The 92,748-nt window shown below is 63.9% G+C and carries 90 protein-coding genes and 1 pseudogene (1 of these 91 running past the window's edge); 44 read left to right on the top strand and 47 right to left on the bottom strand.

Annotated features, from left to right (window positions below; genetic code table 11):
* Positions 1-249 precede the first annotated feature (249 nt).
* A complete protein-coding gene (gene otsB, locus CSQ99_RS12435; RefSeq protein ID WP_099039340.1) occupies positions 250-3,927 on the bottom strand; it encodes a trehalose-phosphatase in 3,678 nt (1,225 codons plus the stop codon).
* A complete protein-coding gene (gene ppsA, locus CSQ99_RS12430) occupies positions 3,924-6,320 on the bottom strand; it encodes a phosphoenolpyruvate synthase (RefSeq protein WP_099039339.1) in 2,397 nt (798 codons plus the stop codon). Before ppsA ends, otsB begins: the two co-directional genes overlap by 4 nt.
* A 139-nt stretch (positions 6,321-6,459) precedes the next feature.
* Between ppsA and CSQ99_RS12425 the strand changes: the two are divergent.
* From CSQ99_RS12425 to CSQ99_RS12375, 11 genes and pseudogenes are all read left to right on the top strand, one after another.
* Positions 6,460-6,633, top strand: a pseudogene (locus tag CSQ99_RS12425) (type I glyceraldehyde-3-phosphate dehydrogenase); the annotation flags it as partial.
* Positions 6,634-6,729: 96 nt separating this feature from the next.
* A complete protein-coding gene (locus CSQ99_RS12420) occupies positions 6,730-8,127 on the top strand; it encodes a WS/DGAT/MGAT family O-acyltransferase (protein WP_099039338.1) in 1,398 nt (465 codons plus the stop codon).
* Complete coding sequence (locus CSQ99_RS12415; RefSeq protein WP_099039337.1) at positions 8,124-9,497, top strand: wax ester/triacylglycerol synthase domain-containing protein; 1,374 nt, start codon at positions 8,124-8,126, stop codon at positions 9,495-9,497. Before CSQ99_RS12420 ends, CSQ99_RS12415 begins: the two co-directional genes overlap by 4 nt.
* On the top strand, positions 9,490-9,951 hold the full coding sequence (locus CSQ99_RS12410; protein WP_245908876.1) for a hypothetical protein: 462 nt from the start codon (positions 9,490-9,492) through the stop codon (positions 9,949-9,951). The genes CSQ99_RS12415 and CSQ99_RS12410 overlap by 8 nt, the downstream gene beginning before the upstream one ends.
* Positions 9,952-10,150: 199 nt before the next feature.
* The gene (locus CSQ99_RS12405) at positions 10,151-10,441 is read left to right on the top strand and encodes a hypothetical protein (protein WP_099039336.1); all 291 of its coding nucleotides are present in this window, start codon (positions 10,151-10,153) and stop codon (positions 10,439-10,441) included.
* A gap of 292 nt (positions 10,442-10,733) precedes the next feature.
* Positions 10,734-12,545, top strand: coding sequence for an NAD(P)H-dependent oxidoreductase subunit E (locus CSQ99_RS12400; RefSeq protein ID WP_099039335.1), 1,812 nt, complete (start codon positions 10,734-10,736; stop codon positions 12,543-12,545).
* Complete coding sequence (locus CSQ99_RS12395; RefSeq protein ID WP_099039334.1) at positions 12,542-13,258, top strand: 2Fe-2S iron-sulfur cluster-binding protein; 717 nt, start codon at positions 12,542-12,544, stop codon at positions 13,256-13,258. Before CSQ99_RS12400 ends, CSQ99_RS12395 begins: the two co-directional genes overlap by 4 nt.
* The gene (locus tag CSQ99_RS12390) at positions 13,255-13,872 is read left to right on the top strand and encodes an NADH-quinone oxidoreductase subunit B family protein (RefSeq protein WP_099039333.1); all 618 of its coding nucleotides are present in this window, start codon (positions 13,255-13,257) and stop codon (positions 13,870-13,872) included. The genes CSQ99_RS12395 and CSQ99_RS12390 overlap by 4 nt, the downstream gene beginning before the upstream one ends.
* 16 nt (positions 13,873-13,888) lie before the next feature.
* Positions 13,889-15,361: a Ni/Fe hydrogenase subunit alpha gene (locus CSQ99_RS12385; protein WP_099039332.1), complete on the top strand. Its 1,473-nt coding sequence runs from the start codon at positions 13,889-13,891 to the stop codon at positions 15,359-15,361.
* Entirely contained in the window at positions 15,358-15,825 is a 468-nt protein-coding gene (locus CSQ99_RS12380) for a hydrogenase maturation protease (protein WP_099039331.1), read from the top strand. The genes CSQ99_RS12385 and CSQ99_RS12380 overlap by 4 nt, the downstream gene beginning before the upstream one ends.
* A 99-nt stretch (positions 15,826-15,924) precedes the next feature.
* Positions 15,925-16,359, top strand: a complete 435-nt coding sequence (locus CSQ99_RS12375) for a pyridoxamine 5'-phosphate oxidase family protein (protein WP_099039330.1) — start codon at positions 15,925-15,927, stop codon at positions 16,357-16,359.
* Positions 16,360-16,377: 18 nt separating this feature from the next.
* Here the strand turns inward: CSQ99_RS12375 and CSQ99_RS12370 are convergent, their stop codons facing one another.
* The 4 genes from CSQ99_RS12370 to CSQ99_RS12355 form a co-directional block, all read right to left on the bottom strand.
* A complete protein-coding gene (locus tag CSQ99_RS12370; RefSeq protein WP_099039329.1) occupies positions 16,378-17,052 on the bottom strand; it encodes an SRPBCC family protein in 675 nt (224 codons plus the stop codon).
* Positions 17,053-17,213: 161 nt separating this feature from the next.
* The gene (locus CSQ99_RS12365; RefSeq protein ID WP_425437817.1) at positions 17,214-18,254 is read right to left on the bottom strand and encodes an Acg family FMN-binding oxidoreductase; all 1,041 of its coding nucleotides are present in this window, start codon (positions 18,252-18,254) and stop codon (positions 17,214-17,216) included.
* Between the two features lie 66 nt (positions 18,255-18,320).
* Positions 18,321-19,190 (bottom strand): 3-oxoacyl-[acyl-carrier-protein] synthase III C-terminal domain-containing protein, encoded by an 870-nt coding sequence (locus tag CSQ99_RS12360; protein ID WP_099039327.1) that lies wholly within the window; start codon positions 19,188-19,190, stop codon positions 18,321-18,323.
* Complete coding sequence (locus CSQ99_RS12355) at positions 19,174-20,280, bottom strand: 3-oxoacyl-ACP synthase III family protein (protein WP_099039326.1); 1,107 nt, start codon at positions 20,278-20,280, stop codon at positions 19,174-19,176. The genes CSQ99_RS12360 and CSQ99_RS12355 overlap by 17 nt, the downstream gene beginning before the upstream one ends.
* Positions 20,281-20,410: 130 nt before the next feature.
* Between CSQ99_RS12355 and CSQ99_RS12350 the strand changes: the two genes are divergently transcribed.
* The gene (locus tag CSQ99_RS12350) at positions 20,411-21,286 is read left to right on the top strand and encodes a potassium channel family protein (protein WP_245908875.1); all 876 of its coding nucleotides are present in this window, start codon (positions 20,411-20,413) and stop codon (positions 21,284-21,286) included.
* 85 nt (positions 21,287-21,371) lie between these two features.
* On the opposite strand, the gene CSQ99_RS12345 is transcribed toward CSQ99_RS12350, so the two are convergent.
* The 7 genes from CSQ99_RS12345 to CSQ99_RS12310 all read right to left on the bottom strand — a co-directional run bounded on the left by CSQ99_RS12345 (position 21,372) and on the right by CSQ99_RS12310 (position 27,979).
* Positions 21,372-22,718: an MBL fold metallo-hydrolase gene (locus tag CSQ99_RS12345; protein WP_099039324.1), complete on the bottom strand. Its 1,347-nt coding sequence runs from the start codon at positions 22,716-22,718 to the stop codon at positions 21,372-21,374.
* A gap of 20 nt (positions 22,719-22,738) precedes the next feature.
* Positions 22,739-23,512 (bottom strand): sulfite exporter TauE/SafE family protein, encoded by a 774-nt coding sequence (locus tag CSQ99_RS12340; RefSeq protein ID WP_099039323.1) that lies wholly within the window; start codon positions 23,510-23,512, stop codon positions 22,739-22,741.
* A 36-nt stretch (positions 23,513-23,548) separates the two neighbouring features.
* Positions 23,549-23,962, bottom strand: coding sequence for a DUF302 domain-containing protein (locus CSQ99_RS12335; RefSeq protein WP_099039322.1), 414 nt, complete (start codon positions 23,960-23,962; stop codon positions 23,549-23,551).
* Between the two features lie 63 nt (positions 23,963-24,025).
* Entirely contained in the window at positions 24,026-24,751 is a 726-nt protein-coding gene (locus tag CSQ99_RS12330) for a peroxiredoxin (RefSeq protein ID WP_176560989.1), read from the bottom strand.
* Between the two features lie 215 nt (positions 24,752-24,966).
* Entirely contained in the window at positions 24,967-25,329 is a 363-nt protein-coding gene (gene trxA, locus CSQ99_RS12320) for a thioredoxin (protein ID WP_099039320.1), read from the bottom strand.
* A gap of 46 nt (positions 25,330-25,375) precedes the next feature.
* The gene (locus tag CSQ99_RS12315; RefSeq protein WP_099039319.1) at positions 25,376-26,578 is read right to left on the bottom strand and encodes an NAD(P)/FAD-dependent oxidoreductase; all 1,203 of its coding nucleotides are present in this window, start codon (positions 26,576-26,578) and stop codon (positions 25,376-25,378) included.
* A gap of 21 nt (positions 26,579-26,599) precedes the next feature.
* Positions 26,600-27,979, bottom strand: coding sequence for an MBL fold metallo-hydrolase (locus CSQ99_RS12310; protein ID WP_099039318.1), 1,380 nt, complete (start codon positions 27,977-27,979; stop codon positions 26,600-26,602).
* A 204-nt stretch (positions 27,980-28,183) separates the two neighbouring features.
* Between CSQ99_RS12310 and CSQ99_RS12305 the strand changes: the two genes are divergently transcribed.
* From CSQ99_RS12305 to CSQ99_RS12285, 5 genes are all read left to right on the top strand, one after another.
* Positions 28,184-28,777 carry a rhodanese-like domain-containing protein gene (locus CSQ99_RS12305; protein ID WP_099039317.1) on the top strand — a complete coding sequence of 198 codons (594 nt, stop codon included), beginning with the start codon at positions 28,184-28,186 and terminating at the stop codon, positions 28,775-28,777.
* 6 nt (positions 28,778-28,783) lie between these two features.
* Positions 28,784-29,659, top strand: coding sequence for a sulfite exporter TauE/SafE family protein (locus CSQ99_RS12300; protein WP_099039316.1), 876 nt, complete (start codon positions 28,784-28,786; stop codon positions 29,657-29,659).
* A 54-nt stretch (positions 29,660-29,713) separates the two neighbouring features.
* Positions 29,714-29,983, top strand: a complete 270-nt coding sequence (locus CSQ99_RS12295) for a metal-sensitive transcriptional regulator (RefSeq protein WP_099039315.1) — start codon at positions 29,714-29,716, stop codon at positions 29,981-29,983.
* A gap of 136 nt (positions 29,984-30,119) precedes the next feature.
* Positions 30,120-30,857, top strand: coding sequence for a hypothetical protein (locus tag CSQ99_RS12290; protein WP_245908878.1), 738 nt, complete (start codon positions 30,120-30,122; stop codon positions 30,855-30,857).
* A gap of 134 nt (positions 30,858-30,991) precedes the next feature.
* Positions 30,992-32,614: a GAF domain-containing sensor histidine kinase gene (locus CSQ99_RS12285; RefSeq protein WP_099039356.1), complete on the top strand. Its 1,623-nt coding sequence runs from the start codon at positions 30,992-30,994 to the stop codon at positions 32,612-32,614.
* 32 nt (positions 32,615-32,646) lie between these two features.
* Here CSQ99_RS12285 and CSQ99_RS12280 read toward each other — a convergent pair whose 3' ends face one another.
* Positions 32,647-34,338 carry a SulP family inorganic anion transporter gene (locus tag CSQ99_RS12280; protein ID WP_099039314.1) on the bottom strand — a complete coding sequence of 564 codons (1,692 nt, stop codon included), beginning with the start codon at positions 34,336-34,338 and terminating at the stop codon, positions 32,647-32,649.
* A gap of 80 nt (positions 34,339-34,418) precedes the next feature.
* Here CSQ99_RS12280 and CSQ99_RS12275 point away from each other — a divergent pair, with 80 nt between their 5' ends.
* The 3 genes from CSQ99_RS12275 to CSQ99_RS12265 all read left to right on the top strand — a co-directional run bounded on the left by CSQ99_RS12275 (position 34,419) and on the right by CSQ99_RS12265 (position 38,505).
* Positions 34,419-35,015: a TetR/AcrR family transcriptional regulator gene (locus tag CSQ99_RS12275; protein WP_099039313.1), complete on the top strand. Its 597-nt coding sequence runs from the start codon at positions 34,419-34,421 to the stop codon at positions 35,013-35,015.
* A 185-nt stretch (positions 35,016-35,200) separates the two neighbouring features.
* Positions 35,201-35,599, top strand: coding sequence for an MmpS family transport accessory protein (locus CSQ99_RS12270; protein WP_425437816.1), 399 nt, complete (start codon positions 35,201-35,203; stop codon positions 35,597-35,599).
* Entirely contained in the window at positions 35,596-38,505 is a 2,910-nt protein-coding gene (locus CSQ99_RS12265) for an MMPL/RND family transporter (protein WP_099039311.1), read from the top strand. The genes CSQ99_RS12270 and CSQ99_RS12265 overlap by 4 nt, the downstream gene beginning before the upstream one ends.
* Before the next feature lie 11 nt (positions 38,506-38,516).
* Here the strand turns inward: CSQ99_RS12265 and CSQ99_RS12260 are convergent, their stop codons facing one another.
* From CSQ99_RS12260 to CSQ99_RS12235, 6 genes are all read right to left on the bottom strand, one after another.
* Positions 38,517-38,999, bottom strand: a complete 483-nt coding sequence (locus CSQ99_RS12260) for a nucleoside deaminase (protein ID WP_099039310.1) — start codon at positions 38,997-38,999, stop codon at positions 38,517-38,519.
* A gap of 11 nt (positions 39,000-39,010) precedes the next feature.
* On the bottom strand, positions 39,011-40,294 hold the full coding sequence (locus CSQ99_RS12255; protein ID WP_141562659.1) for an MFS transporter: 1,284 nt from the start codon (positions 40,292-40,294) through the stop codon (positions 39,011-39,013).
* A 124-nt stretch (positions 40,295-40,418) separates the two neighbouring features.
* Positions 40,419-40,955, bottom strand: coding sequence for a nuclear transport factor 2 family protein (locus tag CSQ99_RS12250; protein WP_099039355.1), 537 nt, complete (start codon positions 40,953-40,955; stop codon positions 40,419-40,421).
* Between the two features lie 5 nt (positions 40,956-40,960).
* Entirely contained in the window at positions 40,961-42,127 is a 1,167-nt protein-coding gene (locus CSQ99_RS12245; RefSeq protein WP_099039308.1) for a sulfotransferase family protein, read from the bottom strand.
* Positions 42,120-42,767: a TetR/AcrR family transcriptional regulator gene (locus CSQ99_RS12240; RefSeq protein WP_099039307.1), complete on the bottom strand. Its 648-nt coding sequence runs from the start codon at positions 42,765-42,767 to the stop codon at positions 42,120-42,122. The genes CSQ99_RS12245 and CSQ99_RS12240 overlap by 8 nt, the downstream gene beginning before the upstream one ends.
* The gene (locus CSQ99_RS12235) at positions 42,742-44,100 is read right to left on the bottom strand and encodes an aromatic ring-hydroxylating oxygenase subunit alpha (RefSeq protein WP_099039306.1); all 1,359 of its coding nucleotides are present in this window, start codon (positions 44,098-44,100) and stop codon (positions 42,742-42,744) included. The genes CSQ99_RS12240 and CSQ99_RS12235 overlap by 26 nt, the downstream gene beginning before the upstream one ends.
* 88 nt (positions 44,101-44,188) lie before the next feature.
* Here CSQ99_RS12235 and CSQ99_RS12230 point away from each other — a divergent pair, with 88 nt between their 5' ends.
* Complete coding sequence (locus CSQ99_RS12230; RefSeq protein ID WP_099039305.1) at positions 44,189-45,949, top strand: N-acyl-D-amino-acid deacylase family protein; 1,761 nt, start codon at positions 44,189-44,191, stop codon at positions 45,947-45,949.
* A 3-nt stretch (positions 45,950-45,952) separates the two neighbouring features.
* Here CSQ99_RS12230 and CSQ99_RS12225 read toward each other — a convergent pair whose 3' ends face one another.
* The 4 genes from CSQ99_RS12225 to CSQ99_RS12210 all read right to left on the bottom strand — a co-directional run bounded on the left by CSQ99_RS12225 (position 45,953) and on the right by CSQ99_RS12210 (position 49,340).
* Positions 45,953-46,798, bottom strand: a complete 846-nt coding sequence (locus tag CSQ99_RS12225; RefSeq protein WP_099039354.1) for a mycofactocin-coupled SDR family oxidoreductase — start codon at positions 46,796-46,798, stop codon at positions 45,953-45,955.
* Positions 46,799-46,863: 65 nt separating this feature from the next.
* On the bottom strand, positions 46,864-47,658 hold the full coding sequence (locus CSQ99_RS12220) for an SDR family NAD(P)-dependent oxidoreductase (RefSeq protein ID WP_218014587.1): 795 nt from the start codon (positions 47,656-47,658) through the stop codon (positions 46,864-46,866).
* A gap of 5 nt (positions 47,659-47,663) precedes the next feature.
* Entirely contained in the window at positions 47,664-48,611 is a 948-nt protein-coding gene (locus CSQ99_RS12215) for an acyl-CoA thioesterase (protein ID WP_245908874.1), read from the bottom strand.
* A 120-nt stretch (positions 48,612-48,731) separates the two neighbouring features.
* Positions 48,732-49,340, bottom strand: coding sequence for a VOC family protein (locus CSQ99_RS12210; protein WP_245908873.1), 609 nt, complete (start codon positions 49,338-49,340; stop codon positions 48,732-48,734).
* Between the two features lie 65 nt (positions 49,341-49,405).
* Here CSQ99_RS12210 and CSQ99_RS12205 point away from each other — a divergent pair, with 65 nt between their 5' ends.
* Genes CSQ99_RS12205 through CSQ99_RS12195 form a run of 3 tightly spaced genes read left to right on the top strand, consistent with a single transcriptional unit; the run spans position 49,406 to position 52,670 of the window.
* Complete coding sequence (locus CSQ99_RS12205; RefSeq protein WP_099039303.1) at positions 49,406-50,323, top strand: NAD-dependent epimerase/dehydratase family protein; 918 nt, start codon at positions 49,406-49,408, stop codon at positions 50,321-50,323.
* Entirely contained in the window at positions 50,320-51,468 is a 1,149-nt protein-coding gene (locus CSQ99_RS12200) for a sulfotransferase family protein (protein WP_099039302.1), read from the top strand. Before CSQ99_RS12205 ends, CSQ99_RS12200 begins: the two co-directional genes overlap by 4 nt.
* Positions 51,465-52,670, top strand: coding sequence for a DUF1214 domain-containing protein (locus CSQ99_RS12195; RefSeq protein ID WP_245908872.1), 1,206 nt, complete (start codon positions 51,465-51,467; stop codon positions 52,668-52,670). Before CSQ99_RS12200 ends, CSQ99_RS12195 begins: the two co-directional genes overlap by 4 nt.
* Before the next feature lie 4 nt (positions 52,671-52,674).
* Here CSQ99_RS12195 and CSQ99_RS12190 read toward each other — a convergent pair whose 3' ends face one another.
* The 3 genes from CSQ99_RS12190 to CSQ99_RS12180 form a co-directional block, all read right to left on the bottom strand.
* Positions 52,675-53,535: a mycofactocin-coupled SDR family oxidoreductase gene (locus CSQ99_RS12190; protein ID WP_099039301.1), complete on the bottom strand. Its 861-nt coding sequence runs from the start codon at positions 53,533-53,535 to the stop codon at positions 52,675-52,677.
* 83 nt (positions 53,536-53,618) lie between these two features.
* Entirely contained in the window at positions 53,619-54,269 is a 651-nt protein-coding gene (locus CSQ99_RS12185) for a TetR/AcrR family transcriptional regulator (protein WP_099039300.1), read from the bottom strand.
* Positions 54,270-54,313: 44 nt separating this feature from the next.
* Positions 54,314-54,709 carry a substrate-binding domain-containing protein gene (locus CSQ99_RS12180; RefSeq protein WP_342746693.1) on the bottom strand — a complete coding sequence of 132 codons (396 nt, stop codon included), beginning with the start codon at positions 54,707-54,709 and terminating at the stop codon, positions 54,314-54,316.
* A gap of 71 nt (positions 54,710-54,780) precedes the next feature.
* Between CSQ99_RS12180 and CSQ99_RS31770 the strand changes: the two genes are divergently transcribed.
* On the top strand, positions 54,781-54,939 hold the full coding sequence (locus CSQ99_RS31770) for a hypothetical protein (RefSeq protein WP_342746692.1): 159 nt from the start codon (positions 54,781-54,783) through the stop codon (positions 54,937-54,939).
* A 41-nt stretch (positions 54,940-54,980) separates the two neighbouring features.
* Here the strand turns inward: CSQ99_RS31770 and CSQ99_RS12175 are convergent, their stop codons facing one another.
* From CSQ99_RS12175 to CSQ99_RS12155, 5 genes are all read right to left on the bottom strand, one after another.
* A complete protein-coding gene (locus CSQ99_RS12175) occupies positions 54,981-57,257 on the bottom strand; it encodes an ATP-binding cassette domain-containing protein (protein WP_099039350.1) in 2,277 nt (758 codons plus the stop codon).
* 8 nt (positions 57,258-57,265) lie between these two features.
* Positions 57,266-58,186, bottom strand: a complete 921-nt coding sequence (locus tag CSQ99_RS12170; RefSeq protein ID WP_099039299.1) for a phosphatidate cytidylyltransferase — start codon at positions 58,184-58,186, stop codon at positions 57,266-57,268.
* Between the two features lies 1 nt (position 58,187).
* The gene (locus tag CSQ99_RS12165) at positions 58,188-58,919 is read right to left on the bottom strand and encodes a CDP-alcohol phosphatidyltransferase family protein (RefSeq protein ID WP_099039298.1); all 732 of its coding nucleotides are present in this window, start codon (positions 58,917-58,919) and stop codon (positions 58,188-58,190) included.
* Positions 58,920-59,282: 363 nt separating this feature from the next.
* Positions 59,283-60,758 (bottom strand): hypothetical protein, encoded by a 1,476-nt coding sequence (locus tag CSQ99_RS30965; protein ID WP_176560988.1) that lies wholly within the window; start codon positions 60,756-60,758, stop codon positions 59,283-59,285.
* A gap of 597 nt (positions 60,759-61,355) precedes the next feature.
* Complete coding sequence (locus tag CSQ99_RS12155) at positions 61,356-62,513, bottom strand: LLM class flavin-dependent oxidoreductase (protein WP_099039349.1); 1,158 nt, start codon at positions 62,511-62,513, stop codon at positions 61,356-61,358.
* Between the two features lie 97 nt (positions 62,514-62,610).
* On the opposite strand from CSQ99_RS12155, the gene CSQ99_RS12150 reads away from it, so the two are divergent.
* Positions 62,611-63,072, top strand: a complete 462-nt coding sequence (locus CSQ99_RS12150; protein ID WP_099039297.1) for an OsmC family protein — start codon at positions 62,611-62,613, stop codon at positions 63,070-63,072.
* A gap of 2 nt (positions 63,073-63,074) precedes the next feature.
* Here the strand turns inward: CSQ99_RS12150 and CSQ99_RS12145 are convergent, their stop codons facing one another.
* Positions 63,075-63,899: a hypothetical protein gene (locus tag CSQ99_RS12145; RefSeq protein ID WP_099039296.1), complete on the bottom strand. Its 825-nt coding sequence runs from the start codon at positions 63,897-63,899 to the stop codon at positions 63,075-63,077.
* Entirely contained in the window at positions 63,896-64,525 is a 630-nt protein-coding gene (locus tag CSQ99_RS12140) for a TetR/AcrR family transcriptional regulator (RefSeq protein WP_099039295.1), read from the bottom strand. Before CSQ99_RS12140 ends, CSQ99_RS12145 begins: the two co-directional genes overlap by 4 nt.
* 310 nt (positions 64,526-64,835) lie before the next feature.
* Here CSQ99_RS12140 and CSQ99_RS12135 point away from each other — a divergent pair, with 310 nt between their 5' ends.
* The 3 genes from CSQ99_RS12135 to CSQ99_RS12125 all read left to right on the top strand — a co-directional run bounded on the left by CSQ99_RS12135 (position 64,836) and on the right by CSQ99_RS12125 (position 67,397).
* Entirely contained in the window at positions 64,836-66,131 is a 1,296-nt protein-coding gene (locus tag CSQ99_RS12135; protein ID WP_099039294.1) for a fatty acid desaturase family protein, read from the top strand.
* Positions 66,132-66,327: 196 nt separating this feature from the next.
* Positions 66,328-66,909 (top strand): hypothetical protein, encoded by a 582-nt coding sequence (locus tag CSQ99_RS12130; RefSeq protein WP_099039293.1) that lies wholly within the window; start codon positions 66,328-66,330, stop codon positions 66,907-66,909.
* The gene (locus CSQ99_RS12125; RefSeq protein ID WP_099039292.1) at positions 66,906-67,397 is read left to right on the top strand and encodes a hypothetical protein; all 492 of its coding nucleotides are present in this window, start codon (positions 66,906-66,908) and stop codon (positions 67,395-67,397) included. The genes CSQ99_RS12130 and CSQ99_RS12125 overlap by 4 nt, the downstream gene beginning before the upstream one ends.
* A 65-nt stretch (positions 67,398-67,462) precedes the next feature.
* Here the strand turns inward: CSQ99_RS12125 and CSQ99_RS12120 are convergent, their stop codons facing one another.
* The 3 genes from CSQ99_RS12120 to CSQ99_RS12110 all read right to left on the bottom strand — a co-directional run bounded on the left by CSQ99_RS12120 (position 67,463) and on the right by CSQ99_RS12110 (position 69,986).
* Positions 67,463-67,636, bottom strand: coding sequence for a CsbD family protein (locus CSQ99_RS12120; RefSeq protein ID WP_099039291.1), 174 nt, complete (start codon positions 67,634-67,636; stop codon positions 67,463-67,465).
* A gap of 392 nt (positions 67,637-68,028) precedes the next feature.
* Entirely contained in the window at positions 68,029-69,189 is a 1,161-nt protein-coding gene (locus CSQ99_RS12115; RefSeq protein ID WP_099039290.1) for a PP2C family protein-serine/threonine phosphatase, read from the bottom strand.
* Positions 69,186-69,986 (bottom strand): alpha/beta fold hydrolase, encoded by an 801-nt coding sequence (locus CSQ99_RS12110; protein WP_099039289.1) that lies wholly within the window; start codon positions 69,984-69,986, stop codon positions 69,186-69,188. The genes CSQ99_RS12115 and CSQ99_RS12110 overlap by 4 nt, the downstream gene beginning before the upstream one ends.
* A gap of 85 nt (positions 69,987-70,071) precedes the next feature.
* Between CSQ99_RS12110 and CSQ99_RS12105 the strand changes: the two genes are divergently transcribed.
* A complete protein-coding gene (locus tag CSQ99_RS12105; RefSeq protein ID WP_099039348.1) occupies positions 70,072-71,037 on the top strand; it encodes an alpha/beta fold hydrolase in 966 nt (321 codons plus the stop codon).
* A 336-nt stretch (positions 71,038-71,373) separates the two neighbouring features.
* Here CSQ99_RS12105 and CSQ99_RS12100 read toward each other — a convergent pair whose 3' ends face one another.
* Positions 71,374-71,946 carry a TetR/AcrR family transcriptional regulator gene (locus tag CSQ99_RS12100; protein ID WP_099039288.1) on the bottom strand — a complete coding sequence of 191 codons (573 nt, stop codon included), beginning with the start codon at positions 71,944-71,946 and terminating at the stop codon, positions 71,374-71,376.
* Between the two features lie 95 nt (positions 71,947-72,041).
* On the opposite strand from CSQ99_RS12100, the gene CSQ99_RS12095 reads away from it, so the two are divergent.
* The 4 genes from CSQ99_RS12095 (at position 72,042) to CSQ99_RS12080 (ending at position 76,733) form a co-directional block, all read left to right on the top strand.
* A complete protein-coding gene (locus CSQ99_RS12095) occupies positions 72,042-74,264 on the top strand; it encodes an acyl-CoA dehydrogenase family protein (RefSeq protein WP_099039347.1) in 2,223 nt (740 codons plus the stop codon).
* 28 nt (positions 74,265-74,292) lie between these two features.
* Positions 74,293-75,501: a thiolase family protein gene (locus CSQ99_RS12090; RefSeq protein ID WP_099039287.1), complete on the top strand. Its 1,209-nt coding sequence runs from the start codon at positions 74,293-74,295 to the stop codon at positions 75,499-75,501.
* 4 nt (positions 75,502-75,505) lie between these two features.
* Positions 75,506-75,922, top strand: a complete 417-nt coding sequence (locus CSQ99_RS12085; RefSeq protein ID WP_099039286.1) for a Zn-ribbon domain-containing OB-fold protein — start codon at positions 75,506-75,508, stop codon at positions 75,920-75,922.
* Positions 75,923-75,992: 70 nt separating this feature from the next.
* The gene (locus CSQ99_RS12080) at positions 75,993-76,733 is read left to right on the top strand and encodes a YwaF family protein (protein WP_099039285.1); all 741 of its coding nucleotides are present in this window, start codon (positions 75,993-75,995) and stop codon (positions 76,731-76,733) included.
* 16 nt (positions 76,734-76,749) lie between these two features.
* Here CSQ99_RS12080 and phoU read toward each other — a convergent pair whose 3' ends face one another.
* Positions 76,750-77,391 carry a phosphate signaling complex protein PhoU gene (gene phoU, locus CSQ99_RS12075; RefSeq protein WP_099039284.1) on the bottom strand — a complete coding sequence of 214 codons (642 nt, stop codon included), beginning with the start codon at positions 77,389-77,391 and terminating at the stop codon, positions 76,750-76,752.
* 120 nt (positions 77,392-77,511) lie between these two features.
* Positions 77,512-77,775, bottom strand: coding sequence for a hypothetical protein (locus tag CSQ99_RS12070; RefSeq protein WP_099039283.1), 264 nt, complete (start codon positions 77,773-77,775; stop codon positions 77,512-77,514).
* A 265-nt stretch (positions 77,776-78,040) separates the two neighbouring features.
* On the opposite strand from CSQ99_RS12070, the gene CSQ99_RS12065 reads away from it, so the two are divergent.
* On the top strand, positions 78,041-80,896 hold the full coding sequence (locus tag CSQ99_RS12065; RefSeq protein ID WP_176560987.1) for an MMPL/RND family transporter: 2,856 nt from the start codon (positions 78,041-78,043) through the stop codon (positions 80,894-80,896).
* A 10-nt stretch (positions 80,897-80,906) separates the two neighbouring features.
* Here CSQ99_RS12065 and CSQ99_RS12060 read toward each other — a convergent pair whose 3' ends face one another.
* Together CSQ99_RS12060 and CSQ99_RS12055 are read right to left on the bottom strand one after the other, a co-directional pair.
* Entirely contained in the window at positions 80,907-81,779 is an 873-nt protein-coding gene (locus CSQ99_RS12060; RefSeq protein WP_099039281.1) for an alpha/beta fold hydrolase, read from the bottom strand.
* Positions 81,780-81,832: 53 nt separating this feature from the next.
* The gene (locus tag CSQ99_RS12055) at positions 81,833-82,795 is read right to left on the bottom strand and encodes a hypothetical protein (RefSeq protein WP_099039280.1); all 963 of its coding nucleotides are present in this window, start codon (positions 82,793-82,795) and stop codon (positions 81,833-81,835) included.
* A gap of 122 nt (positions 82,796-82,917) precedes the next feature.
* Between CSQ99_RS12055 and CSQ99_RS12050 the strand changes: the two genes are divergently transcribed.
* On the top strand, positions 82,918-83,922 hold the full coding sequence (locus CSQ99_RS12050; RefSeq protein ID WP_245908870.1) for an alpha/beta fold hydrolase: 1,005 nt from the start codon (positions 82,918-82,920) through the stop codon (positions 83,920-83,922).
* Here the strand turns inward: CSQ99_RS12050 and CSQ99_RS12045 are convergent.
* On the bottom strand, positions 83,860-84,624 hold the full coding sequence (locus CSQ99_RS12045; protein ID WP_245908877.1) for a SigB/SigF/SigG family RNA polymerase sigma factor: 765 nt from the start codon (positions 84,622-84,624) through the stop codon (positions 83,860-83,862). The genes CSQ99_RS12050 and CSQ99_RS12045 overlap by 63 nt on opposite strands.
* A 179-nt stretch (positions 84,625-84,803) precedes the next feature.
* Between CSQ99_RS12045 and CSQ99_RS12040 the strand changes: the two genes are divergently transcribed.
* Together CSQ99_RS12040 and CSQ99_RS12035 are read left to right on the top strand one after the other, a co-directional pair.
* Positions 84,804-85,235, top strand: a complete 432-nt coding sequence (locus tag CSQ99_RS12040) for a VOC family protein (RefSeq protein WP_099039278.1) — start codon at positions 84,804-84,806, stop codon at positions 85,233-85,235.
* A 77-nt stretch (positions 85,236-85,312) separates the two neighbouring features.
* Positions 85,313-86,188 (top strand): extracellular catalytic domain type 1 short-chain-length polyhydroxyalkanoate depolymerase, encoded by an 876-nt coding sequence (locus CSQ99_RS12035; RefSeq protein WP_099039346.1) that lies wholly within the window; start codon positions 85,313-85,315, stop codon positions 86,186-86,188.
* Between the two features lie 21 nt (positions 86,189-86,209).
* Here the strand turns inward: CSQ99_RS12035 and CSQ99_RS30960 are convergent, their stop codons facing one another.
* Both CSQ99_RS30960 and CSQ99_RS12030 read right to left on the bottom strand, forming a co-directional pair.
* Positions 86,210-86,362: a hypothetical protein gene (locus tag CSQ99_RS30960; protein WP_176560986.1), complete on the bottom strand. Its 153-nt coding sequence runs from the start codon at positions 86,360-86,362 to the stop codon at positions 86,210-86,212.
* Positions 86,363-86,460: 98 nt separating this feature from the next.
* The gene (locus CSQ99_RS12030) at positions 86,461-86,994 is read right to left on the bottom strand and encodes a nitroreductase/quinone reductase family protein (protein WP_099039345.1); all 534 of its coding nucleotides are present in this window, start codon (positions 86,992-86,994) and stop codon (positions 86,461-86,463) included.
* Between the two features lie 47 nt (positions 86,995-87,041).
* Between CSQ99_RS12030 and CSQ99_RS12025 the strand changes: the two genes are divergently transcribed.
* Entirely contained in the window at positions 87,042-87,548 is a 507-nt protein-coding gene (locus tag CSQ99_RS12025; protein ID WP_099039277.1) for a nitroreductase/quinone reductase family protein, read from the top strand.
* Positions 87,549-87,561: 13 nt separating this feature from the next.
* Here the strand turns inward: CSQ99_RS12025 and CSQ99_RS12020 are convergent, their stop codons facing one another.
* Complete coding sequence (locus CSQ99_RS12020) at positions 87,562-88,479, bottom strand: LysR family transcriptional regulator (protein ID WP_099039276.1); 918 nt, start codon at positions 88,477-88,479, stop codon at positions 87,562-87,564.
* Between the two features lie 92 nt (positions 88,480-88,571).
* Between CSQ99_RS12020 and CSQ99_RS12015 the strand changes: the two genes are divergently transcribed.
* Genes CSQ99_RS12015 through CSQ99_RS11995 form a run of 5 tightly spaced genes read left to right on the top strand, consistent with a single transcriptional unit; the run spans position 88,572 to position 92,441 of the window.
* A complete protein-coding gene (locus CSQ99_RS12015; protein WP_099039275.1) occupies positions 88,572-89,846 on the top strand; it encodes an aromatic ring-hydroxylating oxygenase subunit alpha in 1,275 nt (424 codons plus the stop codon).
* Positions 89,843-90,166 (top strand): hypothetical protein, encoded by a 324-nt coding sequence (locus CSQ99_RS12010; RefSeq protein WP_099039274.1) that lies wholly within the window; start codon positions 89,843-89,845, stop codon positions 90,164-90,166. The genes CSQ99_RS12015 and CSQ99_RS12010 overlap by 4 nt, the downstream gene beginning before the upstream one ends.
* A gap of 6 nt (positions 90,167-90,172) precedes the next feature.
* Entirely contained in the window at positions 90,173-91,003 is an 831-nt protein-coding gene (locus CSQ99_RS12005) for a TauD/TfdA dioxygenase family protein (RefSeq protein WP_099039273.1), read from the top strand.
* On the top strand, positions 91,000-91,866 hold the full coding sequence (locus tag CSQ99_RS12000) for a TIGR03619 family F420-dependent LLM class oxidoreductase (RefSeq protein WP_099039272.1): 867 nt from the start codon (positions 91,000-91,002) through the stop codon (positions 91,864-91,866). The genes CSQ99_RS12005 and CSQ99_RS12000 overlap by 4 nt, the downstream gene beginning before the upstream one ends.
* Positions 91,863-92,441, top strand: a complete 579-nt coding sequence (locus CSQ99_RS11995; protein WP_099039271.1) for a carboxymuconolactone decarboxylase family protein — start codon at positions 91,863-91,865, stop codon at positions 92,439-92,441. The genes CSQ99_RS12000 and CSQ99_RS11995 overlap by 4 nt, the downstream gene beginning before the upstream one ends.
* On the opposite strand, the gene CSQ99_RS11990 is transcribed toward CSQ99_RS11995, so the two are convergent.
* Positions 92,438-92,748: the 3' portion of a DUF302 domain-containing protein gene (locus CSQ99_RS11990; protein ID WP_099039270.1), read on the bottom strand. It continues 202 nt past the right edge of the window; only the last 311 of its 513 coding nucleotides appear in the window; the start codon falls outside the window, past its right edge; its stop codon occupies positions 92,438-92,440. The genes CSQ99_RS11995 and CSQ99_RS11990 overlap by 4 nt on opposite strands.

Genomic DNA, 92,748 nt, shown 5'->3' with positions numbered 1-92,748 from the left:
CCGAAAGCCCCCGAACGGAGCGCAGAGGAAAAGCTGGGCAAACCAGCAGCTACCTCATGCGCACAACCCGACGACCAACGACAGCCCGACCTCACAGCCACACACCAGGTCAGTCGGTGGATCGAGGTTTAGTCCCTGATCGTGGCGCGTAAGTCCTCTGAGCGCTCGCGACTACTGCCGAACTATTGGCGCGCCATCGCCAGATTGAACCGTTCCTCAGCAGTGACGTGATGTCTCTGGAATCAGCGATCAGCCGGGGAATCGAACCGTGGTTCCGGGCATCAGCTCGACGACCTCACCGTGACACTCCACTTCGATCGCGGCCGCGTCGCGCGGATCGACGCTGATGATCACGCCCTTCCCGCTGACCCGCAGATGCAGGTGCAGGCCGCGGTAGTGGATCGGTATTGCCAGCACGCCAAGGCTTTCCGGCCAATATGGCGAGAGGATGATGCGGTTGGACCGGGTCTCCAGCCCGGTGAAACACCGCTGCATGAGATCCACGGTGCCGGCCATGGCCGCCAGGTGGATGCCCTCCGACGTGGTGCCGCCCTGAATGTCGGACACGTCCGACTTCAGCGCCTGGGTGAAGAACTCCATGGCCCGGTCGCGGTTGGCCCTGGCCAGCACCCAGGTGTGCACGACGCCACTGAGCGTCGACCCGTGCGAGGTGCGGGCCAGGTAGTAGTCGACCATCTCCGGTACCTGCTCCGGTGTGAAGCGATAACCGAGCCGGGCGAGCAGCTCACGAAGCTCGTCCGCCGACAGCAGGTAGAGCAGCATCAGCGCATCGGCCTGTTTGGACGCCTTGTAGCGGTTCACATCGTCGTGCTCGGCCTCCAGGATGCGGTCGAGCCGTTGAATATTGCCGTACTGACTGCGCAGGCGGTCCCAATCCAGTTCCGCCAGTTCGCCGTAACCCTCGAACTGGCTGATCACCCCGTCGTGGAACGGGACGAACATCCGTCGGCTGACGTCATCCCAGTGGTCGAGCTCGGCACTGTGAAGGCCCAGCGTCTCCATCAGATCCAGTCGGTTCGGCAGCGGCAGCAGGTTCAGTGCGTCGATGGCGTGCGTGATGACCCAGACCGCCATGATGTTGGTGTACGCGTTGTCGTCGATGCCGTCGTACGGAGCTTCGGGATATCCGGAATGGAACTCGTCGGGGCCGATGACGCCCTTGATCCTGAAGCGTGCGCGCTCGTCGGCGTAGGTGGCCAAGCTGACGAAAAACCGTGCGATCTCGGCCAGCAGCTCGGCACCGTAGTCGATCAGGTAGGCGAGGTCGCCGGTGACCTGATAGAACTTCCATGCGTTGTAGGCGACCGCGATACCGATATGGTGCGCGCGGGCGCTGGCATCCGGGTTCCAGTGGCCGCTGCGTGGATTCAGGTGCAGCCGTTGGCTTTCCTCGCGACCGTCGCTGCCGGACTGCCAAGGAAACATCGCCCCCGCATGGCCTGCCGCGCGCGCAGCTTGTCTGGCCTCCGGCAACCGGCGGTAGCGGTAGCCGAGCAGCGACCGGGTCACCATCGGGAGCCGCAGGTTGAGCACCGGGAAGATGAACAACTCGTCCCAGAAGATGTGGCCGCGATACGCCTCGCCGTGCAGTCCGCGGGCGGGCACCCCGGCGTCGAGGTCGGCGGTGTTCGGTGACACCGTCTGCAGCAGGTGTAGCAGATGCAGTCGCAGGATCCGCACTTCATCGGTGAAGTCGTCGAATTCGACGGACAGCCGTTCCCACAGATGCGTCCATGCGGTCAGATGTCCATCGAGCAGTTCGGCGAACCCGCCGAGCCGGCCGACCCAACGCTGCGCGTCGACACCGGGTTCGGAGGTTGCCACGTCCCGGCCCGTGTAGACGGTCACGACCTTCTCGATCGTCACCGACTCTCCGGCCGATAGCTGTACCGCGATGTCGTGACCGATCTCGGCGTCGAGATTGAACAGCTGAAATGTCGCGGGGACGGTTTCACCGTCGCGCAGCACGGTGTTTCGCGCGGCCATGGCGACGGGAATCTGTGACTGGTTGGTTCGCACGGTCAGCAGGACCGAGTTGTTCGAGATTTCGCGGGTGACCGCCGACCCGAGATGCTCGCTGGCCAGGTCCCGATAACGCTCGACGAGCGAGTTCGTCACGTTGCCGTCCACTGTCGAGCGGAACTCGATCCTGCCCGACCAGTCTTCGGCGACGACCGTTGTCTCGAGAGCGCCGACGTGGGGCAGGTGCATCGCCACGAACCGTCGTTGCCTCAGTGAGCTGGACCGGCCCGCATCGTCGCGGAAGCGGACCTCCCGATGCAGCACCGCTCCGCGAAGATCGAGTCTCTGGGTGTAGGAGAGCAGGGTGACCTCGTCGAGGTCGAACCAGCTGCCGTCGTCGATACGGAAGGTCAACGCAAGCCAGTTGGGCAGATTGACCAGGCTCTCATTGTCGATCTCGGTTCCCGACACGTCGTCGACGAGCCGGTTGAACACGCCCGCGGCGTAAGTGCCCGGGTAATGCACCTGCCCGGCCTTCGACTCGGGCGCAGCGCCCCGGGTGGCGAAGTAGCCGTTTCCAACCGTGCACAACGCCTCACGGAGCTTCTCGTTTTGCGGATCGTATCCCTCGAATACGTAGTCCCACGCCTCACCGGACACCTGGTGCTTGTAGGCCAGCCACTGCGACCCGCGCTGCATGAACTCGCAGACCTGGTCCGGACACTGGAGGCTGAAGTGAGCAGCCGTCTTGCGGTCGCCGTCCTCGTCGTGTCCAACGACGATCCCGATGCCGTCGAACTTGACCGCATCGAAGGCGTCCTCGTCGGTGAGGTCATCGCCGATGTAGATCGGCAGCAGTGAGCCGGAGACGTCGATCCGGTCGCGGATCCAGGCCAGCGTGGTGCCCTTGTCCCAGTCGAGGTCGGGCCGCAGCTCCACGAGCATCCGCCCACCGGTCACGCGAAGGCCGGCCTGCGCGCCAACTTGGTGGGCGGCAGAGACGATCTCACCGACCCGGTCCGGTTCCACCTCGCGGTAGTGCACCGCGACGGCGAATCGCTTGTGCTCGACACGAACTCCCGGGATCGTGGTAAGGCTCGTGCTCAGTTCCGCCGCGGCCTGCTCGAGCACGGGCACGAACTCCGCAGCCGCCTCATTGCAGTGGTATGTGCCGTCGGGCGCCGTCAGCTCAAACCCGTGGCTGCCTGCGTACCAGACGCCGGGAATGCCCACCCGGTCGCGGACGTCCGCGAGATCGCGGCCGCTGAGGATGGCCACGGGACACACCTTGGCGACGAGCTCCAGCGCGTCGCTGGCGCCGTCGACGAGCCTGGCCGCAGCGGGATCGGAGACGATGGGGGACAGCGTGCCGTCGTAGTCCAGGAACAGCATCGACTCACGTGCGCTGGTGATGCCGATCAGTTGACCGTAGGACGCCAGCGCATTCGGCAGTTCGGAGATCCGCTTGTCACCCGTTCGCACGGCGATGTCGGACAGATCGGCGAGCACGACGTCGGCGCCGTGGTCGGCCAACCCGTCGGCATCTCCGGTTCCGTCGATGCCGATGACGAGCGCGAAGCCGCCATCGCGGCCCGCGGCCACGCCGGCGGCGGAGCTCTCGAGAACCACGCACCGTTGGGGCCGCACGCCGAGTCGGCGCGCGGAATCCAGAAGCACAGTGGGATCGGGGGTTTCGGTCGTTCCGCGTTCGCCTGCGACACCGTCGACGCAGACCTCGAACAGGTCGTCGATTCCGGCGGCCTTCAGGGCCTGTTGGCATTGCGGACTCGACGAATAGGCGGCCGCGGCCATCCCGATGCCCTGCAACTTGCGGGCCAGGTCCACCGTCGCCCCAAAGAGCGGCGCGTCACTGGTCAGCGCACCGTCGAGGTCGAAGAGCACCGCGTCGTGACGACGCGGGTCGATCGTGATCGGCAGCTTCATGGCGCGGGGACGAGCTGTCGTTCCAATTCCAGGACCTGACGGGTGGTCTTCACCACGGTGTCGGGATTCAGGCTCATTGATTCGATGCCGATCCGGACCAGGAACTCGGCCAGGTCCGGGTAGTCCGACGGGGCCTGCCCGCACAGTCCGGAGTGAATACCGTTGCGGCGACAGCCTTCGACGGCCAGCCGGATCATTTCCTTGACACCCTCGTCGCGTTCGTCGTAGTCGAAGGCGACGATCTCGCTGTCCCGGTCGACGCCGAGGGTCAGCTGGGTCAGATCGTTGGAGCCGATGGAGAAGCCGTCGAAACGCTTGGCGAACTCGTCGATAAGGATGACGTTGTTCGGAATCTCGCACATCGCGTACACCTTGAGCCCGTTCTCGCCCCGCTTCAGGCCGAGGTCGGCCATCGTCTGCAGGACGAGGTCAGCCTCCGCGACCCGACGCACGAACGGGAGCATGAGGATGACGTTTGTAAGGCCCATCTCGTCGCGAACCCGTTGCATTGCACGGCATTCCAAAGCGAACCCCTCGGCGTAGGCCGGATGCGCGTAACGCGAGGCGCCGCGGAAGCCGATCATCGGGTTGCTCTCGGTCGGTTCGAAGCCCGCTCCGCCGAGCAGGCTGGCGTACTCGTTGGACTTGAAGTCCGACATCCGGACGACCACTGGCTTGGGCCAGAATGCGGCGGCGATGGTGCCGATGCCCTCGGAGAGACGCTCGGTGAAGAAGGCGCTGCCGTCGGCGTAGCCCTGGGTGAGCCGAGTGATCGTGCGCCGCGCCACGGGGTCGTCGACCTGCTCGGGGTGAAGCAGGGCCAGCGGGTGCACCCGGATGTACTCGCTGATGATGAATTCCATCCGGGCCAGTCCCACGCCGTCATTCGGCAGGAACGACGTCTTGAACGCGAGGTCGGGATTGCCGAGGTTGAGCATGATCTGTGTCCGCGGCCGCGCCACGTCACCGACCTCGGTGCGATCCACGTGGAAACCTACCGCGCCGTTGTAGACACGGCCGGAATCCCCCTCGGCGCAGGACACGGTCACGACCTGGCCGTCGGGTACGCACATGGTCGCGTCGCCGGTGCCCACCACGGCGGGGATTCCGAGTTCACGGGCGATGATCGAGGCATGGCAGGTCCGGCCGCCGCGGTTGGTGACGATCGCCGCGGCGGTCTTCATGACCGGTTCCCAGTCCGGTGTGGTGGTGTCTGCGACCAGCACTTGACCGGGCTTGAATTGGTCCAGCTGCGTGAGGTTCTCGATGCGTTTCACCGCGCCCGAGGCGATCCGCTCGCCGACCGAGCGGCCCTCGGTGAGGATCTCGCCCTTCCCCTCGAGCACGTAGGTCTCCAGCGCCGTCACGCTGTGCTGGGACGCCACCGTCTCGGGGCGGGCCTGGACGATGTAGAGCTGACCGTCCAGCCCATCCTTGGCCCACTCCATGTCCATCGGTCTGCCGTAGTGCGCCTCGATCGCACAGGCGTAGCCGGCCAGTTCCAGAACGTCGTCGTCGGTGAGGCAGAAGCGGGCACGGTCGGCCTTCGGGGTGGGGATGTTTCGCGTCGTGTTCTTGGTCTCACCGTCGACGAGGATCATCTTCACGGCCTTGTCGCCGAGCAGGCGCCGCAGCACGGCGCGATGGCCGGCGAGATAGGTCGGCTTGTGGACGTAGTACTCGTCCGGGTCGACGGCACCCTGAACGATGTTTTCGCCGAGGCCGTATGCGCCTGTCACGAAGACCGCGTCGCGGAAGCCGGACTCGGTGTCCAGGGAGAACATCACACCGGAAGAGGAGATATCGGATCGCACCATCTTCATCACGCCGATCGACAGCGAAACCTTGAAGTGGTCGAAGCCCTGATCGATTCGGTAGTGGATCGCCCGATCGGTGAACAGGCTGGCGAAACAACGGCGGCAGGTGTCGAGCAGGCTCTCCTCGCCCTTGATGTTGAGATACGAGTCCTGCTGGCCGGCGAAGCTGGCCGTCGGGAGGTCCTCGGCGGTCGCCGAACTGCGAACCGCCAGGCTGACCTCCTCGCCGTATTCCCGCTGAAGTGCGCGATAACCCTCCAGGATCGCCGCGGCCAGGTCATCAGGGAGTCCGGCGCCGTAAACGATCTCCCTGGCGCGCTTGGCCTTCCGTGCCAGCGCTGCCACATCGGCGGGATCGAGGTCGTCGAGTTCGGCGTGCAGCCGCTCCCAGGCGCCGGCTTCATCCAACATGTAGCGATAGGCGGCGGCGGTGATGGCGAACCCGTGCGGGACGCGTACACCCTGCCCGGACAGCTTCTGGAACATCTCGCCCAGCGAGGCGTTCTTTCCGCCGACGAGCGGCACGTCCTCGATGCCCATGTCTTCGAAAAAGCGAACATATTCAGACGTACCCATGACGTTGCCTCCCGTGGCGCAGCACCAATTGCCGCGCCACGCCTCAACCTCCCACAGCGGTGGGTGGGATACAGGGGCCGAAGGTCACTCGAATAGGTGACGCTCCGACGTGACGCAACGCCGGAGGTCCGACCGCACCGATGATCCCATCGTCTCCTCCGACATCGTGACCGACCCGTCGTCGTGCATCTTCGACTCCGGGCTCACGAAGGTCAGCGGTGACCTGGTGAAGATCGTCGGCTGGTACGACAACGAGTGGGGCTACTCGAACCGCCTCGTCGATCTGACCGACCTGGTCGCGTCAACTCGCTGAGGATCGCTGAGGACCGCTGGTCGGAACGACGTTGTCCCTACGGCTTGGGGACTTGCGACCCTGCCGCCGCGACCTCGCGAAGCGCATCGTGATCACATGGAGCACCTGACCACGCTGGATGCGAGTTTTCTGCAGGCGGAGGATTCCGATTCCCACGTGAGCCTGGCGGTCGGCGGCGTGTCGATCGTGGAAGGACCGCCGCCCGATTACGGCGATCTGGTGTCGGCGTTCGCCGACCGGGCGCAGGCCATCCCGCGCTGTACCCAGGTGCTGCACACGCACGCGTTCGACCTCGGCGCACCGGAATGGGTGGACGACCCCAACTTCGATGTTGCGCACCACCTCCACCGCATCGCGTTGCCTCATCCGGGGGATGACTGCGCGCTGTTCGGGGTGATCGCCGGCATCATGGAACAACGGCTGGACCGCGATCGCCCGCTGTGGGAGTGCTGGATCATCGAGGGGCTCACCGACGATCGGTGGGCGCTGCTGATGAAGATCCACCACTGCATTGCCGATGGCATCGCCACCACGCAGATGTTGGCGAAGCTCAGCGACGGCGGCGCTCAGGAGACCTTCGCGACCAATATTCGCGCAGCGCGGGAGTCGGGCGGATCGATACTCGATCTGCTGCGGCCCAGGCTGAACCCGCTGAACTGGATGGGCGGCATTTGGCAGGCGACGCTCGCAGCGACCAGCGCGGCCGAACACGCCGTGGTCGGGGCGGCCGAACTGACAGCTCGTGTGCTCGCCACCGCGCAGGAGTCCTCACTGAACGGACCCATCACCAAGATGCGTCGCTACAGCGCCGCGCGCGTTGACCTGGCCGTGATGAAGCAGGTCTGCAGGGATTTCGACGTCACCCTCAACGACGTGGCGCTGGCGGCGATCACCAGCGGATACCGGACGATTTTGCTGGCCCGTGGTGAAACGCCGGGACCCCACGCACTGCGCACGCTGGTTCCGGTGTCGATGCGTTCGGTGGAGGATTTCGATGTGACCGACAACCGGGTGTCGGCGATGTTGCCGCTTTTGCCGGTCGATGAACCCGACCCCGTCAAACAGTTGGAGATCGTCCACCAGCGACTCATCGAGGCCAAGGAGAGCGGTCAACGGGAAGGCGGCAGTGCGGTTCTCGCGGCCGGCGGAAGTGTTCCTTATGTCCTCTCGGCGTGGGCGATTCGACTGCTGACCCGTCTGCCGCAGAAGTCGGTATCCGCGTTGGCGACGAATGTGCCGGGGCCCCGCACCCGGCAGCGGCTGATGGGGCGGGACGTATTGGAGATCTTGCCGGTGCCGCCGATCGCACTTCACCTGCGCACCGGTATCGCGATGCTCAGCTACGCCGACCGCTTCTTCTTCGGCATCACCGCAGATTTTGACAGCGCACCCGACGTCGACGCGCTCGCCCGAGGGATCGAGGACGGCGTACGACACCTGGCGACGCTCGGCGGCACGCGGGGACAGACACGAGCTGCCGGTGACCACAGATGACCGAATTCATGCGCAACAGCGACGCCTTCACCTGGGCCATGGAAAGCGATCCCCGGTTGCGTTCCACGGTGGTCACGGTGGTCATGCTCGACCGATCGCCGGACTGGGACGAGGTCCGCAATCGCTTCGACGTCGTCTCGCGTGCGGTCCCGATGCTGCGCCAGCGTGTCGTTCCGTCGCCGCCGCCGGCGCCGCCGAGGTGGGAAGACGCCCCGGACTTCGACCTGGGCTTCCACATGCGAAGGGTGACAGCGCCCGCGCCCGGCACCATCGACACGGTGCTGGAGATGGCGCGGGTCGCGGCCATGGAGGACTTCGACCGGGCCCGCCCGCTGTGGGAGGCCACGCTGATCGACGGACTCGAAAACGATGGTGCAGCAATGGTTCTCAAGTTCCACCATGCGCTGACCGACGGAGTCGGAGGCATCCAGATCGGGATGATCCTCTTCGATCTGTCCGAGGTTCCCGAGCGGCACGACGTTGCTCAGCCATGGCCTGAAGTTCCTCCGCCGCAGCGGCTGCGGGGCTACCGCGACACCGCGCGATACGGCGCCGGTTTGGTGGCGGACGCGCTGACGGGCACTCTGAAGACTGCTCCGAAGCTGATTGCCAACGGCGTTCTGCGCCCAGTGGACACCGTCTCGTCGGCCGCCGAGTTGGCCGCCTCGGTTTACCGCACCATGCGTCCTGTGAGCCGCAGGGGCTCATCGCTGATGAGCAACCGCAGCCTCATCCGAAAGCTGGGTGTGCTCGAGATCCCGTTCGCACAGCTGCGGGCGGCCGCCCATCGCGGCGGCGGTGCATTGAACGACGCGTTCGTGGCGGGCGTAGCCGGGGGGCTTCGCCTGTACCACGAAAAGCACGGCGTCACGGTCGGCGACCTTCACCTGACGATGCCCATGAGCCTGCGCGAAGAGGGCGACGAGATGGGCGGCAACCGCATCACCATCATGCGGTTCGACGTGCCGGTCGGCACCGCCGATCCCGAGGAGCGCATCCGCCAGATTCACGAAAGGACCGGCAAGGTGCGCCACGAGAAGTCGCTCCCGTACACGCAGTGGATCGCCGGAGCGCTGAACATGATGCCGCGCTGGTACATTGGCTCGATTCTGCGCAATGTCGACTTCCTGTGCAGCGACGTGCCCGGGATACCCGTGCCAGTGTTTCTCGGTGGCGCCAAGGTGTTGACGCAGTACGGATTCGGCCCGACGATCGGCTCGGCGGTCAACGTCACGCTGTTGACGTACGTGGATGTGTGCACGCTGGGCATCGACGTGGACACCGGCGCGATTCCCGACCACGACGTGTTCATGGACAGCCTCGTCGCAGGTTTCGACGAGGTGTTGGCCCTAGGCCTGGACCATGTCTAGGACGAATGGTCGAAGCCTCGCGGTCGCCGGCATCGTCGGCGCCGCCGTCCTCGCGACGCTCGTTCTCGTGCCCGGTTTGCGAGTCGGTGCGGACTCGCCGTGGTTGGGCGCACTGGTCATTCTCGCTCCCACGGCGACGCTGTTGGCGGCTACGGGATTCCGGCACTACGGCACCGGACGTGCGGTGGCCGTCGCCGCCGTGGTCGCGGTCGTTGCAGGCGGCGTCAGCTGGCTCGTCGCGGTATTCACCTTGGTGAGGGCGCTGAGCGGGGTGGGCGTCGGGCTCGCCTGGGCGATTCTGCTGTTCCTCACTCCTGCCGTGTCGGTGCTCGCACTCGGCGCGCTGGCGTTGCGCGTCGTCGCGCCGAGGTGCGCGCCCGGCGAGGCGTCGGACGCGGTGCCGGAATCAGCGCCATCGGCGCGCAGGAACCGACGTAGCGACGCACCGCGATGACAAAAGAAGCGTGCTTGGGGCTCGGTGCTACGGCGCCGGCTGATGGAGTGGGACGAATGGCCGACGAGACGCTTTCGTTGGTCGGGATTGCCAACGAAGGGACCATCGTCACCCGCGGGGGGACCTTCGTCGGTAGTGGCCGACCGCAGCGGTCAATAGCGTCGACAGCGACAGACAAACCACTATGTAAGGATCCGACATGGTCCAGGCTGTTGAATCGCAGCACGCGACTTCTCACGCGATCGACCTGCTCGACGACGTACGCCATGCGGCCAAAGCCGGTCAGCACGCTGCGGGCGAGGCTCTCCGGGCATTCCGCCGAACGGTCGACGAGACGGTACCGCAGGCAGTCCAGCCGCTCCGCACGAAGATCATTGACGCCGCGGTCGAGCTGGCCGACAAGCTAGCCTCTGCCCAGTTTCAGCTCAACAGGGACTTGATCGACAGCGTCGAACGCACCCTGACCAAGACCGACGGTGACCAGCAGTAAGAGTCTGACCACGCAGCCGAGGACGGTGGCATCGCTTCCGGGCCCGCCGCGCCGCACTGTGGCCCTTGTGGTGACTCGCGGGATACTCTTAACCGCGGAATCTGTTACGGGCAACGCTGTTTCCTTCGGCTCACGCAACCGCGTGCACGTGCAGCCCGACGTGTCCCGCAGGGCCATCGACCGAAGGTCGAGAGGGGTTACAGATGACTTTCGTGCCAACGGAATTACGTATTGGCGGCCGTTGTGCTGATCACGCTTTCTGCGCAGGATCCGCACCGGCGAACGTCGACAGATGAACGCAGACGTCGACGCCGTGCTCCGGCGCTACCGTTACGACGGAACGCGGCTGATCGACGTACTGTGGGACGTCCAGCATCTGTACGGCCATATTCCCGAAGACGTACTGGAACAGATCGCGGCCGGGTTGAATCGGGCTCCGCTGGACATTGTGGAGACGGCCTCTTTCTATCACTTCTTCCACAGCGCGCCATCCGGACGTCATCGGATTTACCTCAGCAACACAGTGATTGCGAAGATGAACGGGTATCAGGAGGTGTACGACGCGCTCGAGCGCGAGTCCGGGGTCCGATTCGGGGAAACCGATGAGTCGGGACTTTTCGGACTGTTCGAAACGCCGTGCATCGGTCTCAGTGATCAGGAACCCGCGATGATGATCGACAGCGTGGTGTTCACGCGACTGACGCCCGAATTCGTGGCAGACATCCTCGCGCAGTTGAGAACTGGGAGAGCGGCCGCCGATATCGCCAACCCGGCGGGGCTTCCCGACGATGACCTGGCCTACGTCGACGCGCTGGTCGAGTCCAACGTCCACACGCGGGGGCCGGTGTTCTTCCGCGGCGAGCCGGATTACAAATCGTTGCTCAAGAACTGCCTCGCCGGTACGCCCGAGCAGACGATCGGCACGATCATCGAATCCGGGCTGCGCGGGTACGGCGGTGCGGGGTTCCGAACCGGGCTGAAGTGGCAGCTGTGCCGGGTCGCGCCGGGCGACGAGAAGTACGTCATCTGCAACGCCGATGAGGGAGAACCGGGCACGTTCAAGGACCGAGCGCTGCTGACCCGATCGCCGAAAGACGTCTTCATGGGGATGGTCATTGCGGCCTATGCGGTCGGCAGTAGACACGGAATCCTTTATCTCCGTGCCGAATACGTCTACCTGAAGCGTTATCTGGAACGTCAACTTCAGGAATTGCGTGAGGACGGGCTACTCGGGCGCTGTGTCGGTGGGCAACCAGGATTCGACTTTGACATCCGCATCCAGATGGGCGCCGGTTCCTATGTCTGCGGTGAAGAGTCTGCGCTGATCGAGTCCTGCGAAGGCAAACGGGGCACGCCCCGGTTGAAACCGCCCTTCCCCGTCCAAGAGGGTTACCTCGGCAGGCCGACGTGCGTCAACAACGTCGAGACGTTCGCCGCTGCGACCCGCGTCGTGGAGGAAGGCGCGGATTGGTTCCGCGGCATGGGCACACCCGAATCGGCCGGGGCCCGTCTGCTTAGCGTCGCCGGGGATTGCGACCGCCCGGGTGTCTACGAGGTCGAGTGGGGCGTCACCCTCGATGAGGTGCTGATGATGGTCGGCGCGCACGATGCCCGCGCCGTCCAGATCAGTGGTCCATCGGGGGAGTGTCTGTCGGTCGCCGCGGACGGCCGACGCCGCATCGCCTACGAGGACATTCCGTGCAACGGAGCCGTCACGATCTTCAACTCACGCCGTGATCTGCTCGAATGCGTCAGGGATTACACGAAGTTCTTCGTCGACGAATCCTGCGGCATCTGTGTGCCCTGCCGGGCAGGCACCGTCAATCTGCACGACAAGGTCGAGCTCGTCCTCTCAGGCGCCGCGGTGCAGCGGGACCTCGACGAGGTGGTCCGGTGGGGCGCGCTGGTGCATTCGACCAGTCGGTGCGGTCTCGGGGCCACGGCGGCCAATCCCATCCTGAGCACGCTCGCGAAGTTCCCAGAGATCTATCGGCGGCGGTTGGTCGTCCAGGAGAACGCCCTGCTGTCCTCGTTCGATCTCGAAGCCGCCCTAGCTGGATACGGCAAGGCGCGCACCGAATTGGAGACAGGCGGGACGGCATGAGTATCCGAATCGAAATCGACGGAGTCCCGGTGTCGACCGAGGAGGACGAAACCCTGGTCGACGTCGCCGCGGATGCGGGTGTCTACATCCCGACGCTGTGTTACCTCAGGGGCAAGCCGTGCCTCGGAACATGCCGGGTGTGCTCGGTCAAGGTGAATGGTGTGGTTGCCGCGGCCTGCACGGTCCGCGTGTCGGACGGGATGACGGTCGAGGTCAACGAACCGGAAACCGCTGACCTACGGAAGGCATTGGTAGAGCTGCTGTTCACCGAGGGCAACCACAATTGCCCGAGCTGTGAGAAGAGCGGTCGTTGCACCCTGCAGGCCGTCGGCTACGAGGTGGACATGCTGGTGTCACGCTTCCCGTACCGTTTCCCGGTTCGACAGCGCGACCACGCCTCGGACCGGATATGGCTGGAGCGGGACCGCTGCATCTTCTGCCAGCGCTGCGTGGAATTCGTACGCGACGAAACCACGGGACAGAAGATCTTCAGCATCAGCCAGCGTGGCCCTGAGTCCCGTATCGAAGTGGACACCGACCGTGCCAATGCGATGCCGGATGAGCAGGTTCGCTATGCCGTCGAGATCTGCCCTGTCGGCGCCATCCTCGAGAAGGGCGTCGGCTACGACGTCCCGATCGGCCGACGCAGGTATGAAGTGAAATCCGTCCGCGACCGGGCTCTCCACCAGACAGACGAATCAGGTGCGCCGTGACCCAGGAGATCAGATCGGACGAACTGCCCACGACACCAACGGATCCGGCGCTCTCGACGGCTCGCGAGGACAAGATCAACGTGGCAATGATCGGTTTGTGTGGCTGCTGGGGATGCACGTTGTCGTTCCTCGACATGGACGAGCGGATCGTTTCGCTCTTGACGAAGGTCACCATCCACCGATCGTCGCTCACCGACATCAAGAGAATCACGCAACGTTGCGCGATCGGCTTCATCGAGGGGGGTGTGGCGAATGAGGAGAACATCGAAACGTTGCGGCATTTCCGGGAGAACTGCGACATCCTGATCTCCGTCGGAGCGTGCGCCGTGTGGGGTGGTGTCCCGGCGATGCGCAACGTCTTCGAGTTGAAGGACTGTCTCGACGAGGCGTACGTCAACTCGCCGACCGCGGTTCCCGGCGCCGCGGCCGTCATCCCCTGCCACCCCGACATCCCCCGAATCACCACCAAGGTCCACCCTTGCCACGAAGTGGTCCAGATGGACTACTTCATCCCCGGATGCCCACCGGACGCGGACGCGATCTTCGCGGTGCTCGACGATCTGATCCATGGCCGCCCGGTCGCGCTGCCCCGCTCGCTGAACCATTACGACTGATCCCGGAAGGCCTTGCGTGAGCAGAAAGATCGTCATCGACCCCGTCACCCGCATCGAGGGCCACGGCAAGGTGACCGTGAACCTCGACGACGACGGCAACATCGTCGACGCCAGGCTGCACGTCGTCGAGTTCCGCGGTTTCGAGAAGTTCGTGCAGGGCCACCCGTTCTGGGAGGCGCCGATGCTGATGCAGCGCATCTGCGGGATCTGTTTCGTCAGCCACCATCTGTGTGGGGCCAAGGTGCTCGACGACATGATCGGCGTCGGCGGGCAAGGCGGAACCGGAATCACGCAGACGGCAGAGAAGATCCGCCGTCTGGGCCATTACGCGCAGATGCTGCAGTCACACGCCACGGCATATTTCTACCTGGTGGTACCCGAGATGATGTTCGGGATGGACGCCGCGCCGGAGCAGCGCAACCTGCTCGGTCTGATCGAGGCGGATCCCGCCCTGATGCGGCGGGTCATCATGCTGCGCAAGTGGGGCCAGGAGGTCATCAAGACCGTTTTCGGCAGGAGGATGCATGGCATCAACTCGGTACCAGGAGGGGTCGATAAGAATCTGAGTCGCGCCGAATGTGACCGTCTGCTCAACGGCGAGGAGGGGCTTCCGTCGGTCGACGAGGTGATCGACTACGCACGGGACGGTCTTCGGCTGTTCCACGAATTCCACGAGAAGAATCGGAGCGAGGTCGACCGTTTCGCCGTCGTCCCCGCGCTCAACATGTCCTTGGTAGACGCCGGCGGAAACGTGGACTACTACCACGGTGTGCTGCGGATCGTCGACGAGAACAAGCGCGTCGTCCGTGAATTCGACTACCACGACTACCTTGACCATTTCTCTGAAGCCGTCGAGGAGTGGAGCTACATGAAGTTTCCCTTTCTCAAGGAGCTCGGCAGGGAGACGGGCTCGGTTCGGGTGGGCCCGTTGGCGCGGATGAACGTGACGAACTCGTTGTCGACTCCGCTCGCTCAGGAGGCGCTGGAGCGCTTCCACGCCTATACCAACGGCGCACCGAACAACATGACTTTGCATACCAATTGGGCGCGGACCATCGAAGTGCTCCACGCCGCCGAATTGATCGAGCAGTTGCTGCGCGACCCCGATCTACAGAAGGACGATCTGATCGTCGCAGGCGAGTGGGTCGGCGAGGGTGTCGGTGTCGTCGAGGCACCTCGCGGCACATTGCTCCATCACTATCGCGCCGGTCCAGAAGGTGACATCACCTTCGCCAACCTGATTGTGGCCACCACGCACAACAATCAGGTCATCAATCGGACGGTGCGCTCCGTAGCCGAGAACTACCTGGTGGGTCGCGGTGAAATCACCGAAGCCATGATGAACGCGATCGAGGTCGGCATTCGTGCATACGATCCATGTCTGAGCTGTGCGACGCATGCCTTCGGGCAGATGCCGCTGATCGTCACCGTCCGCGATCCCGCGGGCAACGTGATCAACCAACGTGTCCGCTCTACATCCGATTCATGAGACTCGACGACTTCGACAACGACTCCTGCCTCGTCTATGGCATCGGCAACGTGGGTCGTCAGGACGACGGATTGGGCTGGGCGTTCGTCGATTGGCTTCAGGCGCAGGGCCTTTGCTCGAGCGCGGAGATGCGGCGCGGCTATCAGCTTCTGCTCGAGGACGCCGAGTTGATCAGCAATAAGGATCGTGTGTTGTTCGTTGATGCCACCAAAGAGGCCACCGTGAAATCATTCACGCTGGAGCGTGCGGCGCCGCAAATGGACTTCAGCTTCACGTCGCACGCCATCTCGATTCCGGCGATCATGGCGACTTGCCAGCAGTGCTTCGAGCACCTGCCGATCGTGCACGTGCTCGCGATCCGAGGATATGAGTTCGGACTCGAAACGGGTTTGACGCATGCGGCGAAGCAGAACCTGGATTATGCGACAACTCATTTTTCTTTGACACGAGCGAAGCGACCTTAGTGGGTCGCGCGGCAAACGACCGGATGCACGGCCCTTGGTCCTGAATTGTGGGACTTTTGGCCGCATTCTCGGGCAGCGGCGTTCGGTAGCGTTGCGGCCATGACCACACCGACTCAACCGATCTCCATCCTGCCGGAGACCGAATGCTGGAGCCTCATGTCTAGTGCCTCGCTGGGACGGCTTGTCACGAGCGTCGACGGTCAACCGGACATTTTTCCCGTCAACTTCGTCGTCCAGCACAAAACGGTGTTGTTCCGCACGGCGGAGGGCACCAAGCTGGTCAGCTCGGCGATCAACAACAATGTGCTGTTCGAGGTCGATGACCATGATGCCCTGGACGGCTGGAGTGTGATCGTCAAGGGAATAGCACGATCGATGCGTACCGACGCCGAGATCGACGAAGCCGAGCGGGCACAGCTACTCCCGTGGACGGCTACAGTCAAGCAGCACTATGTGCGCATCCGGCCGGTGAGCGTCACCGGCCGGCGATTCGCCTTCGGATCTGAGCCGGATCGCGACTTCACGATCGCTTAGTCGGCGCTCCTACGCCTACTAGACAACGCGGTGTAGGTCTTCGCTCGCCCGCGCCGCCGATGCCTCGGCCTGGAATTGTTGTTGGGCCCTGCGCTTGATGCCGAGCAACATGCCCCGCGTCATCAACGCCCTGGCCGGTTCAACAAGTTCGGTGACCAGCGCCTGGCCTGGTTGACGCAGCTTTGTCCGCACGCGGATGAGAAGCCGGCAGCGATCACGCCCGCGTGGAACGAGGTGGAACGACCACACCACGTTCCATTTGCGACCCGTAAAGGCGCGTAGCACGATGGACTGCTGATCGGCGACTTCGACCACCTCGAATACGATGCCGTCGCGTAATCCCATCCAGCCCAACGGAACAAACCGGACGGTGTCACCCGGCGCGAGGTGCTGCCATTCTGGATGAACTCGGTCGGCGTTGACATACCGCAACCCGACGAGGTTCTCGAATTTCTCATACGTGTACAGCCCGCCCCGGTCTTGGCCCATCTGAACCAGCCACGGCCACACCGTGCCGGCCGGGGCATCAATCGACACCGCTTCAGTGCTTTGCACACCAGGCCCGTAGCCGGTCTCGTCGCCGACGAGATACATTCCGCATTCTTGCTTCGTCGTGCCCCAATTGCGGTAAAACCGTCGCGCCGCATAAAGAATCGCCATCGCGCCAGCGAGCCGCAGTCCGCTCGTAACCATGAACTACACGATGCACTGCCGCCTGCGACACAGCTAGGGTCGCTAGTCCCTGATCTGATCGACGTTTCGCCGTACCCGTCGACCCGCGACACTTCTGTACGGACAACTCGTAAGCTGAAGGGCCGAAATATCGTGCTTCTCAGCGATGTTGAAGAGGCAACCTACGCGCGTCGTTCAAGCACATCGGCCAGCGGTCTGCGCGGTGTAGCGGCCAATACCGCATCGACATTCCGGGAATATCCGATCCGGATCAGCAACTGAGGCATGCCGCGTTGACCAGTCAATTCACGGACGATCTCACGGCTTTGAGCTAGCTCGGTCATATGGGTGAGAGTGCACGTCGCCAGCCCACTCGCCGTGCATCGGAGCAGGACCGCTGATAGCGCCTCGCCGCAGCGCAACACGTCCGACCTGGCATCTTCGTGGTGGGTGGACAGGACCACGATTTTGGACCGGTCAACTTCGACGTATTCGGCGCGAGGGGAGGCGTAGGGGGTTGGAAAATGACGGGCTGCATCGATATGGCCAGCTGCTTCGACTGAAAGCAACGCCGATTGCGGCACGCCATCCCCCGATGCGAAAGGTGAGGTCCACCAATTCAGTTCTGCTTCATAGGAGGGGTCGTTCGCCCGGATCGTCGCGGTAAGTCGCGAGACCGTCGCCAAGGCCGACCGCGCATCGTCGAGCACGGTGTCAAACATCACGTGGTGGGGGATGACGGTCTGGCGAAGTAGCACTTCGAATCGCGCCCAATCGGCGGGAGCCTCGTAGGGTCTCCGATCCGTATAGCGTCGGCCAATCGACAGCGCGCGCGGTCGACTGTCTGCGGCCATTCCCGGCGGCGCCGAATCGAAGGTGATCGCGGCCACGTGAAGAGGATCATCGGGATCGGGAAAACGCTGCACGACTGCTTCCCACCCGAAGGCGGCCATCGCGACGGTCAGATGATCCAGCGCGGCGCCACAACTGAGGTAGATCTCGCGACCTTCGGGGTCAGCGGCGTTCATCACCCGCGTGAAATCGGCAAAAAGATGGAGTGTCGAAGTCTCGGCAACCCAGCGCCATGGCTGGCTATTGTGCAGCGACGGAGCACGGCAGGCCAACCGTACGGCGTCTTGGATCACCGCAAAATCCGGTCTTACGTCTTTCATTTGGACTACCTCTAAAGGTCTGTATCTCCGACACTGACTACTCTGCTTCAAACCGCAGGCTGTTGGTGGTAGGCGAAAGCCCTCACGTTGAGGGACTTTGGTCTTCGGTCACGACGTTCACAACCGGTACAGTGCTGCGTCGGCGGTCACGCCGGCACCGGCTGCGACGATGAGAACCAATCCGGGCGCCCCAACGGCCGTGGCCGCGTCATTGAAGGCAGAAGCCAAGGAGGCTGTGTGCATTCTTTCCTCGTCAGCCATCGTGATTCGTTCCGGTGGCACACCCAGTTGGACCGCGAGTGCGGCGCGGTACTCCGGCCTGGGCGGAGTTGCCACAATTGCGTCGATGTCGTCGATCGCCAGGGATGCATCGCGAAGGCACCGGTCAACGGCTCGTGATGCAGCGTCAGCGAATTTCTGGTCAACTGAGGAGGATTCGTGGAAGCGCAGGACATTTCGGTGGTCCACCAAACCCACTGTGGCGGCGAGGGATTCCCCTTGGTCAAGGAGATTCTGCCAGTATGTTCGTCCGAGGCCGCGGTCGTCGTCAGACCATGTGCACAATAGTGATGCGCCAGCCGGCGCGAACGGGAAGTTCTCGCTCATTCCGTGTCCGGGATCGGCATCGCTGGTTACCAGCATGGCGCACCTGATCACGTGTGACTTCAAGAAGCCGTCGGCGATCTGTAACGCTGTCAGGAGACCGCAGGTTCCGTTCGCGATATCGAACGAGAAAGTGCCATGGCTGTTTTCGTGTGGTTCTTCGGGATTGGCGCCGACGTCCTGTTGGATTAGTGCGGCCAGCGCCGGCTCGGCCAAATTGCGATCGCGATAGATTCCGGCATTGATCAATAGGTCGATCTCCCGCGCAGTTCGTCCGGCATGACGCAGGCAATCCTCGGCTGATTCGACCGCAAGATGAAGGGCGCTGTGACGTGTGCGCCATCGTCCCTTCGCGCAGCCGACGGCATCAATTACGGTGCCCATAGCGATTCACCATCTTCTCGTCCAGCGTCACGAGGACGACTCCGATCTCCAGACCGGAGGCCAGCGCGATCAATGCGACCGTTTCACCGGGCCGGATGTTTCCCGCCTGGAGTTCTTCGACAAGTGCCACTGTGTGGGTGGTCGACGCGGTGTTGCCATACCGGTCGACAGTGATCACCGCATCGTGTCGGGGGCTTTCGCCGAAGGCCGCAGAAACCCGCGCCATACCCTTGCGGATCGCGCGTGCGGATGTCTGGTGAGTGATCACGTGATCGATGTCGTGTAGCGAGATACCGACCGCGTCAAGCACTTCGTGTAGTAACACTGGAGTGTTCGACATAGCGGCCTGGTGAATTCCACGTGCGTCGGTGAACATTCGCGCAGCGGGTTCATCCCCCTTGGGATATGCCAGGCAGAGTCGACTGTATTGGGCGACGGTGGTGAAGCCCGCGAGCTCGATCCCCGCGGATCCAGGTGCAGCCCTTTCGAGTAGAAGCGCGGCGCCCGCATCGCCAAGTGTCAGCGAGGCGAGCTCTTTACTCATGATGGTGCGAATATGTCGTGCCGCGTTCTGGCCCAACTGCGAGATGTACTCGCCGCTGACCACCAGCGCCCGTTGGACCGATCCCTGTCGAATCCAGTTGTTGGCGACCGTGACCCCGCTCAGCATTCCGGCGCATGCGTTCGACAGATCGAACGTCATCGCATTCGGTGCCCCGATGGCCTGCGCGACGCCCGCGCTCATTGTCGGCTCGAGCCACTGCGTGAGGCCATCCCGGAATTTCGTGATGCTGCAGCTGATCACCACGTCGAGCGACGAGGCGTCGACCTGCGCCTTGTCCAGGCAGTCCATCGCCGCTGCCGTGGCGAGGCTGTAGGAGTCCTCATCTCCTACCGAGACGCGACGCTCTCTGATGCCGGTCAGCCGTTCCAGGTCGATGTGTGTGCGATGCCGCGTCGTCGCCATCAGCTCATCGGTAGTCAGGTGCGTCGTCGGCAGGTGCCGACCCGCGCCAGCCAACCGTGCTCGGAACGGCGTGTCAGGAGCTCCCGCTTTGGGCTCCATCACCAGCCAGTCCGTGTGTGTCATCAGTCGATCATGTGGCGTCTGACCATGAGAAAGTAGAGCGCATTGGACATTGAGGCCGAGGACCTTCGACTCTAAGCCATAAGCTGGCGGTCCGATTTCATGAGCTTGCCGGCTGCTAACGAGGAGATGCGTGACGGACTGGGTAATCGCGATAGTTGGGGCACTACTCGTGGCAGTGGTGGTTCGCGACGTTTTTCACACGTTGTTCCATCCGATAGGTCACGGGAGTATCGCTCCGCAAGTGATGAAGTTCGTCTGGCGGCTGCTGCGGTTGTTCCCCTCGGATCGCCGGATCGCATCGCTGACGGGCCCACTCGGGATCGCCCTGGTCGTGTTGACTTGGGGAGCGATCGCCATCGTCGGGTGGGCCATGCTGTACCTGGCGCAGATGCCAGATGGCTTCGCCTACAGTTCAGAATTGAATGCTGCCCACCGTAACGAGGTTTTCGATTCCCTGTATGTGTCGCTGGTGACGATCGGCACACTAGGGTTCGGCGACATCGTGCCCACGTCCCCGTTTCTTCGCCTGATAGTCCCACTCGAGGCGCTCTTCGGATTCATGCTTCTCACGGCGGCCGTATCCTGGGTCCTCCAGATCTATCCTGCCCTTCACCGCAGACGCGTTCTGGCGCTTCAACTCTCGACTCTGCGTGAGGCGCGACGAGCCAATCCGGACCTGGGCATCGGGGCAGTTCCCGCCGACGTTCTCGCTGGACTTGCCAATACCGTCGTCGAGGCCCGAAACGACTTCACGCAATACGGTGCGACCTATTACTTTCGGGACCTCGAAGCAGACGCGTCATTGGCGTTTTCGCTCGAATATGCGACCGATCTTGCTAGGGAGGCCGCGGCGAGTGAACAGCCGCAGACACGGCTCGCCGGTGCCATGCTCTTAGCCGCGGTGGACAGCCTCACCGGCCTGCTCGACGAAGAGTTCCTGCAACTCGGTGGGGACACCGACTCCGTCATCAAGGCTTATGCGCAGGACCACCGACATACCGGCTGAACAGGAGCCATTGGCCGACTGATCAGGCACCGCGCACCGCGGGCTGTTTCGGCCTTCCGAGTAGCGATCTTGGCGCGGGCTGGTATCAGCTGGTGAGCTGGAGCTTCTCGGCGTTCTCGTACTCGTCGTCGACGAGCACGACTGTGCGCCCTGGCCGGTCGATCATCGATGCCGCGATGGAGGACCGGTAGCCCGATGCGCAGTGCACCCAGACCTCGCCTTCGGGCACATCCGACATCCGCTCGATGAGCTTGTGCAGAGGAATGTTCACCGCGCCGGGGATGTGGCTGCTTTCGTATTCCTGTTGCTGACGGACGTCGAGGATGGTGAAGTCCTCGGATTCGAGGACCTCGGCGAGGTCGGTGAAGGACGCGACGCGGTAGGAGCGCAGCTTGGTCCCTGCGCTGAGGCTGCCGACTTCCCCGACCGCTGCTCCGTCGAGCTTGTCGATACCGATGCGCACGAGTTGCCTTCTGGCCTCGGCGATCTGGTCGGTGTTCTCACCAATCAAGGTGAGCGGTTCGCCCCAGCTGTATAGCCAGCCCAGGTAGGTGACGAAGGATTCCGACAGTTCGAAGCCTCGGGTGCCGGCGAGATGACCGGCGGCGAACGCCGTGCGGTTCCGAAGGTCGACAACCCACTCTCCAGCCTCGATGCGGGTGAGCAGTTCTTCGGGATCCACCGCTATGGGAAGCGACAGGTCAACCGGCGGCGGGCCGGCCTTGTTGATGACTCCCATGTGCGCGTAGTAGGCAGGGTAGTCGGATAGTCCGGCGAGCAGTTCGGCGACGTAGGTCTGCTCGTCTTGGGTCAGCGCCGGGTTGGTGACGAGTTCGTCCGCAATGGTGGAGTCATCGCCACTCGCCGGGGTGGCGGAACAGAAGCTGCCGAAGCCATGAGTCGGGAACACCCTCGTGTCGGCTGGCAGCTCGTCTGCGAGACGCCGCACCGAGTTGTATTGCGCATGGGTCAGCGCTTCGGTGTGTTCGGCGCCGACCAGGTCGGTGCGACCAGTGGTGCCGTGCAGCATCGACCCGCCGGTGAACACGCCTTGGACGTTTCCTGTCGTGTCGCGCAATACATAACTGACGTGGTGGTGAGTGTGGCCTGGAGTGTGCATGGCCCGCAACTGAATTGGACCAGCATCGATGACATCGCCGTCGTGAACCGGCCGGCGGTCGTAGGCGACGTCGTCGCCGGCGGGAACCACGTACTCCGCCCCGACAGTGCGCGCCAACTCCAATCCGCCGGTGACGTAGTCATTGTGGATATGGGTCTCCACCACGTGAGTGATCGTCACCCCGCGGTCCCGGGCCAGCGACAGGATTCGGTCAATGTCCCGCTGGGGGTCGATGACGACGGCGGTGCCACCGTGGCCGACCAAATAGCTGCGGTCGCCCAGCCCAGAGGTTTCGATGATGGATATGTCCATTGGATCTCCTTCCAGAGGTCTCAGCGAAGAACGATGGTGTCCAGCAGTACGTAGGCCGCCACGGTGAAGATGAGGTAGGCGAACCAGCGCTGGAGTCTGGCCGTTTCGAGCTTGGTGCCGTAGTGGCCGGTGATGAGCGAGCCGACGATCGCGGTGCCGACGAACGCGGCGGTGATCGACCAGTCGATGCCGGCCCCGCCCAGATGGGAGATCACGCCGGCGGCGGAATTGGCGACGATGATGAGGAGTGAGGTGCCGATCGCGATCGGCATTTCCACGCCGAGCATCAGCACCAATGCCGGGATGATCAGGAATCCGCCGCCGACACCGAACAGCCCTGTCAACAGACCGACGACAAATCCGGCGGGGATCGACCGCGGGGCGCAACGACGCCAGTTGATTCCGGAGTCACCCACACTGCAGGCGGTTCCGGTGTCCCCGGTTTCCTGCAGCATCCGGATTCCGGCCACCACCATCACCGACGCGAAGCCGATCAGTAGGACCGACTGCGGCAGGTGCTTGCCGATCACGGTACCGATGAAAGTAGCCGGGATGCCGGCAGCCGCGAAGATTCCTGCCAGTCGCCACTGCACCTGGTGCGCGCGGACCTTGGGCAGCGCACCGACCGCGGAGGCTATGCCGATCACTATCAGGGACATCGGAATCGCATGTTCGACACCAAGACCCAGTACGTAGACCAGTGCCGGTACCGCAAGGATGGATCCGCCGCCGCCGAGCAAGCCCAGGAGCACACCGATCACGGCGCCCAGCGCGAGTGCGATCCCGATGCTCACTTTTTGGACCTTCGCCCGCACATGGCGGGGCTCCGACTATTTCGCGGGTGTCGTCTGGGACAGCGCGTCGATCGCGGCATGCAGCTTTGCGGCCGCGTCGTCGGCGACCTCACGCAGGCCCGGCTCGTCGGCCACCTGAACCATGATCTGGGGGTCCATCGCGTCGACGATCACGGTGCCGACGTGGGCGGGATCCGAGCGGACCACCACGTTGCATGGCAACAACAACCCGATCTTTCGATCCACGTTGACGGCGCGGTGTGCCAGTGGTGGATTGCACGCCCCGAGAATCAGATAGTCCTCCATGTCTTCGCCCAGCTTCGCCTTCAACGTGGCCTTGACGTCGATCTCGGTGAGAACTCCAAAACCCTGATCGGAAAGCGCCTTTCGGGTCATCTCTACTGCGTCATCGAACGACGCCCGCAGTGTGGTCGATATGGCAAGTGCCATGTTCGCCTCCTTTCACTGACTTGGCCCACATTACCCATGGGGGTATTCACTGTCCAGTGTGCCCTATTGGTGATTGCGGATGGCGGCCTCGACTTCCTGCGCGGAGATCTCCTTGGTGCAGAAGAACCAGTCCTCGCACTCGACGCCGTTGACGTGGCCGTCCATGCGCTCCTTGGCGGTGCCACACGAGCCGGCAGGCGGCACGATGACCCGGTCGCCAGGGCGCCAGTCGGCCGGTGTCGCGACTGAGAAGTGGTCGGCTGTCTGCAGCGCCTGGATGACGCGCAGCAACTCGTCGAAGTTGCGGCCCAGGCTCAGCGGGTAGTAGATGACGGCGCGGATCGTGCCCGTGGGGTCGATGACGAACACCGCGCGCACGGCCTTGGTCGAATCCTCGCCCGGCATGATCATCCCGTACTTGCGGGCAACTTCCATCGAGACGTCCTCGATCAGCGGGAAGGTGACTTCGACGTCCTTCATGTCGCGGTAGGAGATCTTGTCCTTGATGGTCCGCAGCCAGGCGATGTGGCTGTAGAGACCGTCGACCGACAGGCCGACGAGTTCGGTGTGGTAGGCCGCGAACTGCTCCTGCATCGTGGCGAACGTCATGAATTCGCTGGTGCAGACCGGCGTGAAGTCGGCCGGGTGGGAGAACAAGATCACCCACTTGCCGGCGTAGTCGGCGGGGAAGTTGATTTCGCCCTGGGTGGTTTGGGCGGTGAAGACCGGAGCCGGATCACCGATGCGCGGCATGGTGGTTGCGGGGGCGGGGGTGTCGATGGTGGTCATGTGGGTCCCTCTATCTTTGTCGGCGGTGAAATGGAGTGCTTGTGATGGTGGATCTGGGCTCGGGCGCGGAATCGCTGTCGCAGGTGCATCGTTGGGCCGGGGGCACCGAACTCATCACGTCGTCGACGTGTTGACCGCAGCCGGCCCAGCCGGTCCTTCCGCAGCGGGGGCACTTCTCGGGGTAGCACATTGGATCTCCTTGCTTGTGAATGCGATCAGGACTTCGCCGCGGCGATCTTGGCGTGGACCTCGGCCATGTCGAGCGCCTTGACCCGGGTGATCAGGTCCTCGAGGGCGGCTGCAGGCAGGGCGCCGGGCTGGCGGTAGACGAGCACGCCGTCACGGAAGGCCATCACGGTCGGGATCGACTGGATCTCCAGTGCCGCGGCCAATTGCCCCTCCGCTTCGGTGTCGACCTTGGCATGCACCACGTCGGGATGCGACTGCGCCGAGCGGTCGAATACCGGGGCGAAGGCCCGACACGGTCCGCACCAGGAGGCCCAGAAGTCGATCAACACGATCGGGTTGTCGGTGATCGTGGACTCGAAGTCGGCTCCGGACAGGTTCTTGATTGTCATTGTTTTCCCTCTCTTTGTCGTGTTTACAAGGGGCGCAGTCGAATTGCTAGGCCAGGCCCTTGAGCATGAGGTTCCAGTACATGAAGGGCAGACCGTACTTCTTGAGGTACCAGTACGCCCGGTGGGGCTTCGTCGGATCGAGCAACGGGAACGACGGTTCCAAGTTCAGGTCGTAGTCGAATTCGGCGAGCAGCATCGCGTGCGACGAGGTAACGATCGGGCACGACGAGTATCCGTCGTACGACGCGCGCAACGGTTGCCGCCTCAGGAACGCGTCGATGTTGTCGACGACGACGGGTGCCTGCTTGCGGATCGCCGCGCCCGTCTTCGAGTTCGGCGACGAACCGGCGTCGCCGAGGCTGAAGACGTTGGGGTACCGAACGTGTTGCATGGTGTGCTTGTCGATCTCGACGTACCCGACCGCATCGCCGGTCGACAGCGGACTGGACTTGATCCAGTCCGGCGCCGACTGCCGCGGTACGGCGTGCAGCACGTCGTAAGGCAGCATCGTGTCGGTACCACCTGGGCCGACGCTGGTGATGCCGACCTTGTGCGATGCGGCGTCGACGGAGGTCACCTCGGAGCTGCTGTGCAATGTGATGCCGTAGTCGGCGATGACCGCATCGAGGCTGTCGGCGATTGCCGGGATCCCGAAGGGTCGCGGACCCGGCATGACGAGGTGGACGTCGATGTCCTTCAGCACGCCCTGTGTGCGCCAGTAGTCCGACGCCAGGTACGCGATCTTCTGCGGAGCCCCGGCACATTTGATCGCACCGGAGGGGACCGTGAACACCGCGGTGCCCGACCGCAGGGAGCGGATGAAGTCCCAGGTGCGCGGCGCCAGGTCGAACCGGTAGTTCGACGACACGCCGTCGCGGCCAAGAGCGTCCTCGAGCCCCTCGGTGCTCTGCCAATCGAGCTGGATTCCGGGACAGACCACGAGCACGTCGTAGGCGTAGCTCGCCCCATCAGCGCACATGACCGTGTTGTTGTCCGGATCAAAGGCGTTGGCAGCGTTCTTGATCCAGGTGGCCCCCTTCGGCATCACCGACGATTCGGGGCGCTCTGTCGACGCCGCCTTCGCCTGCCCTCCGCCGACGAGCGTCCACAGCGGCTGGTAGTAATGCGCACTCGACGGCTCGATGACTGCGACATCGGAGTAGCCCTTGCGAAGCAGCCGCGCCGCGACAGTGATGCCGGCGGTTCCGCCGCCGACGATCAGGATCTGGTGTTTGGCCTTGGTGGTCATCTACGTGTCTCCTGTTGTCGGTCAGGCGTTCTGGGTGGCGTCTTCCCAGGCGCCGAAGCCGCCCAGGATGTCGCTGACATCGGTGAAGCCGTGCTGGCGCAGCAGGCTGGCCGCGACCGATGACCGGTAGCCTCCAGCGCAGTACACGACGGTCGGCGCGGTGGGATCGAGTTCACCCAGCCGGGCGGGCAACTGGCCCAAGGGGATCGAGATCGCGTTGGGGATGGCGCCGGCCTCGACCTCGCCCGGATTGCGGACATCGACGATCTGCAGCCCGGCGACCTGCGCCGTGCGTTCGTCGAATGCCTTGGCCGTCAGTCGTGAGGCCACCTGAACGTCGTCGCGATTCTCGAACATCACCTCGAAGGGCTTGTCGAGGTAGCCGATCACCCGGTCGAAACCGATGCGGGCGAGCCGATTTTTGCCCTCCAGTTCCTGACCGGGCTCGGTGAACAGCACGATGTCGACGTCTGACGGCAGCACCGAGCCGGCGAATTCGGCATAGCGGCCTTCCAGACCGATGTTGACCGCGCGCCGCAGGTGCCCCAACGCGAACTCCTCGGGGGTGCGGCCGTCGACCAATACGGCGCCGCCGTCGATTGCCTCGAGCACCTGTGGGTAGCTCATGGCGGTCGGCATCTTGGTCTCGTCGAGCAGTTCGCGGTCTTTGCGGTTGAGGATCGCGTCGTAGACGAAGTAGCCCGGCGCCGGCGGTTGGCCCTCGGTGACCAGGTTCATGAAGGTGGCCTTGTCCGGGGCGCGCAGCGCGTAGTTGGTGGCCTTCTGATCGCCCATCGTGGACCACAGGTCGGTGGACAGGTTCTTGCCGCACGCCGAACCCGCCCCGTGCGCGGGGTACACCCGGGTGGCGTCGGGCAGGGTCATCAGCTTGTTGTGCAGTGAGTCATAGAGTTTGTCGGCCAGTTCCTCGCGGGTGAACCCGATCGAGGCCAGCAGGTCGGGCCGCCCGACGTCGCCGATGAACAGCGCATCGCCGGTCAGCACGCCGTAGGGAACCGCGTCGTCGGCGTGCTCGTAGACCACGACGCTCAGAGACTCCGGAGTGTGACCAGGGGTGTGGCGGAATTCCAAAGTCACCTGACCCAGCGAGTAGATCTCGCCGTCGGCAACCCCCATCGACTCGAACTCGGTCTCGGCGACCGAGGAGAAGACGATCTTTGCGCCCGTCGCCTTGGCCAGCTCGAGGTGACCGGACAGGAAGTCGGCGTGAAAGTGGGTCTCGATCACCAGCTCGATGGTCTGGCCCAATTCCTTGGCGTCAGCCAGATACTCGGACACATCGCGCTGCGGATCGACAACCACTGCGCGCCTTGTTGTTTCGTCAGCGATCAAATACGACGCATGCGACAGACAATCCAAGTAGTACTGGATGAACTTCATGTCCTCAGTCCTTTCATTCGGTTGGTCAATGCCATCCTGGCATATACCCCTATGGGTATGTCAACTACCCTGGGGGGTATCTCATTCCCCTCTTGACAATACCGGTGGGGGTATAGCTACAATCCTAATTGAACATACCCCCGGCGGTATCTAACGCCTAGAGGATTAGGTCACCGCCGGCCAGTCGAAAGGACGTTCTGAACCATGACCATGACCGCCACCATCGATTCGCAGTACCTGCGCGATCTGCTCGGTTCGGCCAGGCCACCCCGGGTTCTCGATGTCCGCACGCCGGGGGAGTTCGAGACGGCCCACATAGCCGGCGCTTACAACGTGCCTCTGGATCTGCTGCGCGAGCACCGTGACGAGATCATCAAGCATCTCGACGAGGACGTCGTGCTGGTCTGTCGTTCCGGACAGCGCGCCGCCCAGGCCGAAGAGACGCTGCGTAACGCCGGGTTGTCCAATGTGCACATCCTCGACGGGGGCATCACCGCGTGGGAGGCCAACGGCTTCGCGGTAAACCGGGGCACCCAACGATGGGACCTTGAGCGCCAGGTCCGCCTTGTTGCCGGGTCGATCGTGGTCTCCAGCATCCTCGGCAGCATCGCGGCCCCCAAGCTCAAATGGGTGGCCGGGGCGGTCGGCGGCGGACTGGCCTTCGCGGCACTCTCCAACACGTGCGCGATGGGGACGTTGCTGTCGAAGCTCCCTTACAACCGCGGTGCCGCCTGCGACGCCCCGACCATCGTGTCCCAGCTGGTCGGCTCCGCTCCCACGGGCCGGAAAGTGAGCTAGCCGAACATGATTGCAGTCACCATCGGCCTCGCAGTTTTCGTCGGCGTCGCACTCGGCCTGCTCGGCGGCGGCGGGTCCATCCTCACCGTCCCGCTGCTGGCCTATGTCGCGGGCATGGACGCCAAGCAGGCCATCGCGACCTCGTTGTTGGTCGTCGGCGTCACGAGTGCGATCGGCGCGATCTCGCATGCGAGGGCCTGCCGGGTGCAGTGGCGCACCGGCCTGATCTTCGGCGCGGCAGGAATGGCCGGTGCTTATGGGGGCGGAGTGCTGGCCCGGTTCATCCCCGGCACCGTCCTACTCATCGGATTCGCCCTCATGATGATCGCCACGGCCGTCGCGATGCTGCGGGGACGCAAGAACGTCGACGCCTTCGAGGGCGGGCATCACCTGCCGGTCCCGAAGATCATCGCCGAGGGCCTGGTGGTTGGACTGGTGACCGGGCTGGTCGGTGCCGGCGGCGGATTCCTGGTCGTGCCCGCCCTCGCTCTGCTCGGCGGGCTGCCGATGCCGGTCGCGGTCGGCACCTCGCTGGTCGTCATCGCGATGAAGTCGTTCGCCGGCCTGGCCGGATACCTGTCCAGTGTCCAGATCGACTGGGGGATCGCGCTTGCCGTCACCGCAGCGGCCGTGGTCGGCGCACTGGTCGGGGCGCGCCTCACTGCGATGGTCGACCCTGATGCGCTGCGGAAGACGTTCGGCTGGTTCGTCCTGGCGATGTCGTCGGTGATTCTGGCCCAAGAGATCCACCTGAGCGTCGGAATCGCCTTCGCAACGCTGACAGGAATCGCCGCGGCGATGACATTCGCCTGCACCCGGTATGCCCATTGCCCGCTGCGTCGCTTCGCCGGTGCCTCGGCTGCGGGCGGGGCCGCCGCATGACTGCGGGAATACCCCCGCGGGTACCATGGCTGTAGTGCTCGGGAAGGAGTACCCATGGTTGGTGACGAGGACGCAATCGCCGCAGTGCTGAATCGACTGCGCAGGGCGCAAGGTCAGCTGGCTGGAGTGATCTCGATGATCGAAGCGGGCCGCGACTGCAAGGACGTCGTGACACAGCTGGCTGCTGTGTCGCGGGCGCTGGACAAGGCGGGGTTCAAGATCGTCGCGACCGGTTTGCGGGAGTGCCTGACCGGCGATGCCGCTGACGGGCAACGGCCGATGACCGAGGCCGAATTGGAGAAGCTGTTCCTGGCCCTGGCCTGATAGGGCGGGGGGCGTGCGGACCGGGTGAACGGTGATCGTCGCGCTCGGTCATTCTGGCCATTGGAGCGCTTTTGGCATTGATGCTCAGGACCTTCGGTCCTTAGCCTGCGGCGGCGCTGTTTTTAGCGTTGGGCGCATGGGTAAACGACGACCATGTTTGGCCGGACTGATGGCCGCAGTCGGCGTCATCGCGATGTACCGACGCGAACTACGGCCCCGGATGTACGCCTGGGGTGCCGACGATGGTGAAATCACGGCAATGCTGCCGGGAGATGAATTCGTGGCGGCCGGAACGGCGCGGACGACCCGCGCACTGACCATCGATGCCCCGGTTCGCTTCGTATGGCCGTGGCTTGTGCAGATTGGCGAGAACCGCGGCGGCTTCTACAGCTACTCGCTGCTCGAACGGATGGCCGGTGCAGACATTCATAACGCGAACACGATCCACCCCCAGTGGCAGGACCTGCGCGTCGGCGACACCGTTTGGCTCGCCCGCCGATACGGTGATACCGCCCGCCAGGTCGTGGCCGCTGTCGAGTCGGAGTCACACCTGGTGCTCGTGTCACCGGCCGACTTCGAACGCCTAAATCGCGGCGAAAAGGCCTCGGGCGCCTGGGCGTTCTGTCTTCGGCGACAAAATGCATGGACCCGTCTGCTCGTGCGCGGCAGTGGGGGAGCCATCGGACATCCCGCCTTCGATGTCGTGCATTTCGTCATGGAGCAGAAGATGATGCGCGGCCTGCGTGACCGTGCGGAGCGCCAACGCCGAGACGACGTCGAAGACTATATGATGCAATACCGATGCAACCGACGCAGAATCTCACCGTCAACTGACCGTCGGCCTGACATTAAAGGCGTCCGCCTCGTCAATTGAGTCCCAGAATCGTCGCTATTCGGCGAGTTCGGTGCGACCATGAGGCTGTGACCGACAGATCGTGGTCGAAAGCTGGTGCAGGCGCACCGCGTCTGCGTGACACCCTCTCGGGGTTGCGCCTGCGGGAACTGCTCATGGAGGTACAGGACCGCGTCGAGCAGATCGTCGAGGGTCGCGACCGCGTCGATGGTCTGGTTGAGGCGATGCTGGTGGTCACCTCGGGCCTCGAGCTCGATGAGACCCTGAAGACGATCGTGCACACGGCCATCGAACTGGTCGACGCGCAATACGGAGCCGTCGGCGTGCGTGGCCACGATCACGAACTGGTCGAGTTCATCTACGAGGGCATCGACGAGGAGATGCGCGAAAAAATCGGGCACCTGCCGGAGGGACGTGGCGTGCTCGGGGTCTTGATCGACGATCCCAAACCGATTCGCTTGGACAACATCTCCCACCACGCGTCGTCGGTCGGCTTCCCGCCGAACCACCCTCCGATGCAGACTTTCCTGGGAGTACCGGTGCGCATCCGCGACGAGGTGTTCGGCAACCTGTACCTGACGGAGAAGGCGGGCGGGCAGCCGTTCAGCGAGGACGACGAGGTACTGGTTCAGGCGCTCGCCGCGGCCGCGGGCATCGCGATCGACAATGCCCGGCTGTACGAACAGTCCAAGACGCGGCTGTCCTGGATCGAGGCGACTCGCGATATCGGCACCGAACTGTTGGCAGGGACCGATCCGGCCACGGTGTTTCGGCTCGTCGCCGACCAGTCGCGGCATCTCAGTGGTGCTGAAACGACGCTGGTGGCCGTGCCGGCCGATGCGGACCTGCCGGTCGGCGAAATCACTGAGCTCATCGTCGCGGCAACCGCGGGCGACGGTCCCGTCGCGGCGCTGCACAACATTCCGATTGAAGGAACGCCGATCGGTGAGGCCTTCGTGCAGCGTGCTCCCGGCCGGTTCGACTACATCGAATTCGAGGTGGGCACGACCGGGCCCGCGCTGGTGCTGCCACTGCGTGCCAGTGACGAAGTCGCCGGTGTTCTGGTCGCGCTGCGACCGGCGGGTGCGGCGCCGTTCAGTTCCGAGCAATTCGACATGATGACCGCTTTTGCCGACCAGGCCGCGCTGGCGTGGCAGCTGGCAAGCACCCAGCGGCAGATGCGCGAACTCAGTGTTCTCACCGACCGTGACCGCATCGCCCGCGACCTCCACGATCACGTCATCCAGCGGCTGTTTGCCGTCGGACTCGCCCTGCAGGGGGCGATTCCGCGGGCGCGGGTGCCAGAAGTGCAGCAACGACTGACCGATTGCGTGGACGACCTTCAACAGGTGATTCAGGAGATCCGGACGGCGATCTTCGATCTGCACGGCTCGTCGTCGGGCGTGACCCGGCTACGCCAGCGCCTCGACGAGGCCGTCGCTCAATTCGCGAACGCGAATCTGCGCACCAGCGTGCAATACGTGGGACCGCTTTCGGTTGTCGATGCAACGCTGGCCGATCACGCTGAAGCCGTTGTCCGAGAAGCGGTGAGCAACGCCGTGCGCCACGCAAAGGCCGTCTCGCTCGCGATCAGCGTCGCGGTCGAGGACGACTTGACCATCGAAGTCGTCGACAACGGATGCGGCATCGAGGGTGACATCACCGGCAGCGGATTGACCAATCTGCGCAAGCGCGCCGACAGTGCCGGTGGGTCGTTCACCATCGAGGCGGTGCCGACGGGGGGCACCAAACTGAGATGGTGCGCGCCCCTACCGTGAAAGTGAGTTGTCCGTCCGTTGTCGCCCGCGGCTCAGGACCGGCTGTGGCGCTTGAACTCTTCCACAGCGGTGGGCAACGTCATGAAGATGCGATCTTCGCCGATCTCGTCCAGAATCCCCGCAGCGTGCAACGATTCGCGTAAGTCCTGTTTGACTCTGGCCATTGCGAAAACGATTCCACGGCGGGCCAATTCGACGCGCAGCTGCTCCAGGGCATCGAGTGCTGTCAGGTCGACCTCCACATTGGACTCGGCGTTGAGCACAAACCATTCGACGGGTTCCGGATTGTTGTCCACGGCAGCCAGTGCGCGGGTCCGGAAGTCCTCCGCGTTGGCGAAGCACAGCGGTGCGTCATAGCGATACACCACCAGGCCGGGCACGCGGGTCGCCCCTGGGTAGTCATCGATGTCGTGCATCCCCGCGATACCCGGGACGAACCCGAGAACGCTGTCATGTGCGTGCGCCAGGCGTCGTAGCAATTCCAGAATGGACAGAACAACGGCGACGACAACGCCATAGAGCACGCCGAATCCCAACACGGCCGCCGTGGTGGCCAATGCGAGGATCAGTTCGCTGCGGCGAAACCGCGCCAGGCGGCGAAACTCCGCGAGGTCGATCAAGTGCAGTGCGGCAAATACCACCAACGCGCCAAGCGCCGCGGTCGGAAACACCGCCAGCAGGCCGCCTGCGAAGACGAGCACCACGACGACGCATCCCAGCGCGACCAGTGAGTAGAGCTGCGTACGGCTGCCGACGATGTCGCCGACGGCGGTGCGGCTGCCGCTAGAGCTGACCGGAAACCCGTGGGTTACCCCGGCGGCGATGTTGCACATCCCGACCGCGCGCAGTTCCGCGTTCGCGTCGATCTCCTCACTTCTGCGGGTGGCGAACGCGCGTGCGGACAACACATTGTCGGAGAACGCGACGATCGCAATGCCGACGGCTGGGATGGCCAGTGTTGCCAAGTCGCTCAACGAGACTGGTGGTAGTCCCGGCGTCGGTAGGCCGGACGGGACTTGGCCAACGACCGCAATCCCGCGCGTATCGAGGGACAGGGCGCCGACTGATGCCGTGGCGACTAGCACAGCGATCACCGGTCCCGGTGCACGGGGCAGCCAATGTGCCAGCGAGAGCAGAAGCAGCAGCACCAAAGCTGCCAGCACCACCGTCGGCCAATGCGCCTGTCCGATCCCGGTCGCGAAAGACCTTATCTGGTCGATGAACTCGTCTCCCTGGACTGCGACGCCGGTGGTCTTGCCCAGTTGGCTGGCGATCATGACGATGGCGATGCCCGTCATGTATCCGATGAGCACCGGTCGCGACAGCAGGTTGGCGAGAAAGCCCAGCCGTGCGATGCCGCCCACGAGACAGATCGCTCCGACCAGCAACGCCAGGACGGCAGCCAGAGCCGCGTAGCGTGCTGGATCGCCGATGACGATCGGCGCGAGAACGACGGCAGTCATCAACGCGGTCGTGGATTCGGGTCCGACCGACAGTTGCCGAGACGAGCCGAGCAATGCGTACAGGGCAAGTGGCGCGATCGCCGCCCACAGCCCGGCCACCGGTGGGAGCCCCGCGACCGTCGCGTAGGCCATCACCTGAGGTACCAGGTAGGCCGCCACGGTCAGGCCGGCCAGGACGTCGCCGCGCAACCAGCGCCGCTGGTATCCCCGAAACTGCGCGACGCCGGGCGCCCATTTGACCAATGTCATCGTGGCAAGGATTCTGCATTGCGCGACGTCGATTGCGGCGCAAACGCGTCATCCGAAGAGGTCTGGTTGCCTGCCCGATCTAGGGTGGTGCGATGACCTCCGGTGCCGCCCGTGCTGTGGAGTCCTCGCCGTGGTCGCCGCGGGAGGCCGAACTCCTGGCCGTGACGTTGCGGTTACTTCAGGAGGAAGGCTATGACGGGCTGACGTTGGATGCCGTCGCCGCGGGCGCGCGGGCCAGCAAGGCCACGGTGTATCGGCGGTGGCCGACGAAGGCCGAACTCGTGTTGGCGGCATTTAGCGAGGGGGTCCGCCAGGTCGCGGTGGCCCCCGAGACCGGCACCCTGCGCGGCGACCTATTGCAGTTGGGAGAGGTGATCTGCAACCAGGCACGCACACACGCAAGCACCGTGCGGGCGGTCCTGGTCGAGGCATCCCGTAACCCCGCGCTCAACGACGTCATGCAGCACCAGTTCCTGGATCAACGCAAGGCCCTGTTCAAGCACGTCCTGGGACAAGCCGTCGAACGCGGGGAAATCGACGCCGCCGCCATCACCGACGATCTCTGGGACGTGATGCCCGGCTACCTCATCTTCCGGTCCATCTTTTCGTTGCGGCCGCCCAGTCGGCGCACGGTGCAAGCGCTCGTCGACGATGTGGTGATTCCCAGCCTCACCCGACTGAACAGCTAAAAAACGGCTGCTCAGTCGGTGTGCCCGTACGGGTTGTGCTGTCCGGTACCGTACCGTACTGTCAACAAGGTTGATATGTCGCCGGACTGAGATAGGGTCAGTCCACGCCTCGTGTCGCGGTATCGAAAGGCTGGCGGGTGCAGGGGTTTTCGGTGGGTCGCCTTCTGGGTCGAAGCTGGATGCTCATGGTCGCCGTCGTCGTCGTGGCCCTTGCCGGCTACGCCGTCTACCGCCTGCACGGTATAGCCGGTTCAGGCCATGACACCTCCACTGCGGAAGCCCTTTCCGATGAGATCGTGCCGTTCAACCCCAAGCACGTCGTCCTCGAAGTGTTCGGCCCGCCGGGCACCGTGGCAACGATCAACTATCTGGACGTCGACGCCCAGCCGCAGCGCGCCGAAGATGTGACCCTCCCGTGGCGATACGACATCACGACGACCCAGACGGCAGTGCTTGTCAACGTCATGGCGCAGGGCGACAGCGAATCCCTCGGCTGCCGCATCGTCATCGACGACGTGGTCAAGGACGAGAGACAGGTCAACACCATGAACGCCTACACCTTCTGCCTGGATAAGTCGGGATGAGCAACCAGCAGGATTCTCGAACGTCGCTGACGGACCGCATCGCGAAGTGGATCCGTTGGCTTTCGGTGCCGATCGTGCTGTTCTGGCTGGTTGTGGCCGGGCTCACCAACGCCCTCGTTCCGCAGCTGGAGGTCGTCGGCGAAGCACACAACGTGGCAATGAGCTCACCCGATTCACCATCGCTGCAGGCATTCAAGAAGATTGGCGCCGTTTTTCAAGAATTCGATTCCGACGGTGCGGCCATGGTTGTGCTGGAGGGCGATGAGCCGCTCGGAACCGAAGCGCATCGGTACTACGACACGCTGGTCGACCGTTTTGAGCAGGACCACAAGCACGTTCAGCACGTTCAGGACTTCTGGGGAGACCCGTTGACGGCGGCGGGATCTCAGAGCTCCGACGGCAAGGCGGCCTATGTCCAGGTTTTCCTCACCGGCAACCTGGGCGAACCTGAGTCCATCGCATCGGTTGAAGCCGTCCGCGACATCGTGAACAGCACGCCTGCGCCACCCGGCATCAAGGCCTATGTCGCCGGTCCGGCGCCCCAAGTCGCCGACCAGTTCGAAGTGGGCAACGAAGGCACCACCAAGGTGACCGTGCTGACGGTGCTGGTGATCGCGGTGATGCTGCTGCTCGTCTACCGCTCGATAGTCACCATGCTGCTGGTGTTGATCACCGTTCTCATCGAAATGTCCGCGGCCCGTGGCATTGTGGCCTTCCTCGGCAACTCCGGGATCATCGGGCTGTCGACCTACTCGACCAACATCCTCACGTTGCTGGTCATCGCGGCCGGCACCGATTATGCGATCTTCCTCATGGGCCGATACCACGAGGACCGCAACAACGGGATCGACCGAGAAGCGTCGTACTACAACATGTACCGCGGGACCGCCCACGTCATTCTGGCCTCGGGTCTGACGGTCGCCGGCGCGGTCTTGTGTCTGAGCTTCACCCGACTGCCCTATTTCCAGAGCCTCGGCGTTCCCGCCGCGATCGGTATGCTCGTGGCACTTGTGGCGGCGCTGACCCTCGCGCCCGCCGTGATGACGATCGGCGCCCGCTTCGGGCTGTTGGAACCCAAACGCAAAGCCCGAACCAGGGGATGGCGTCGGATCGGCACGGCCATCGTCCGGTGGCCAGGGCCGATCCTCGTCGCGACGATGGCGGTGGCCGCTGTGGGTCTTCTGGCGCTGCCCGGCTACAAGACCAGCTATGACGTCGGCATCTACCTGCCCGATCGCGCGCCGTCCAATGTCGGTTACGCCGCCGCCGAGCGGCACTTCTCGAAGGCTCGGCTCAACCCCGAACTCCTGATGATCGAGGCGAACCACGATCTGCGCAATCCAACCGACATGATCCTGTTGGAGCGGGTGGCCAAGGCCGTCTTCCACACGGCCGGTATCGCTCAGGTGCAATCGATTACGCGCCCGTTGGGCACCCCGCTGGATCACACGTCGATTCCATTTCAGATCAGCGCCCAGAGTGCCGGCCAGATACAGAATCTCGGTTATCAGCAAGACCGCGCCAACGACCTGCTCAAACAGGTCGACGAAATCGACAAGACGATCGGCATTCTGCGGCAGCAGGCCACGTTGCAGGCACAGGCGAACGACGCGACACACGAACAGGTCGAGGCGTTCCACCAAACCGTCGAGGTAGCGAAAGATCTGCGGGACAAGATCGCCAACTTCGACGACCAGTTCCGTCCGCTGCGCAACTATTTCTATTGGGAGCCACACTGTTTCGACATCCCGATGTGCTTCGCGCTTCGATCGCTGTTCGATGCCCTTGACGGCATCAACGCGCTCACTGACCAGCTGGCCAATGTCACGTCGAGCCTGGACAAGCTGGATGCGATTCAGCCAAAGCTGCTCGAGCTGATACCGCCCCAGCTGGCCAGTCAGCAGATCAATCGCGAGTTGGTCATGACCAACTACGCCACCTTGTCCGGAATCTACGATCAGAATGCGGCGGCCCTGGAGAACTCGACAGCTATGGGAGCCGCGTTCGACGCGTCGAAAACCGACGACTCGTTCTACGTTCCGCCGGAGGTTTTCGACAATGCCGAATTCCAGCGCGGCCTGAAACTGTTCCTCTCGCCCGACGGCAAAGCAGCCCGGATGATCATCACGCATGACGTCGATCCCGCAACCCCGCAGGGTATTTCGCACATCGACGCGATCAGGCACTCGGCGGAGGAGGCGGTCAAGGGCACGCCGTTGGCGGGTTCCCACATCTACATCGGTGGCACAGCTGCGACATACAAGGACATTCAGGAAAGCGCGAAGTACGACCTGATGATCGTCGTCATCGCGGCGCTCAGCCTGATCCTGCTCATCATGATGTTCATCACCCGAAGCCTCGTTGCCGCGATTGTCATCGTGGGGACCGTGGCGCTGTCGCTCGGCGCTTCACTCGGACTGTCGATACTCGTGTGGCAGCACATCCTCGGCATCCAGTTGTATTGGGTCATAATGCCAATGGCGATAATCCTGCTGCTGGCAGTGGGTTCGGATTACAACCTGCTATTGATATCCCGCTTCAAGGAAGAGATCGGCGCAGGCTTGAACACCGGCATCATCCGGGCGATGGCGGGTACGGGTGGGGTCGTCACCGCGGCGGGCTTGGTGTTCGCCTTCACCATGGCGTCGTTCGTGTACAGCGATCTGGTCGTGCTCGGCCAGATCGGCACGACCATCGCCCTCGGCCTGTTGTTCGACACGCTGATCGTGCGCTCGTTCATGACCCCGTCCATCGCCGTGCTTCTCGGGCGGTGGTTCTGGTGGCCGCTGCGAGTGCGCCCGCGGCCGGCGAGCGCCATGCTGCAACCGTACGGATCCCGCCCCGCGGTCCGTCAGCTCCTCCTGTGGGAGGACGACGACCCGGTTGCTTCGTCCGAACGCCGCTGACGGAGGCGGCGTCAGTTCTGCTGTGTCCAATAGTTCCGGTGCGGTTCGAGCACTGCCTCCGCCACTTCCGGGACCGGTCCGATCACCTCGATCTCCTTCTGCCCTGCGCCGAAAACTTTGCGGCAATCGAGGCTTAACGTCGGGTTCCTCGGATCGTCGCCGGTTTCGGCGAGCAACTGCTTCTCGGTGATGCCGTAGACCAGGCGCCTGACGTTGGCCCAATACATCGCCCCGGCGCACATCGAGCAAGGCTCCGCCGTCGTGTAGAGCGTGCATGTGGCGAGAAAGTCCTTGTCGTATTTCTTTGAGGCCTGGCGCATCAGCGTCGTTTCCGCGTGCCCGGTGCAATCCGCCTCGGTCACTTCGATGTTCGTCTGCTCGAGCAGGACGTTGCCCTCGCTGTCGACGAGGACGGACCCGAACGGGTGATTCCCCTCGCGCACAGACCGTTTGGACACGTCAACGGCGCGAAGGAGATATTTCATGTCATCCATCAATCAGCTCCTTACTTTGCGGTTTGGATCGGCAGGGAATCGGTCGTCGCGGCTGACGGCGGTTGCGCTCGGTCCTTCAAGGCGATCGCGCACAACGAACCGATGACGAGCACGACCAGCAGGGGTATCAACGCGCCTCGGTAGTGGCTGATCGCGATGTCTGTGCCGGCCGGCGGGGCCTCGCCTACGAGGACTCCAATGACGTAGTCCAGGCCTGCGCCGGTGAGGAAACCGAAGCTTGTCATCAAGCCGAACGCGGTCGCCTGTGCGTTGTCGGGGATGTGCTGTCCGATCTGAGCGAATCCGAGGATGTTGCTGCCCAACAGGAAACCGAAGACGAACAGCAGAACGAATACGCCGGTGGTTGGCAGGCGCGGAAGGAACAACACCAGGGCCATCGTGACGGTGAGCAGCCAGATGGTGATCTGGGTGATCTGCGACCGTTTTCCGAGCCGGTCCGATATCCAGCCCAACAGCACGCCGCCGACACCGGCGGCGATGGCTCCGGTGGACGTCAACGCCGTCGCCATCTCGAGGGTGCGCCCATAGGCCCGCTGGTTCATGATGCCCCACAGGTCGTTCCAGGCGATGAGGACTCCGAACACGCTTGCGAAAAATGCTGTGCCCAACCAGAATTGCGGTACTCCCACCACCGTCCGTAATTGAAGGACAATACCGACGTCGCTGTCGCCGTGCGCAGCGGTGGCGACTGTGGCTGGTCTTGTAACCAGCACCAGGATCGCGATCCCTAACACCACATAACCGACGGCCATGCCGATCATCGCCGCGTGCAACGGCGGGATGGTCTCGGTGACCGAGAGGCCGATCAGCATGATGGCCAGAATCACGTTGGTCGCAAGCTGGGATATGGACGACATCACCGCGAAGCGTTGCGGAGGGAACCAGATCCTCGCGAGATAGATGGCTCCAAGGAAGCTGGTCGAGAGTCCGACTCCGAGTACGACCCTGCCTATGACGGTGACACCCATGCTCGTGGCGTTGGCAAGAAGTACGCAACCGACCGCAGCGATCAGCGAGGAGACTCCGAGAATCCAGCGCGGGTTGAGACGGTCGAGCATGATGCCACCAGCGAACTGCGCGAGCGAGTAGGCGACGTAGAAGACGGCGCTCAGCATGCCGATCGCGTGTTCGGACACCTCGAGACGGTCTCTGACCTGCTCGGCGACGATGCCGATCATGACCGCGGTGAGCAGGCCCAAGCCCAGGAAAAGTGTGCCAAGGCCCCAGGCGACGATCGCCTTGCCCCAGGGCTGGGGACGTTCAGTAGTTTCCACTGCGCATCACCTCACCGGTCCGACGCGCAGCTATTGCGAGGCTGGCGTTGGCTTAGCCGGCTATGAGAATAATTCGGCGGTCGTTTGCTGTGGCCGTTTTTGCCGATCTTGATTTGGGCCGGCTTTACCCCGGCCGGCGGGCGACCAGCAGCGAAAAGAACTGATACGACGGATCGGTTTCGTCCAGCGTTCCCTTGAGGGTGTCTTTGGTGATCGGGTGGCCCATATCCATCGAGGACGGGTCGGTCACCCGCGCCCAGTCGGTGACGATGGTCCGCTCGAGCAGTTTCCACGTGTCAGCACGCTTCTCGTACCTGTCGAGGTAGCGCCCGCCGATCACGAGATCGACGTCACGCCCCCTGCCGGCGAGCGTGTGGACCGCGATGTTGTAGATCTCGCCCTCGGCCGAGTTTCCATCGACCGCGAAATTTACCGTCGTGATGTTGTGCGCCATCGCCTTGATGAAAGGACGAGAGGCGACGAGCTGCTCAAAAAATCCTTCAACAGAGCCCGTTGAGAATGCGCCGTGGGCGTCGGTGGCGTCGTGGTGATAAAGGTCTCGCAGCGCTGCGATATCGCCTCGGTCCACGGCGCGGCAGTAAGCGTGGACGAGCTTCCGTAGCGCGAACTCGTCGAGCATTTCCTGTAGTGCCGGGTCCATCGCGCTCACCCTAGAGGCTCGTTGGGGACGCCGAAGTAATTCTGGTACCGCGCCGTGCGCTCCCGCAGTGCCTCTTCGTTCAGACCCGTTTGGGCGAACGTGTAATGGTGCCCGCCGTGCTCGTGGGCGGGCTGAGCGTCGAGGAAATTGCGCATCCTGGCTTCAGCGTCGGCTGTGAAGGCAAGTCCCAGTTGGTCGTAGGCGGCGCCGACGGTGGCGATCGGGTCGGCCGCGAACGACTGGTACTGCACGTCGACCACCTGCGAGGGCGGGACGATCCCGGACTCCCGTGCATCGACCGACCGGTCGATGCCGTCGATGACGTACTCGGCCCACTCGCGGGCGACCCCCTCGATGGGAGTCTGCTCGCTGGCGAATGTGCGCAGCGTGCACGCCAAGGATGACACCGACGCGATGGTCCGGAGTGGATCGCGGTGCGTCTGTATCACCCGAGCATCCGGGTACTGCTTCATCATCGCGTCCAAGGCCCAGATGTGGCCGGGCGACTTGAGTACCCAGCGGTTCACCGGGATTCGTGACTGCAGATGCTGCAGGAACCGCCGGTGCCACCGGTAGGCCGACGCCATATCCGTGTCCAGTAGCCACCGGGCATAGGCCGGGACATGATAGATCGTCGGGAAGATGAAGCTCCGCAGATCCATCGCGGTGATGCGGACGCACTCCTGCGCCAGCAGCGGACCGATCGGATGCATGGCCCTGAGGTCTGGGATGATCGACGTCATCATCTCCTGAATCTGACGACTGTCCTCGATGCGTGGATCGGTGGCATACGTCGTCGCTTCCGGTGGCGGACAGGGCGCGTCGACCTCCCACGTCAACGGAGCCCTGGCGTCGGGATCCTGTGCGAGCAGTTCGAAGAGGATCGTGGTTCCCGTGCGGACTTGGCCGACGATGAAAACCGGGCGCTCGATAGGGGAGTTCGCGACCTCGGGGTGTGTGCGGCGATAGTCGACGATCTGCAGGCGTCTGGTCAGGGATCCGACGAGGTCGGCTTGGGCGACGACATCTCCGAACTCGCTCAGACCGGCCTCGGCGCTTAGCGATTCAGTCAGGACGTCGAGTGCTTCACGCCAGTCGTCGCCCCCGAAATCGGTGAGTCCGGTGGACTCCTGCGCGGTCGCGACGACCGCGGCCGCCGATAGATCACCCACGGGCGTCGATGCGCAGCGGGGCCAGCAGTGCGTTAAGTCCGTACTCGAACACGGCGTCGTAGTCGGTAGGGGCCTGCAAAGCTTCGACCAGCGCCCGGTCGGGCCACGCGTCGGCCCACAGCGACGGATCCTCTTCGTCGTGCTTGGCTCCGCGGACCGCCGAAAACTGCATGATTGCAGCGGAAATGACGTGAACTTCTACGACTCGCACGAGGAGCGCGGCCGCACTCCCGGTGATGCCCAGTTCGGAAAGCTCCGCCGCGAGCCGCTGCTGAATAGGCAGGAACAGCTGCGGTGTCCGGTCGCGTTCATGGGCGATGGCCAAGAGATGTTGCTTCTCGATGAGCAGCCTGCGTTGCGATCGCGCGATCGACGCAATCCGGTCGACGGGGTTATCGCCATCGCTCGGGAGATGCGTCATCTGTGCGAGCAGCCCCTCGACCAGGCTGTCGAAAAGTTTGTCTCTGCCGCCGATATGCCAGTAAATCGACGTGACTGCGACACCCAACTGCTCGGCCAGCCGGCGCATGGTGAATGCATCCACGCCGTCGACATCGATCAGCCGTGCCGCGGTCTCGAGAATCTGATCCGCTGTGACGGAGGCACCGCTCTTGCTACGTGGCGACGTCAACCGGCTCACCTCCGGTGATCCGATCCGACTCGGGTAGGTCCAGATAGCGTTCCAGATTGCGGTGCATGTTGATGACGCGGCGTTCCTCGTTGGACAACGTCAGATGGGTCAACCCGGGCTGGTGCAAACCGCGCTGCAGTCCTGCCAACACCGTGATGTCCTGCGTGAGTACCAAACCCGGGTGAGCATCGGCCGCCGTCATCCGTACATCCGTCGGCCTGATTCGTGGTGCTCCCGGCGGCATCCGCATCCAGACGATCATCACCAGCTCGCCGCGATCGGGATCGGGCCCGGGATGTGCGGTCAACACCGTCAAGTGATCGGCGTTGGTCAGCAGCGACATGTTCGGGAACACGTTGTACTGGTGCAGCCGCATCACCTGATCGGTACTCGCCCAGCTCAGGTCGACGCCGCGACTATCGGCGAAAGTCTTTGTCCGCGCGGCGATCACATCAGCCGCCGACTGCCCGTGCCGATCGGGCGGGAACAGCGTGCCCTCCTCGACGCCCATCAGCGCGCCCTGCGTGGTGACGTAGGCGTCCCACACTTCGGCGTCGGTCAGGCTCTCCTTGATGCTCGGGCTGGGCAGCCCGTAGAGCTGTTCGGACTTTCCAGTGTGACCCCAGATGACCTGCGGCGCATAGACATCGTCCATACATCTGTGGAGCTCCGGATGCAACGTCTGAATGTGGTACGTCTCGCTGAACCCATCGGCGATCGTCTTCCAGTTCGCATCGACCTCGATGGTCATGGTGGCGTAGCACCGGAAGTCGCTGAGCCGGTTCCACGCGATGTCGTCTGGCATCGCCTCCAGGTAGTCATGCAGCGGGATCGCGTCGGCATCGAGATTGACGAAGACGAGTCGTTCCCACGTCTCGACCCGAACCGGTATCAGGGGGAAATCGGTCAACCGGAGCGCGCCGAAGCCCTTTCGGTTGGGCACCCGTCGCAGTGAGCCGGACAGATCCCACGTCCAGCCGTGATAACCGCAACGCAGCTCACGCAGGTCCGATCCGGATCCGGCGCACAGCGAATTGCCCCGATGCCGACACACGTTCTGAAACGCGCGCAGGTCGCCGTCATCGCCGCGAACGATCAGCACCGAGTAGGGCCCGCAGCGGTACTCGAAGTAGTCACCCGGTTCGGCCACGTGGTCGACGGTGCAAGCGAACTGCCACACCTTGGGCCACATTCGTTCGGCTTCTAGGCGGGCGAAATCCGCCGAGTAATAGCGCTGCGCCGGTACCAGGGTGGGCCGCTGCGGAGGCGTTCCGATCGCGTCCTCGCGCGCGTTATGGGCCGGGTTGCCGGCGGTGCCGTCGACCGGTGCCGTTCGCGTCACGGGTTACCTCCGAATCCGGCTACTGCTCGTCTGTAACGGTGTTACATTGGCCACCATAACGGCTTCAAGGACGTCGAGGGAGTAAATCGTGTTCGACCTGAAAATCACTGGCGGAACCGTCGTGGACGGCACGGGTGAGGCCCGATTCCAAGCCGACGTGGGCATCAAGGACGGGCGGATAGTCGAGGTCCGTCGCCGTGGGAACGGCGACGCTTCGCTGGAGGGCAACGCGACCGAAACCATCGACGCGACGGGCAAGCTGGTCGCTCCGGGGTTCGTCGACATCCACACCCACTACGACGGCCAGGTCAGCTGGGACAGCTCGCTGGAGCCGTCCAGCGGTCACGGCGTGACGACCGTCGTCGCGGGCAACTGCGGCGTCGGGTTCGCCCCGGTGCGGCCGGGCCAGGAAGACTGGCTGATCGCTTTGATGGAGGGCGTCGAGGACATTCCCGGCAGCGCGCTCACCGAAGGCATGACCTGGGGCTGGGAGACGTATCCGGAATACCTCGACGTCATCGGAAAGCAGGAGTTCGCCGTCGACGTGGGCAGCCAGATCGCCCACGGTTCGGTTCGCGCCTATGCGATGGGCGAGCGCGGCGCCCGCAACGAGCCCGCCACGCCCGAGGACATCAAGGCCATGGCGCGGATCGTGCAGGAGGGCATCGAGGCAGGCGCGCTTGGATTCTCGACGTCGCGCACCCTGGGGCACCGCGCCATGGACGGCGAACCGGTACCGGGAACCTTCGCGGCAGAGGACGAGTTGTTCGGACTCGGCCGAGCCATGGCCGCGGGCGGGCAGGCGGTCTTCGAGTTGGCCCCGCAGGGGGTCGCAGGCGAGGACATCATCGCGCCCAAGAAGGAACTGGAGTGGATGCAGCGCCTGGGCGCCGAGATCGACCGACCCATCTCGTTCGGCATGATCCAGGTCGACGCGGCACCTGACCTCTGGCGAGAGCAACTGGACGTCTCGGCGGCGGCTCATGCGACGGGCAGTCGCCTGTATCCGCAAATCGCGGCGCGGCCGTTCGGCATGCTCTTCGGGTTTCCGGGCCATCATGCGTTCACTCATCGGCCGACCTTCCGGAGACTGAAGGCCGAATGCGACCGACAGGAGTTGGGGGCACGGCTCGCCGATCCCGCGGTCAAGGCGGCGATCTTGGGGGAGGACGACCTGCCGCCCGATCCGACGAAGCTGTTCGACAACATGTTCGCCCTCGTGCAGTACTCACTCGGCCGTATCTATGCGCTGGGCGACCCGCCCGACTACGAACCGACCCAGGACAAGGCCGTCGACAAGATCGCCGCCGAGCGGGGTGACGACCCGCTGTCGACGCTGTATGACCTGATGCTCGAAGACAATGCAACGGCCATGCTGATGCTGCCGTTCTACAACTACTTCTACGGCAACCATGACGCCATCCGCGAGATGCTGTTGCATCCCGCCGGCGTAGTGGGATTGTCCGACGGCGGCGCGCACTGCGGCATGATCTGCGACGCGTCGTATCCGACGTTCCTGCTGACGCACTGGGCGCGGGATCGCTACCGGGGTGAGAAGCTGCCGCTGGAGTACTTGGTGCGCAAGCAGTCTCACGACACCGCGCAGCTCTTCGGGCTGACCGATCGTGGCGTCATTCAAACCGGCAAGAAAGCGGACATCAACGTCATCGACATGGATGCGCTGACGTTGCATCCCGCGAAGATGGCGTACGACCTACCCGCCGGCGGGCAGCGCCTGGTCCAGGGTGCGAGCGGCTACAGCGCCACGATCGTCAGCGGTGTCGTCACCCGGCGCGACAGTATCGACACCGGCGCACGCCCAGGTCGGTTGGTGCGCGGGGCGCGCTGAGCCTCAGAACTTCGCGGTCGCTCCTGCATCGATCGGCAGGGCGGCCCCGGTGATGTACTTGGCCTCATCCGAGGCCAGGAACAGCACCGCGTTGCTGACTGCCCGTGCCTCGAAGTAGGGCACCGGCAGCATGTGGAAGGTTCCGATGATCTCGCCCGCGTCGGCCATGGTCGGCTCTGCGAGGTCAGGCCTTAGGGTGCGGTGGAATTGCTCGTTGTCGATCATCGGCGTCTGGATGTTCCCCGGATGGATCGAGTTCACTCGAATCCATTGTGGAGCAAGTTCATTGGCGAGTGAGTTCATCAATCCGACGACGGCGTGCTTCGCCGAGGCGTAGTGGGCCATGTAGCCGCCGCCGCGGAGCCCCAGCATCGAACTCACCAGGATGATCGAGCCACCGCGACCGTCGGACATGTGGGGGACTGCCACCTTGATCGTGTGCCAGACCCCGGTGATGTTGATGTCGAACATCGTCTGCCAGGCGGCTTCCTCGATCATCGCGGCGGGGGCGGGGCTGCCGCTGATTCCCGCGTTGGCGATGACGATGTCTGGCCTGCCCAGCTCATCGATTCCTTGCTGCAGCGCAGTGCCGAGCGCCTCGACATCCCTCACGTCTGCTTTGGCGGTGACGATGCGCCGGTCCAACTTCTCGACGAGTGCAGCAGTTTCGTCGAGGTCAGCCTCGGTCGCAAGTGGGTAGGGCGCGCCGTCGATGTCGGCGCAGGCATCGACGGCGATGATGTCGGCGCCCTCCTCGGCGAGCCGGATGGCGTGTTCACGGCCCTGACCGCGCGCTGCACCTGTAATGAACGCGACCTTGCCAGCCACTCGGCCAACTGTTTTCGACATCGTCACCTCTCGTTGATTGGCCTCTACACATTCCGCTGCGGCAGGAGCGAAGTCAACGATGACGGTCAGGAATCGGGAATGCCGCCAAGGCTCGGCCCGCCGTCGACGGCGAATGTCTGGCCAGTGATGTACGAGGCGGCATCGCTGGCCATGAACAGAACGGCCCACGCCACCTCATCAGGTCGGCCTGTGCGACCCAACGGGATTCTCGCGGCGAAATCGGCCTGATCGATGCCGGCGACCTCCCATGCCTGAACCACCCGCTCTGACGCGATGGCACCCACGGCGATGCAGTTGGCCCGAATGCCATACCGGCCCCACTCGGCGGCGGTGACCGTCGTGAACATCTGCAGGGCTGCCTTTGCCGAGGCATAGTGGGCGCCGCCCTTGACGCCGTGGATACCGGCGTCCGATGAGATGTTCACGATCGCGCCGGATCCCTGGGCTCGGAAGTGAATTCCGGCCTCGCGTGTCGCGACGTATGCAGATCGCACGTTCAGCTCATATACCGAGTCCCACGCCCTGGTCGGTAAATCCTGCAGAGGACCCATCCGCGTGCCACCGGCATTGTTGACGAGGATGTCGAGCCGTCCCAGTTCATCAACAGTCCGTTTCACCATCGCCGCGACTTGGTCTTCGACCTTGACATCGGTGGGCACGACAAGGCACTTGCGATCCGAGGCCGCTGTCACCGCTGCGGCGGTTCGTTCCAGATCGGCCACTGTGCGGGCGGCGATCGCCACGTCGGCGCCGTGCGTGGCGAGCAGCATCGCCGTCGCGGCGCCGATTCCGGTTCCGCCGCCCGTCACCAGCGCCACCCGACCCTGTAGGTCGAACACGTCGTCACCGGACATCGCCATCCCGCCTACTTCGCTCGCGGCGATTCTGCGATGGGCCGGATGAGCACTTCCTGCGCGGTACTGGCGACCACGTGTCCGGCCGCATCGCGAATGACTCCGCGAACCAGTGCGCGGTGCCCGGCGATGGCAGCTATCTCTTGCGTGTAAAGATGCCATTCGTCGAATTGGACAGGACGGTGCAGCCAGATCGCGTGGTCCAGGCTGACCGCGGCGATCGACGTGTAATCGGCGGGTTGGGGATGGCAACGAAGCGCCATGTCAAGCAGCAGGTAGTCACTCGCGTAGGTGAGCATCGCGTTGTGCAGCGCGGGATTGTCGGCAATATGTCGCGGTAAGCGCATCCAATGTGAACGTGGTCCCGATGTCTGGCTACCGCCCAGAAACGTCGTCGGTTCTGCGATCCGCATTTCCAGCGCGGGCGGGGCGTCGATCCAGGTCTGTGCGTTTCTCTGCATCTCCGGCGGCATCTGACCCACCCAATGCTGCAGCAGAGGCAATTCTTCCGGCGGCGGCGCGTCAACCGGTTCGTGAGTCAATTCGGGTTCTGCCGGGTTGCTGTGGAACGACGCCACCGCGGTCAGCAGCGTGCGGTCTCCCTGCGCCACGCTCACCTGCCGCGTCGCCATGGACCGCCCGTCGCGAACGGGGTTCACGACGATCTCCACCGGCCGTCTCGAATCGCCTGTCTGAACGAAGTAGGCATGCAGAGAATGCGGCGCGTGGGCCTCGACGGTCGCCGACGCCGCATACATCGCCTGAGCGAGGAGCTGGCCACCGAAAATGCGGCCAAACCGATCGGCTTCGTTGGACGCTTGGAACTGGTTGTTACCCAAAGGCTTCAACTGAAGAGCACGCTCGAGAGTGTCGAGCGCACCGAGGACAGACGTCTCGATTGAGGTGCCCCGCAGTGGCCCCGTCAGATCCCCGACCGAGGTGGACTCGTCACCGCCCACCTGCGTCCTCCTGCTGTCTTGGGAATGTTGGTTGCATTGCATCACTCTAAGACCTTAGAGTCATTGCGTAGGTTAGCTCACTACATCGACGTAAGGGTGGCTTTGGCGATGAAGTCCGTGTCACCGCCCGCTGGATCCTTCGGGCACCCGGTAGCCGCCCCGGGTCATGATTCGCACGGGGTCGCGACCGTCCCAGGCGGCGCAGGTGTCAGAGACGCTGCGCACTTGGTCAAGAAAGCTGGATGGGGCTTCGACGACCTCGGTATAGAACCCGAACTCTGCCGCGGTGTCGATGTAGGCCACCCGGAATCCTCCGCCGAGGCTCTCCGCGGCGATCGAATGGCCCAGCGTCTTGAAATGCGCGACCTTTCCGTCGTAATCATTTGTCAACGTTGCTATTTGGTGGAAAGCAGATGTGCCGCCGCGGCTCCATTCAGTGAAGATGCTCGGCGTATCGCAGTGCTGCTGGATCAACTCGATCTGGACAGGTCCGGCCTGTGCGACGGCGACTTGGATCCGAACCGTACGGACCTCTCCGCCGTAGTCCGCCTGCTGTCCGACGACGGGCATCACGTGGAAGGGTCCGATGCCGAACGTTCGCACCCAGCGAGCGGCGGCGACAACGACGTCGTCGACAACGTGGCCGACCTGAAAGAACCGGAACTCACCGTCGGGCCATGGCTGCTCGAACAGTGGGTGAGCCGCTGGCATCGTTGCGTCGGCATCCATGCGGACGATCATGACACGACGCATCAGCACATGGCGCACACTCGGACGGGACGGGAGAGTGGCAAATGTTGAGCGGTGAGAAGGTTCTCATCACCGGGCCCGGTGGGCGAATCGCGCACGGTATCGCCAAGACGCTGGCGCCCCACAACGAAGTGTGGGGCATCGCGCGCTTCTCCGACCCAGTCGTCCGCGAGGAAGTCGAGGCACTGGGCGTCACCACGCAGATTGTCGACCTCGGTGACGCCGACTTCGATTCCCTCCCGGACGATTTCACCTACCTCCTGCACATCGCGGCCGATTTCGGCGAGGACTACGAACAGGGATTGCGGGTCAATGCCGAGGGTACCGGCCTGCTGCTGTCGCATTGCCGCAACGCCAAGGCAGCGCTGGTGATGTCGACCGTCACGGTCTACAAGCCGCATCCCGACCCGTGGCATCCGTTTCGGGAAGGCGATCCGATAGGCGATGCCGGGCTGCCGACCCCGCAGCCCTACTCCATCGTGAAGATCGCCGAGGAAGCCGTCGCGCGGTACTGCGCCCGCGAGTTCGATCTGCCGATCACCATCGCCCGGATGGGCAGCGCCTATGGCGATCGCGGGGGCCTGCCACTCTGGCATCTCAACGCGATCGCCGAGGGCAGACCGGTGGTGGTGCGGTGGGATCCACTGCCTTACAGCCCCATTCACTACGACGACATCAACACACAGGTCGAGGCGCTACTCAGGGCCGCCAGTGTGCCCGCCACGATCGTGAACTGGGCCGGCGACGTACCCGTCACCGTGCAGGAGTGGTCACGCTATTTCGCGGACCTGATCGGCGTCGAGCTCGATCTTCGCGTCGAAGTTGTTCCAGGAGCATCGATCGGTTCCGTCGGGGACCACACCAAACGACGTTCGATCACCGGGCCGTGCACCGTGGACTGGCGTGACGGATTCCGCGCTATGGCCGCGCACCACTATCCGGACCGAGTGACCCAGCGATGAGCCGTACGCGGTATCCGTCGCCCGACCGGCTCATGCAGGACGCTGTCACTGAGAGTGGTCACGCCGACTTCGGTCCCGGGGACTTCCGCGACGGTTTGGCGATCCTGTTGGACAGCCTCGAGCGCGATGGCGATCTGCACCCCGATACCGACGACGCGGTGATCGGTGACCTGCGGCGTCGCCTGGTCAATCGGCTGGACGTCGAGGCCTGGTACGCCGAGCACCCCGACGTGCACGACGTCGAGATCCGAGGTCCCGTCGACATCAACGGACTGCCACGCACCGGCACCACCGCGCTCGCGGACATGCTTTCGCTCGACCCCCAATTCCGGTGCCTGCGTGGCTGGGAGCAGACCAAACCGGTGCCACCGCCGGTGGCCGAATGCGAAGCCGAGGATCCGCGTCGGGTCGAGTTCGTCCGCAGGCACGAAGAGCGCTCGGCTGCCAGCGCCGCCATGCACATCTTCGAGGTCGACGCGACTATGGAAGACACCGAGATCCTCGGTATGGCCTTCCACGGCCAACAGATGACGCTGCCGGTCGCAGGCTACCGAAAATGGTGGCGCAGTGCGGATTTAACGCAGACCTACGAGTACCATCGCCGAGTCGTCAAACTGCTCGGGTCGAAGCGGCCGCCGGAACTATGGTTGTTCAAGGCACCGCATCACAAGTTCCATCTGGAGGCGCTGTCCCGGGCCTATCCCGAGATGCGGTTCGTGATGACACATCGGGACCCGGCCAAGGTGGTGCCGTCCTACACCAGTTTGGTGTCGACGATCTTCCCGCCCGCCGCCGAACGTCGCGATCTGCGCGCCCTGGGCCACGAGGTCAGCGAGCACCTCCGCGAGGGCATGCAACGCGCCATCGAGGAACGTGCCCGTATCGGCGAGCACCGCTTCCTTGACATCCAGCACCGTGAACTGGTCGCGGATCCGAAGGGCACGATCCGGCGCGTGTACGACTGGCTCGATCTCGAACTCACGCCCGGCGTCGAGCGGACCATCTTCGACTGGCAAGAAGCGAACACGATGGGTGCCAAGGGCGCTCATCACTACACCGCCGAGCAGTTCGGTCTCGACGCCGGACAGATCCGGTCCGATTACGACTTCTACATCCGCCACTTCGACGTGGCGGTGGAGGGATGACCACCATGACTGACCTGCCCACCTGGGACGAACAGATGGAGGCGCTCAAAGGCGTCGCCGACCACCTCTTGGCCACCTGGCGCCCCGAGAGCGCGTCGGACGCAGAGGTGCAGGACATGAACAAGCTGGCGCTGTCGATCCTTGCGTGCGGCTATCTGTGCCACGTGTACACCGACGCCCGTAGACCCGTGTTCATGCCGCTGTGGAACTACGCCTGCAACCAGGGCGGCCCCAACCCCGATTACGTGTACCTCAACGCCGAAGTCGACGGTTCCGGAGTGTATGAACTGACTGGTCGACGCGGCACGGTGCGCTTCGTCGAGATCACCCAGTCGGCTCCCGGGATGATGAAGAGTCTCAAAGGCGTTGAGCGGCAGATGAAGTTCCAGGCCATGACTCACGACCTCGACGACCTGACTATCGCCGAAGACGGCACCTTCAGGGTGGTGCTCAGTGCAGCACGTCCCGCGGATGAGGACGGCGACTGGTGGCCGCTCAACCCCGAGGCTGGCAAGTTGCTGATGCGAAAGTGTGCGTGCGACTGGAACACCGAGATCGACGCGCAAGTCGCGATCAACCGGCTCGATGACGGTGGTGAGGATATGAAGCCTGCCGAGATCGCCCGCCGTTTTTCGGAATTGGGTGACTGGATCATGGGCATGATCGATTTCGACATGGAGCTCGTCCGGTACTACCGGGAGCACCACGGGATCAATGTCCTTTTGCGATCGCAGTGGATACAGCAGGGCGGCGGTCTGGCGACGAAACAGGCGTACTACGACGGAATCCACCAGATCGCTGACGATGAGGCGCTGATCGTGGAGTTCCCCGTGCCGACCGACTGCTACTACTGGCAGATCCTGGTCGCCGACGACCGGTTCTCGACGGTCGACTGGGTGAACCGCCAGTCGAGCCTCAACGACGTTCAGGCTCGCATCGATCCCGATGGCTGGTTTCGCGGCGTGGTATCGAAAAGGGATCCGGGCGTGCACAATTGGCTCGACAAGGCCGACTGGCCATGGGGCATCCTGCAGGCACGCTTCTACCGCGCCGAAGAGTACCCCGAGGCGAGGGTGACGAAGGTGCCGGTCGCCGAGGTACTCGAGCACTTACCCGCAGGCACACCGGTGCTCACGCCGCAGGAGCGGGTCGCGCAGTTGCGCCACCGGCGGACAGGCGCCCAGCTCCGCCGCATTTGGTGACGTGTCAGATGTGATAGTCGTACCACTTGAGGTAGCCGCCGCCGTCCACCCGCAACTGAGTGCCGGTGATGTACCGCGCCTCATCCGAGGCGAGGAACAGCACAGCGTTGCTGATGTCCAGCGGGTCCACGTACGGGATGGGCATCGCCTGTTGGACCATGAAGGCCGGTTCGGCGTCAGCTCGGGTCGGATGTGGGAGATCGGGTCGGAACGACTGGTACGTCGCGTCGTTGTGAATCAGGTCGGTGTTCGTGTTCGTCGGATGCACGACGTTCACGCGGATGTTGCGCGCGGCAAGGACGCCGGCCAGGTCATGCACGTAGCCTGCGATGGCCCGCTTGGCGTGCACGTAGGCCGATCCGCCGGGGTCTCGTCCGGGGTCGTCCTTTTTCGCGGTGTCCATCAACGCCGCTGTCGAGCCGGTCGCGATGATCGACGCGCCTTCGGCGAGATGGGGCAGCGCCGCCTGGACGGTGTTGATGACGCCCACCAGGTTCGTGTTGATCGTGTCGCACCAGGCGTCGAGTGGGGGTTGGCCTTTGATGCCGACGACACCCGCGTTCGCGACAACGACGTCGAGCCGGCCCAGTTCCGAAACACCGGCCGCCAGCGCAGCCTTCAGCTGATCGACGTTTCGGACGTCGGCCTGCGTCGCGATGATGCGACGGCCGTGCTTTTCGACGAGCCGAGTGGTTTCTTCCAGATCCTCCGGTTGCGCGAGCCGGTACGTCAGCGATGCGACGTCCTGGCAGAGGTCCACGGCGATGATGTCGGCACCCTCTTCCGCCAACCGCGCGGCGTGGCTGCGACCCTGCCCACGGGCCGCGCCGGTAATGAAAGCGACCTTGCCGTTCATGCGTCCCATGTGCGTCCCCTTCCCACTCTAATATCTTAGAGTGTGGCCAGGAAGGGCGGGACGAATTGTCTGATCGCGTTCAGCGGCAGCGCTCAACCAGCCCGATTGCGACGCGGCTTGGCGTAGGCGGCCGCGATGCCGTCCGCTATGCCCTTGAGCAAGAGGTCTAGTTGTTCGGCGCTCTCGATGGAACGATCGCCGGCGATGAACCGCATGTGAAGGCCGCTGACGAAACTCATTGTGGCGGCGGTCTGTTCGTCCAGCACCTTCGCGTTGGGATTGCCCTTGGGCTGCGAACGCGACAGGATCTCCTGACGGTGCAATTCCGTGAAGATCTCGCTGTTGTGTCTGAAGATCTCGGCGAGCTCAGGATCCCGATTGGCTTGCAGCAGCAGCTCGAATCGGGCCTTCGTCCGAGTCAGCCGCGGTTCCTCGCCCGACAGCATGACCATCGTGGCGAGTGGGGATGCGCTGCCTGCGCGGACGGTGTCATCTCCGTCGGTCCGAGTCGCGACCGACATCAAGTCTGCGAGATCCAGTTCGGCGAGGCGTTGCGCTGTGGCCTGCAGCAACGCCGAGCGGGTGCGGAAGTAAAACGACGTACTACCGTTCGGCACTTCGGCGTAACGATCCACCTTCGGGTGGCTCAACCCCTTGGCGCCCTCACCGGCCAACAGTTGAATCGCCGCGTCGCATAGATCGCGGCGGCGCTCCTCGGCGTTGGGTTTGCGTCGCTTCTGAATAGCAAGACTTTATCCGCACCGGGCGAAGCAGATCGGCGATCATGTCATCCACCCGGCGGAGCCGTAGTGGTGCTGACCACCAATTCTGGTGTCAACACGACCGCCCGTGGCTCGGCGCGTCCGGTGTCAAGGCGCTCTATCACGGCCGCCACCGCCTGGTCTGCCTGCTCTCGAGCCATTTGGCTGACCGAGGTCAGATCGATGTGGCCCAGCCGCGCCAGCATGCTGTCGTCGCATCCGGTCACTGAGACCTCGCCGGGCACGTCCACCCCGGCGCGTCGTAACGCATCGACGACACCGACGGCGACGCGGTCATTGGCGCAGACCACCGCGGTAGGAAGATCGGCAGCCAGTAATCGTTGTGCCGCAGCGTTCCCGGCGGACTCGGTGAAGTCGCCGTCGATGACTTCGGTCTCGTCGCCGAGGCCGTGTCTGCGCACGCGCGGAGATAGCCGTTGCAGCGGTCTGCTGCGATGACGCCTGAGCCGCCGGAGACGTGCACCACGCGGCGGTGCGCAAGCTCGACGAGGTGGTCAACGACGGTCCCGATGCCACGGGAGGCGGCAGTGCGGGCGACATCGAGCGAGTCCGCGCGTACGCGACGTCCGGCGATCACCGACGGGACCTGCCTACCGGAGTTCGCGAGGAACGGAACACGCTGATCATCTGAAAAGGCAAGTCATGCGGGTGATCCCGGCTCAGGTTGACCGCTCAGGCAGTCACCTTGAGGCGCAGCCTCCACCGCGCGAGACTGGCGAAGAGTGCGGCCAACACTCCCAACATCGCGATGTCGAAGAACCACGTCCACGCCGTGTGCTGCCAGTGCGAGTCCTGCGCGATTCCCACAACGAGATTGCTCAGATCCGCCGTCGACGCGGTGGTCGCAAAACCCCACCGCCCGGGCATGATCAACGCGAGGGTCTCCAGTGCCTGCCGCCCCGTCACCGGGATGAATCCGCCCGCGAATACCAGTTGCGTCACCAGCGCCGCCGCCAGCAGCATGATGACCTGATCGTTGGTCCGTGCCAGCGCCGACAGCGCGAGGCCCAGCACCGCCGCAACCACGCACGTCGCCGCGACCCCGACGAACAATTCCAGCATGGGGATGCCCAGCGCGGACGCTCCCGACGGTCCGGGCTTGCCGAAACCGGGTGCTGTGACGACCAAAACCAGGATGGCTGACTGAATCACGGCGACCGCACCGAACACTGCGATCTTGGCGAGCAGATACGCCGAGGCCGACAAACCTGCCGACTGCTCGCGGCGGAAGATCGCGCGCTCGCCGACCAGGTCCCGGACGGTGAGGGTCGCCCCCATCAAGATTGCGGCGAAGCTGATCAGCGCGATGACATGCTTGGGCTCAAAGGGTGCCGAGCCATCCGCCGGCGGATGACCGAATCCGGCGTGGCCGGTAACGGTCAACGGCAACAGGCCGACGATGAACGGCAAAACCGTGAGGAACGCAAGATAGCCGCGGTCGGCGATCAGCAGCCGCAGCTGTCGGCGGGCGATCGTCGAGAACTGGCGCCACCCGCCGGTGCGTGCCGGTTCAGCCGTCAGCGCCGGACCGTCGGTGGCCGTGCTCGATTTCTCTTCGGAACACCTCTCGTCGGCCGCCGGTCCTGAGCGTTCGATGAACTTGCGCTGAACGTCGTCGGGATCGGCGCTCACGATCGTGAAGATGTCTGCCCAGTCGGTGGTTCCCATCGCCGGTCCGAGCTCGTCGGGCGGTCCGAAGAAGGCGGTCTTGCCGCCGGGCGCCAACAACAGCACCTGGTCGCACACATCCAGGAATGTCAATGAATGCGTCACCACCACAATCACGCGGCCGGCGTCGGCCAGTCGGCGCAGCATCGCCATGACCGCGCGGTCCAGCGCGGGATCCAGCCCAGTGGTGGGTTCATCGAGCACCAGCAGCGACGGGCCGGTCAGCAGCTCCAGGGCGACCGACACGCGTTTACGTTGCCCGCCCGACAACTTGTCGATGCGCGTCGTGGCATGGGGGGTCAACTCGAGTTCCTCGAGTATCTGCGCGATCACGCGTCGGCGATCGCCGTCGGTGGTGTCGGCGGGCATCCGCAGTTCTGCGGCGAAGTCCAACGCCTGCGCGACGGTGAGCCGGCCGTGTACGACGTCGTCCTGGGGCACCAACCCGATCCGGCTGCGCAGCGACGCGTACTCGGCGCGCAGGTCGCGTCCATCGAATGTTACTGAGCCGCTGGTGAGTTGGGCAGAACCGACGATCACCCGAGAAAGCGTGGACTTACCTGAACCCGACGGGCCGATCACCGCGGTCAACGTGGCAGGCCGGGCGTCTAACGAAATCCTGTCCAGCAGCACGGTATCGCGATCGATCGCCAGACTCGCGCCACGTATCTCGAGGCCGCCTGTCGTTGCGGCCGGCTGGGTGCGACGCGCCAGAGCGCCGTCGGTGAACACGAAGTCGACGTTGCCGATCGTCACCACGTCGTTTTCGCCCAGCGCCGTGTTTCTAACACTGACGCCGTTGACGAATGTGCCGCTGCCGTCGGTGTTCTCCAACTGCACGCCCGCTTCGGTGGTCACCAACTTGGCGTGGTGAAGCGAGGCCAACACGTCGGGAACGACGATGTCGTTGTCCGCGGACCGCCCGATCGTGATCAAATCCCGCGACGGTGTGGGGCTATCGTCGGCGAGCGGAGCGGTCCCGAGTTCGAATGTCAGCAGGGGACCGTCGGGGTTGCCGAGATGGATGGTCCGCTGGTCTTCGACTTCGACGGATTGCACGCGTTGACCGTCGACGAATATCCCGTTGGAGCTATTGTCGTCGACCGCGACCCAGCCCCCGTCGAGGTACCGCAGGATCACATGCGAGCGGGAGATGCCGGGGTGAGGGATGCGGACGTCGGCGTGCAGATCGCGCCCGACGACAACGTCGTGACCGGGTGCGAACGTGCGCTGCCAACCGCCGGAGCGGATGGTGATCGCGGGCGCTGGGGGAGAGATCATTTGAACGTTCATCCTAGGAAGTACGCCAACGGGAGCACGAGCAATAGCGAATCGATCCGGTCGAGCAGGCCGCCGAAGCCCGGTAGCCAGTCGCCGGCGTCCTTGACCTGGGCCTGCCGCTTCAACATGGACTCGAGGAGATCGCCGAAGACGCCACCGATGGAGACGGCGATCAGCAGACCGATCGAAATGGTGCCCAACAGGGTGAGGATGACAAATGCCCCGATGATCGCGCCGACCAAACCGCCGACGGTCTTGTTGGGGCTCAACGGTGACAGCGGGCGGCGCGCCCATGCCATGCGGCGCAATCCCTTTCCGCCGCACCACGCGGCGACGTCGGTGGCCGCGACGGCGAAGCACAACAGGAACGAGTCCGGCCACACCATCACCAGGTGCGACAGCGACCAGCAGATCCACACCGACCCGAAGGCGGTGAAAACGCTTCGCTTGGCACCGTTCTCGATGTCGCCGCCGAGGACCGACGGCAGCGCGCACAGCAGCAGAACGACGGGCGCGAGGTGCAATAAGGACGGGCGCAGCCACGCCGCGAGCGGGTACATCACGGCCAGCAACACGAGCACCCAGGTGTCTGCCTTTGCCAATTGCGTCAGCCGTGCGTACTCGATCACTGCGACGATGGCCAGCGCGGCAGCCAACACGGCGGTGGTGCCTTCGCCGATCCACATCGGAAAACCGACCACCGGGGCGATCAGCACCCAGGTGCGCCACTTCTGCACCAGTTCCGGCTTGCGTGAGATAAGCACCGCGATGCCGGCCAGGGCCAGGATCGCCGCCGTGACCCACATGAAGAACACGGCACGGGAGTAGAGATGGATGTGCAGCGGACCCAGGTCGATGTTGAGTGGCATCCGGCGATCGAGGTGAACAAACCGAAGGTACGAATCGATGATTCCATCGACGATCGCCATATCAGGCGGCCTCGGCGCGGGAAATGCGCGCAAACGGTGCGACGCCGGCGATCGGTTCGTCCGTTGGCTGCGTCCTCAACTCGCGGTGTGCTGCCCGCAAGCGCAGCACCGTGGTGATCAGTGAACCGATCGCCAGCAGTCCCATCAAGAAAGGCATCACCACGGGAAACGCGTTGGCGAGCACCACGATTAGGCATCGTTCGGTCTTGCCGAGCGGGCCGCCGTTGCGGCGGGCAGCACCTGCGCCGGCGGCGGCCAGCGATGCGAAGGTCGGGAGTGTCGCGGCAAGGGCGGCCACCGATACCAGAAGCACCGGCCATGACAGCCAGTTCAGACCGGGACCGTGCTGCTGGGCGGCCCACACCGTCAAACCTGCGAAGGCCAGCAGATCCGATGTGCGGTCACCGATCTCGTTGACGACGAAACCCCACGGCCGGCTCACTCCACGGGCCCGGGCGACCGCGCCGTCGAGGTTGGCGCCTGCCAGCCGCAGCACCATGAACACCGCCGCGAGCGACCAGTAGCCGAACGCGACTGCGACACCCGCTGCACCGGCTGCGACAACACCTGCGGCGGTGAAGGCGTCCGGAGATATGTTCCGAGCCACTGCAGCGTTGACGGCGAAGGTCAAGCGCCCGGTGAACCACGGCTTAAGTGCGTAGAGGCCAGTCGAGCGCGCTGCCCGGGGCATCGTCGGCTGGGCGGGGATGTGGCTGGTGGCGTGCGTGTTCACGGCTGGCTCCTTTCGTGTCGGTGCCGTTGTTCCTGCGAGTCATGGCGCCACCTGGGCGGCGCCGGTCATGGCGATGAGTACATAGAGTCGCCGGGCCTACCGATCCCAAGAACCGCTGCCGATCCGAGCCGGCGTGCGGCACGTGACCTGCGAAAAAGCACTCGCTCCCACGAGACCGCGAAGGAGTGCCCGCCGTTCACCAGTCGTCTGGCCGGTGATCCTCGACCCGTGGTCGCCGGCTAGCAGCACGGCGAGTGCGGCGGTGCCGCATGCGAAAAGTCATGAGGCTGTGCCGGTCCCGGCCCTCGCCGCACAACGAAAACGGCCCCCTCGTTGCCGAGGGGGCCGTCATTTCGCATGTGCCTAGGCGTCGTCGCCTTCGGCAGGCTTGTCTTCCTTCTCTGTGTTGTCTTCGTTCTCAGCATCTTCGGCTGCAGCTTCTGCTTCGGCCTTGGCCTTGGCTTCTGCCTCGGCTGCTGCTGTGGCATCTGCTTCGGCCTTGGCTGCAGCTTCTGCGGCGGCGGCTTCTGCTTCGGCCTTGGCTGCAGCTTCTGCGGCGGCGGCTTCTGCTTCGGCCTTGGCTGCGGCTTCTGCTTCGGCTGCTGCTGTGGCATCTGCTTCGGCCTTGGCTGCGGCTTCTGCGGCGGCGGTTTCTGCTTCGGCCTTGGCCTTGGCTTCTGCTTCGGCTGCTGCTGCGGCGGCGGCTTCTGCTTCGGCCTCGGCCTTGGCTTCTGGGTCTTGGATGTCGCCTTCTTGGTCGTCGATGCCCCCAACGGAGCCGCCGCCCTCGGGGCCGGTGCTGATCGTGAAGGTGTCGCCGCCGAAGCTGAAAGCGTTCGGCCCGCCCTCGGCGAGAGCGTTGTTCACGACCGGGGCCGGAGGCGTCAACGCTGCTGCGATCTGATTGGGCAGCGTGACCATGAGGTAGGTACCAAGGCCGCCCCGGATCAGACCCTGCCACTGAGTGGTGGTGCCGGCCGGCGTGATCCCGTTGAGGAGAGCGTCTGCCACCCTGGCTGGCAGGTTCACCAGCTCGCTGACCGCGGTTCCGAAGTCACCGGCCGTCAAAGCGATCCGCGCGGCGTCGAAAATCTCCGCTGTTTGCAGGGCTGCGCCGACGAATGGTTCGAAAATGGCCTTGGTGAGGGCAAACTCGGACACGACATCGAGCAGGTTGTCCAGCCTGTCGACCCCCGGCAGTCCCCCCACGAACTGAGCGGGGATGGACAGGATCGGGATCAGCGGGCGAATACCGCCCAGCACCCTGAGCACGAACCAGCCGTTGATCTTCGAGAATGCCTCGACGAACTGGCCCTGCGACAAGTACGTCAGCGATTCCTGCAGCACGCCCGGCAGTTGCTCCGCCGCGTCACCAAGCCGCGTGAAGGTGTCGTTCAAGGCCAACTCGATGGTGGGACCAAAGCGCGTATGGAAGTTGAGGATCTGATCCAGCAGCGGGCCCGGATTGAGCGTGTTGAGCACCAGGACGTTAGCGATCTCCTGGAAGATCGCGCCAGTGGCCAATTGCTGCCCCAACGCACCGAAGGCGCCCTGGGACCCGGTGGCCAGGGCCTGCAGATTGGTCAACGAGGTGGCGATGGTCTGCTGCCACACAACGAGCGGGTTGGCCGTCGCCGTGAGCTGGACCACCGCTTGCGACACGCGCTCCTGGACGTCCTGGATATTCGGCATCGGGGGGGTTACCGGGCTGACGGCGATCACGCCCGCACTCGCCATCGCGACGCCAGCAACCATGAACTTGGTGCTGCGACGATTCGAAGGTGAGTGGCTGGGCGAGAAATCGTAAACCGGCGAGTCGGCATGAACTGCGAGTTGCACGTTGTCTCCTGTTGAGCCTGTGTATTTGCCAAATGGCAGCTGAAGATTAGCTGAGGCTAACCTTATACACAAGGGATTCGGTGCACTAATCAGGGGGCAGTTCGCGGAGGGGTCCGAGGCTGGCCCAGATGTCCGAAATGCGAAGAATGCGCAGCTAAAGCGGGATACTTGCCAAATCACGAAGCGACCGAGGGCGAATTTACACCAGAGTCATCCGTGGTGGGGAGCTACGTTCTCACGCGTGTCGGTGAGCTTCGCCACGCTATGGCGCCGGATCTGCTGCCCGGCGTACTGCAGCGTTGCTGGAGCGGCAATGAACTTCTGAGCGGTGGCCCCGGTGAACGCGGGGACGTGTGTGCTGTGCCGCCTACTCCGACGCCGGTCGCCGGCAGTGGGCAAAGCAGTGGGAGCGGATGCCGCCTATCGCGTACGCCATGACGTCGATGACACTCGCGGCGCGTCACGCAGCGGTGCTCGACGCGTTTGGCGGCTTACGGCCCGGAGTGGCCTGACGCATTGCTGTGAATTGTCTGAATGGCGCAAGCTGAAAGCTGACGACACGCCAATTGAAAAGTGTTCACAGCCAACGTCATTGATCTAGGTGGCAGGGCGCGCCGCTCGCTCCGCTGCGTGGTCCTCGATCGCCTTGCCGATCGCGTGCGACGCACGGTCGACAAACTCGGTCCCGCTTCCAATCACCCAGTCGGCCGAGGCGGCCGGCCCCGCAAGCTGGCCGGTGAAATGGGGAATCACGTACTGCGCGAAGAGTTCGTAGCTCTTGAGCTTCGCGGCAGGCGGGGCCCAGTCGTGGTCGAACAGCAGGAACGCACCAAAGCCGCCATTGCTCGCCTCTACCAGCTCCTCGATCTTGGCCACCGCGTCGGCCGGCGTCCCGATCACCGCGAATCCCGACTCGTGGTTGTTGGCGATGATCTCGGCGGCGGTATCGCCCTGGACCGGCCCCGCAGGCAGGATGTGACTGAAATAGCGCGAGAACTCCGCGATGCCGTATTCGACGTCGCGCTCGGCCTGCTCGCGAGTCTCGGCAAGGTGCATCGGGCCGACGAGGCGCCACTTGGAGCGGTCGGCGATATGGCCGTGGTCTGCGGCGACCTCCTGCCACGTCGACCAGTGGTGGGCGAGGAGATCCATTCCTTGCTTCGCGGTCGCCGCGATCGACAACATGCCGATGCCGTGCTTACCCGCGCCTCGTGGACCGGTGGGGGAGAACGACGCCGCAACAGCGACATCGAAGCAGGGGTCGCTGTACGGCTTCAGCTGAAGCCGCGCGTCCTGCAGGGTGAATCCGGCGGTGTCCATGGTGACGGTTTCCCCACGAAGTAGCCGCATGATCGCGTCGAGACTCTGTTCCATACGCGGTCGCTGCTCATCCGCCGGGATCCCCAGCATGTGGGCGTCCGACGTGAGCTGACCTGGCCCGCAGCCCAGCATGACCCGGCCCCGCGTGAGGTGGTCGAGCAGCACCATGCGATCGGCGAGCATCAAGGGGTTGTGGTAGGGCAACGAGCTGACCCCGGTGCCGAGTTTGATGTGCTTGGTTCGCTCTGCGGCGACGGCGATGAACACCTCCGGTGACGCGATGATCTCGAACCCGGCGGAATGGTGCTCGCCGATCCACGCCTCGTGGAATCCGAGCTCGTCCATCGCCGCGATCAGTTTGAGGTCTCGCTCGATGGCGAGCGTCGGATTCTGTCCGGTTGGGTGGAAGGGAGCCATGAAGTTTCCGAATCGCATCCGCTCATTCTGGACCTGGCGTCGCATTTGTCGATTAACTTCCGCTGCGGCGCGGCGCGGCGGCCGATGCGGCGCTCGAATCCTCAAGGAGGTCGGCATGACAACACCGCAGACTGCAGTCGACGCGGACTCGTCAGAAGGCACCGTCGTCGTAGCCGGGACGGGCACGGGAACGTTCACCCAGCGGATCACCATCGGGGACCATGAATTGCTTGCCGACGAGCCCCGGCCGACGGGCGACGATGCGGGACCGACGCCGTACGACCTGCTGCTCGGGGCGCTCGGCGCCTGTACCTGCATGACGGTACGGATGTACGCCGGGCGCAAGGACTGGCCCTTAGATCAGGTTCGAGTCACGTTGCAGCACTCACGTATTCACGCAGAAGATTGTGCGGACTGCGAAACCCGCATCGGATTGATCGATCACATCGATCTCGACATAGAGCTGATCGGCGACCTCGACGACACTCAACGGCAACGGTTATTGCTGATCGCCGGGCGCTGTCCTATTCATCAGACCTTGACGTCGGAGATTCACATCGCCACCACCCTGCGGTGAGATCAGGGATGGGCGGCAAGGAACGTCTCGTTGGGCAGGCCGGCGGTGAGCTCCTCGACGTCGAACGGTCGATCAAGACGCGCGTGAAGCCGCTCGCGATCGGTGAGAAGGCTGATCTCGAAGGTTTGGCGCGCGAATAGGCGGGCGATGCGTGGGTAGAGCCGTCGCATCAGGGCGCGCTCGGTCGGGCTGCAGCGTGCAGCGCAGTAGCCGACGTGGCCGACTTCGTCGGTGAGGATCTCGCTGTAGAGCCGCTCGATACGCGCGGCGACTTCGGGTTCGTCTGCGAACAGCTCGATGCCGACCCGGCGCAACTCGTCAAACATGACGCAGCCCGCCATCTCCGCCGCACCCACGAACAAGAAGCCCAGGCGCTCAGGGAGAAACACACCGATCTTCACGAACTGCCGCAACACGAATGGCGGCGCCACCACCTGGAACGGCAGACCGAAGATATCGAGCACATACGCCAGCAACCGGGTGTGGTAGTGCTCCTCCAGTTCGAGATAAACCCGCTCGGGCGGCAGGTTCTCGCCGCTGTTGAGTCCGTAGGTCTCGCCGAGGCCGACGCCAAACCGCTCGGCCTGATTCAGTTTGGCGGTGGCCAAGAGAAAGAGCATCTTTCGGTCCACACCCGGCTCGGGTACACGTCGGCGCAGATTTCGCGCGAAGGTCTCGCGGTCTGCCGGATGGGCCGACCGCACGGGGTTGGACTCCAGATCACCGAAGAAATCCTCACGGCGCTCCAATCGTCTGTTCAGAAGGTCGGCTTCACCATCGCGGCGCTCCAGAAAGACGCGGTAACCCTCGATGCCGGTGTCGTTCATCGTGACTCCATTCCTGAAACGATCGTCTTCACGTATCGGTCCATAAGTGCCGCACGAGCACTGGGCGCGCTCGTGTCGGTGGTTAGCAATGCGAAAAGCCCGGTGAGAAAGAACACCGCGAGTTCACCCGCGTCGGCGTCGACCGCCACTTGTCCTGCGTGCTGGGCCTTGGCGATCGCATCTATCACGAAGTCCGCCAACGGATGTTCACTCAGTTCGTCCTCCACGGGACGGGCCGAGGAGAAGTGCAACCCCAACATGTCACGAAAGATGACAGGACCCATGCGCTGCTCGGCGGCCAGCACTTCGCGGACCAATTCCGAGAGCATCGCGGGCAGATCTTTCAACTCCGACCCTCTTGCGCCGAGTTGCGCAACGATCTTCGCCTCTTCGGCACGCTCCGCCTCGACGACGACGTGTTCCTTGGTGGGGAAGTGGAAGTAAAACGTTCCCCGTGCCACCCCGACGGCCGAAGCGATCGTGCTGACGTCCGCACCCGCGAGGCCGGACCGCCCGATCTCGGCAACTGCGGCGTCGAACAATCTGGCCCGTGTGGCAAGACGTTTTGCCTCTCGCGCACTCACCGTCGGCGATGAAGGGCCAGCTGCGATGGTCGGTGACGGCATATCCGCACAGTAGAACAACTGACTGACGACTGTCAATGACTACTGTCAGCGATTTTGAATCGACGTAGATTTCCGGACCTGAGGCGCGCGCATATCGGTTTGGCTGCCAAATCGTCCCGATACAGCTACCGATTGTGTAGTCGGGGCGTCGTTATGGCACATTGAGCCATCCACGGTGAAGACGTCGCCGTGATCCGGGACGGAGTGTGCCATTGCGCTGCTCTCTCGCCGGCACCGTCTCGCACGGAGAATTCCGCCCGTATCGACGGGCGTCATCCCATCTTCTGATGGGATGTGATGCAGCGTTGCCATCGCAGAAGTAGCTGAATACGCCCACCTGAGCGAAGCGGACGTCGAGGCCCTCGGGTCATCGCTGGACGAGATCCGTCGCGATATCGAGGGGTCGCTGGGTGCCGACGACCGCGCGTACATCAAGCGCGTCATACGCTTCCAACGCTGCCTCGAAGTCGCCGCCCGGCTGACGATCTGGGCCAGCAGGGGCAAGGCCGGCTGGGCGGCCGGCACGCTTGGACTGCTCGCCGCGAAGTGCATCGAGAACATGGAGCTCGGCCACAACATCACCCACGGACAGTGGGACTGGATGAACGACCCAGAGATCCACTCCAATACGTGGGAGTGGGACATGGTGGGCCCGTCCTCGCAGTGGCGCTACTCCCACAACTACCGCCACCACGTCTACTCCAATGTGATCGGCATGGACGACGACCTCGGCTTCGGCGTCATACGCGTCAGTCGTGACCAGGAATGGAAGCCGGGTTACCTGTGGGCCCCGTTGCGGGCGGTCGGCCTGTCGGTCGTCTTCGAGTGGGGCATCGCGCTGCACAACCTGGCCGCAGAACAACGGGATCAGGCGACCGAGGAGGAAAAGGCCGAGCTCAAGCACGCCATGCTCCGCAAGATGGGTCGCCAGGCCGCCAAGGACTATCTCATCTACCCGGCGCTGAGCGGACGTCGCTTTCTCAGGACGTTCTTGGCGAATCTGGTCGCAGCGGGCTTCCGCAACGGGTGGGCTTACATCGTGATCGTGTGCGGGCACTTCGTCGATGGCGCCGAGAAGTTCACTCCCGAAACGCTGGCGAACGAGACGAAGCCGGAATGGTATTTGCGGCAGATGCTGGGAACCGCGAACTTCAACGCGGGTCCAGTCCTGCGGGTGATGAGTGGCAACCTCTGCTATCAGATCGAGCATCACCTGTTCCCCGACCTGCCGAGCAATAGGCTCCCTGAGATCTCGGCGCGAGTCCGGCCACTGCTGGCTGAATACGATCTGCCGTACACGACCGGACCGTTGATCCGTCAGTTCTGGCACACCGTCCGCACGATCTGCAAACTTTCGCTACCGGATCGCTTCCTGACGGCGTCCTCCGACGATGCGCCGGAGACGGCGTCCGAGGAGAAGTTCCGCGACGTGCCGATGCGTCCCCAGATTCGCGGAACACACGACGTCGATACACAACGGCGGGGATTGGTGACTGCGATCGCGGACCGTGCCGGACCGCGGCTCAGGCGGGGCCCGCTTCGGCCTGCGTCGCGGAGCGCTGCAGCCATTGCCGCTCTCATAAGTCTGGCTACTGGACCTTCTTGATCGGCGGCAGGTACTTACCCAGGGTCGCAGGATCTTTCGCCTCGCCGTCGGGTACATGGATCCGGTAGTTGAATCGGAAGAGTCCGCTTGGCGGCGATGTGGCCGGGACTCAAAAGCGACGTGACGGCATCTGGTGCCACGAATTGACGTTTCCGTAGGTGATGGTCGGGTACTCGCCTTCGAGGAGGTGGGAGAGATGCCCGTTTGGAGTTGGTTCTTCATCGCAGCAGGCGTTCTGATCGCGTTGACGCTGATATTGATCGCCGTCTTATCCGTGAACGGCCGCAGGAAAACGAGACGGCTGAAAGAACATTTCGGGGCGGAGTACGAGCGAGCTGTCGATGACGCCGGTGATCAGCGCGCTGCCGAGCACGAGCTCGTAGCGCGTGAACGCAAGCGAAAGAAGCTCGACATCGTTGTGCTGTCACCGGAGGTGCACGAGAGGTATGCCAGCTCGTGGCAGACCGTTCAGCGTGCGTTTGTCGACGATCCGGCGGGTGCCGTGGGCGACGCCGACCGGCTGGTCACCGAGGTGATGCGCGAACGTGGATATCCAATAGACGATTTCGATCAGCGAGCGGCCGATATCTCAGTCGACCATCCCAAAACTGTTGAGCACTATCGTGCCGCCCACACCCTGTATCTGGCGCAGGAGGCGGCCGACATCGGCACGGAGGCGCAGCGCCAGGCCTTCGTCCATTACCGCGCGCTCTTCGAGCAGTTGCTCGGCGCGGATCACGAAGTCGAGAAGAACACGCCGAAGGAGGCAACAGCATGACAACCCATGATGACCGGGTGACAACCGTCCCGACGCATGACGCACAACCCGAGTTCTCCAGTGCGGCAGCCGAACACCCTGTCGAACACGAGGTTTCGCCGGTCGAACCCAACGACGCCGCCTCGTTTGGCGTGCCGGCCGAATCTCAACATGCGCCACCGGTCGTCGATGCGACCCGAGCGGAGGCGGTGCCGCAGAGAGCCGAAGGTCAACCGTCGGACGACGAATTACTTTTCGCCGCAGATACTTCCGGCCTGCGATCGCGGTGGGATGACATTCAAGCGGTGTTTGTCGACGACCCTGCAGACTGTGTACAGAAGGCCGATGCCCTCGTCGCGGAGGTCGTCGACCAGCTAACGTCGGCGTTCTCTGAGGCGCGGTCGCGGCTCGAGGGGCAGTGGGCCCGTGGCGAGCAGGTTTCTACCGAGGATCTTCGCCTGGCGCTGCAGCGCTATCGCGAGTTCTTCCAGCGGCTGCTCGCAGTCTGACCTGATCATTGAAATAGCAATCGGCCCGCCACCCATCACGGATGGCGGGCCGATTCAAACTTCGGCTACTTCTTGAACGCGTCCTTGATCTTCTCGCCCGCGTCCTTGAGGCTGGACTTCGCCTGGTCGACCTTGCCCTCGTTCTCAGTGCTCTTGTCTCCGGTCACCTTGCCCAAAGCCTCTTTGGCCTTGCCGCCTGCATCGTCGATCTTGTTGCTTGCTTTATCGCCGGCACCCATGATGTGTTCCCTTCAATTTGGACTATCGTGACTCGAAGTCGAGCCCTCGTTGCTCCGGATACCGCTGGCGCAGTGATCCCGCGGTATTCCCGAAGTGACCCGCAATATCAGACTGATGGATGCGGGTCGGGCTCCTGCGCGGTTCGTATACCCCTTGATGAACAGCCGAAACACTGGTCACGCCAGGGTCCGTGTCACCTGAGCCGGAACGGCGTCGAAAAAGTATGGCCAGTAGCGGCGAATCCCAGGCTGCGCTGTTTTCTCAACGTCAGGGTTGCACCCTGACATCCGCCTCGTGACGACTCCAGAAACAACCGTCAACTGCCGTCACTCCTGCAGCTATACCCATGGGCCCAACGCAATAACGAACGCGGCGATATCCGCCGATATCGTCACCTGCCCTCGGGAACGCCCAACGCCAACACCGCTGTGTCATCCTCGACTCCAGAACCAAGGCCTTCGAGTAGGCCGGCAAACGCGCCGACGATGGTCGATGGGGCAGCCGGGGAGTGCGCCTTCACGAAGCGGAGCAGGGCGCCCTCGTCGTCGTAGCGTTCGCGGCCGATCCCGGTACTGGCCTCGGTGAGGCCATCGGTGTACAGAACGAGTGTGTCGCCTGGGGCGAGCACGAACCGGTTGGCGACAAAGTGCGGTTCACCCGTCATGCCGACCGCTTGGCCGCCGATGGTGTCGGCGTAGTAAGCGCTGCCGTCGGCATTGAGCAGCAGTGGTGGCGGGTGGCCGCCGCTGGCCAGGTGGACGTCAAAACCGTTGTCGCAGCGGGTCAGTTTCCCGTAGATCACGGTGCAGAACCGGTTGAGTTCGCCGCCGAGCTCTTGGCTGAGGACAGTGTTGAGGTTGTGCAGCACTTGAACCGGGTCGTCGTCGAAGACCGCCGCGGCGCGCAACGTGTACCTGGTCAATCCGGTCACTACCGCGGCTTCGACGCCTTTGCCCGAGACGTCGCCAAGGAAGAACCCCCATGTCGCCCGAGACAGCGGGAAGAGGTCATAGAAGTCGCCACCCACATCGTCGTTTGAAGCCGTGTGGTAGTAGTCGGCGGCCTCGAGACCCGTCGGAGGCGACAGCACCGGTGGGAGCAGCGCGCGTCGCAATGTGTCGGCGAACTCCCGGACACGTCCTTGTTCCTTCACCGCCAGCCGGCGCGCCTCCAGCAGTTCGACTTCATAGGCACGCCGATCAGCGGCATCCACCACGCTGATCCGAAGCAGCTCCGGCTTCTGTGCTGCGTTCATTTTGACGTTCGCAGTGAGGAACATCGGCTTTCGAGTTCCATCAGCACCGACGATGTCCACGGTGACGCCGTTGAGATCACCGCCCACCTGAAGCAGCGGCCCGAAGTGTGTTTCGTAGAGGATGCGTCCACCGGCGGTCAGCAGATCGGTGAACATCATGCCGCACAGTGCATCTGCCTCATAGCCAAGCCATCGCGTCGCGGTGGCGTTGACGCGGAGTATGCGGCTGTCGGGGTGGGTGATCAACAGTCCACTCGGAGCCTCTTCCCAGAAGTCCGTAGCGCTGTAGTCGATCATGTCGACCGCGCGAACCCGGCGATCGCCGATGCGGTGGCCTCTGGGGCGCTGAGGTGCGGGCAGTGTCCGGTTGCGGCCAGGGTGACGAGTTGGCTGTGGGGAATCTGGCCGTGGACGTAGGCACCCACCTCACGCGGCGCGATCGCATCCTGGGCGCATTCGATGATCAGCGTCGGCGGCGGTATCTGTGCCAGGTCGGCGCGGTTGTCGGACAGGAACGTGGTGCCGGCGAAAACCCGGGCGTGTTCCGGGTCAGCCTTGCAGAAGGTGTCGCCCAACTCGTCTGCTAGTTCGGGCCGGTCCGGGTTGCCCATGATGACCGGCGCCAAAGCGCGCGACCAACCCAGGTAGTTCTGCTCAAGGGATTCGAGGAGTTCGTCGATATCGGCTTTCGAGAAGCCGCCGCGGTAATCGCCGTCGTCGATGTAGCGGGGGGAGGGAGTCAGCAGAACCAGCTTGGCGAATCGGGATGGATCGGTGATCGTGGCGAGTGCGCCGATCATTGCCGACACCGAGTGCCCGACGTATACGACATCACGCAGATCAAGCTTGTTGACGATGTCGAGGATGTCGGCCGCGTAGCCCGACAACGAGGAATACTTCGTCGCATCCCATGCTGCTGGGTCTGACAATCCCGACCCGACAAGGTCGATGAGGATGAGACGGAACTCCGACTCCAACTGATTGACGACGAGACGCCACAGGTTCTGATCGCATCCGAACCCATGCACCAACATCAGCGTCGGGCCGTCTTCGACTCCCAGGACATTGATGTTGTGCTTGGCGGAAACATCCACCAGGCAAGGTTAGCCCGCGAGCCCATCTCCGCACGGGACATTACCCGCGAGTAAGATATGCCCACGTTGTAGAGGGGAACTGATGATGGCCGGGGAATCCGGACTGCCCGAGGCGGGCTCTGGCGTCGAGCCGCCAATCGAGCAGAAGGTGCGCCTGGCGCTCGGGTTGCTCGAGCGATTCGCGCCCGCTATCGGGTCGAGGTGGGCCATTGAGCTCTGGTGTACCCCGCCCGCTGTGGAGATGAGCTTGCGCATGCCTCCTGGCGTCCCGCCGGGCGAGCCGGTGGAGGCGGTCTGGTCCGGACATCGGATCGCGGGGGAATCGTGGGGCCGGGGGCCGACGGTGTATCTGGTGCACGGATGGGGCGGTTGCCGCGCGCACCTGGGAGTCTTCGTCAAACCACTTGTCGAGGCCGGCCACCGCGTCATCGCCGTCGACCTGCCCAGCCACAACGACTCCGAGCCGGGGGATCTTGCGCCGGGGCGCACGACGATCGTCGAATGCGCCGAAGCCGTAAGAGCCTTCGTGCGCACGCACGGTCCGGCGCACGCGATCGTGGCACATTCGCTTGGCGCCAAGGCCGCCGCCCTCGCGGTATCGCGGGGTGCGGAGGTCGACCGCCTGGTGTTCTTGGCGCCGATGGGGGACTTCTCTTGGTATCTGGACGTTTTCGCGGATCGCCACGGTTTCGGGCCGCGTATTCGCCGTGGCCTGGTCAACCGCCTCGACCGGCGCCTGAAGATGCCGCTGTATGACACCGACATCGCGGCCGTGGCCGTTACCCTCGACGATCCGCCGCCGCTGCTGATCGTGCACGACCCCGACGACCCCGACAGTCCTTATGAAATGAGCCAACGGATCCTCGACCTGTGGCCAGGGGCGAGTTTGGTGACCACCCGAGGGCTGGGACGATTGGCGCACTACCGCATCCTGCGTCACCGCAGGGCGATCAACGCCGGCCTCGAATTCATCGGCGGCGTTAACGCCGAACGGGCAGCAGCGCCATCGGAAGTCGGCGAGGTTTCTGCGACGACCGGTCCAGTCGACTAGGCGCTGTCGCCGAGTTGAGTACGCGGACGGCCAGCCGACCGACCTCCCGCCACCTTCGCCGGACAACGACTCCCGCGGTGAAACCAAACAAGAACCCAACCATGAAGGAGCGCCGGGTGCGGTGCCGCTTTCGCCGCACGAGCACCGAGCCGGCGACGCCGCACAGCGCAGCAGCGCACGCGACCACCACAAGCACGAAGATGAACTGAGTTGTTCCCAGCGACCCCATATGACCTCCGGGCCGTCGTCAACATCGGCGGCTCAGCCGATCCAATCACTGTCGCCGCGTGATGAGGATCCTCGGCCATCGTTCGTGACCAAAGCGAGCGTGAACCGTTAGGTCTGTAGACCTGCGATGATGAGTCGGGTGGTGGACTCAGCCCGCTTTCGACCGTAGGCGCGACGTTCGGACAGGATCGGGTAGACGACCGCCCCGACGATCGCGTCGGCAGCCGAGGCGGCGGTGGCTTCGTCGACGCCGCCCGCGAGCAAGCGCGCCCGAACACTCTCCAGCAGTGGTGCACTGAACCCCGCCCGCAACCTGGTCGCCGTGTCCTCGTGCTCCATGCAGGCGACAGTGAGGATGCGCAGCATTGCCGAACCTCGTTCGGTGGTCAGGGTCGCAGCGAGATTGCCCGCCCAGCGGACGAGATCGCCCACGAGATCCTCGGTGTGCGTCACCGGCGCAATGATCTTGTCCGCATCGGCGAGCAGAACGTCGGCAACCAGGGCAGGGCGGCTTGGCCACCAGCGGTAGATGGTCTGCTTGCCGACCCCTGCGCGGGCGGCCACAGCCTCGATACTCGTTCCGTCGAACCCCCGCTCGTGCAGCAACTCGTGTGTTGCGGTGACGATGGCCACGCGTGACTTCTCGCTGCGGCGGCGTGGAGCCGTGGCGGGGCGGACCATGTGGCGCATCCTCAGTTTGCCGGTGCGTCGGACAACACGTAGTCTGCCACAAGACGAGACGGTCCGTCTTGTTTGAGACGAAAGGCGGCGTGACGGTGCCCATCGGGCTCACCCCGGAGCAGCTTCAATTGGAAGACGCGGTCGGCCGCTTCGCCGCTCGGCACGCTGCTGTCGACCAGACGCGCGGCTCATTCGACGCGCTCGCCGACGGAACGCTGCCCAAATGGTGGGATGACCTTGTCGCACAGGGCTTTCACGCGGTGCACCTGCCCGACTCCGTTGGCGGACAGGGCGGTTCGCTGGCCGACGCGGCCTGCGTCATAGAGGCTGCCTCCACCGCTCTGCTTCCCGGGCCGCTGCTGCCGACCGTGATCACCGGTGCGGTTGTGCTCTCGGTGGGCAACAATGTGCCGGCTGCCGACATGCTGCTGAGCGATCTCGCCGCCGGGGGTACGGCCACCGTCGTGCTGCCGGAGACCGGCAACCTGAGCGCGACCGCCGCCGACGGTGGATGGCGGGTCACTGGATCGTCGGGCGACGTTCTGGGGGTGCGCTCGGCCGGTGTGATTCTGGCGGCAGCGAAACGCGACGATGGCGAGACGTTGTGGTTCGTCGTCGATCCGGCCGTCGCTTCGATCGAGGCCCGTGATGGCACCGACCTCACCATCGACGTCGGAGTCTTGCACCTCGATGGTCATGACGTACCGGAAGCGCTGGTGCTCAACGGTATCGACGACGATGCCGCAGCCGACATCGCCGTCGCGCTATCGGCATGTGCTTCTGCTGGAACGCTGCGTTGGGCCGTCGATGCGGTGACCGCACACCTGCGCACGCGGGAGCAGTTCGGCAAGCCCATCGGCACCTTCCAGGCGCTTCAGCACGAAGCGGCGATGCTGCTCGTCAACAGTGAACTGGCCACAGCCGCAGCGTGGGACGCGGTGCGCGCCGTCGACGAAGCACCAGAACAGCGCCAACTGGCCGCCGCGGCCGCCGCCGTCATGGCCGTCGCCCCGGCTCCCGAATTGCTGCTCGATGCGCTGACGATGTTCGGCGCCATCGGGTTCACCTGGGAACACGATGTGCATCTGTATTGGCGGCGCGCAACCAGCCTGGCCGCATCGATGGGGCCGATCACCGGTTGGTCTCGACGCCTTGGCGAGCTGAGCCGGACACACGTTCGCGACATGACGGTGAAACTCGGTGAGGCAGAAGCGGACTTTCGCGCCCAGATTGCCGTATTGCTGGACCGGGCGCTGGAACTGGACAATGACAAACCGAGCCCGCTAGGGGACTACGACCACCTGGCCAGCGGGCCTCAGCGCTCGCTGATCGCCGACGCCGGACTGATGGCGCCGCATTGGCCGCGACCCTGGGGCGTGGATGCGACGCCGCTGCAGCAGCTGATCATCGACGATGAATTCGCCAAACGGCCCGACCTGGTGCGGCCCTCCCTCAACATCGCCGAGTGGATACTGCCGTCGCTCATCAGCTCGGGATCGGAAGGTCTTCAACAGCAACTGATTCCGCCGACGCAACGCGGCGAGTTGCTCTGGTGTCAGCTCTTCAGTGAACCCGGCGCCGGATCCGATCTCGCGGCGTTGAGCACGCGTGCGGTGAAAGTCGACGGCGGGTGGCGAATCAACGGCCACAAGATCTGGACGTCGTCGGCGCAATACGCCGACTACGGTGCATTGCTGGCCAGGACGGACCCAGACGCCCCGAAGCACAAGGGCATCGGCTACTTCATCATCGACATGCGCGCCGAGGGCGTGGAGATCCAGCCGATCAAGACGGCGGACCGGGACCCGCACTTCAACGAGGTGTTCCTCGCCGATGTTTTCGTACCCGACGAGATGCTGCTCGGGGGACCGACAGACGGGTGGAGTCTGGCGATCGCGACGATGGCCCAGGAGCGGGTCGCGATCGGCGCCTACGTGAACATCGACCGCGCCGGCGCCCTGCGGACTCTCGCCGCAAAGACCGGCCCGGATCAGGATGCCGTCGTAGGCGCGCTGGGAGAACTGGATGCGTACACCAATGCCATCAAGGCGCTCGGTGTGCGCGAGACGATCCGGCTGCTCGACGGACAGAGCGCAGGGCCCGCCTCCAGCATCGCCAAGGTGGCCACCAGCATCATGTTGCGCCGCACGTTCAAGGCCACGTTGGAGTTGGCGGGGCCGCTCGCGATGGTCGAACGGTCGGAGCCTGAAGTCGTCGCGCCGTACCTGCGGCTACCGGCCGAATTGATTGGTGGCGGCACCCGCCAAATCCAGCTCAACATCATTGCGCAGATGATCATGGGCCTGCCCCGGAAGTGACCGAGCGCAGCGAGAATTAGGGATCAACATGGGTTTACGTGGAGAAGCGGCGATCGTCGGCTACGTCGAGCTGCCGCCGGAACGGATGAACAAGGCGACGCCTGCACCCTTCACCATCGAACAGTGGGCCGAGCTGTCCGCCGCCGCCCTCGACGATGCGGGGGTGCCCGCGGAGTGGGTGGACGGGATCGTCACCTCACATCTGGGGGAGTCGGAGATCTTCGTACCGTCAACCGTGGCCGAATACCTCGGCGTTGACGCGAACTTCGCCGAACTCGTCGACCTGGGGGGCGCCAGCGCGGCAGGAATGGTGTGGCGCGCCGCCGCGGCCATCGAGCTCGGACTCTGTGACGTCGTTCTCTGCACGCTGCCGTCCCGCTACATCACCCCGATGTCGGAGAAGAAGCCCAAACCACTTGTTGACGCTGTGTTCTTCGGCTCGTCGAGCAACCAATACGGTTCGCCCCAGGCCGAATTCGAGATCCCCTACGGCAACCTCGGCCAGAACGGTCCCTACGGACAGGTGGCACAACGCTACGGCGCGGTCTACGGCTACGACGAACGCGCCATGGCCAAGATCGTGGTGGATCAGCGGTTCAATGCCAATCACACCGAAGGCGCCATCTGGAAGGACAAGCCGCTGACCGTCGAGGATGTGTTGGCCAGCCCGGTGATCGCCGACCCACTGCACATGCTCGAGATCGTCATGCCCTGTGTGGGAGGGGCCGCCGTCGTGGTGGCCAACGCCGACATTGCCAAGCGGGCACGCAACCGGCCCGTGTGGATCAAGGGATTCGGCGAACACGTGCCGTTCAAAACCCCCACGTACGCACAGGATCTCCTGCAGACGCCGATCACCAAGGCCGCCGACACCGCCTTCGGTATGACCAATCTGCAGCGCGCCGACATGGACATGGTGTCGATCTACGACTGCTACACCATCACCGTGTTGCTGAGCCTGGAGGACGCCGGGTTCTGCGAAAAGGGCAAGGGCATGTCATTCGTCGCCGACCATGACCTGACGTTCCGCGGCGACTTCCCACTCAACACCGCAGGCGGTCAACTCGGTTTCGGTCAGGCCGGCCTGGCAGGTGGCATGCACCACGTGTGCGATGCCACCAGACAGATCATGGGGCGAGCGGGTCAGTCCCAGGTCTCCGACTGCCATCGGGCGTTCGTCTCCGGCAACGGAGGAATCCTGTCCGAGCAGACGACGCTCATCCTCGAGGGAGATTGATCGCATGACAACCTTCGAACGACCGATGCCGGTGAAAACGCCTACCACCGCACCATTCTGGGAGGCATTGTCGGAGCATCGCATCCGGATCCAATACTCGCCATCAACGGACGCGTGGGTCTTCTATCCACGGGTGCGCGCCCCGCGCACGTTGGCTGGAGATCTCGAGTGGCGGGAGATCACCGGGATGGGCACCCTCTACTCCTTCACGGTCGCCCGCAGGCCCGTAGGGCCGCATTTCGCCGACGCCGTGCCGCAACTACTGGCGATCGTCGAATGGGACGAGGGGCCACGCTTTTCCACCGAGATGGTGAACATCGAACCTGCCGACCTGCGGATCGGTATGCGGGTCAGACCCGTCTTCTTCGACTATCCCGACCATGACGTCACGATGCTGCGATACGAACCGGCGGACAACTAGACACGATCTGCGAACAAGTCGAGCCATCGCGGGCTCGAGGCAATAGGGTTTCTCGAAGATAGGGGACCTGATGGAGCTATTGGCGGCACAACGAGAGTTCACGGCCTACGGGCCGTCACATCTGATCGTGCTGGCGTTGTTCGTAATCGGCGCTGCATTGCTCGTTTGGGGCGGACGCCGGCAGACCGAAGCTCAGGCTCGCCTCTTCAGTCGGGGCTTTGCGGTGGTCATCCTGGCGATGTTCGGAGTGGCGTTGACGTACAAGCTGCTCAGCCCCGTGCTTGACACATCGATACCGCTGCAACTGTGCGATGTCGCGGAACTCGTTGCGGTCTATGCGTTGTGGACGCAACGGCATTGGGCGTTTGTGCTCACCTATTACTGGTGCCTCGTGCTCAGCTCACAGGCGTTGATCACACCGGACGTCGGCACGGCTGCGGAGGGGTCGCCGGATTTCCCCCACCATCTGTTCATCACCTTCTTTGCGCTTCACGTGCTCGTCGTGTGGGCGGCCATCTACCTGACGTGGGGGCGTCGGATGCGACCGAGCTGGTGCGACTACCGCTTCGCGATCATCGCCACCCTCGTCTGGGGGGCCTTCACCTTCACGTTCAACGCGATCGTGGGAACCAACTACGGCTACCTCAACGGCAAGCCGCCCACCGCATCTGTCCTGGACTTCCTGGGTCCATGGCCGGTGTATCTGATCATCGAGGTGACCATCGTCCTCATCGTGTGGGCGCTGATCACCTGGCCGTGGGAGCGCAAACGGCGACGAGTCGAGGGAAGTCCGGCCGCCGCTGCGACCTAGCGCGTACGCCGGGCTGTCAGACGGATTCTCCGGTGGCCGAGAAGATGACCCGGCGGCCGATCTCGACGGCGTGGTCGGCGAAACGCTCGTAATAGCGGCCCAGCAGGGTCACGTCGACGGCAGCCGCCACACCGTGTTTCCACTCCCTGTCCATCAGTACTGAGAACAGGTGGCGGTGGAGGTTGTCCATATCGTCGTCGTCATCCGCCAGTTGCTCTGCGCGGTGGGTGTCCTTGGACAGAACGACCTGCTTGACGTTGCTTCCCATATCGACGGCGATACGGCCCATTTCGGTGAAGTAGCCGTTGACTTCCTCCGGCAGCACTTTTGCCGGATGACGCCTGCGGGTCAACTTGGCGACGTGCAGGGCCAGTGCGGCCATCCGGTCGACATCGGCGATGTTTTTCAGCGCGCTGACGACTGCGCGTAGGTCGCCGGCAACGGGGGCTTGCAACGCGAGGACGGTCAGCGCCTGCTCCTCGGTCTTCCTCGCCTGTTGCAGGATGACGTCGTGGTCGGTGATCACCTGTTCGGCGAGCAGCAGATCGGCCTGCAGTAGGGCCTGGGTCGCGGATTCCATGGCCTGACCGGCCGAGCCGCACATGTCGGCGATGCCGACGATCAGATCGTCGAGCTGCTGATGGAATGCGTTGCGCACGGATAGAGCTTAGGGTGCGTTTGGTCGCAAAGGGGACGTTCGAGCTCGGCTCGAATCCGCGGTCGACGTGCACGAAAAGGGGCCGCACGTGTCTGCGGCCCCTTTGGGTGATTTCGAGGGTCAGGGTTGCTTCGCATACCGGAGCAGGAACGCAGCCGACACAAATCCGGCGCCGACCGAGAACGTGCCCCACAGCAGGAGTGGGAAGACCAGCGAAACCGGCGACCAGCCCACGCTGGAGAACGTCGCGGCGGTGTAGAACAGCCAGAACACCTGGTAGATGGACCACAGCGCGGCGATGCCTGCGCTGATCCCGATAACGAGGCTGTATGTGCGATCGACCTGGCTGATCTGCTCCTGGATGCGGGCGGGGACGATGTTCATTGCAGGCATTCCTTAGGTCATGCGACGCCGGTTTGGCGTCGTCACTGCGGTGAGTACATCGAGCCCGAATGGCTACCGATCCCAACAAAGTGCAATCCGTCTGCATATGCCCTCGGCTGTGGACATGCTGTGTAAACGCTGTCAGACCTGCGGCTCAGCAATTGACAGGCGACAGTTTGACTGGCTACATATATGACGCGCGGTGCGGATGGTGTAACGCGCACGGCTTCTTGTGGGCCGGGGTTGAGGGGCCGGTAGTCCAACTGTGAGTTCTGTATCCACGGAGCGATCGAAGATCGCCCACGCGATTCGCGTGCTCGCCGTGCCCATTGTGCTGGGCTGGATGGTTCTGACCGTCATCACGACCGTCTTCGTTCCCTCGTTGGAGAAGGTGGGCGAGGCCCAAGCCGTCTCGATGAACGCACACGACGCGCCGGCCTTCGTCGCCATGCAGCGCATCGGTGCGAACTTCGAGGAATTCGACTCCGACAGCAACGCGATGGTCATCCTCGAAGGAGACCAGCCCCTCGGCGACGAGGCGCATCACTATTACGACGACTTGATCAAGGCGTTCGAGGCAGACCCAGAACACATAGAGCACATCGCTGACTTCTGGAGCGATCCGCTGACTGCCGCAGGCGCACAGAGCAGCGACGGCAAGTCGGCCTACGTTCAGCTGTATCTGCGCGGAAACATGGGTGAGACGCGGGCCAACGAGTCCATCGCCGCCGTACGCGACATCATCGAGAAGACACCAGCGCCGCCAGGCGTGAAGTCCTACGTCACCGGGGGCGCGGCGCTGAGCTCCGACCAGCGCGTCGCCGGCGACAAGGGCGCGGCCAAGGCCACGCTTGTCACGCTCGTCGTCATCTTCGTGATGCTGCTGATCGTCTACCGCTCCGCCGTCACGACGATCTTGATATTGCTGATGGTGTTCGTCGAGCTGGGCGCCGCCCGGGGCATCGTCGCGTTCCTCGGGAACTCGGGCGTCATCGGGTTGTCGACGTTCGCGACCAGCCTGCTGACGCTCATCGCCATCGCCGCGGGCACCGACTATGCGATTTTCCTGATCGGGCGGTACCAAGAGGCGCGGGGCGACGGCGAAGACCCCGAAACCGCGTACTACACCATGTTTCACGGCACCGCGCACGTGGTGCTCGGTTCGGGCCTCACCATCGCCGGCGCCCTGCTGTGCCTCAAATTCACCCGCCTGCCGTGGTTCCAGACCATGGCCGTGCCCTGCGCGGTGGGCATACTCGTCGCTGTCCTCGCCGCGCTGACGCTCGGCCCGGCCGTCATCGTCATCGGTAGCCGATTCGGGCTGCTCGAACCGAAACGCGCCATCAACTCCCGCGGGTGGCGGCGGATCGGTGTGGTCGTCGTGCGGTGGCCGGGCCCGATTCTCGTGGCCACGTGTGCGCTCTCGCTGATCGGACTGCTGGCGCTGCCCGGCTACAAGACCGACTACGACGGACGCCACTTCATGCCCGAGGACACCCCGGCCAATATCGGATACGCCGTCGCCGACCGGCATTTCGACAGCGCCAGGATGAACCCCGAGCTGATGATGGTGCAAAGCGATCATGACCTGCGCAACTCGGCGGATTTCCTGGTGATCGACAAGATCGCCAAGGCGATCTTCCGGGTGCCCGGCATCGCGCGGGTGCAGACGATCACCCGTCCCGACGGAAAGCCCATCGAGCACACCACGATTCCGTTTCTGCTCGGTATGCAGGGCACCACGAGCCAGCTGAATGAGAAGTACAACCAGGACCGCATGGCCGACATGCTGGTTCAGGCCGACGAGATGCAGACGACGATCGACACGCTCACGCAGATGTCGGAATTGACCAAACAGATGGCCGACGTCACCCACAGCATGGTCGCCAAGACCAGGAACATGACCGTCGACATCGCCGAGTTGCGTGACGGTATCGCCAATTTCGACGACTTCTTCCGGCCGATGAGAAATTATCTCTACTGGGAACCGCATTGCTACAACATCCCGGTCTGCTGGTCGATCCGTTCGGTCTTCGACACCCTCGACGGCGTCGACATCATGACCACCGACATTCAGCAGCTGTTGCCCGATCTGGAGCATCTCGATTCGCTGATGCCGCAGCTGGTTGCGCTGATGCCCGCGCAGATCCAGACGATGAAGACGATGAAGGCGATGATGTTGACGATGCATGCCACCCAGAAGGGCATGCAGGATCAGCAGGCGGCGCAGCAAGAGAATTCGTCTGCCATGGGCGACGCATTCGACGACTCGATGAACGACGACTCGTTCTATCTGCCGCCCGAGGTTTTCGAGAACGAGGACTTCAAACGCGGCATCAAGAACTTCATCTCACCCGACGGCAAGTCGGTGCGCTTCATCATCGAGCATGACGGCGATCCGGCCACCCCTGAGGGCATTTCGCGCATCGACGCGATCAAGCAGGCGGCCAAGGAAGCCATCAAGGGCACACCGCTCGAAGGCTCCACCATCTTCCTCGGCGGCACCGCAGCCACCTATAAAGACATGCGAGACGGGTCGAGCTATGACCTGTTGATCGCCGGAATGTCGGCAACAGCACTCATTTTCATCATCATGCTCCTCATCACGCGAAGCGTCGTGGCATCGGCGGTGATCGTCGGCACGGTTCTGCTTTCTCTCGGTACATCTTTCGGGCTTTCGGTGCTCGTCTGGCAACACCTGCTCGGTATCCGTTTGCACTGGATCGTGCTGGTGATGTCCGTGATCCTATTGCTGGCAGTCGGTTCCGACTACAACCTGCTGCTCGTATCCAGGTTCAAAGAGGAGCTCCATCACGGGCTCAAGACGGCCATCATCAGGGCGATGGCGGGGTCCGGTTCGGTGGTGACCTCGGCTGGCCTGGTGTTCGCCGCCACGATGGCGTCCTTCATATTTGGTGACCTACTGAGCATCGCGCAGGTCGGTAGCACCATCGCGCTGGGACTGCTCTTCGACACCCTGATCGTGCGATCGTTCATGACGCCGTCGATCGCCGCGCTGCTGGGGCGATGGTTCTGGTGGCCCCAACTGCCGCAGACGCCTGCATCGAGGCGGCGGATGCAGGGCATCTTCGGCGATCGCGAATCCAGCCTGCGGTCCTGACGGCCTTCGTTCAACCGCCGGCGTGCCGGTCGAGAAAGTTCACGACCGCACCGGCGAAGAGGTCGTTGCGATCTCCGGCGACCATATGCCCGGCGCCGCCGACATCGACGAAGTCCACCGCGGGAAACCTGGCGAGGAACGCGTCGGCCCGTTCTTGCGTGACGAGGTCGCTCATCTGCCCGCGCACCAGCAGCATGGGCACGCCGGTGTCGACGATGCTTTGGACCGCGCCGTGCATGCGGTCGACTTCGGTCACCTCGATCGGCGGGAGTGCCGATGTGCCGTCGATGAACTTCGGATCCCAGTGCCAGTACCACCGCCCGTTCCGGTGACGCAGGTTCGTTCGGAGGCCGTCCAGGTCGGTGGGTCGCGGACGGTGCGGGTTGTACTCCTGGATCATGTCGGCGACTTCGTCCAGTGAGTCGAATCCGGTCTGCATACGGTCGTACATGAAGTCGTGGATTCGGGATGCGCCGGACTGATCCATGTCGGGCACGATGTCGACGAGCACGACGGCGCGTGCCGTGCCCGGTGCGAGTTCGCCTTCGAGCAGCATCGACGTGAAGCCTCCAAGCGAGGCGCCGACCAACACCGGTTTCGGGGGAAGATCACGCAGCACCTCGAGCACATCGCGAGCGAAGGAGGCGACGCGATAGTCCCCGTCGTCGGACCAGTCGGACTCGCCATGGCCGCGGAAGTCGAGGGTGATCGCCTGCCACCCACGCTCGGCCACCGCCGCGGCGGCACGACCCCAGGATCGGCGGGTCTGACCACCACCGTGCAGGAACACGACTGCGGGTGCGTGCGGATCGCCGATGCGGTCACCGACGATCCGAACGCCGCCGTCGCCGGCCGTGGTGAATGCCTCAGGAGCCGAAGTCACCCTGTGTTCTTAACGTGAATACCTCCGATCCGCGTCGACATCTCCGAAACCCGTTACTCGAGGTAGCCGTTGGTGCCGAATTTGTGGTCACCGATTCGGCAGGTGACAGCACCCTGGTACGTCGAACCGCATGCGGCAGGTCCGATCTCGAGTCGTTCACCGGCAGGCAGGGCGTCGACGTCGCGCGTGAATGTCGGTGTGTCGGAGTGGACGTAGCGAGCGCCGGTCGAGTCGATGATGGTCTGGTTGGTTCCTTCGGGCGCACTCGCGGGCACGAAATCGCACCCGGCCAGGGTGCCGCCCGGTGCGATTCCGCAGAAGTAGGAGTAGACGCCATCCTTTTCCAGCGGGGTTCGGAAGTAGATCCAGCCAGGATCGGTCGGCGTGGTGAAGCGACCGCGCGCGAGCGGCCACTGGTCGAGACCGTTTTCCGGGGGCGGGATGTCGGGCAGGGGAGTGCCGGTGGCGATCGCGAGAACGTGGGTGTAGGCCGTTCGCGCGGCCATCGCGCCGTAGTTGCTCGAAGGCGGCCCAGGCGGAGCTTTGACGTAACCGATGACGACGGTCGGGCCCGCACCGTAGGCATAGCCAGCAGGCCCGCCGGGCACGTTGATGTATTGCACCACCCTCCCGTCGACGATGACCGTTCCGCCGCGGGCGTCGGTGCCCAGCCGCGTGAACAACCCGTCGACGAAGGCTTCGCCGCCGCCTTCTTCGAGCGTGGCGACGAGAACATCGAGTACGACGACATCCGGCGCGAGGCTGGTGTCGGTGATCTCCCCGGCGGTCAGCGTGGAGAACTGAGCGGCGGGTTTGGGGTCGGCGAAGCCAGGACCGATATCGGCGGAGCAGATGGGCACAACGCTCAGGTCTTTGGGCAGGCCGTCGAATGCCGCGGCGAACGCGGCTGTCCGTTCACCGCAGTCCTGGCTGGCGGCGGGGGAGGCGGTCACGAGCGAAAACGCGGTGGTCACAGCAGCGAGAACCGCCCAGGTGCTCCATGTGCCGGCGGTCATCGTCGTAGCGTCGCACAACTGCAATCGGCGGGTTGTTGAGTTTCGGAAGGTCTGACACGCGCGTTAAGAAACTTCCAAGTGCCGATGCGCAGAGTTCCTCCCATCGAAGAAAGGAGGAGACCATGAGCGCAGTAGGCGAGACAGCCACAGAGCCGACGACGGAGCTCCGCGTGCTGACCTTGCACGGGAACCGGGTGGCTTACCTGGACGAGGGCTCGGGTGACGTGTTGTTGCTGATCCACGGCATCGGCGGAAGCTCGGACTGCTGGCGCGGCGTGGTGCACAAGCTGGCGGCACGCCATCGCGTCATCGCCGTTGATCTCCTCGGTCATGGACAGTCCGACAAGCCACGGGGTGACTACTCGCTGGGCGCGTTCGCGGTGTGGCTGCGTGACTTCCTCGACGCCTTGAACATCCGCGAGGTCACCGTGGTTGGCCACTCGTTCGGCGGCGGGGTTGCGCTGCAATTCGCCCACCAGCACAAGGAGTACTGCCGCCGGCTGGTGCTGATCAGCAGCGGCGGGCTTGGCCCCGATCTGGGCCGGCTCCTGCGAATGATGTCGCTGCCCGGCGCTGAATTGGCTCTGCAGCTACTCGGATCCAGGCCCGCGGTCAAAGTCGGCAGCGCGCTCCGTAAGCGGGCATTGTCCTCGGGTCGTGAAACCAGCAGGTACAGCGAGACGCTCAAAGGGCAGGCCGCATTATCGGACCGCGAGGCGAGGGCCGCGTTCCTGCGAACGCTGCGCTCGGTCGTCGACCACCGCGGCCAAGCGGTATGCGCACTGGACCGGCTGCGGACAGATCTGCCGACGTTGATCATCTTCGGTGATCAAGACCGGTGCATCCCCGTCGCCCACGCTCATTCGGCGCACAGTGCACTCCCGGGCAGCCTGCTGCGCGTCATCCCCGGTGCGGGTCATCAGCCGCAGATCGAGAGCCCCGACGTCGTGGTGAACCTCCTCGACGAATTCATCGAATCGCATGGCGGCCGAGTGTCGGATCTTGTTACGCGTGATGCGCGTTCGCGGGTATCAAGACACTCGACGGGCCGTCACGAAGCAGCCTCAGGCGGTGGCGGCGAGTTCCCGCGAGTCAACCCCGTCCGGCTCACGAACCTGGTTGCGTAGCGTGCCAAGGGCTTTGGCGATGAGCCGCGACACGTGCATCTGCGAGTAGCCCATGCGTGCGGCGATCTGCGTCTGCGTCATGTTGTCGAAGAACCGCAGGGTCAATACGGTCTGCTCGCGTTCGGGCAGGGCGGCAATCAACGGCCGTACGGTCTCCAGAGCGAGCACCTTGTCGATGTTGGGGTCGACATCGCCGAGAGTGTCGCCGATTCCCCGGTATTCGGTGTCCGGACCGGCTTGCACGTCGGTGGACAGCGTGGAGTAATTGCTGCTCGCGATGGTCGCCTGGACCACCGATTCACGGTCGATGTCGAGATACTTGGCGATCTCCGAAGCGGTCGGCGCGCGATTGAGGTCCTGCGACAACGCGCCACGGGCCTTGACCATTTGTCCCTGAAGGTCTTTCAGGCGGCGGGGGACTTTGACCGCCCATCCGTAGTCACGAAAATGACGGCGAACCTCTCCCATCATCGTCGGCACGGCGAATGCAAGGAACTCCGCGCCGTTGTCGGGATCAAAGCGGTTGACGGCGTTGACCAAGCCGACCCGAGCGGCCTGGACGAGATCCTCGATGGGCTCTCCGCGGTTTCGGAATCGACGGGCGATGTGATTGGCGAGCGGCAGTGCCCGCTCGATGATTTCGTCACGTTGTCGCCGGTATGCAGTGGAGCCTTCTTCGAGGGTCGCCAAATGGCGAAACATCTCGGTGAGGTCTCCGTACTCGGAATTTGATTCAGACACGATGGGACGCCCCTATCCGGATTGCGCTTGGTAATCAGCGGCTCGGATCTGAACCTCTCGTGGCAGGGGCTATACCCAAATATCGACCTGCCGAAACCCGCCGACAGCAGGCCTGATAGACCATCGACATGGAGCCAGACATGAGCGAGCAGGGAAACCCCGGTGTCACCGGAATCCACCATTTCTCCATCACCGTCACCGACCTCGAGGCCAGCCTGGCCTGGTACCAGCGCCTGCTCGGCGCCGACCGGGTCCCGATGAAATTTCCGCACTACGGGCGGGAGGACACCGGCTACGGCGAGTTGCTCGTCGAATCTCGCTCGGGTGTCGTGATCGGTCTGCACACCAATACCGGGAACGACGGGCGGCCCTTCGACGAGGCCCGCACGGGGCTGGACCACGTCGCACTGAACGTCGCGTCACGCAGCGACCTGGAGGCGTGGACGTCCCGGCTCGACGCACTCGGCATCGAGCACTCCGGCATCAGGGGCGGGGACCAGCCGTTTCCCTTTGCGACGGTCGTGTTCCGCGACCCCGACAACATCCAGCTCGAGCTGTTTTTCGCCGGTTGATCGAGCCTGCCACGGTTGAGCAGCGAATCCTTCGGTTGGTTGCGAAACCGCAATGGCGATCCGTACGGTCGGGTGTCATGTCGCAACCGGGGGTGTTGAATTTGCGGGTGATCGGGCGCATGACGGCGCTGGTGGCAGTGGTTCTGGGTTTCCTCGCGTTCAACGGTGTGCACGCGTCGGCGGCACCCGCTGGGGACTTTCCCGACGGATTGACGTTCGGGGGGCTGCAGCGCAACTACCTCGTGCACGTTCCGGCCGGACTGGAGCAACCGACCGGTCTGGTGATCAACCTGCATGGCGCCGGGATGACCGGCGCCGCTCAAGCGGCGATGACGAACTACAACGCCGTCGCGGATCAGCACGGGTTCGTCGTGGTCTACCCCGACGGCATCGACCTCAGCTGGGCTGATGGACGTGGCGCTTCGGTGCCCGACCGTCAGGGTGTCGACGATGTGGGCTTCCTCGTCGCACTCGCCGATCGGCTCAGGCAGGACTTCGGCATCGAACCCGGACGGGTGTTCGCCACCGGAATGTCGGCCGGCGCATTCATGGCCAACCGGCTGGCGTGTTCTCGCGCAGACGTCTTCTCCGCGGTCGCGCCGATTGCCGGAACGCTCGGGTCCGCGTTCCCGTGCAGTCCTTCGCAACCCGTGTCTGTGCTCAGCGTCCACGGCACAGCAGACAACGTCGTTCCCTTCAACGGTGGCCCGATGGTGGGGCGGGGCGGGGCGAGCGACATCCTGGCCGCGCCGGCGATGGCCCAGAGGTGGCGTGAATTGAGCGGCTGCCCGGCGCCCGTCGAGGATTCCCCGGCGCCATCGGTGCACCGGTTCACCTCTGCTGGCTGCGCCGACGGTACCGAGGTCTCGTTCGTCCAGATCGACGGCGGTTCTCACACGTGGCTGGACGCCTCATTCGCCAGTGGGCAGTTCTTCGCAACGCACGGCAGGTGATCTGTCCCGTTTTCGGGCGGGCTACGTCTCGTCGGCGACCTGATCCTTCGTCTGATGCCCGCCGGGTGCGTGCGGGTCGTCGTTGCGGTGGTCCAGCTTCTCCTGGATATCCCGTTGGTCGTCGGTCGCCTTGGTGGCGTCCTTCGGCGTCGACGGCGGATCGTTGGTCTCCATCCGTGGAGATTCGCCCGGCCGTCGGGACCTTAAACCACTAAACCTGGGCGTGATTTCGGTGCGCAGACGATCGCTCAGCGACCGTTTCCGCACCGAAATCACTGGGCGGGCGACAAACGAAACACGTTGATCGCGCGGACGCCGTCGGTCTTCACCGCGTACGACGCGAAGTTGGCCGCATAGCCCTCGGCGAGTGCGAACAGGCGGTCGTGGTCTGCGCCCTCGGTGAGACGGGCCACGAAGAAACCCCCACGGTCGGTGCGGCCTTCGGGGAACAGCTGGCAGTGCGGATTTTTCAGCAAGTTGTAATACCAGCTCGGGTGCTGGGCCTGGCCGTAGTTGGAGGCGATGAGGATGACGTCGTCACCGTCGGTGAAGTATCCGAGCGGCACGTCGCGCTTGATTCCGGATTTGGCTCCGGTCGACCGCAGCACGACAAGGGGGATCGTGCCCTTGCCGAAATGCACGTGGCCGCGGGTCAGACGCATCAGCGGACCGTCGAGGGGTGCCATGAGGTGACGATGGACGGCGGACCCAGGGCCGGTCGAGAGGATGCGCGCGACGATACGCAGCATCGGGGGCGTCTCGGCCGTCGCGTCGACCCGTGGGATGCCATTCAACAGATCGGCCATGACCGTCATGGTATGTATTTCCAGACCAGTCAGAAGGAAGAAGCGCAATGAGCACCGAGTCGGCAGCGGCCATTCGGCAAGAACGCCGTGACTGGGCCGCCCAGCACCGCGAGGCGTACCTGCGTTCGGGCGGCGCGACGGGCCATGTGATGGACATCAGCGGCGCCGGCGGTCATGCGTTCACCACCCACTGCTTGATCAGGGTCAAGGGTCGCAGGTCGGGGAGGACACAGATCGTTCCGTTGATCTACGGCGATTTCGGCGGTGAGGTCGTGATCGTCGCGTCCAAGGGTGGCGCCGACAGCAATCCCGATTGGTATGACAACCTTCGCGCCGGCGATGAGGTCGACGTGCAGATCGCCACCCAGGCGTTCCGGGCTTCGTGGCGTGAGCCCGAAGGTGAAGAGCGGCACCGGATCTGGGACTTCATGGCACGCATCTATCCGCCCTATCTCAGCTATCAAAGGTCGACGACGCGACACATCCCGGTGATCATGCTGACTCCTGCCACCCCTATCGACGTGTTCGAAGAATCGGACCTTCAGTCTTCGTAAACGAGCTCCACCTTCAGATTCGTGCTGAGTTTTCGACGATGATCTCGCACGCGGTCTCGTAGAACGCGCTGATGAGCGTGGAGAAGGAGAGCTCGAACGGATAGATCATATGTACGTCCATCGCTTCGAGCTGCCACTCCGGCAGGACGGGGACGATGCTGCCCTCGCGCAGTTCGGTCGTGCAGATGATCTGCGTGGGCATGGGGCCGACGCCGAGTCCGGACAGGATGTACTGCTTGCACACCTGAAAGTTGTTGGCGCGCGCCCGAACCTGAGGTGAGAGCTCGTATCGGCGCTTCTGCTTGGCCACGCTGAACTTGCGCGGGCCGCCAAAGCCGAAGTCGATGAACGGCAGCGTGTCCAACTGTGCGGGGTCGGTGATCGGCTCAGGCAACTGCCGCACGAAGTCGGGTGACGCGCACAGAAAGAGCTCGAGGCTGAAGACCTTTCGCGCGATCAACGTCGAATCCTGCAGCGGTCCGGTGCCGAACACCACATCGAACCCGTCTCTGATCGGGTCGACGAGGTTGTCCACCAGGCGGATGTCCAACCGCGAGTGCGGATAGTGCTGCAGGAACGCGGCACCGACCCGGGACGCGTAGTCGATCCCGAGGAAGATCGGTATCGCGACCCGCAGTTCACCCTGCGGTTCTTGTCGACTGCCCTCGACCAGGGCGCGCACACCGTTCGCCTCGGCGAGGATGTTCACGGCGTGGCTGTAGACCTTCTCGCCGAGGTCGGTGACGGTGAGCTGATGGGTGTTCTTGCGCAGCAGCTTGATGCCGAGGTCGGATTCCAGCTTGGTCAGCTTGCGGCTCACCGTGGACTTGGGCATGCCGAGCAGCACCGCGGCCTTCGACAGGCTGCGGCTCTCGACCACCTTGCCGAATACCAGCAGGGCGTCGAGGTCGAAAGGCAGGTTCTGTTCCATCAGGTGTTCCAAATATGCAACAGGGTGTTGCACTTGTGCATCTGTTTTGACTATTTCAGCAGCTGTAGTTTTCGGCCAGGAGGTGGAGCCTCATGAGTCACAACAGCCCTGTGACCAAACCCGAGAGCGGGCATTGGACCGACGCCTATCCCGAGCTCGGCCGCGGCCCCGTGTCGCTCGAAGACTGCGTGTCCGAGGAGTTCTACGAGAAGGAACGCGAGCATGTCTTCCGCAAGACCTGGCTCTATGTCGGGCGGGTGGAGCGGGTGCCGAAGTCTGGCAGTTACTTCACCCGTGAGCTGAGGTTTCTCAACACCTCGGTCATCATCGTCCGGGGTAAGGACGACGTGATCAGGGCCATGCACAATATCTGCCCGCACCGTGGCAACAAGATGCTCTGGGAGGACGACCCGTTCCAAGAGGTGCAGGGCCGCGCGCCACTGCTGTATTGCCGTTTCCACGGCTGGCGCTACAAGCTGGACGGCTCACTGCATTCGGCGACGCGCAAGGATCTGCTGCTCGACTTCGACGCCGACAGCTGCCGGGTTCCCGCCATCCAGTGCGAGGTGTGGGAAGGGTTCATCTTCATCAATCTCAACCCACACAACACCGAGTCGCTGCGTTCGTACCTCGGCGAACTCGCGCACGGTCTCGAGGGCTATCCCTTCGAGGGGCCGCACCAGGTCTATCAATTCAAGGCCGAACTGCAGTGCAACTGGAAGATTTTCGTCGACGGATTCGCCGAGAGCTACCACGGGCCCTACCTGCACGCATCGTCGTTCGGCGCCCTCACCGCGGAGGCAAGGGACGCGTTCGACCAACCGAACCCGTTCACCGACGCGCTGGGATACCAGCTCAAGGGTCCGCACCGGATGTTCTCCTTCGCCGGCGAGCCGTCGCAAAAGACGCCGTACTCCAAGCCGATCGAATGCGTGATGGAGGCCAGCGCGGCCGGTCCGTGGAACAAGAAACCGAATCGGGCACGGATGCCACCGGGGATCAACCCGACCCGCGCCGAGAAGTACGGCTTCGATTCGTTTCAGTTCTTCCCGAATTTCGTACTGATCTTCGGCGCATCGGGTTTCACCGTGCACACCCACTGGCCCACGGGTTCGCACTCGCACATCTTCGAAACGGAGGCCTACTACCAGCCGCCGACCACTCATCGGGAACGGCTCGGCCAGGAACTGACGATGACGTTCCTCAACGACATCATCCTGGAGGACGCCAGCCCATCGGAGGGACTGCAGGCGATGCTGAACAGCGGTGCGCTGACTCATTTCACGATGAACGACGAGGAGATTCTCCTGCGTCACCTGCACAAGACGGTAGCCGACTATGTAAGGGCGGGGGAAGCGGGACGATGAGCGACATTCTGCCAAAGGAGTTTTCGCAACTCGAGCATTTGGTTGACGAGTGGGCCATCGAGGACGGACACCTGCGTTACGTGAAGCGGGTGAATTCGTCGATGGAGGAGATCCAGGCGTTCTACGACCAGGTGTTCCCCTACGCCGAGGAGGCCGTCACCTACGTGGACAAGTTCGACTACTCAGAAGCGCTGCCTGACGACGTCGCGAACTTGCGCAATCTGCTCTACTCGTTGATCACCGTCTCGCTGGCGGTGGAACTGTGGAAGCAGCCGCGCGTAAAGCATTCGGCCAAAACCATTCTCACGAGAGTGAGCTGATTCGCGATGGGACTCACCTCTGCGCAACTGGACGTCGTCGACCTCACCCCGCGGATCGGCAGCGAGATCAGAACCGACCTCGACACGCTGCTCAGCGGCGCCGAAGCGCCGAACATTCGGGCGATCCTCGAGCAGCGTGGCGTCGTCTTCTTCCGTGGCCTCGACATCACCGACGAACAACAGGTTGCGATCGCACGGACCCTCGGAGCGATCCCCGCGAACGAAGGGGAGAGCGGGATCTACAAGATCTCGCTCGACAAGAACGTGAACCAACGGGCCGAATATCTGAAAGGCTCGATGTTCTGGCACTTCGATGGTTCACTGCAGCCGTACCCGAATCTCGCGACCCTGTTGCGCGCCATCACGCTGTCGGAAACCGGTGGTGAGACGGAGTTCTGCAATACCTACGCGGCCTACGACGACCTGCCGTCATCGGACAAGGAACTGATCGCGGATCTGCGTGTGGTGCACAGCGCCGAACGCTCGCAGTACTACGTTCGTCCTGAGATGAGCTACGACGAGATCACCTTCTGGCAGAAGTCGCCGACCAAGGCGTGCCCCATTGTGTGGACGCACCAATCCGGCCGCAGGTCGCTGCTGCTCGGTGCGACAGCGGATTACGTAATCGGCATGCCGGTCGAGGAGAGTCGCGCTCTTCTTGGCCGGCTGCGTGACTGGGCCACCCGGCCGCAGTACGTCTACCGTCACCAGTGGGAACCCGGCGACCTTCTGATGTGGGACAACACCGGTACGATGCACCGGGTGCTGGAGTATCCCGTCGACAGTGGCCGTCTGATGCATCGCACGATCCTCGCGGGCGAAGAGCCTCTGCAGTGAAAATCGGCATCGCGACGCCGGTGGTCACCAATGTCGGCGGCGCGGCCTTGAGGTGGGAGCGCGATGCGACGATCGACGACATCGGCAGAGTCGCCGAGACGGCGGATCGGCTCGGCTACCACCATCTGACGTGCAGCGAGCACATCGGCATACCGTCCTCCGAGGCGGGGCGGCGTGGTGCGCGCTATTGGGATCCGCTGGCCACCTTGGGCTACATAGCGGCTCGCACCGATCGGATCCGGCTGGCCACCATGACCCTGGTGCTCGGGTATCACCATCCGCTCGAGATCGTAAAACGTTATGGCACACTCGATCATGTCAGCAAGGGGCGGGTGATCCTGGGTGTCGGAGTCGGCTCGCTCAAGGAGGAGTTCGATCTGCTCGGCGCACCGTTCGACGACCGCGGGGCCCGTGGCGATGACGCCTTGATGGCGTTGCGGGCCGCGCTGCCAACCAATGAACCGACCTACGCAGGCGAGTTCTACTCCTTTGGTGGTCTCACCGTCGACCCGTGTGCGTTGCAGCCGCATATACCGATCTGGGTCGGCGGTCGCACGAAACGCTCGCTGCGGCGGGCGCTCACGCTCGCCGACGGCTGGTGCCCATTCGGCGTGTCGGTCGACACCGCCGCCGAGTGGCTGAGTACCCGCGACGTCCCTTCCGGATTCGAGGTGGTGCTGCCCGCCGAGAAGCCGCTGGACCCGGTGGGAAGGCCGGAGGCGACCAGGGACACGCTCGAGAAGATGGCCGCGGCCGGCACGACGACGTTATTTGCGTACTTCGTCCACGACTCACTCGAGCACTATTTGGAACAGCTTTTTGCATTGGCACAACTGCACGGTCTGAACGGAGCGCCGTCATGACGCTTCTGCCTCCGCTGACCGCAGACGAGTGGGGTGACGACGAGTACGCCGCAGTCGGCGCGCTGTTCGGCGTGCCGGGTGACGACGTACCACGAGCCGGTTCGGGGGACGCTCGCGATCCGATGAACTTCGACATCCTCGGGGTGCTGGCGCGGCATCCCGCGATGGCCCGGGAATTCATGGCCTACAACGCTTTTCTGCTCCAACGCGGGGAACTCCCGCTGCGCCTGCGTGAGCTGGTAATCCTTCGTTTAGCGCATGCGCGGCGGTCGGTGTTCTTCTGGTCTGAGCACGTCCGAGTGGCGATCGGCGGCGGTCTGGCGGAAGCGGATATCGCGCAACTTGCCGCAGGCAACGACGGATTCGACGGCAACGACCTGTTGGTCCTCGAGGCCACCGACGAGTTGCTGGCCAACGGGTGCGCGGCGCCCGAGATGTGGCGGCGCCTCGTCGACGAACTCGGCACCCACCAGGCGATGGAGTTGATCTTCGTTGTCGGCACGTACGCGATGTTGGCGACGGCGTGCGACACCTGGGCCCTTGCGCCGCCGCCGGGTAGCGCCCAGCTTCCCTAGGCTGATCCCGCCGTCACCTTCGACGCGAGTGCGGCCAGCTTGGCATCGAGTTCCCGCGCCGCCGCGAGCAGCGGGGGATTGGGTTCGACGACCATGAGGGACGACGGGACGACGTAGGTGAGGGCGCTAGTGTCGTTATCCTCCTCGGTCAGCAGGAGTTCCACCGGTGCAAACAGCCCCGCGGTCACATCATGACGCAGCATCGTGATCGCGATCAGCGGATTTCCAATCACGAGGCGCAGTACCTTCTTGTGGATGCCTGCTTTGGCGATCCATCCACCGTGGTCGAAGGAGCCGAACAACATGA

Source organism: Mycobacterium neglectum, assembly GCF_002591975.1.
GTDB classification, from domain to species: domain Bacteria; phylum Actinomycetota; class Actinomycetes; order Mycobacteriales; family Mycobacteriaceae; genus Mycobacterium; species Mycobacterium neglectum.
Note: the sequence above shows the minus strand (reverse complement) of the source record. Positions and strands in the feature narration are given on the sequence as shown.

What these genes read in the sequence shown, in the direction of transcription:
- CSQ99_RS11995 (WP_099039271.1), top strand. Translation starts at nt 91,863, where the DNA reads ATGACGCTTCTGCCTCCGCTGACCGCAGACGAGTGGGGTGACGACGAG.
- CSQ99_RS12355 (WP_099039326.1), bottom strand. Translation starts at nt 20,280, where the DNA reads ATGACACACACGGACTGGCTGGTGATGGAGCCCAAAGCGGGAGCTCCT.
- CSQ99_RS12270 (WP_425437816.1), top strand. Translation starts at nt 35,201, where the DNA reads ATGGTCGCCGTCGTCGTCGTGGCCCTTGCCGGCTACGCCGTCTACCGC.
- CSQ99_RS12015 (WP_099039275.1), top strand. Translation starts at nt 88,572, where the DNA reads ATGAGTCACAACAGCCCTGTGACCAAACCCGAGAGCGGGCATTGGACC.
- CSQ99_RS12150 (WP_099039297.1), top strand. Translation starts at nt 62,611, where the DNA reads ATGACAACACCGCAGACTGCAGTCGACGCGGACTCGTCAGAAGGCACC.
- CSQ99_RS12100 (WP_099039288.1), bottom strand. Translation starts at nt 71,946, where the DNA reads ATGGTCCGCCCCGCCACGGCTCCACGCCGCCGCAGCGAGAAGTCACGC.
- CSQ99_RS12170 (WP_099039299.1), bottom strand. Translation starts at nt 58,186, where the DNA reads ATGGCGATCGTCGATGGAATCATCGATTCGTACCTTCGGTTTGTTCAC.
- CSQ99_RS12125 (WP_099039292.1), top strand. Translation starts at nt 66,906, where the DNA reads ATGACAACCCATGATGACCGGGTGACAACCGTCCCGACGCATGACGCA.
- CSQ99_RS12225 (WP_099039354.1), bottom strand. Translation starts at nt 46,798, where the DNA reads ATGTCGAAAACAGTTGGCCGAGTGGCTGGCAAGGTCGCGTTCATTACA.
- CSQ99_RS12050 (WP_245908870.1), top strand. Translation starts at nt 82,918, where the DNA reads ATGAGCGCAGTAGGCGAGACAGCCACAGAGCCGACGACGGAGCTCCGC.
- CSQ99_RS12295 (WP_099039315.1), top strand. Translation starts at nt 29,714, where the DNA reads ATGGTTGGTGACGAGGACGCAATCGCCGCAGTGCTGAATCGACTGCGC.
- CSQ99_RS12410 (WP_245908876.1), top strand. Translation starts at nt 9,490, where the DNA reads ATGTCTAGGACGAATGGTCGAAGCCTCGCGGTCGCCGGCATCGTCGGC.
- CSQ99_RS12310 (WP_099039318.1), bottom strand. Translation starts at nt 27,979, where the DNA reads ATGAAGTTCATCCAGTACTACTTGGATTGTCTGTCGCATGCGTCGTAT.
- CSQ99_RS12265 (WP_099039311.1), top strand. Translation starts at nt 35,596, where the DNA reads ATGAGCAACCAGCAGGATTCTCGAACGTCGCTGACGGACCGCATCGCG.
- CSQ99_RS12045 (WP_245908877.1), bottom strand. Translation starts at nt 84,624, where the DNA reads ATGTTTCGCCATTTGGCGACCCTCGAAGAAGGCTCCACTGCATACCGG.
- CSQ99_RS12330 (WP_176560989.1), bottom strand. Translation starts at nt 24,751, where the DNA reads ATGACCACCATCGACACCCCCGCCCCCGCAACCACCATGCCGCGCATC.
- CSQ99_RS12085 (WP_099039286.1), top strand. Translation starts at nt 75,506, where the DNA reads ATGACAACCTTCGAACGACCGATGCCGGTGAAAACGCCTACCACCGCA.
- CSQ99_RS12115 (WP_099039290.1), bottom strand. Translation starts at nt 69,189, where the DNA reads ATGATCGACTACAGCGCTACGGACTTCTGGGAAGAGGCTCCGAGTGGA.
- CSQ99_RS12415 (WP_099039337.1), top strand. Translation starts at nt 8,124, where the DNA reads ATGACCGAATTCATGCGCAACAGCGACGCCTTCACCTGGGCCATGGAA.
- CSQ99_RS12090 (WP_099039287.1), top strand. Translation starts at nt 74,293, where the DNA reads ATGGGTTTACGTGGAGAAGCGGCGATCGTCGGCTACGTCGAGCTGCCG.
- CSQ99_RS12395 (WP_099039334.1), top strand. Translation starts at nt 12,542, where the DNA reads ATGAGTATCCGAATCGAAATCGACGGAGTCCCGGTGTCGACCGAGGAG.
- CSQ99_RS12145 (WP_099039296.1), bottom strand. Translation starts at nt 63,899, where the DNA reads ATGAACGACACCGGCATCGAGGGTTACCGCGTCTTTCTGGAGCGCCGC.
- CSQ99_RS12175 (WP_099039350.1), bottom strand. Translation starts at nt 57,257, where the DNA reads ATGATCTCTCCCCCAGCGCCCGCGATCACCATCCGCTCCGGCGGTTGG.
- CSQ99_RS12055 (WP_099039280.1), bottom strand. Translation starts at nt 82,795, where the DNA reads ATGACCGCCGGCACATGGAGCACCTGGGCGGTTCTCGCTGCTGTGACC.
- CSQ99_RS12040 (WP_099039278.1), top strand. Translation starts at nt 84,804, where the DNA reads ATGAGCGAGCAGGGAAACCCCGGTGTCACCGGAATCCACCATTTCTCC.
- CSQ99_RS12220 (WP_218014587.1), bottom strand. Translation starts at nt 47,658, where the DNA reads ATGGCGATGTCCGGTGACGACGTGTTCGACCTACAGGGTCGGGTGGCG.
- CSQ99_RS12035 (WP_099039346.1), top strand. Translation starts at nt 85,313, where the DNA reads ATGTCGCAACCGGGGGTGTTGAATTTGCGGGTGATCGGGCGCATGACG.
- CSQ99_RS12120 (WP_099039291.1), bottom strand. Translation starts at nt 67,636, where the DNA reads ATGGGTGCCGGCGATAAAGCAAGCAACAAGATCGACGATGCAGGCGGC.
- CSQ99_RS12380 (WP_099039331.1), top strand. Translation starts at nt 15,358, where the DNA reads ATGAGACTCGACGACTTCGACAACGACTCCTGCCTCGTCTATGGCATC.
- CSQ99_RS12420 (WP_099039338.1), top strand. Translation starts at nt 6,730, where the DNA reads ATGGAGCACCTGACCACGCTGGATGCGAGTTTTCTGCAGGCGGAGGAT.
- CSQ99_RS12285 (WP_099039356.1), top strand. Translation starts at nt 30,992, where the DNA reads ATGGAGGTACAGGACCGCGTCGAGCAGATCGTCGAGGGTCGCGACCGC.
- CSQ99_RS12010 (WP_099039274.1), top strand. Translation starts at nt 89,843, where the DNA reads ATGAGCGACATTCTGCCAAAGGAGTTTTCGCAACTCGAGCATTTGGTT.
- CSQ99_RS12030 (WP_099039345.1), bottom strand. Translation starts at nt 86,994, where the DNA reads ATGGCCGATCTGTTGAATGGCATCCCACGGGTCGACGCGACGGCCGAG.
- CSQ99_RS12195 (WP_245908872.1), top strand. Translation starts at nt 51,465, where the DNA reads ATGACCACCATGACTGACCTGCCCACCTGGGACGAACAGATGGAGGCG.
- CSQ99_RS12370 (WP_099039329.1), bottom strand. Translation starts at nt 17,052, where the DNA reads ATGGTTACGAGCGGACTGCGGCTCGCTGGCGCGATGGCGATTCTTTAT.
- CSQ99_RS12400 (WP_099039335.1), top strand. Translation starts at nt 10,734, where the DNA reads ATGAACGCAGACGTCGACGCCGTGCTCCGGCGCTACCGTTACGACGGA.
- CSQ99_RS12260 (WP_099039310.1), bottom strand. Translation starts at nt 38,999, where the DNA reads ATGGATGACATGAAATATCTCCTTCGCGCCGTTGACGTGTCCAAACGG.
- CSQ99_RS12200 (WP_099039302.1), top strand. Translation starts at nt 50,320, where the DNA reads ATGAGCCGTACGCGGTATCCGTCGCCCGACCGGCTCATGCAGGACGCT.
- CSQ99_RS12130 (WP_099039293.1), top strand. Translation starts at nt 66,328, where the DNA reads ATGCCCGTTTGGAGTTGGTTCTTCATCGCAGCAGGCGTTCTGATCGCG.
- trxA (WP_099039320.1), bottom strand. Translation starts at nt 25,329, where the DNA reads ATGACAATCAAGAACCTGTCCGGAGCCGACTTCGAGTCCACGATCACC.
- CSQ99_RS12070 (WP_099039283.1), bottom strand. Translation starts at nt 77,775, where the DNA reads ATGAACATCGTCCCCGCCCGCATCCAGGAGCAGATCAGCCAGGTCGAT.
- CSQ99_RS12345 (WP_099039324.1), bottom strand. Translation starts at nt 22,718, where the DNA reads ATGGACATATCCATCATCGAAACCTCTGGGCTGGGCGACCGCAGCTAT.
- CSQ99_RS12315 (WP_099039319.1), bottom strand. Translation starts at nt 26,578, where the DNA reads ATGACCACCAAGGCCAAACACCAGATCCTGATCGTCGGCGGCGGAACC.
- CSQ99_RS12405 (WP_099039336.1), top strand. Translation starts at nt 10,151, where the DNA reads ATGGTCCAGGCTGTTGAATCGCAGCACGCGACTTCTCACGCGATCGAC.
- CSQ99_RS12005 (WP_099039273.1), top strand. Translation starts at nt 90,173, where the DNA reads ATGGGACTCACCTCTGCGCAACTGGACGTCGTCGACCTCACCCCGCGG.
- CSQ99_RS12335 (WP_099039322.1), bottom strand. Translation starts at nt 23,962, where the DNA reads ATGGCACTTGCCATATCGACCACACTGCGGGCGTCGTTCGATGACGCA.
- CSQ99_RS12375 (WP_099039330.1), top strand. Translation starts at nt 15,925, where the DNA reads ATGACCACACCGACTCAACCGATCTCCATCCTGCCGGAGACCGAATGC.
- CSQ99_RS12140 (WP_099039295.1), bottom strand. Translation starts at nt 64,525, where the DNA reads ATGCCGTCACCGACCATCGCAGCTGGCCCTTCATCGCCGACGGTGAGT.
- CSQ99_RS12290 (WP_245908878.1), top strand. Translation starts at nt 30,120, where the DNA reads ATGGGTAAACGACGACCATGTTTGGCCGGACTGATGGCCGCAGTCGGC.
- CSQ99_RS12210 (WP_245908873.1), bottom strand. Translation starts at nt 49,340, where the DNA reads ATGGATGCCGACGCAACGATGCCAGCGGCTCACCCACTGTTCGAGCAG.
- CSQ99_RS30960 (WP_176560986.1), bottom strand. Translation starts at nt 86,362, where the DNA reads ATGGAGACCAACGATCCGCCGTCGACGCCGAAGGACGCCACCAAGGCG.
- CSQ99_RS12080 (WP_099039285.1), top strand. Translation starts at nt 75,993, where the DNA reads ATGGAGCTATTGGCGGCACAACGAGAGTTCACGGCCTACGGGCCGTCA.
- CSQ99_RS12250 (WP_099039355.1), bottom strand. Translation starts at nt 40,955, where the DNA reads ATGGACCCGGCACTACAGGAAATGCTCGACGAGTTCGCGCTACGGAAG.
- otsB (WP_099039340.1), bottom strand. Translation starts at nt 3,927, where the DNA reads ATGAAGCTGCCGATCACGATCGACCCGCGTCGTCACGACGCGGTGCTC.
- ppsA (WP_099039339.1), bottom strand. Translation starts at nt 6,320, where the DNA reads ATGGGTACGTCTGAATATGTTCGCTTTTTCGAAGACATGGGCATCGAG.
- CSQ99_RS12305 (WP_099039317.1), top strand. Translation starts at nt 28,184, where the DNA reads ATGACCATGACCGCCACCATCGATTCGCAGTACCTGCGCGATCTGCTC.
- CSQ99_RS12190 (WP_099039301.1), bottom strand. Translation starts at nt 53,535, where the DNA reads ATGGGACGCATGAACGGCAAGGTCGCTTTCATTACCGGCGCGGCCCGT.
- CSQ99_RS12025 (WP_099039277.1), top strand. Translation starts at nt 87,042, where the DNA reads ATGAGCACCGAGTCGGCAGCGGCCATTCGGCAAGAACGCCGTGACTGG.
- CSQ99_RS12020 (WP_099039276.1), bottom strand. Translation starts at nt 88,479, where the DNA reads ATGGAACAGAACCTGCCTTTCGACCTCGACGCCCTGCTGGTATTCGGC.
- CSQ99_RS12205 (WP_099039303.1), top strand. Translation starts at nt 49,406, where the DNA reads ATGTTGAGCGGTGAGAAGGTTCTCATCACCGGGCCCGGTGGGCGAATC.
- CSQ99_RS12155 (WP_099039349.1), bottom strand. Translation starts at nt 62,513, where the DNA reads ATGCGATTCGGAAACTTCATGGCTCCCTTCCACCCAACCGGACAGAAT.
- CSQ99_RS12360 (WP_099039327.1), bottom strand. Translation starts at nt 19,190, where the DNA reads ATGGGCACCGTAATTGATGCCGTCGGCTGCGCGAAGGGACGATGGCGC.
- CSQ99_RS12275 (WP_099039313.1), top strand. Translation starts at nt 34,419, where the DNA reads ATGACCTCCGGTGCCGCCCGTGCTGTGGAGTCCTCGCCGTGGTCGCCG.
- CSQ99_RS12105 (WP_099039348.1), top strand. Translation starts at nt 70,072, where the DNA reads ATGGCCGGGGAATCCGGACTGCCCGAGGCGGGCTCTGGCGTCGAGCCG.
- CSQ99_RS12300 (WP_099039316.1), top strand. Translation starts at nt 28,784, where the DNA reads ATGATTGCAGTCACCATCGGCCTCGCAGTTTTCGTCGGCGTCGCACTC.